Origin of the sequence: Palleronia sp. (assembly GCF_042089775.1) — a bacterium.
Lineage (GTDB): Bacteria > Pseudomonadota > Alphaproteobacteria > Rhodobacterales > Rhodobacteraceae > Palleronia.
Genome location: NZ_JBELKF010000003.1, coordinates 1 through 106,704 on the forward strand (window position 1 = coordinate 1; position 106,704 = coordinate 106,704).

Consider the following 106,704-nt stretch of genomic DNA (forward strand, 5'->3'; position numbering starts at 1 on the left):
AGACATCAACCGGCGGACTCTCCGTAAGGCCGGAGGGAAGTTGGGGCTCAGGTCAGTTTGCCTGAAATCACTGCGAGCGAGCACCTTCGTGGCGATGACAAGCGTCTCGATATTCTCCGACGTCACAGCGGGCGCTTTCCCTGTCCTCGAGAACGAGGCCCGGAGTGGCTCGCAAGAGGCGGTTTGTACCGGCCGTCTTTCCGGAGCCGGGTGCGTCGATCAAGGCGATCCCGAAGCTGCGTGAATGTGGGGCTGGAAACGAACGCGGCGCGAAGAGTCAGCATCCGCGCGGCGACTGCAGGATCAATCGTCGAAGAACTCCAGTCCTCTATTCGCTTTCGGCTTCGGCCCGGGATCTTTCTCGCCATTGTCGGAATCGCCAGGCCGGATGACATCGCCCAGAAGTCTCTGGCTGATCGGTGCCTCGGCAATCGGGGGATGATAGCGCTCCGGCCTGATGGACAGCCCGAGGAAGAGCTCGCGCTCCATGCGGTCGAGATCACGAGCTGTGAGGTCAATCGGTTTGATGCGTCGCCGCGCCAATCGCCTCGGCGTTGATCGCCCGGATTTGCTCCCGTGCATGGATAAAAAGGTCTTGGGTCAGTTCGGCTTCGCGGCGGTGCTTTACCCGCAACTGCCGGACCATGTCGCGCCAATCCTCAAGGGCCAGGCCCCACACGGTATCCGAGGTCGCTTTCGCGCTATGCCATTTGCCGGCGCAGCGAAGGTCTGCTCCCGTCCTTTGTGCCGATGGTTCGACATCATGCCGCGCAGCGCAAGGATGTCCTAGAAGGGCTGGATGTAAGGCCACGCTGCAGCAGGATGCGCGGGTCTGCGGGAGAGAGCACGACGGTCAGTGAGGCGAGCCGCCGGCAAAGCCAGATCTCGTGTCAGACGCTGCGGATACGTCAGCCAAGCTGTCACAAAGGCAAGTTTCACCTCCGAAAGGCAAAAAGTCTCTGCAATCGTCACTGGAAATATTGGTCGGAGTGAGAGGATTCGAACCTCCGACCCCTGCCTCCCGAAGGCAGTGCTCTACCAAGCTGAGCTACACTCCGACCGTGACGCGCCGCTTAACGGTCTTTTGCGACCTTCGCAAGGGCCTCGTGCCACACTGGGGTCATCAAAGATGTGGGGCAGGGCGCAGTGGAGCGCCCTGCCTCTGGAAGCGATCAGGACGTGCCGAGCGCGGCGATGATGGCGTCGCCCATTTCCGAGGTCGTGACGGGCCTGGTGCCTTCGTCGCCCAGAAGGTCGGGCGTGCGGATGCCTTGGGCCAGAACCGCCTCGACCGCGCCTTCGACGGCGCTTGCGTGGTCGGCCATGTCAAACGAGTACCGCAGCGCCATCGCGAAGCTGAGGATGCAGGCGATGGGGTTCGCCTTGTCCTCGCCCGCGATGTCGGGGGCCGAGCCGTGGACCGGTTCATACAGCGCCTTGGGCCGGCCATTCGCCATCGGTGCGCCGAGCGACGCCGAGGGCAGCATCCCGAGCGAGCCGGTAAGCATCGCGGCGGCGTCTGACAGAAGATCGCCGAACAGGTTGTCGGTGACGATCACGTCGAACTGCTTGGGCTTGCGGACGAGCTGCATGGCGCCGGCGTCGGCGTACATGTGGGTCAGCTCGACCTCGGGGTACTCGTTGTCGTGGACCCACTGCACCTCTTCACGCCAAAGGATGCCCGATTCCATGACGTTCGCCTTCTCCATCGAGCAGACGCGGTTGTCCCGCTTCTTCGCCAGTTCGAACGCGGCGCGGGCGACGCGGCGGATCTCGTTGGTGGTGTAGCGCTGGGTGTTGATGCCGACGCGGCCGCCCTCGTTGTCGTCCATGATGCCGCGGGGCTCGCCGAAATAGATTCCGCTCGTCAACTCGCGGACGATCATGATGTCGAGGCCCGAGACGACCTCGTGCTTCAGCGACGAGAAGTCGGCCAGCGCGTCAAAGCACTGCGCAGGGCGCAGGTTGGCGAACAGGTCCATCTCCTTGCGCAGGCGCAACAGACCACGCTCGGGCTTTACCGAGAAGTCGAGGTCGTCGTATTTCGGGCCGCCGACGGCGCCAAGGAGCACCGCGTCCACCTTCTGCGCGAGCGCCATCGTGTCGTCATGCAGCGGGACGCCGTGTTCGTCGTAGGCCGCGCCGCCGACGAGATCTTCGGTGACGTCGAACGAGAGGTCCTTGTTCTTCCGGAACCAGTCGATGACCTTGCGGACCTCGGCCATGACCTCGGGGCCAATGCCGTCACCCGGCAGGATCAACAGGGAAGGGCTGGGCATCGTCGGGCTCCTTGGGCTCTGGGACGCGATGCGCGTAGCCCGTAGGGTCATTCCGGTCAAGCGAGGCGCTCAGGGCAGGGTGACGTCGACCCAGACCAGCCGGTGGCGCGGCCAGTTATCGACCGGGCCCAGGGCCTCGGCGGCGGGGGTGCCTTCAGTGGGCCACACCACGCCCGAGCCGGTCACCGTCAGGTCCGCCGAGGGCAGCACGAAGGACACGCGCAGCGGCCCCGTGGGCGGATCGAAGAGCACGGTTTCGGTCGGATCGCCCGCCGCGGCGGCGCCGGGGCTGGTGGGGGCCGGGTCCTGCACGCGGGGATCGGAAAGGAGCGCACGGATCGCGTCGGGGCGGCCTTCGCCCTCGTCAGGGTCGACATTCCCCAGTCCTGCAATGACGAAGGGCGGTTCGGGCGGCGGCGTGTCGAGCGCGCCGTCGAGCAGGCGAAGCCACAGCGCCGTCTCGTCCCGGTTGCGGCGGCCGTTGCGATCCTCGGGGCCGTCGAACACAGGGGGCGTGGCGCTCCACGTCATCAGGGTCAGGCGGCCCTGCGCGGTGTCGACGGGCACGATCCAGTGCCCGACCGAGGACAGCCGCTGCGCGGCCTCGACGTCCTCGGGCAGGGGCGGGGGGATCGCGCCGGGCAGATCGCGCCACAGCAGGTCCGACAGGTCGCGCACGTCCTCTTCGACGATCGGGAACCGCGACAGGATCGCCATGCCGCCGTCGCCCGCGAAATAGCCGAAGCCCTGCGCGTCGCGCGGATCGCCCCTGCGGCCATCCTCGTCCAGGTCCAGCCCGGTGCTCATGCCGCTGTTCGGCAGCAGCGCGAACTGGTGGGGGTAGGGCGGCTCGATCTGCTCCGACAGGGCCGACAGCGCAGCGCCCCCGGCGTCATAGTCGATGTCCTGCAACACGAGGATATCGGGCGATGCGGCCTCGATCATCGCGACGACGGCGGCGACCTCGGGATCGTCCCCCTTGATCAGCCGCTGCAGCAGCTGGCCCGGCCCGCGCGAGGACAGGCCGGTGTTGAACGTGGCGATGCGCAGGGGCTCGGCCGCGGCGGGTGCGGCCAGCAGGAGAAGAAGGGCGGCGGCCCGGATCAGAGCGGCACCAGCCCCGCCTGCGGCGGTGTGCTGTCGCTGCGGCGGGTTTCGATCATCGCGGCGATGCGCTGCATGGCGAGGCCGCGCATGAACAGGCTGAACGGCATCCCGATCCAGATCGTGACGGTCCAGACCATCGCTTGCGGCTCGGATTGCGCCAGTCCGCCGATCACGCCGCCGTCGGCGCCCAGGACAAGCGGCACCAGAAGCGGCAGGGCGAGGCCGACGAGGATGTTGAACTTCCCGTCCCGGTCCAGCCGGGACACGACGTCTCCGCCCCGTGTCGGGTCGAAGGTCGGCAGGTTGATCCATACGTTGAACGAGCCTGCACGGGGCCAGCGGCCGCGGCGGATTTCGGCGAAGAAGAGTGCAAGGAACCCGCCATAGACCAAGGTGGCCACACCCATGGCGGCGCGGATCGCCTCAAAGACCTGCTGCGCCTCGGTGGTGTCGGGCCTCGACAGGGCAAGGCGCAGGGGGGAATAGGGAAAGTCAAAGAGCCCGCCCACCACGTAGCCGATCGAGGTGACAAGGGCGGAAAAGCCCGTCGGCGCATCATGGTGCCGCACGACGAGCGAGATCAGCGTCACGACCAGCAGGGTCGCGCTGTAGCGGATGCGGTTGAAGGGCGCCGCCTCGCGGAACTCGAACAGACAGGGACATGACGAGCCGTATTCGATCGTCGTCAGGATCGCACATGCGATCGCAACGAAGGCCACAACCTGCGCCGTGTCTGCCGGAACGGTTGGCAACACCAGCGAAGGCGTGGCGACCAGAAGCGCCACGAGCAAGCCGCGGAGGGCTGCACCTGTCAGTCGAGCGATCACTGCGTCGAGTCCTCGATCCGGCCGGGGCCGGTGCTTTGCCGGCCCGTCTTGGCACCTTCGGGCCGCGTCTTCGCGCGGCTTGCCTCAATCTTGCCCAATTCCTGCCTCCTTTCGGACCAGCTGTTCAAGGTCGGGTTAACCTTACCGTAAGGTCTTGGGCATTTTCGTGGAGAGACTGGTGCGGGATTGCATCAAATCCGAAACGAAAAAGGGCCGCCCGGAGGGGCGACCCAAGATGTCGACTTTTCAAGCGCTTCGGGCGCACTTTTGATCCGGTCAGACCCAAGGGCGGGACTGCGCGGCCTGCGCCTCGAACGCCTCGATGGCCGAGGCCTTCTCGAGCGTCAGGCCGATATCGTCGAGCCCTTCGAGCAGGCAGTGCTTGCGGAAGCCGTCCACCTCGAAGGGGATCTTCTCGCCGCTCGACGTCGTGATTTCCTGGTTCTCCAGGTCGATCGTCATCCGCGCATTCGAGCCCTTCTCGGCGTCCTTCATCAGAAGGTCGACCTGCTCTTGCGGCAGCGCGATGGGCAGGATGCCGTTCTTGAAGCAGTTGTTGAAGAAAATGTCGGCAAAGGACGGCGCGATGACGCAGCGGATGCCGAAATCCTTGATCGCCCAGGGCGCATGCTCGCGCGAGGAGCCGCAGCCGAAATTGTCGCCCGCCACGAGGATCTCGGCGTCGCGGTAGGCCGGCTTGTTCAGGACGAAGTCCGGCACCTCGTTGCCGTCGTCGTCATAGCGCATCTCGTCGAAGAGATTCACGCCAAGCCCCTCGCGCTTGATCGTCTTCAGGAACTGCTTGGGGATGATCATGTCGGTATCGACATTGATCAGCGGCAGCGGGGCGGCGACGCCGTGCAGGGTGGTAAATTTTTCCATGTTTCAGGCTCTTTCGCTCAAAAGGATGTCAGGCCAGCTCGGGCGCGGTCAATTCGCGCACGTCGGTCAGCCGACCGGTGAGCGCGGCCGCCGCCGCCATCGCGGGCGACATCAGGTGCGTCCGGCCGCCCCGGCCCTGCCGTCCTTCGAAGTTGCGGTTCGAGGTCGCGGCACAGCGCTCGCCCGGGGACAGCTGGTCGGGGTTCATCGCGAGGCACATGGAACAACCGGCCATGCGCCACTCGAAACCGGCCTCCTTGAAGATGTCGGCCAGCCCCTCTTCCTCCGCCTGGGCGCGCACCAGGCCCGAACCCGGCACGACCATCGCGCGCTTCACGGCAATCTTCTTCCCCTTCAGGATCGCGGCCGCGGCGCGCAGATCCTCGATCCGGCCGTTGGTACACGAGCCGATGAAGACAGTGTCGATCTCGATCTCGTTCAGCGGCGTGCCGGCGGCCAGGCCCATGTATTCCAGCGCGCGCTTGGCCGCGTCGCGCTTGCCGCCCTGGAAGTCCTCGGGCGAAGGGACGGTCGCGGTGATCGGCAGCGCATCCTCGGGCGAGGTGCCCCAGGTCACGGTCGGCGCGATCTCTTCGCCCTTCAGCGTGACGATCTTGTCCCAATGCGCGTCGTCGTCCGAATAGAGCGTCTTCCACCACGACATCGCGGCCTCCCACTGCGCACCCTTCGGCGCGTGCGGGCGGCCCTTCACGTAGTCGAAGGTCGTTTCGTCCGGGGCGATAAGACCGGCGCGGGCGCCGCCCTCGATGGCCATGTTGCAGATCGTCATCCGGCCTTCCATCGATAGGCCGCGGATCGCCTCGCCGCAGTATTCGATGACGTAGCCGGTGCCGCCGGCCGTGCCGGTCCTGGCGATGATCGACAGGACGATGTCCTTGGCCGTGACGCCGGGCAGCAACTGGCCCGTGATCTCGACCTTCATGTTCTTCGACTTCTGCTGGATCAGCGTCTGCGTGGCCAGCACGTGCTCGACTTCGGACGTGCCGATGCCGTGGGCCAGCGCGCCGAACGCCCCGTGGGTTGCGGTGTGGCTGTCGCCGCACACGACGGTCATGCCGGGCAGGGTCCAGCCCTGCTCGGGGCCGATGATGTGGACGATCCCCTGCCGCACGTCGCTGACGGGGTAGTAGTGGATGCCGAAGTCGCGCGCGTTCGTGTCGAGCGCCTCAACCTGAATGCGGCTTTCCTCGTTCTCGATGCCCTTCGCGCGGTCTTCCCAAGTGGGGACGTTGTGGTCGGGCACCGCGATGGTCTGTCCCGGCGCGCGCACGGTGCGGCCTGCCATCCGCAAGCCTTCGAACGCTTGCGGCGAGGTTACCTCGTGGACGAGGTGGCGGTCGATATACAGCAGCGAGCTGCCATCCTCGGACTCGTCAACCAGGTGAGCGTCCCAGATCTTGTCGTAGAGTGTCTTGCCAGCCATGGCGAATCTCCTGTCGCGGAGTGAAATCGTGTTGGAAATGGACGAAACGTGGCGCGCAGCCTCAAAGTCGGGCGAGCACCGACCGGCTGTTGCCCTCGAAGCGCTCGATCAGGCGCTGGTGGTCGTCCATGTCGAACACGTAATCCATAGACGGGTCATGTAACGTAACCCGGCGCCGATTTGAAGCGCAGTCGTCACCCGTGCGAGATATGTCGCCCTTGTGCCGGGGCTTGCGCAGGATAGCTTTCTCGAAATGGACGCCGAGCTGAACACCCTGCTGGCCGCGCTGATGGACATCTGGAATGTCGTGCGGCTTCAGGTCCAGAACCTTCTCCTGCCGTCGCGGCTGTGGCAGCTTGCCAACATCGCCGTCGTCCTCGTCGTGTCGCTTGCGCTGGCGCGCTGGGCCCAGCCCCGGATGCGCGAGTGGATGAAGGGTCGCGACTGGCCCATGTGGCGGATCCGGGCGCTTCTGGTGGTGCACCGGCGGCTGAAGCTGATCTTCTTCACCGCGCTGATGTGGCTCTCGACCTGGACCGTGCAAAGTGCCACCGCCTTTCCGTCGCGGTCGTTCATCCTCGAACTCGTGGCCTCGCTCGCCACGGCGTGGCTGATCGTGGTGTTCGGCGCGCGCGTGGTGCGCAACCCGGCGCTGCGCACGCTCGTCCGCTGGCTCTTGTGGATCTACGTCACGCTCTGGGTGCTCGGCCTGACGGACGAGGTTTCCTCGGCGCTGGACCAGGTGGCGATGACGGTGGGCGAGACGCGGCTCAGCCTGCTGACGCTGCTGAAGGGCACGGTTCTCGTCACCGTCTTCTTCGTGATCGCCCGATTCGTCTCGGCCACCGGGGGCGACCGGATTCGCCGGTCCGAGGACATCTCGCCCTCGCTCAAGGTGCTGCTGGGCAATGCGCTGCAGGCCATCCTCTACGGCGTTGCGCTGTTTGCGGGCCTGCGGGTCGTCGGGGTGGACCTGACCGGCCTTGCGGTCCTGTCGGGGGCCATCGGCGTGGGCCTCGGCTTCGGTCTGCAGAAGGTGGTGTCGAACCTCGTTTCGGGGGTGATCATCCTGCTCGACAAGTCGATCAAGCCCGGCGACGTGATCTCGTTGGGCGAGACTTTCGGCTGGGTTTCGACCCTTGGCGCCCGCTACGCCAGCGTCACGACGCGGGACGGCAAGGAGTACCTGATCCCGAACGAGGATCTCATCACCGGGCAGGTGGTGAACTGGTCCCATTCCAACGAATTCGTCCGCCTCGACGTCTATTTCGGCACCTCCTACGGCGACGATCCCCACAAGGTCCGCAAGATCGCCATCGAGGCCGCCTCGGGCGTGTCGCGTGTCCTGACCAGTCGCGCGCCGGTCTGCCACATCGTCGGCTTCGGCGATTCCTCGGTCGATTACATCCTGCGCTTCTGGATCACCGACCCCACCGGCGGCCTCACCAACATCCGAGGGAACGTCTACCTGGCGCTGTGGGACGCGTTTCAGGCGCACGGCATCTCCATTCCCTTCCCGCAGCGCGAGGTGCGCATGGTCAACGACGCGATCACCGTCAAGGATGCTTCTGACGCAGGATGATGAACGGATGACTGATGCGCGCCGACAGAATGATGCGCATTGGTCGAAATATCCCGCTTGCCAGACTCGCAGACGCCTTCTATGTGCAGCGGCGGGACACCCCTCCCCAACGAGGGGCGATTATCTGTAAGGATACCATGACCGACGTTCAGATCCCGGCCGCGCGGCCGGCCAATCCGCGCTTTTCGTCCGGCCCCTGTGCCAAGCCCCCCGTTTTCTCGCTCGATGCTCTGTCCGATGCGCCGCTAGGCCGCTCGCACCGCGCTGCCGTGGGCAAGTCGAAGCTGCAGCAGGCCATCGAGGAAACCCGGGACATTCTGCAGGTTCCCGCCGACTACCGCATCGGCATCGTCCCCGGCTCCGACACCGGCGCATTCGAGATGGCGATGTGGTCGCTGCTCGGCGCCCGCCCGTCCGAGACGCTCGCGTGGGAGAGCTTCGGCAAGGGCTGGGTCACGGATGCGGTCAAGCAGCTGAAGCTCGCCGACAACACCGTGCGCGAGGCTGACTACGGCGACATCGTCGACCTGACCGCCGTCGACTGGAACAAGGACGTCTGCTTCACCTGGAACGGCACCACCTCGGGCGTGCGCGTCCCGAACGGTGACGCGATCCCCGCGAACCGCGAGGGGCTGACGCTGTGCGACGCCACCTCGGCCGCCTTTGCGCAGGACCTGCCGTGGGAGAAGCTCGACGTGACGACCTTCTCTTGGCAGAAGGTGATGGGCGGCGAGGCTGCGCACGGGATGATCATCCTGTCGCCCCGCGCGGTCGAACGACTGGAAAGCTACACCCCCGCCTGGCCGCTGCCCAAGATCTTCCGCCTGACCAAGGGCGGCAAGCTGATCGACGGCATCTTCAAGGGCGAGACGATCAACACCCCGTCGATGCTGTGTGTCGAGGATTACCTGCAGGCGCTGGCCTGGGGCCGCTCGGTCGGGGGGCTGAAGGGCCTGCAGGACCGCGCGAACAAAAACGCACAGGTGGTCTGGGACTTCGTCGAGGCGAATGACTGGATCGAGAACCTTGCCACTGATCCGGCAATCCGCTCGAACACCTCGGTCTGCCTGAAGTTCACCGACCCGGCCGTGGCCGGCGACGCGGACTTCGCCAAGGCGGTGGGCAAGAAGCTGGAAGCCGAGGGCGTGGCCCATGACGTGGGCAGCTACCGCGACGCCCCCGCCGGGCTTCGGATCTGGTGCGGCTCGACGGTTGAAACGTCGGACGTTCAGGCGCTGATGCCCTGGATCGACTGGGCCTACCACGCCGTCCTGACCGAGCGTCAGTCCGCCTGAGCCTCTTACCGGAGTCCTACGGGACTCCGACGATCCTCCTACGGAACTCTTACACTTGGAAGGAGCCCATCATGGCGCCCAAGGTACTCGTGTCCGACAAGCTGTCGGAAACCGCCGTCCAGATCTTCCGCGACCGCGGGATCGAGGTCGATTTCGAACCCTCCCTTGGAAAGGAGAAGGACAAGCTGGCCGAGGTGATCGGCAAGTATGACGGCCTTGCGATCCGCTCGGCCACCAAGGTCACGGCCAAGCTGCTGGAAAAGGCCGACAATCTGAAGGTCATCGGCCGCGCCGGGATCGGCGTGGACAACGTGGACATCAACGACGCCTCCGCGAAGGGCGTCATCGTGATGAATACGCCCTTCGGCAACTCGATCACCACGGCCGAACATGCCATCGCGATGATGTTCGCCGTCGCGCGCCAGATCCCCGAGGCCAGCGCCTCGACCCATGCCGGCAAGTGGGAGAAGTCCAAGTTCATGGGGGTCGAGCTGACCGGCAAGACGCTGGGCGTGATCGGCGCGGGCAATATCGGGTCCATCGTGATCGCCCGCGCGCTGGGCCTGCGGATGAAGGTCATCGCCTACGATCCGTTCCTGTCGGAAGAGCGCGCCGACGAGCTGGGCTGCCGCAAGGTCGAGCTGGACGAGCTTTACGCGCAGGCCGATTTCATCACCTTCCACGTGCCGCTGACGGACAAGACGCGCAACATCATGTCGCGTGAGGCAATCGCCAAGCTGAAGCCCGGCGTGCGCGTCATTAACTGCGCCCGTGGCGGTCTGGTGGACGAGGAAGCGCTGGCCGAGGCGCTGAAGGATGGCCGCGTTGCCGGGGCCGCTTTCGACGTCTTCGCCGAGGAACCCGCGACCGAGAATCCGCTGTTCAACCTGCCCAACGTCGTCGTCACGCCGCACCTCGGCGCCGCGACCACCGAGGCCCAGGAGAATGTCGCCCTTCAGGTGGCCGAGCAGATGGCCGACTACCTGCTGACCGGCGCCGTTTCGAACGCGCTCAATACGCCGTCAGTCACGGCCGAAGAAGCCAAGGTCATGGGCCCGTGGCTCAAGCTGGCTGAGCATCTGGGCAGCTTCATCGGCCAGATGACGGACGAGCCGATCGAGGCGGTGAACATCCTCTATGACGGTGCCGTGGCCGAGATGAACCTGAACGCCCTGAACGGCGCGGTGGTCGCGGGCCTCATGCAGGCGTCGAACCCGGACGTGAACATGGTGTCGGCCCCCATCGTCGCGAAAGAGCGCGGGATCGAGATCAGCCGCACCACGCAGGAACAGACCGGCGTGTTCGAGGCCTACATCAAGGTCACGATGAAGACGGCCGAGCGGCAGCGCTCGGTCGCGGGCACCGTGTTCTCGGACGGCAAGCCGCGCTTCATCCAGATCAAGGGCATCAACATCGACGCCGAGGTGGGCGAGCACATGCTCTATTCCACCAACGAGGACCGCGCGGGCATCATCGGCACGCTGGGCCGGGTGCTGGGCGAGAACGGCGTGAACATCGCCAACTTCACCCTCGGCCGGGCCGAGAAGGGCAAGGATGCCATCGCGCTTCTGTATGTCGATGAAGCGGTGTCGCCCGACGTGGTGAACACACTGACCGACACGGGCGTGTTCAACGCCGTGCGGCCGCTGCGATTCCGCGTCTGATCTGATGGGGCCGGTGTGTTAGACGCCGGCCCTACCATTGCCGCGGCGGCGTGATATGTCCGGCCGCATGGCTCCTCTCCGCGGCATCGTCCTTATCTGCATCGCCTTTTCCGTGCTCACGCTCATGTCGGCCTTCGTGAAGGCCGCAGGCGATACCGTGCCCACGGGACAGGTCGTCTTCTTCCGCGCTTTCCTGTCGCTCCCGATCATCTCGCTCTGGTTATGGAGCCGGGGCGACCTTCACGACGGCCTCTATGTCGCGAACTGGAAAAGCCACGCCCTCCGCGGCCTGGTCGGCACTGTGTCGATGGGCCTGGGGTTCACTGCGATCACGCTTTTGCCGCTGGCCGAGGTGCAGGCGATCCGCTTCGCCACGCCGATGTTCCTTGTCGTCTTCGCGGCGGTCTTTTTGGGCGAGGTCTTCCGGCTGGTCCGCCTCGCGGCAGTCGTGATCGGCATGATCGGCGTCGTCATCATCGTCGCGCCCGAGTTCGACACCGCCAGCCTTGGCAGCACGGCGCTGATCGGGGCGGGAATGGCGCTGGCCTCGGCGGCGTTGGCCGCGCTTGCACAGACGCTCATCAAGGCGATGTCGGGGACCGAGCGCAGCGAGGCGATCGCGTTCTACTTCCTGGCGACGGCGGCGGCTTGCTCGCTCCTGACGCTGCCCTTCGGATGGGTCTGGCCGACTACGTACGAAATGCTGCTGCTCGCGGGCTGCGGTGTGCTGGGCGCGATCGGGCAGATGCTGCTGACGGCGAGCTACAAGTATGCGGACGCCTCGGCCCTCGCACCGTTTTCCTACGTGTCGATGCTGTGGGCCGTCATCATCGGCCTGGTCTGGTTCGGTGAGGTTCCCCGTGCGGCCACCTTCGCCGGTGCCGCGCTGATCATCGCCTCCGGCGTGCTGATCGTCTGGCGCGAGCGCAAGTTGGCCCGCAATGCAACTGCGCGCCGCAAGCTGCGCGCAAAGGGGATGTATTAGGGCGGGTGCCATGACCCGCCCCCGTCTTCAGCTTCTGACAAGCCGCTCGTAGGTTTCGGCGACATCGAGCGCCATCGCGCCGACCTCGAACCGGTAGTCGCCGATCTGGCCCACGGGCGTGACCTCGGCTGCGGTGCCGGTCAGCCAGCACTGCTGAAACCCTTCAAGCTCTTCGGGCATGATGTGGCGCTCGTGGACGGGGATGCCCTTCTCGCGCAGCAGCTCCAACACGGTCTGCCGGGTGATGCCGTTGAGAAAGCAATCGGCCTTGGGCGTGTGCACCTCGCCGTCCTTCACGAAGAAGATGTTGGCCCCCGTCGCCTCGGCGACGTAGCCGCGATAGTCCAGCATCATGGCGTCCGAGCATCCCTTCGCCTCGGCCGCGTGTTTGGACATGGTGCAGATCATGTAGAGGCCGGCGGCCTTAGCCTCGCTGGGGATGGTCTCGGGCGAGGGGCGCTTCCACTTCGACAGGTCAAGCTTGGCGCCCTTGGTCTTGGCGTCGCCGTAATAGGCGCCCCACTCCCACGCCGCGACAGCCATGCGCACCGGGTTGCGGGCGCTCGCCACGCCCATATCGGGGCCAGCGCCGCGCCAGGCGATCGCGCGGACATAGGCGTCGGTCAGGCCGTTGGCCTTCAGGACTGCCTGCTTGGCCTCTTCGATCTGGTCGACTGTGTAGGGCACCTCGAAGTCGATGAGGTTGGCTGATCTCTTCAGCCGTTCGGAGTGCTGGCGCGACTTGAAGATGGTGCCACCGTAGCAGCGCTCTCCCTCGAACACGGACGAGGCGTAGTGCAGCGCGTGGCTGAGGATGTGCACCTTCGCGTCCCGCCATTCGACCAGCTGGCCATCCATCCAGATCTTGCCGTCGCGATCGTCATAGCCGCCCGACATATTCGCCTCCTCTCGGAAAGTTGCGTATGGTTGCCCCACAAGGACAGATTGTTCCGAAATCAGGGGGTCAGGTATCCGCGGCGGTTGCGGAATGTCAACGGTGCTGACATAACTCGTGATCGAAAACAGGGCGGAAGGCGCAGGGAATGAGCGAGATTCGCACACGGGGCGACAGCCTGCTGTTTCTGACGGACGCGCAGCTGAGGCGCGGGATCGAGGCGATGTTCTTCGCCTATCGCGGCTTCACGGCCGACCCTGACCGGATCCTCGGGCAGTACGGCTACGGGCGCGCGCATCACCGGGCGATCCACTTCATCAACCGCTGGCCGGGCACGACGGTAAACAACCTGCTGTCCATCCTCGGCGTGACCAAGCAGTCCCTGAACCGGGTGCTCAGGACGCTGGTCGAGGACGGGCTGGTCGAAAGCGCGGTGGGCACGCGCGACCGCCGCGAACGGCACCTGACGCTGACCGAGAAGGGGCGGGCACTTGAAGCCGAGCTGAACGAGGTGCAGACCGCACGGATGCGCGATGCCTTCCGCCGTGCCGGGCCCGAGGCGGTCGCCGGTTTCCGAACTGTGCTGGAAGAGATGATGGACGAAGACCTCAAGCGCCTGTTCGAGGGCACCGCATGATCGACCGGCCGCATCTTCTGATCGTCGATGACGACGAGCGCATCCGCAGGCTCCTCGGCAAGTTCCTGACGCGGAACGGGTTCTACGCGACGGTCGCACGGGATGCGAGCCATGCGCGGCGCATCCTCGGGGGGCTGGATTTTGACCTCGCGGTGGTCGACGTGATGATGCCGGGCGAGGACGGCATCTCGCTCTGCCGCTGGCTGACAGAGACGCGGTCGCTGCCGACCCTGCTACTGACCGCCAAGGGCGAGACCGAGGACCGCATCGCGGGGCTAGAAGCGGGGGCGGACGACTACCTGCCCAAGCCGTTCGAGCCCAAGGAACTGCTGCTGCGCATCAACGCCGTTCTGCGCCGGGTGCCGGCGGCGGAGCCCGCCGAGGTCAAGCCAAAGGTGCTGTCGCTGGGCTCCGTTCGCTATGACATCCCCCGGGGCGAACTCTGGAGCGGCGAGAGCCCCATCCGCCTGACCGCGACCGAGTCGGCGCTGATGCGGATCTTCGCCAAGGCGCCCGGCACCGCGATCTCGCGCGCGCAGCTCATCGAGGATCTGGGGCGCGCGGGGCCGGACGGCGAAAGCGCGCAGGACCGCGCGGTCGACGTTCAGATCACGCGCCTGCGCCGCAAGATCGAAAGCGACCCGAAAAACCCCCGCTACCTGCAGACCGTGCGCGGAGCGGGATACATGCTGATCCCTGACTGACGCACCGCGATTTGCGTGGTGCCGCGGCCGATGCGATAGGGGAACGGAAGAGTATCGCGCCAACGGAGGTTTCGCGTGTCGATCATATGGTTCTCGCACCCCTCGGGGCTCGACCACGTTACCCCGACCGGCCACCCCGAGCAGGTTGCGCGGTTGCATGCCGTCGAAGAGGGGCTGCGCCCGTTGAAGCTCGACCGGCGGGATGCGCCCGATTGCAGTGACGAGGACATCCTGCTGTGCCACGCCAAGCGCTACCTCGAAGGGATCGAGGCGGCGGCACCCGAGGCGGGGTCGATCTCTCTCGACGCGGATACGCACATGTCGCCGGGGTCGCTGATCGCGGCGCGGCGCGGGGTCGGGGGCAACGTCGCCGCGGTGGACGCGGTGCTGGATGGCGAGGCGAAGGCGGCCTTCGTCGGATGCCGTCCGCCCGGCCACCATGCCGAGACCGAGACCGCGATGGGCTTCTGCCTGTTCGGCAACGTGGCGATCGCGGCGAAGCATGCGCTGGACCGACGCGGCCTCAAGCGGGTGGCGATCGTCGATTTCGACGTGCACCACGGCAACGGCACCCAGGACCTGCTGTGGAACGAGGAGCGGACGCTCTTCGTCTCGTCCCACCAGATGCCGCTTTATCCCGGCACCGGGGCCGCATCCGAGAGCGGCGCGCACGGGCAGATCATCAACGTGCCGCTGGACCCGCAGACGGGGGGCGCCAAAATGAAGGCGGCCTACCGCGACAAGGTGTTCCCCCGGATCTCGGAATTTGCGCCCGAGCTGATCCTGATCTCGGCCGGGTTCGACGCGCATCGCAACGATCCGCTCGCGGGCCTGCGGTGGGAGGCCGAGGATTTCGCCTGGATCACCGACTGGCTCTGCGACATCGCGGACGAGCATTGCGGGGGCCGGATCGTCTCGACACTCGAGGGCGGCTATGATCTGACCGCGCTGACCCATAGCGTCCGGGCGCATGTCGAGGTTCTGAAGGAGCGGAGCGCATGAGCGACAAACCCATTGAGGAAATGAGCTTCGAGGAAGCGATGCGCGAACTCGAGGCCGTGGTGAACCATCTTGAGGCCGGCGATGTCGAGCTTGATCGGTCGATCGAGCTCTACGAGCGCGGCGCAAAGCTGAAGGCGCGCTGCGACGCGACGTTGAAGGCAGCGGAAGAGAAGGTGGCCAAGATCACGACGGGCGCGGATGGACGCCCCACCGGCACCGAACCTCTCGACTCGTGAGTTTTCGCGACAATCTGGCGGCGCGCGCCGATGCCGTCGGCGGCTTCCTTGCGGCACGGATCGCGACGCTGCCCGAAGGCCCGATCACCGACGCGATGCTGTATACCTGCACGGGCGGCAAGCGGTTGCGCGGGTTCCTCGTGCTGGAAAGCGCGGCGCTTTACGGGTGCCAGGCCTCGGCCATGCCGGCGGCCGCGGCGATCGAGGCGCTGCACGCCTATTCGCTGGTGCACGACGACCTGCCCTGCATGGACGACGACGACATGCGTCGGGGACAGCCGACGATTCACGTGAAATGGAACGAGGCGACGGGCGTGCTGGTTGGCGATGCGCTGCAAAGCCTCGCGTTCGAGCTGGTGGCCGAAGGCGATCTGCCTGCCGAACGCCGGCTTAACCTGTCCCTGACGCTGGCCCGCGCGGCCGGCGGGGCAGGGATGGTGCGGGGGCAGGCGCTTGATATCGCGGCCGAGACGGCGGCGGTGCCGCTTGACCTCGCGGGGATCGGGGTGCTGCAATCGCTCAAGACCGGGGCGTTGATCGAATGGTCCGCGATCGCGGGGGCGCGTATGGCCGGCGAGGATACCGGTCCGCTTGCCACCTATGCCCGCGCCATCGGGTTGGCGTTCCAGATCGCCGACGACATCCTTGACGTCGAAGGCGACGCCACGGCCACAGGCAAGGCGGTCGGCAAGGACGCCGAGGCGAACAAGGCGACCTACGTTTCGCTTCTGGGCCTCGACGGCGCGAAGGCCGAGGCGCGGCGGCTGGTTTCCGAGGCCGAGGATGCGCTTGCTCCGTTCGGTGAGCGCGCCGAGCCCTTGAGGGACTGCGCGCGCTTCATCGTGACCCGCGATCGCTGAGCAAGGTTTGCGGGTCCTGCCCTCGCGAGCTATGTGAACAGGCGCAATGAAGAGGCCGCGATGACCAACAGACCGCAGACCCCGACCCTCGACCGCGTCAGCTCTCCCGCCGATCTGCGTGCCATGTCCGACGCCGAGCTGCGCCATGTGGCCGACGAGCTGCGGGCCGAGACGATCCACGCGGTCAGTCAGACGGGTGGTCACTTGGGCGCAGGGCTTGGCGTTGTCGAGCTGACGGTCGCGCTGCATGCGGTCTTTGACACCCCGCGCGACCGGCTGATCTGGGACGTCAGCCATCAGGCCTATCCGCACAAGATCCTGACCGGGCGGCGCGACCGCATCCGCACGATCCGTCAGAAGGACGGGCTGTCGGGCTTCGCCAAGCGCAGCGAGTCGCCTTACGATCCGTTCGGCGCCGGACACAGCTCGACCTCGATCTCGGCGGCGCTCGGGTTCTCGGTCGCGCGCGATCTGGGCGGCTCGCCCGATCCGAGTCTCGGCGACGCCATTGCGGTGATCGGCGATGGCGCGATGAGCGCGGGCATGGCCTACGAGGCGATGAACAATGCAGGCCACCTGGGCCGGCGCCTCTTCGTCATCCTCAACGACAACGAGATGAGCATCGCGCCCCCGGTCGGCGCCATGTCGTCCTACCTGTCACGGCTTTACGCGGGCAGGCCGTACCAGGACTTCAAGGCGGTCGCCAAGGGAGCCGTCGGTTTCCTGCCGCCGCCCTTCCGCGAGGGGGCCCGGCGCGCCAAGGAGATGCTGAAGGGCATGACCATCGGCGGCACGCTCTTTGAGGAACTGGGGTTCAGCTATATCGGGCCGCTCGACGGGCACGACATGGACCAGCTGCTGCCGATCCTGCGCACGGTCAGGTCCCGGGCTGACGGCCCGGTGCTGATCCACTGCATCACGAAGAAGGGCAAGGGCTACGCCCCGGCCGAGGACCGCGCCGACCGGGGCCACGCGACCGCGACGTTCGATGTCTCGACCGGAGAGCAGAAGAAGGCGGCGTCCAATGCGCCGTCCTATACCAAGGTCTTCGCGCAAGCGCTGCTGGATGAGGCGGCGCGGGACGAGCGTATCTGCGCCGTGACCGCAGCGATGCCAGACGGCACCGGGCTGGACCTGTTCGCCAAGCGCTATCCCAGCCGCTGCTTCGATGTGGGCATCGCCGAGCAGCACGCCGTGACCTTCTCGGCCGGGCTGGCAGCGGGCGGGATGAAGCCCGTCTGCGCGATCTACTCGACCTTCCTGCAGCGGGGCTATGACCAGATCGTCCACGACGTGGCGATCCAGCGCCTGCCCGTTCGCTTTGCCATCGACCGCGCCGGTTTGGTCGGGGCCGACGGGGCGACCCACGCGGGCAGCTTCGACACCGCATTCCTCGCGAACCTGCCGGGCTTCACCGTCATGGCCGCCGCTGACGAGGCTGAGCTGAAGCACATGGTTGCCACGGCCGTCGCGCATGACGACGGGCCGATCGCCTTCCGCTATCCCCGCGGCGAGGGCACGGGGGTCGAGATGCCCGAGCGTGGCGAGGTGCTCGAAATCGGCAAGGGGCGCATGATCCAGGAGGGCGAAGGCGTCGCGATCCTCAGCTTTGGTGCGCGGCTGAAGGAGGTGATGGAGGCCTGCGAGAGTCTCGGCCAGCGCGGCATCACACCTACGGTGGCGGATGCGCGGTTTGCCAAACCGCTGGACGAAGACCTGATCCTGTCGCTCGCCGAGGGGCACGAGGCGCTCATCACGGTCGAGGAAGGCGCCGTCGGCGGTTTCGGCAGCCATGTCGCGCAGTTCCTGGCCGAGTCCGGCGTCTTCGACCGGGGCTTGAAGTTCCGTTCAATGATCTTGCCGGACACGTTCATCGACCACGCGAACCCGCGCGACATGTATGCCGATGCAGGTCTGAACGCCGAGGATATCGAAGCCAAGGTCCTGTCCGTATTGGGGGTCGAAACGCTCGGTCGCCGGGCATGATGACCATTTTATGAAGGCGCGAGATTGACGTCGCTCATGCACCCGATACGGTCTGTCGGTGGGAATCGGCGATTCTCCGCTCATCCGGATGGGGGTGCGACGGTGCGACGGGAAGACATGACGTTCAGGGGCCAGCCGGAGCGTGCGCGCGATCCGGCCAGCTGCCTTCGCGTTGGAGATGTCTTTCCCGATCTCTGGGCCGAGGGAACGCAAGGAAGCGTTGCGCTTCATTCCTGGGTGCAGGGCAGCTACACCGTCTTCTTTACGCACCCCTCCTCCTATTCTTCCACCGCAGAGATCGAGTTGCTGGACCTCGCGCGTCACATTGCCGAGTTCGACGCGCTCGAATGCAAGCTGATGGGGATGAGCCAGTCCGACCCTCTGACCGAGCGGATGTGGATCGAGGAGCTGTCTGAAAAGCACGGGCTTGCGATCCCGTTTCCGATCATCTCGGATGAGGACGGCCGCATCGCGGAAATCTGCGGTCTGCGCGAGCAGAACGAGGCGCTCGACCGGCCAGTCGCCAAGTCTTTCATCCTGGGCCCCGACCTGCGGATTCGAGCGATCCAGGAATGTATCCATCCCGTGCCGCGTTCGGCGGTCGAGCTCTTGCGGATCGTCGGCATTCTCAAGTCGTCGCGGATCTAGCCCAGGTAGACCTGCCCCTTTGGGTAGCGCACCATCGGGTGGCCCTGCGTGGCGAGGAAAAAGCCCAGGACCAGCGGACCAACGCGGCCCAGGAACATCAGTACCATGATGACCCCGCGGCCCCAGCCTTCCAGCGTGCCGGTCGCGCCCATGGACATGCCGACCGTTCCGAAGGCCGATGCGGCCTCGAACGCGAGGGGCAGAAAGCCGGAATTGTTCACTATGGATAGCAGGAATATGCTGAGGATGATCGTGATGATCGAGACGGTGAGCAGCGCCATCACCTTCAGCACCTCGGCCGCCCCGAGTGCACGCCCGAACATGTTCAGCTCGCGCCGCCGCTTGAAGAAGGCGAGGGTGGCCATGAGAAGCACGATGGCCGAGGTCAGCTTGATGCCTCCGGCAGTCGAGGTAGAGCCGCCTCCGATGATCATCAGCATGATCGTCATCAGCGCGGTGGAATCGCGCATTGCCGATGTGTTGATGGTGTTGAACCCGGCCGTCCGCGGGGTCACCGCCTGAAAGTAGGCGGCCTGCAGCTTGGCGAACGTGGTTTCGAGCGCGCCGAGCGTTCCCGGGTTGCGCCACTCCAGCGCGGCGAAGGTGACGAAGGCCAGGATGATCAGGACCGGCGTGCCCGCCAGCATCAGCTTGGAATGCAGCGACAGCCGCCGCCACGACCGCTTTGCGCGGATATCGGCGAGCACGACGAACCCGATGCCCGACACGATGAACAGCGATGTGACGGTGATGTTCACCACCGGATCGGCCACGTAACCGATCAGGGAGTCCGAGAAGCTTGAAAATCCGGCATTGTTGAAGGCCGAGATCGAGTGGAACAGCGCATGCCACAGGCCCATCCCCCAACCATGATCCGGGACGAAGGACGTGGCCAGCAGCAGGAACGCGATCGCCTCGAGCGTAAAGGCGAGGCGCAGAATGATGCGGACGAGGGACAGGAGGTTGGAAATCGACGTCTGGTTGAGGTCTTCGCGCAGCACGACCATCTGCGGAACACCGATCGGAATGCCGAGCGCGATCAGCACGAGCGCGGCGAAGGTCATCAGCCCCAGCCCGCCCATCTGCATCAGCACCAACAGCACGCCTTGGCCGAAGAGGGTGAACGCCTCGGGCGTATCGACCACGATCAGACCCGTCACCGTCACCGCCGATGTCGAGGTGAACAGTGCGTCGGACCAGGTGATGGGCTCGGTCACCGAGATCGGCAGTTTCAGCGCGACGGCCCCGATCGAGATGAAAGCCAGATAGATCACCGCCAGCAACCCCGGCGGGGGAAGCCGCTTGAGCCAGTTTCCCAGGTTCATCACAGGCTCGACGTGAAGGACCGCAGATCCGCGCGACGCCCCAGGATCAGGAGCATGTCGTTCTCTTCGAACGTGCAGCTCTCCCCGTCGCGGCCGACGAACTCTGTCCCGCGCATCACGCCGAGGCAGCGCAGGTCGAACCTGTCGAGCTCGAGATCCTCCAGCGTCTCGCCCGTCAGCTCTTCGGGGATGCGAATGTTCACGACGTTGTAGGTGTTCCCGAGCGAGACGTAGTCGCGAATCTGCGGGTTGTGCAGCATCTGCGCGACCTGCTGGCCGATGCGCACCTCGGGGTGGATCACCCGGTCGGCGCCGAGGCGGGTCAGGATGCGGTGATGCGTTTTTGAGCCTGCCTTGGCCCAGACCTTGTCCACGCCCAGGAGGTTGAGGTTCATCGTCACCAGCACGCTCGCCTCGAGGTCGTGCCCGAGCGCCACGACACCGACGTCGCATTCGTCGACGCCGGCCTCGCGCAGGGCGGCCTCGGACCGGCCGTCCACGATCAGCGCCTGGTCCAAGTCTTCGGCGTGGTTCGACACCTTGCCCTCGTCAAGGTCGATGCCGATGACGTAGTTCCCGAACCGCTTGAGTTCCGTGGCGACGGTCGAGCCGAAATTGCCCAGCCCGATGACGGCGAAACTCGTGGGATGCCTGGCCATGTCAGTCCTTGTCCAGTAGGGTCCGAAGGCCATGGCGGTAGGTCGGATATCGCAGGTCGACCCCCAGCTCGTCCTTGATGCGGTCGTTCCTGACGCGTTTGGATTCGGCGTAGAAACTGCGCGCCATGGGGGAAAGGTCCGCCTCTTCGAATGGGGTCTCGTCCGGACGCGGGACGCCGAGCAGGTCGGCGGCATGGGCGATCACGTCCTGCGGCGGCGCAGGATCGTCGTCGCAGACGTTGTAGATCGCGCCGGGCCGCGGTTGGTCGATCGACGCCCCAAGCACCGTGGCGATGTCTTCGACATGGATGCGCGAGAAGACCTGCCCCTCTTTCACGATGCGCCGGGCCTTGCCCGCGCGAACCTTGGCGAAGGGGCCGCGGCCGGGGCCGTAGATGCCGGCGAGGCGAAAGATGTGCAGCGGCAGCCCGAGCGGTTGCAGGGCCTGCCACCCGGCCTCGGCCCGGACCCGCGCAGCGCCGCGTCTGGTCGAGGGGGCGAGCGGCGTGTCCTCGTCCACCCAGTCCCCGTCGTGGTCGCCATAGACGCCGGTGGTCGAGAGGTAGCCAAACCACGCCAGATCCGCAGTCGCAAGCGCCCCGCCATAGGTGTCGAGTACCATGTCGCCATCGTCGGGAGAGACCGAGTGCAGCACGTGGCTCGCCCAGCCGATATGCGGGCCGAGGTCCTCGCCCGGCCAGACGATCGGGGTGATGCCGAGGCTGCGCAGACTGTCGGCCTTGTCGGCGCTGCGGGTGGTTCCCCGCACCTCCCATCCGCGCGCGATCAGGCGCGGCGCGAGCGCTTTGGCCGAGTAGCCGCAGCCGATTGCCAGAAGCCTCATGGGGTGTCCTTTGCCTTCCGCCGGGAACATTAGCGCATCAACACGGGGCGCACAGCCCGGCCGGGATGCTTGCCGTCGCGACGTGGCGGCAGGGCGACGGTAAGCGGCCGCGGCTTGCGATCACCGGCAGATGTCCCATAGTGCCGACGGAAAAAGGAGAGGTCGATGACCGAGACGCTACCGATCGACACCCCCGACCTTCCGGGGCACGAGGCGTTCACGGATGCCGCTGCCGCCGTCGAGCGTCTGCGCATGCTCTATGACGAGGCGGTCGGCTTCCTCACGGATCGCTTCAACGTCGCGCTAAAGTCCGACACGGCGCCCGAGGTCCGCTACCGCGCCTACTATCCCGAGATCCGCCTGACGGCGACCAGCTACACCCATGCGGACAGCCGCCTGTCCTTCGGACACGTCACCCATCCGGGGCGCTATTCCACGACCATCACGCAGCCGGACCTTTTCGCCAGCTACCTTGCCAAGCAGATCGGCCTGCTGCTGCAGACGCAGAGCGGGACCGTGCATGTGGGCGTTTCGGAAACGCCGATGCCGCTGCATTTCGCCGTCGCCAAGGCGGGGCTGACCGTGCCGCAGGATGGGACGATGAACTTCTCGCTGCGCGACGTGTTCGACACGCCGGACCTCAAGGTCACGCATGATGCCATCGTGAATGGCGAGGGCTTCGTCTATGACGACGGCTCGCACCCGCTCGCGCCCTTCACGGCGCAGCGGGTGGACTACTCGCTGGCCCGCCTGTCCCACTACACCGCGACCGACGCCGCGCATTTCCAGAACCACGTCCTGTTCACGAACTACCAGTTCTACGTGGATGAGTTCGAAGCCTATGCGCGTGAGGCTCTCGCCGATCCCGATTCGGGCTACACCGCGTTCGTCGGCCCCGGCAACCAGGTCATCACCGACCCCGAAGCCGTGCTGGAGCCCATCCCGAAGATGCCCCAGATGCCCAGCTACCACCTGCAGCGCGAAGGCGGGCAGGGGATCACGCTGGTCAATATCGGCGTCGGCCCGTCGAACGCCAAGACGGCCACGGACCACATTGCGGTGCTGCGCCCGCATGTGTGGCTGATGGTCGGGCACTGCGCCGGGCTGCGCAATTCGCAGCGGCTGGGGGATTTCGTGCTGGCTCATGCCTACCTGCGTGAGGACAAGGTGCTCGACGACGACCTGCCGATCTGGGTGCCGATCCCGGCGCTGGCAGAGGTGCAGATCGCGCTGGAAGATGCCGTGGAAGAGATCGCCCAACTCGAGGGCTACGAACTCAAGCGGATCATGCGGACAGGCACGGTCGCGACACTCGACAATCGCAACTGGGAGTTGCGGGACAACTCGGGCCCCGTGCAGCGCCTGAGCCAGAGCCGGGCGGTCGCGCTCGACATGGAAAGTGCCACGATCGCGGCGAACGGCTTCCGCTTTCGCGTTCCCTACGGCACCCTTCTTTGCGTCAGCGATAAACCGCTGCATGGCGAGCTGAAGCTGCCGGGGATGGCCACCGACTTCTACAAGACCCAGGTGGCCCGACACCTGCTGATCGGGGTCAGAGCCATGGAAAAACTGCGGGAAATGCCGCTGGAGCGGCTTCATTCGCGCAAGTTGCGGTCTTTCGAAGAGACCGCGTTCCTGTGAGGGTCAGGAGCGGAAAACCCCATGTTTCATGGGGCTGACGCCGGGCCGCGTCCTTGTGTTGAAGGCGCGGATCGCGTTTAGTGCCGTCCACTGCCCGAGCGGCGCGAACCAAACGGAGTAATCCATGGCCCAGAAACCGATGACGAAATCTCAGCTCGTCACCGCCATTGCCGAGAAGATGGGGACGCAGAAGAAAGAGGCCACCGAGGCTCTCGATGCGATCACCGAAATCATCACTGAGGAAGTCTCGCAAGGCGGTGCGGTGACCCTTCCCGGCGTTGGCAAGATCTACTGCCGCGAGCGGCCCGAGCGCATGGTGCGCAACCCGGCCACCGGCGAGCAGATGAAGAAGGACGCCGACAAGGTGGTGAAGATGACCATCGCCAAGGCCCTGAAGGACAGCGTCAACAACTGACGTTTCGGTCTCTGGAACCGGACAAGGCGCGCCGTTTCGGTGCGCCTTTTTCTTTTGGCTGTGGCCGGGCGAGCAAAAAAAAACCCCGCGCATCCCAAGGGATGGCGGGGCAAGTTGGTGCCGATCGGCCGCACCCGCTCGTGGGGGCGCAGGGCCGTCGGCACCGGCGGTAACCGCTGTGCGCGTGGCTCTTAGTTGAGCTCTGCGCGGATCTGTTGTCTCAGGGAGTCGATGGGCACGCGGCGGCCATCCCGGACGAAACTCCAGTAGGTCCAGCCGTTGCATGAAGGCGCGCCGTCGATGGCCGCGCCGACCTGGTGGATCGAGCCCGTCAGCGTGTCAGTCGCCAATGTTCCGTCGGCGCGGATCTTGGCCATCACACCCTTGGGATTCACCAGCGTCTCGCCGGGGCGCAAGAGGCCCCGCTCGACCAGTTGGCCGAAGGGAACGCGCGGTTCGGCGCGCTTACCCTGCGACACGCACAGCGCCGCCTTCTCATAGGGACGCGCGCGGCTCAGGCGCTCTTCGGCGGCGTCGATATAGGCCTGCTCGCGCTCAATCCCGATGAAGCGACGGCCCAGCATCTTGGCCACCGCGCCCGTCGTGCCGGTCCCGAAGAACGGGTCGAGCACCACGTCGCCGGGATCGGTCGAGCCGACCAGCACCCGGTGCAGCAGCGATTGCGGCTTTTGCGTGGGATGCGCCTTGTGCCCGTCCTCGCCCTTCAGCCGCTCGTGACCCGAGCAGATCGGAAGCGTCCAGTCCGAGCGCATCTGCGTGCCCTCGTTCAGGGCCTTCAGCGCATCGTAGTTAAAGGTGTAGCGCGATTTCTCGCTCTTGGCCGCCCAGATCAGCGTCTCGTGCGCGTTGGTCAGGCGCTTGCCGCGGAAGTTGGGCATCGGGTTGGTCTTGCGCCACACGACGTCGTTCAGGATCCAGTAGCCCGCGTCCTGAAGCGAGGCGCCGACCCGGAAGATGTTGTGGTACGATCCAATCACCCAGATGGCGCCGTGGGGTTTCAGCACCCGACGCGCCGCCTTGAGCCACGCGCGGGTGAACGCGTCGTAGGTCTCGAAGCTGGCGAAACGATCCCAATCGTCGTCCACCGCGTCGACTCGGCTACCCTCGGGGCGACGCAAATCGCCCTTCAGTTGAAGGTTGTAGGGGGGGTCCGCGAAGATCAGGTCGACCGAGGACTCCGGCAAGCCCTCCATCACCTCGATACAATCACCGCGCACGATACTGTCGAGAGGCAGGGTTGCTGCCTCCGGTCCGCTCTGCGTCATTTCACTGCCTCATTTGCGGCCCGATTTTTTTGAGTGGGTCCGCTTGTTATGTCAGGCAGATTGTCCGGACGGCCGGGGACATTCAAAAGTTATTTGGCGCCGGGAAGAGCAAAATCTTCTTGAACCAAGATATTGTGGACCGGTTTGAACGAGCGCCTATGGTGTGTGGTGGCACCGTGTCTTTTCAGTCCCATCAGGTGTTCGGGCGTGCCGTAGCCCATGTTCGTTTCCCAGCCATATCCGGGGTGTTGTTGCGCGAGGGCCAACATGCCCAAATCCCGACAATTTTTTGCCACAATTGAGGCCGCCGCGATCGACATCGACAGGCTGTCCCCCTTCACGACGGGCTCGGCCCGGCAGGGCAGCACCGGGGGCAGGCGGTTGCCGTCGATCAACAGGGCGTCGGGCTTCACGGGAAGCGCCTCGACTGCGCGGCACATGGCGCGGAAGGTCGCTTGAAGGATGTTGATTTCGTCGATCTCCTCGACGCTCGCCTCGCCGATGCCGATATGGGCGCAGAGCGCGATCTCTCCCGCCAACCGTCCGCGCGTCTGCGCGTCGAGCACCTTGCTGTCGTCGAGGCCCGCGGGAACGTTGCAGGGAAAGAGGACGACCGCTGCGGCGACCACGGGACCGGCAAGGGGGCCGCGGCCGACTTCATCGACGCCGGCGACGAGGCGCGCTCCCTGCGCGTGCAGGCGGGATTCAAGATATAGATCGGGCATGTCGTGGGGATGCCGTCACGGCAGGCGGCCCGCAACACAAAAGTGGGCGAGGGCACATGGCCCCCGCCCAGGTTGCACGGTCCGCTGCCCGAGATGTGCGATTGAAGACAGGGCGGACCGTGCGAAGGGCGTGCGCTCAGTACCGGTGGCGCGCGACCCTCCATCCGTAATCGCTGAGACAGCGCGCTTCGTAGGCCGGGCGATAACGACCGCGAACCCGCAGGTCGGTCGCGCAGTGGCGCGGCAGCTGGCGAAGGTTGACGCCCGAGCGGGCGAGGCAGCGCTGGCCGAACACGCTGTAGGTGCCGCCGCGGCGGGTGTCAAAGCTGCGCAGGCAGTTCCGGGGAAGGGAACCAGCGTGATCGCGCCGCCTATGGGCGTAGCCCCGATCCTTCCGGCCTGAATGCACCTGGACATCGACATTGCCGTTCTGGGCGAGCGCGGCGCCAAGGCCGAGGATTGCGGCGCCGGCGATGATTCCGGCAGCCTGCCGTTCGTTCAGGGCCTGTGCGGGCGCGGTGGCAAACGGGGCGACTGCGAGGGTCAGGCCAAGCGCCGCGGCGGCGAGGGTGCGTTTCATTGTGATCTCCCTTGTCTGGAGCGTGCCGGGCGCTGCCCGTCAGGTCTTGTGGGATCAGATGGCGCCGGTGCCGTCAGACAGGCAATGACGGCGCCTTGTCATGCAATGACGGCGCCGCATGTCTCGGTCTGTCATTGCACGACAGATAGGGGCGCACCGACATGGGTGCGCCAGCAGACAAGGACCGGACAGAGGATGACCCGCGCCACCCGCATCGCACTCGTCGTGACAGCCGCGCTTGCCGTGTCAGCCGTTGCCGCGCGGGCAGACTGCCTCGTGGACTACAAGGCCAAGCGTGACCGCCCCCTGCAGTTGCACTACGGTGTGATCCGACTGGATGATGCCGAATGCGCCGATCCGGCGCAGGCAATCGCCCGCCGGATCGCCGTGGAAGGGTGGACGCTGCTGACCGTCATGGGCCGCCTCAGCGAGGCGGATGCGCAAGAAAGACAGGACGATGCTGGCGCGTATTACCTCCGTTACTGAAAGCTCCAAGGGAATCGGCCGCCTGATCGCCGGCGGTGTCGTGGCGGTCGTGGCGATCCTCGGTCTCGCCGCTGCGCTGCTGCTCGCCAGCCTGCCCGACGCCAATGCCTTCAACGCGCGAGTCGAGCGCCTGTTCGTCGAGAATGCCGAGCTGACCGGAGGCGAGACGATTCGCCTGCTGGAGATCCTCGCGCAGTCCGGCACGGCGTTTTCCGAAGTGCTGGCGAGCTATCGCGTGGTGCTGTTCGTCCTTCTGGTCTTCGCGACCGCGCTTCTGATCGCGGCGCTGGTGTTTCTGGTCATCCTCGTCTCGCTCTACCGTCGCCTGGGCGAGATCGAGCGGTCGGGCATCCAAGTCTCGTCGCTGCATATCAGCCGTGATGCGCGGTCGGTGGCCTTGAACGGCATGGAGTTCACGCTGACCGAGGCCGCCATCGAGACGCTGAGCGTGCTTGCCGAGGCGCGGATGGACGACGATATCCTTTCAGGCGCCGAGATCGAGGCGATGGTTTCGGGGCGCAAGCTGACCGACTGCGAAGAAGCCGCCGGGGCTACACGGATCAAGCGGCTTCGCGATGCGCTGGGCAACCAGCTGGTCAGCGAGCTTCTGATCCGCACCGTTGCCCGGCGCGGCTATGTCCTGTCGATCGACAAGGACGTCATCGAGATGAATTAAGGCTCAGTCACAGCCGATGATCTCGGCCGCGCCCTGATCGCCCAATACCGTGATCCGCAACGCGTCCCGGTCGAGGACCAAGGGGCGACCGCGGGGTGCGGCGAGGTCGGCCACGGCCACCAAGGCGCCGTCCTGTCGGTGCGCCCTCGGCTCCGACACCCAGAGCTCGGGGTCCGACGGCTCGAACACGATCTCTTCGGCCGCGCCGAGCGGCGGCATGTTCAGTTGCACGGTCAGCCGCGCCTCGCCACCGGGCGCAAGGCGGACGTCGCAGCCTGCGCGCGCCAGCCCGACCTCGCCTTCCGTGAAGGGACGGTCGGCAAGGGCGGTGCGGATACGGGCGTCGGGCCGCACCGGTGCAGGGGACAGATCGACCTCCGCCTCGGCTTCCACCGGCACGCAAACGTCCTTGCAGACACCCATGTCGAGGTCCAGGCGCAAGACCGCCGGTGCGGTGGGGTTCTTCGGCGTGACCTCGATGGGCAGGATCACGTGGTCCTTGTAGACCACCGACCGCATACCGCTTTGCCGAATCACGCTTGGAACGGGCCAGTGGATACGCACGGCGGCGACGTTCTGCGAGCCGGACCAATCGAAGCTGGGGGGGATGCCGGCCTCGCCGGGGCGGCGCCAGTAGGTCTTCCAGCCGGGAGCGAGGCGGATCTCGAGTCCCGCCATGTGTCGGCCGTCCTCCATCCGCCAACCGGGCAAGAGGGCGAATCCTTCCACGGCATGGCTTTCGGCATGGGCCGCGGAGGGCAGGAGGGCGAGGATCATGAGCAGCAGGAAATGTCGCATGACAGTTCCATACCGACAGGGCGATGCCGGGTGAAAGTCACAAGCGCGACATGTTGGCATAGCGGTAGGGTTGCGCGGCGCCCGCGTCACGCCATGTTTATGCGCATGACAGATGTGACAGAGCTGACGGGCAAACTCCTCATCGCGATGCCGGGCATGGGCGATCCGCGATTCGAGAAGAGCGTGGTGATCGTCGTGGCCCATGGCGGCGACGGCGGAATGGGACTGATCGTGAACAAGCCGGCGCCGTCGATCGGGCTGGGCAACCTGTTCGAGCAGCTCTCGATCGAGGGAACTGCCGGCGGAAACGAGCCGGTCTTCTTCGGCGGGCCGGTCGAGAACTCGCGCGGCTTCGTGCTGCACAATCCCGAGTATCGGCAGGACGACACGACCCTGTCCATCGACGCGCGATTCGGAATGACTGCGACGCTCGACATTCTCAGGGCGATGGCCGAGGGCGTCGGGCCTGACAAGTCATTGGTCGCGTTGGGATATGCCGGTTGGGGTCCGGGTCAGCTGGAAGAGGAGATCGCCGAAAACGGCTGGCTGATCACCGATGCAGACCCGGACCTGGTGTTTTCCCACGACCACTCCGGCAAGTGGATCGCGGCTATCGAGACGTTGGGGATCGATCCCATCATGCTGTCGGCCGAGGGCGGCCGGGCGTAGCTCAAAAGCCCGCCGCTTGCCGCGCGATGTCGTCGATGTTGCCACGTGCGACGCCGATGTCGTCGAGGTCACGCTGGCTCATGCGGGCCAGTTCGTTGTAGACGCGGTTGTATTCGGCGCGGCGTGCCATGCTGGTGCGGATGGCGGTGCGGGTCCGGGCAAGGATCCCGGCGTCGATGCGGATGTCTGTCAAAGCGGCCATGTCTGCCTCCTTCGCGGTTCGTGTTTGCTCTGACAGCTACATGGACCCTTTCCATGGTAGCGAGAACACCCAGCTTTCGAAGGCCGCCATGCACGTGCCGCAATGCAGCGAATTTTATGCTGCAGCGCGATGAGAAAAGGCCCCGCCGATTGGCGGGGCCTTTCATTTTCTTGCGCTGCGGTCAGTGAACCACGGCATCCTGCGGCGGTTGCCGGTTCGACGCCGCGACTCGGTCCCCGACCAGCAGGCCATCGGCCCCGGCGTCGACCGTAACGGTCTGGCCGTCCTCGATGTCGCCGGCCAGGATCATCTCGGCCAGCTGGTCCTGCAGGGCCCGCTGGATCACCCGCTTGAGCGGGCGGGCGCCGAACACGGGGTCATACCCCTCATCCGCCAGCCATTTGCGAGCGGCATCCGAGAGGTCGAGCGTGATCTTGCGCTGGGAAAGCCGCTGTTCCAGCCGGCGAAGCTGGATCTCGACGATGCCGGTCATGTCCTCGCGGCCGAGCCGGTCGAAGATCACAGTCTCGTCGAGGCGGTTCAGGAACTCCGGCCGGAAATGTGCCCGGACCGCATCCATCACGTCGCGCTTGGCTGTCGCACTGTCCGCCCCGTCGGGAAGCTGGCTGAGCGCCTGCGATCCGAGGTTCGAGGTCAGCACGATCAGCGTCTGCTTGAAGTCCACGTGCCGGCCCTGCCCATCCGTCAGGACACCGTCGTCCAGAACCTGCAGGAGGACGTTGAACACGTCCGGGTGCGCCTTTTCGACCTCGTCGAACAGGATCACCTGGTAGGGACGCCGGCGCACGGCCTCGGTCAGGACGCCGCCCTCGTCATAGCCGACATAGCCCGGAGGGGCGCCGATCAGGCGGGCGACGGCGTGCTTCTCCATGAACTCGGACATGTCGATCCGCACCATCGCCTGGTCGTCGTCGAAGAGGTATTCCGCGACGGCCTTGGTCAGTTCGGTCTTGCCGACGCCGGTGGGGCCGAGGAACAGGAACGAGCCCAGAGGCCGATTCTCGTCGTTCAGGCCCGCGCGGGCGCGCCGCACGGCGTTGGCCACCGCGCGAACGGCGGTCTTCTGGCCGATGACGCGCTTGCCCAGCTCTTCTTCCATGCGCAGCAGCTTGTCGCGCTCACCTTCCAGCATCTTCGAGGTCGGGATGCCGGTCCAGCGTTCGACCACCTGCGCGATCTGTTCGGGGCGGACGGCCTCTTCGACCATCAGCTCGTCCTCGCGCTCTTCCGCCTCGCCGAGGCGACGCTGGAGGTCGGGGATGATGCCGTAGGACAGCTCACCCGCGCGCGCCAGGTTGCCCTCACGCTTGGCGATGTCGAGTTCCGCCTTCGCGCGGTCCAGCTCTTCCTTCAGCTCGCGCGAGGCGTTCAGCTTGTCGCGCTCGGCCTGCCACTTGGCGGTCATCTCGGCCGCATCCTCCTGCAGCTCGGCCAGCTCGCGCTCGAGGTTCACTAGCCGGTCCTTCGACGGCTGGTCGTCCTCCTTGCGCAAGGCCTCGGCCTCGATCTGCTTTTGCAGGATGTCGCGGTCGAGCGCGTCGAGCTCCTCGGGCTTGCTGTCGACCTCCATCCGCAGGCGGCTGGCCGCCTCGTCCATGAGGTCGATCGCCTTGTCGGGCAGGAAACGATCGGTGATGTAGCGGTGCGACAGGGTCGCGGCCGACACGAGGGCAGAGTCGCTGATCCGCACGCCGTGGTGCAGTTCGTACTTCTCCTTGATGCCGCGCAGGATCGAGATCGTGTCCTGCACCGTCGGCTCTTCGACCATCAGGGGCTGGAACCTGCGGGCGAGGGCAGCGTCCTTCTCGACATGCTTGCGGTACTCGTCGAGCGTGGTTGCGCCGACGCAGTGCAACTCACCCCGCGCAAGGGCGGGCTTGAGCAGGTTGGACGCGTCCATCGCGCCATCGGCCTTCCCGGCGCCAACGAGGGTGTGCATCTCGTCGATGAACAGGACGATCTCGCCCGCGGCGGCCTCGACCTCCTTCAGGATGGACTTCAGCCGTTCCTCGAACTCGCCGCGATACTTCGCGCCCGCGATCAGCGCGCCCATATCCAGCGCCAACAGCTTCTTGTTGCGCAGCGATTCAGGCACGTCGCCGTTGACGATCCGCAGGGCGAGGCCTTCGGCGATGGCGGTCTTGCCGACGCCGGGTTCACCGATCAGCACAGGATTGTTTTTGGTGCGGCGCGACAGGACCTGCATCGTCCGCCGGATCTCGTCGTCACGGCCGATGATCGGGTCGATCTTGCCCTCCCGCGCCCGCGCGGTGAGGTCGATCGAGAACTTCTTGAGCGCCTCGTAGCCATCCTCGGCGGTGGCCGAGTCGGCGGTCCTACCCTTGCGGATCTCGTTGATCGCGGCGTTCAGGCTCTGGGCGTTGACGGCACCCGAATCCAGCGCGTCCTTGGCCTTTGACTTGACCATCGCCAGCGCGGTCAGCATCCGCTCGATCGGGACGAAGCTGTCGCCGGCCTTCTCGGCCAGCTTCTCGGCCTCGTCGAGCACGCGCGCGGTCGTCTGGTCAAGATACACCTGGCCCGCGTCACCGGACACCTTGGGCTGCTTGCCTAGCGCCAGGTCGACCTGCTCGCGCACGCGCTGCGTCGAACCGCCGGCCTTGCCGATCAGGTTCGCGGCGAGGCCCTGGTCGTCGTCGAGCAGGGCTTTCAGAAGATGCTCGGGGACCAGTCGCTGGTGATTTTCGCGCATCGCGATGGTCTGTGCGGCCTGAATGAAGCCGCGGGATCGTTCTGTGAACTTTTCCAGGTTCATCTGCTTTCTCTCCTCTTCAAGCGCCCCGCCAACCGCCCGCAACGGCACGGTTTTCGCAGGGCCTTCGAGGCATAGATGGGGGGCGGGACACACTTCATCAAGATCGATTCTCACGGCCGAGTGATCGCTTGACGGGAACTTATCCACATGCCTGCGCGTCGTTCCTTCAACGGAGGGAGAACCTCCACCGAGCAGAGAAAGCGTAACGATGACAGGCAATTCCGCCAAAATCATACCCGGAGGTACCGGCATGATCGTCCTTGATGCCGCGTTCGAAAACGTCCGCCGCGACCGCGACTTCGGTCGCGTCGAAGCCCATGTTACCCTCTTCATCAAACGTGCCGGCCAAGCCGTACGCCCCGTCCGTGTCCGGACCAACGTGATGGACCGCGGCGAACAGTCGGTGAGGGTCCGGCTGCTGGAGAATGCGGCCAGCCTCGCAGAATACGTGATGGGCAGCGAGACGCCGGATCAGATGAACCACGCCGCCTGAACGGCGCCTCCATCGACAAGAAAAAAGGCCGGCCCATGTGGGCCGGCCTTTTCATTCACTCCGGCCGCTCTTCCGGATCGTCTAGGCATTCGCCTCGCGTATTCGCATCCGGGCCCGAGGGCGTCGGGATGAATGCAGCACCTCCGCTGTCCGTGTCGCGCACGATGTCCTGGCACTCGGAAGGATTTAGGTCGGTCACGGCGTCACGACCGGCGGGAAGCGGACCGGCTTCGGTGCTCTCCTGCGGTCCAGGTGTGTCGACGTTGTCGGCGCCTCCGGTACCGATGGTCTCTTCGTCGAGCAGGAATTCTTCGGTGGCAGACTGGTTCAGAGGCTCGTCCACGATCCTCGCAGCCGTGTCGTCGTCCTGTTCGGCATTTGCACCGCCAGCCTGAACCTCTTCGACCGACGTCAGGTCGGCGGGAACGGTTTCAACGCGCTCCTCATCGCCCTCTTCCGGCAGCTCGCTGTCAGCCACCTCGTCCGAGACGGAGTCGGCGACTTCCTCGTCGGCAAGGGTCTCGCCTTCGATGTCCGGGCCGGTGCTGTCGACGTAGTCGGTGGCAGGAATCGAGTCGATATCGGCCGGGGCGGGGTCCACATCGTCCACCAGTTCGGTGACGCCTTCCTCGACCTCGTCGGCTTCTCCCTCTTCGGCGTCGTTGACGCCTCCGCGGGCCTGGCCCTCGGGGACCGTTCCGGACCCGGCCGGTTCGGCGTTTATATCGTCCTCTGCGATCACTGTCGGTTGGTCCGGTGGCGTCTCTTCGCCCCCGCTCAAGGCGAATACGCCGACAAGGACCGCCAGGACGACGACCGCGATGATCGCAATGGGAAGGAGCGGGTTGCCCGACCCCTTGGGTGATTTGGCCATGAGATGCCTCCGCTCGTATCTCTGTCTCAAAGAGGAACATGCCTTGACGTGGGCTTGTTCCCGCCTTGTCGTTCCGCCGCAGATGGGGCAGAGCGGTGCGAAAGCAAGGAGAAGGCGCATGGCGGACGAGCGGCTGATCGTGGCGATCGACACCGGGGACGCGTTGAGCGGTCTCAAGTTGGCGACCCGGTTGGGCGATGCGGTCGGCTTCTACAAGATCGGCCTGGGGATGCTTACCATGGGCGGCCTTGCCCTCGCGCGAGAGCTGAAGGACGATCACGGCAAGCGCATTTTCTTGGACATGAAGCTGTTCGACATCGGCGCGACGGTCGAGCAGGCGGTGCGTGGCCTGACGCAGTTCGACATCGACTTCCTGACCGTCCACGGTGACCCCCACGTCGTCCGCGCGGCGATGGAAGGGGCGGCCGGGACCAAGACAAAGATCCTGGCGGTGACGATCCTCACCTCGCTCGACCGATCCGACCTCGACGACGCGATGATCCGCGAGGGCGACCTGGCCGAGCTGACGGCCGAACGTGCCGCCCGTGCCTTTGCCGCCGGCGCCGATGGGGTGATCGCCTCGCCGCACGAGGCCGCGGCGATCCGGGCCCTCTCCGAAGCCGAGGGGCGGCTGATCGTGACGCCGGGCGTCCGGCCAGCGGGCAGCGCGCCCGGCGATCAGAAGCGCATCGCAACCCCGCGCGGTGCCATCGAGGCGGGGGCGGACCACATCGTCGTTGGCCGCCCGGTCTGGCAGGCCCAGGATCCGGCGGGTGCCGCGCGCGCCATCGTGGACGAGATCGCCGGCTGAGTTAGGTTCCCCGGGCCAACCCCGAAGGAGCGCTACATGACCCTCTATGCCGTCGGTGACATTCACGGCTTTTCCGCGCAGCTCGACCGTGCGCTCGGTCTGATCGAGGCGGATGGCGGACCAGACGCGCAGATCTACTTCCTCGGCGACTATGCCGACCGCGGGCCGGACAGCCGCGGTGTTTTCGACCGGCTGATCGCCGGCCGGGACGAGGGGCGGCCCTGGCGGTTCTGCAAGGGCAATCATGACCGGATGTTCCAGCGCTTCCTTGAGGCCGGCGAAGAGAACGACTCGCGCATCCTGTCGGGAAAGTCCTGGTTTCACGATGCGCTCGGCGGCAGCCGGACGCTCGGCTCCTACGGGCTGGATGGCGAGGCGCAGGGGTTCTTGATGAATGGCGGCGTCGACACTCTGGCCAGCTACCACGTGGACGGCGAGAGCCTGTCCAAGGCAGAACTCGCCCGCGCCGCGCGTGCCGCCATCCCCGACGCGCACCACGATTTCCTGAAGGGCCTGCCCCTGTATCACGAGACGGACGACCTGATCTTCGTTCACGCGGGGCTGCGGCCCGGCGTCCCGCTGGACGAACAGGACGAGGATGACCTGCTGTGGATTCGCGAGGGGTGGCTCGAGAGCGAGGCAGACCACGGGCGGCTCGTCATCCACGGCCATACCGCGCTCGACTTCCCCGAGCACCGCGGCAACCGCGTCAATATCGACGGCGGGGCGGGGTTCGGCAATCCGCTGGTGCCCGTGGCGATCGAGGGGCAGTCGATCTATACGCTCGACGAACGGGGACGCATCCCGCTCGAGCCGCGGCCATAGGCACGCCCTCTTTCACGTTCCGCCCCGATACGGTAAGGGGTCGCGACCTGAGAAAGGGGTAATTCCATGGGCTACAGAATTGCTGTCGTCGGCGCCACGGGTAACGTGGGCCGTGAGATGCTGAACATCCTGGCCGAGCGTGGCTTTCCGGCGGACGAGATTGTCGCGCTGGCGTCGCGCAAGTCGCTGGGCACCGAGGTCAGCTATGGCGACACCACGCTGAAGACCAAGGACCTCGACACGTTCGACTTCGACGGGTTCGACATGGCGCTGTTCGCCATCGGCTCGGATGCGACGAAGACCTACGCGCCGAAGGCCGCCAAGGCCGGCTGCGTCGTGATCGACAACTCGTCCCTCTATCGTTACGATCAGGACGTCCCGCTGATCGTGCCTGAGTGCAATCCGCAGTCGATCCACGACTACGCGAAGAAGAACATCATCGCGAACCCCAACTGCTCGACCGCACAGATGGTGGTGGCGCTGAAGCCCCTGCACGACCGCGCGAAGATCAAGCGCGTCGTCGTCTCGACCTACCAGTCCGTCTCGGGCGCGGGGAAAGAGGGGATCGACGAACTGTGGGACCAGACCAAGTCGATCTACAATCCCGTCGACAACAAGCCGCCCACCAAGTTCACCAAGCAGATCGCCTTCAACGTCATTCCCCATATCGACGTCTTCATGGATGACGGCTCGACCAAGGAAGAGTGGAAGATGGTCGCCGAGACCAAGAAGATCCTCGACACCTCGATCAAGGTACAGGCGACCTGCGTGCGGGTACCGGTCTTCGTGGGCCACTCCGAGTCGGTGAACATCGAGTTCGAGGATTTCCTCGACGAGGACGAGGCCCGCGACATCCTGCGCGAGGCGCCCGGGATCATGGTCGTCGACAAGCGCGAGGACGGCGGCTACGTCACGCCGGTCGAGTGCGTGGGCGACTTCGCAACCTTCATCAGCCGCATCCGTCAGGATTCGACGGTCGAGAACGGCATCTCGCTATGGTGTGTCTCGGACAACCTGCGCAAGGGTGCCGCGCTGAACGCGGTGCAGATTGCCGAGCTTCTGGGCCGCGAAGTCCTGAAGAAGGGCTGACGGCATCAGAGGGCCTTGCCGAAACTTGCCGCGATTTCTTCAACATTCCCTCAAGATCTGGTGGTCACCATCGGGCCACCAGATCGAAAGAGGGTTCGGAATATGTCTCTGATGGAAAAGGCTCGGCAGGGTCGCGCGAATGCTCTGGCCGCCGTGCAGCGACTGCAGGTGAACGTGTTCGCCGATCTCCTGCAGGTTTTGCCCCGGTAGGTCAGACCGCCTCGAATACGCCGGTTCGTGGGTCGAGCATCTTCAGGCCGCCCTCCGCGATGTCGTTGTGGCAGCCGTGCAACGACAGACGATCGGCCTCGACGGCTTCCCGCACAAATGGGAAGGTCATCAGGTTGTCCAGGGACGTCTTGACCGCTTCGTATTCCAGCAGCGTCTGGCGTTCCGCATCCGTGCCCTCGGGTAGCCGCTCGAACCCCGGCCGGAGGAGGTCCATCCAGCGGCCGACGAAGCTGGACTTCTCTTCGAGCTCCGGCGCATTGCCGGAGCACATGTCGTAGCATCCCTTCACGCCGCCACACAGGGAGTGGCCCATCACGATCAGATGGGTAACTTTCAGGGCCGTCACCGCGAACTCGATCGCCGCGGACGTACCGTGCTGATTACCGTCCGGTTCGTGGGGCGGAACGAGGTTGGCAATGTTGCGGTGGATGAAGAACTCGCCCTGATCCGCCCCGAAGATCGACGTCACGTGCACGCGGCTGTCGCAGCACGAGATCACCATGGCGCGCGGGCGCTGACCTTCGTCGGCCAAGCGGCGATACCACGCGTGATTTTCGGCAAAGGTGGTGGCCTTCCAGCCGTGATAGCGAGTGACGAGATATTGCGGCAGCGGCTTGACGGGCGTCATCTGGCAATCCTTGGTTTTCGATTCATTGCGGATCTAGGCGCGATCATCACTATTTTCCATCGTGTTTTCCGGCCGGTATAAACGGGTCTCTTACCGCTCCTGTGGCAATGTCCGAGGTGGGGATAGAGGAGTGGAAGATGACTGTCATAAGTTTGCAACTGCGCGAGAGTGCGCGGCAGGATACTTGGCGTCTACTCGGCGCCGCACCGGACGATTCCGAACGGGTGGAACGCCTTGGCACGGATCTGGACCAGTTCATGGACGAGCTTAGCAGGGTGTCCATGGCGTGGCACGACCGAGATACGGATATTCTTCGTAATTCTGCGCGCTGCGTTGCCGAGAAAGCGAGCGCCTTGGGCCTCAACCGCATCGCGCGGGTCGCGCGGACGGTCGTGATGCTCGGGCGAACGGAGGACAAGGCCGCGCTTGGGGCGAATGTCGCGCGTCTGCTCAGGCTCGGGCAGGGCTTTTTCGAAGAGGTCTGGGAACTGCAGGATCGTCCCGGCTAGGGATTGCAGCCGCTCATGGGCGCGCTAGGCTCGGCCACCTCACTGACCGCAGGAGCGCGCCCATGTCTCAACCCGCAATGACCTTCGCGAAGGATGCCTCCGACGCTCTGCCGCTCAGCGTGGTGGGACCCGAAGGGCTGGACGGCTGGGCCGCGGATGCCAGCCCCGTCGCGCGGGCGTGGGTCGAGGCGTCGTCGTTCAAGGCTTCTGCGGGTCAGACGCTGGTCGTTCCGGGGGCGGACGGGCGCCCTGAGCAGGCCCTCGTGGGGCTGGGGCCCGAAGATCGTCGTGCGCAGCACAGGTTCTCGGTCGCCGCGGCGCGCGATGCGCTGCCGGCGGGGGCGTGGCGCATTGCGACATCGTTGCCGCCAGAGGAACGGGACGAGGCGGCGCTTGGCTGGTTGCTGGAGGGCTACCGGTTCGACCGCTATGCCACGGCTTCGGCGCCTCAGGCCATGCTGGTCGCGCCCGAAGGGTGTGATGCCCCCCGGCTCGAGGCTATCGCGAGCGGAGAGGCGCTGACCCGCGACCTCATCAACACCCCCGCGCGGGACATGGGGCCGGCCGACCTGGCCGCGGCGGCAATCGATCTCGCGGCAGAGCTCGGCGCCGAGGCAAAGGTAGTCGAGGGCGCCGAACTGGCCGGAGGCTTCCCGCTGATCCAGGCCGTAGGTCAGGCCGCGGCCAGTGATCGGGCGCCCCGACTGATCGACATGAACTGGGGCGATTCGGGTCCCCGGGTGACACTTGTCGGCAAGGGCGTTTGCTTCGACACAGGCGGCCTGAACCTCAAGCCGGGCAGCTCGATGGGGCTGATGAAGAAAGATATGGGCGGCGCGGCCACCGTGCTGGGGCTGGCCCGCATGATCATGGCGACAGGGGTGAAGCTGAGGCTTCGCGTGCTTGTCCCCGCGGTCGAGAACGCCGTCGCCGGATCCGCCTTCAGGCCAGGCGACATCCTGCCCTCGCGCAAGGGGCTGACGGTCGAGGTCAACAACACCGATGCAGAGGGGCGCCTGGTTCTGGCCGACGCTCTGGCCCTCGCTTCGGAGGTCGAGAGCGACATGATCGTATCGATGGCGACGCTGACCGGCGCCGCCCGCGTGGCCGTCGGCCCCGATCTTGCCCCGTTCTACACGGGTGACGACGGATTTGCCGGCACGCTCGTGGCTGCGGGCGAGAAGGTGCGCGACCCGCTCTGGCGGATGCCGTTCTGGGCGCCCTACGAGCCGATGATCGAGCCGGGGATTGCCGACCTCGACAACGCGCCCAAAGGCGGGTTCGCCGGCTCGATCACTGCGGCGCTGTTCCTGCGGCGCTTCGTGACCAAGCCCGAAACCTATACCCATTTCGACATCTATGGCTGGAATCCCTCCGCCGCACCCGCCAGGCCGAAGGGCGGCGTCGGGCAAGGCGCACGCGCCCTCTTCGACGCGCTGTCGGACCTGGCATGAACGACCGTCGTCTGACCCCCGCGAATGGTCGTGTTGCCGCGCGCGAACTGATGGGCCGGGTCGAGGCCGACCGCTTCGTCGCACCCGAGGCCGCTGCCGTCGCCATTCCCGTGGCCGACCTGTGGTCCACCCCCGAGCGGACCGCCCGGGACCGCCAGCTGGTGATGGGCGAGGCGGTCGACATCTATGAGCGGCGCGCCGGCATGGCGTTCCTGCGGGCGCGCCGGGACGGGTATGTCGGCTACGTGGCCGAGGCTGACTTGGGCGAGCCGGTTGCGGCCACGCATATCGTCGGCGTTCCCGCGACACATCTCTACCCCGCGCCGGACATGAAGCGGCCAGCCGTCGCGCGCCTGTCCTTTGGTGCGCGGCTCAGGGTCGTGGCGGGCAGTGACCGGTTCTTCGAGGTCGAGGGCGGCCTTCACGTACCGCGGCCACACCTTGCGCCGGCGAACCGCGCCTTCACCGATCCGGCGAGCGTTGCGCAACTGTTCTTTGGAGTGCCGTATCTCTGGGGCGGCAACTCGATCGACGGGATCGACTGTTCGGGCCTGGTGCAGGCGGCGTGCCTTGCCTGCCATATCCCCTGTCCCGGCGACAGCGACCTGCAGGAGGCGGTGGTCGGTCAGGCGCTCGAGGATGAGCCACCCGCGCGCGGGGACCTCTATTTCTGGAAGGGGCACGTGGCGATGGCGGTGGATGCCGAGGTTCTGATCCACGCGAACGCCCACCACATGGCGGTGGCTTACGAGCCGATCGAGCAGGCAATCGCCCGCATCGAGGCGCAGGGGGATGGTCCGGTTACCTCGCGGCGGCGGCTGTAACCTACTCGATGGCGCGGATGAGCTTGCGGTCGAGGACGCCGAGGACGGCCCGCAAGTCTCCGCCCCGCTTGAGGATCTGCCCGTCCATGCCGATTACGGCGTACATGCCCTGCCGTCCCCGCAGCTTCGGACGCTTTTCGATCCGATAGATCGGATGCTCGGCCGTGCGGCGGAAGATCGAGAAGATCGCCACGTCCCTCAGGAAGGACATGCCGTAATCGCGCCACTCGCCCGCGGCAACGGCACGGCCGTAAAGGCCGAGGATGAGGTTGAGCTCGTGCCGGTCGAAGGCGACCTTGGCATGGGGGTCCGGCCGCCCGGGAAACGGCGTGGGTGTCATGACGGTCATCTTCAAAAGGTGGGGAAGGCGCGGATGTTTGGCAAGTCCGGAGACGTAGCGCCACGAAGATGCCGCGATCTTTCCCCTGAATGACCCGCCGCCGCCCCTGAAAGCGTCACCGGCGGTATCCATGATGGATCCATAGCGAACCTGCTAGATGGTGCCGCGGCAACCCCTGCCCCCAACCCGCCGCGGCACCTTACCCGCTGACCTGCGGTTTCTCTGCTTTCGATGACTCGACTCTCGGCCCGATTCGGCTCTAGCTGGGGTGGAACTTAACGTGAACATCCTGCTGCCACGGGACGCTCATGGATCATCGACGGATACTTTCGCTGTCGTTCCCGCATCTGGGGGCGGAACGGCTGCTGCGCCGCGGGACCATTCCCTCCGGGGTGCCCTTGGCCGTCGCCGCGGATCGCGGCGGCGCGCAAGTGGTTGTCAGCGTCAGCCCCGCAGCTGCGGCGGCCGGCCTGCGGGTGGGGCAGGGGCTCAGGGATGCCCGTGCACTGTGCCCGGACCTCGTGACGAAGTGGGAGGCGCTCGAGGCCGAGGCCGCATTCCTGTCGGCGCTCGCGCGCTGGCTGGGCAAGTTCAGCCCTTGGATCGCCGAAGAGCCGCCGACGGGCCTCCTCGCGGATCTGACGGGCTGCGCGCATCTTTTCGGGGGTGAGGCGGCCCTTCTGGCGCGAATCGAGGAGGATTGCGCGGCCCAGGGCCTGACGGTGCAGGCGGGGCTTGCCGATACGGTCGGCGCGGCCTGGGCACTCGCACGATATGCCGGCCGCGGGGCAGAGGCGGGGCGGTCCGGCGACGCGATAGACCAGGAGGCCCCGGCCACCCGCTCGCGAGCTGCGAAACGTCGGACCGGCGGTGTCGAGGTAGCACCGAAGATCGCGCCCCGCGGGCGGATTGCCATGCCGGGAGGGACGCGGACCGCCATTGCGCCGCTGCCCGTGGCAGGGCTCAGGCTTGACGGTGAATTGGTCGCCGAACTTGGCCGCCTGGGCCTCCGGCGCGTCGAGGACCTTGCGAACCAGCCCCGTGCGGCTCTGGCCCGGCGGTTCGGCCAGCACCTGGTGTTCCGGCTGGACCAGGCGCTTGGCCTCGCGCCCGAGCCGGTTTCGCCCGGTCTGCCCGAGATGCGCTTTGCCGCCCGGATGAGCCTGCCCGAGCCGATCGGCCTTGAGGCGGACGTCCTGGCGGCGGTGGATCGCCTGTTGCCTGTGCTGTGCGAGAGGCTGCGGCGCAGGGGGCGCGGGGCGCGGCGGGTCCGGCTGGAATGCCACCGGGCCGACCACACGACCGGGGCGGTCGAAGCGGGACTGGCGCGCCCCTCGTCCGAGCCGGAGCGGCTGCGGCAGCTCCTGGCGATGAAGGTGGCCGAGATCGAGGCGGGCTTCGGCATCGACATGGTGCGTCTGGTCGCGACCGAGACCGAGCCCGTGGAGGTCCACCAGCATCGCGGCCATGTCGAAGCCGCAAGTGATGCCGAGGCGCGGCTGACCGGCACGCCGCTGGACGATCTGATGGGGCGGCTCGGCGCGCGCGTGGGGCTCGAGCGGATCACCCGGCTGGCGCCCTCGGACAGCCACATTCCCGAGAAGGAGGTGCAGATCCTCGCCGCCGCCTGGTCCGAGCCCGCGACGGGCTGGTCGGCGCCGCAGATGGCCCGACCGCACCTGATCTGGTCGCCCGAAGCCGTCGCGGCTCCGGAGCGCCCCAAGCCCCCCGCGCAGTTCCGCTGGAGAAACCGGGACATGGCGGCCGTCAGTGCAGAGGGACCCGAGCGCATCGCCCCCGAATGGTGGCTGGACGACCCGGCCTGGCGGACGGGCGTGCGGGACTACTGGTGCGTGACCTGCGCGAACGGAGAGCGGCTGTGGATGTACTTTGCCCACGGCGCCGGGCTGTCAGCGGGGTGGTTCTGCCACGGCGCCTTCGTCTGATGGCCGCCTCTGTTCAGCCGCAATAGGCGCGGGTCAGGCGCCCGTTTTCATCGGTCTCGAGGTTCAGGCGCGCGGGGACGTGGTCCATTGTCACCGCGGTGTCCGGTCCGATCACGCGGCGCCCGCCGGGGCCGGAGCCGTCGATCTCGCTCACGGGGACACCCAGCATCGAACTTTGCAGGCGCTGCGCGGTGGCCTCGCAATCGCCCCGCTCCGTCGGCGGCGCGGAAGTCGTCTGGCACGCGGCAAGAAGCGCGAGGCAGGTGAAGAAAGTGACAGGGCGGAGCATGGCACGCACCGGGTTTGGGTCGGACGCCCCGCAAGATGTGCCGAGTCGCGTCCGAGGAAAGGGCGATTTGACAAGGTCCCCCGCTTCGATCACGGCTGAGGCGACCGTTTCGTGATCCCAGAGGTGTCCATGCCCGAGCGCAACCGACCGCTCTATGCCGTCCTGATCGACGCCGACAACATTCCGGCGAAATACGCCGACCCGATCCTGAAGGAGATCACCAAGTTCGGCGAGCCCGCGCTGCGCCGGGTCTATGGCGACTGGTCATCGGGGCGCCTGTCGAACTGGAGCCAGAAGGTCCGCGACCTCGGCCTCGTGGCGCACCAGGAAACGGCGAACACCGTCGGCAAGAACGCCAGCGATATCGGCCTCGTGATCGACGCGATGGACATCCTGCATACCGGCCGCTTCGACGGCTTCGTGCTGGTCAGTTCCGACAGCGACTTCACGGCATTGGCCAACCGCGTGCGCGAGAACGGCCTGGACGTCATCGGCATCGGCGAGGGCAAGGCGCCCGAGGCCCTGCGCAACGTCTGCAACCGGTTCATCCTGATCGAGAACATCGTGGACGAGCCGGTCCAGCCCGTTCAGGCGGATTCAGGCCGCGCACCCGCGGGCAAGGTCGCGCCGATCGAGGCGGTGCCGCTGATCCTTCAGGCGATGGACAGGATCGAGCAGGACGACGAATGGTATGCGCTGGGCCAGATCGGCCAGTACATCACCGCCGAGCATCCTGATTTCGACACGCGCACCTACGGCAAGCGCAAGCTGAGCGACCTGGTATCGGAATTGAAGCGGTTCGAGACAAAGAAGATCGGCAACCAGCTTCACCTGCGCCGGGTGGACTGAGCCGCGCTGTCAGGTGCCGTAGCGGGCCAGCCACGTCTCGACCGCGCCTTCGAGGACGCGGGTGCGCTCGGCGGCGGTAAAATCGGGCTGGATGCGCAGGCAGAGGCGCGGAAACACTTCTGCCTTGCACAGTTCGGCGAACTGGTGCGCTGCAAGAGACTTGTCGTCGATGACAAGCTCGCCCCGCGCGATGGCGAGGTCGAAATAGCGCGTCAGCAGGTTCTCGAGCATTCCGGGGCCGCTCTCCCAGAAGGCACGGCCAATCTCGGGGAAGCGCTCGCATTCGGCGACCGAGATGCGAAATACCTGCTGCCCGGTTTCCGAAAACATGAAGTCCATCAGCGCAGCGCCGGCAGTGGTGAGCACTTCGCGCGGCGGGCGCGAGAAATCCAGGTGCTCGACCGCCTCTGCTGCCTGGCGCCGGCATTCGGCCGAAGCGACCTCGACGAAGAGAAGGCGCTTGTCCGAGAAGTAGCTGTAGAGCGTGGCCTTCGAGACGCCGGCGCGCTTGGCGATGCTGTCGACCGAGGCGCCCTCGAACCCGTCCGACATGAACACTTCGCGCGCGCCTTCGAGAACCTGGTCGTATTTGCGACCCTTCTTGACCTGCGCTTCGACATTCATGCTGACACCCCTGATGACAACCGCCCGGACACTTTAGGCGGTAAAGGTCTGGGGCGGCAACGATCCGCCGCCCCGACAGGAGTCAGATGGGCGCCGCAGCGGTCTGGATCAATCCCCGTCCGCGGGGACGGTCAGAACGATCGCAGGTGGTTCGGCCTCCAAATGTTGGGTGATCTCCGGTGCGGCATGGGCACGCGGGGCGCCGAGAGCGCCGGCCAGTATGGCGCCCTTGATGAAGGTGAAGGTCATGAGAGACTCCTCATTATGAACTGAACCGTATCGTTTAGTTAAGAGGCGCTCTGGTGCTGATCAAGGAAAAACTGAACCGGTCGGTTTATTTTCGCCGCGGGGTAATCCAACGCGTTGACCGCGCCTGCGGGTGGCCTTTGTTATGGCTCTGGACACCACAGGAGGGACGGCATGGAAACGAAATCGGAAAACGTGAGCTTTGGCGGCGTGCAGGGGGTCTACACCCATGCGAGCGATGCCACCGGGACCGACATGACCTTCGGGCTCTACCTGCCCGAAGAGGCGAAGTACGGTTCTGTGCCGATCCTGTGGTACCTCTCTGGCCTGACCTGCACCCACGAAAATGCGATGACGAAGGCCGGCGCGCAGCAATTTGCGTCGGAATACGGGATCGCCATCTGCTTTCCCGACACGTCCCCCCGCGGTGAGGGCGTTGCCGACGATGACAGCTTCGACATGGGGCAGGGCGCGTCCTACTACGTGAACGCCACACAGGACCCTTGGGCGAAGCACTTCCGCATGTGGGACTACGTCACCGAGGAGCTGCCGCAGCTCGTTGCGCGGGAGTTTGCGGTGGATCTCGACCGGCAGGCGATCACCGGCCACTCGATGGGCGGGCACGGCGCACTGACCATCGGCATGGGGCTTGGGACCAACCGCTTCACGAGCGTCTCGGCGTTTTCGCCGATGTGCCGGACCATGGACAGCGACTGGGGCACGCGCCAGCTGGGGCTCTACCTTGGGGAAGACCGCGAGGCGTGGCGGCCGCACGACGCCAGCGAGGTGATGCGCGAGCGCGGTTTCGACGGACCGGTGCTGGTGGATGCCGGGACCGCGGACCAGTTCTGGGACAAGCTGAAGCCCGGCGCGCTGGCCGGCGCCATGACCGACCGCAAGCAGCAGGGCGCCTTCCGCCTGCAGCCGGGCTACGACCACAGCTACTTCTTCGTCTCGAGCTTTATCGAGGATCACGTGCGCTTCCACGCCGAGGCGCTTTACGGGTGATCGCCGCACCGGAGGCCCGCCGTTGATTTACGTCGATGCCGACGCCTGCCCTGTGAAGGCCGAGATCGAGGCTGTCGCCACGCGGCACGACCTGCCCGTGGCGATGGTGTCCAACGGGGGGCTGCGGCCCTCGTCCAACCCCCTGGTCGAGATGGTCTATGTCGATCAGGGCGCGGACGAGGCGGACATATGGATCGCCGACCGTTGCGCGGCGGGCGACGTCGTCGTGACCGGCGACATCCCGCTTGCCGCCCGTGCCGTTTCGGCAGGGGCCCGCGTGATCAAGCCGAACGGCGAGGTCCTTACCGAAAGGAATGTCGGCGCCGCCCTTGCGTCCCGCGACCTGATGGCCGACCTGCGTGCGGCGGACCCGTTCCGGCAGGGCGGCGGCAAGCCTTTCGGAAAAGCCGACCGGGCGCGGTTCCGCGACGCGCTGGAGCGCGTCGTCAGGCAGGCGAAAGGGTAGGCAATGGCGGTCGATCTGGTGGTGTTCGACATCGGGCGCGTCCTTCTGGAGTGGGACCCCGAGGGGTACTACGACAAGGCGATGGGACGCGTGGCGCGGGTGCGGCTGTTCCGCGAGGTTCCCTTGCACGAGATGAACCTGCGAATCGACGCGGGCGAGCCTTGGCACCAGACGGTCGAGGATACCGCGTGGAAGCACGGCCGCTGGCACAAGGACGTGCTGAGTTGGCGCGACCACTGGGACAAGATGGCCGGTCCGCTGATCCCCGAAAGCGTGTCGCTCCTGCGCGCGCTGAGATCCAAGGGCATCCCGGTCTGGGCGCTGACCAATTTCGGGCGCGAGACGCTGGATCATGCGCAGGCGCTCTGGCCGGCGCTGACAGAGTTCGACGGAATGATTGTCTCGGGCGAGTTGCGCGTGGTGAAACCCGCCCCCGAGATCTATGCAGCGCTCGAACGTGACACCGGCGCCGCACCGGGACGCATCCTGTTCATCGACGACAAGGCCAAGAACCTCCGCGCGGCAGAGGCGCGGGGCTGGCAGACGCACCTGTTCGATGGCCCCGCGGGTCTGCGGCAGCGCCTCGTGCAAGAGGGGCTGCTGAGCCCCGCAGAGGCCAAAGCCGGTTGATCCAACCTTGCGCGGGCAGAGCCCGCCAAGTGGCCGCTCGAGTGGAGAGACAGCGGACCTTCAGGCCCGCCGGCGATACGGCTGCTGGGCTCACCTCCTCCATTTTCCGCTGACGGGCCTTCACCGCGCAACCCGTCGGGCGTCCAGACGTTCCGGAGACGAAAGACCGCCGCGCCAGAACGCGCTTCGGTTGCCGTGACCGCACGTCACCAGTGAAAGGACAGACCATGAGCGACATCGTCAGCGACCCGAAGATCAAGCCGCAGACTCAGGACACCATGCCGGGCCGCGAGTACGAGATGGACCCCGCCCCTGACTGGAAGCCGCGCTTTCCCGGCGTCGGCAAGCTCGACGGCAAGGTCGCGTTGGTCACCGGCGGCGACTCGGGCATCGGCCGCGCCGTGGCGGCCCTGTTCGCCCGCGAGGGCGCGAAAATCGCCATCGCCTATCGCGAGGAAAGCCGTGATGCCGAGGACACGAAGAAGATCGTCGAGGACGAAGGCTCGGAATGCCTGACCTTCGAGGGCGACCTCGGTGACAAGGCCCATGCCGCCAAGGTGGTCGAGGACACCGTTGCGCATTACGGCAAGCTCGACATCGTGGTGAACAACGCGTCGCAGCAATACCTGGACTGGCCGATCGACGAAGAGCTCTCCGAAGAGCGGCTGGACGACATGCTCCGCTCGAACGTGAAGAGCTATTTCCATGTCACGCAGGCGGCGCTGAAGCACCTCAAGGAGGGTGCGACGATCGTGAACACCACGAGCGTCAACGCCTTCAAGGGCAACGACCACCTCGTCGGCTACTCCACCACGAAGGGCGCCGAACTTGCCTTCTCGCGCTCCATCGCGATGGCGCTTGCCGATCGCGGAATCCGTGTGAACGCGGTGGCGCCGGGGCCCGTCTGGACGCCGTTCATCCCCGGTTCGATGCCGCCCGAGATGGTCGAGGATTTCGGCAAGGACGCCCCCTTGGGCCGGGCCGGCCAGCCGTGGGAGATCGCGACCGCCTACCTGTTCCTGGCGGGGCCGGATGGCAGCTATTTCACCGGCCAGACGCTGCACCCGAACGGCGGGAAGATCGTCGGGGCCTGAGAAACGAAGTGCCCGGCCGACCCTCTCAGGATCGGCCGGGCACGTTATGGCGGGCGGCCTAGCGTCCGGCTTCGTGGAACACCTCGCCCTCGCCGGCCGCGCCGCCGAAGGCGATCACGTCGAACTTGGCCTCGGGATCGTCGCCCATGCCGGGCGAGCCGGCGGGCATGCCGGGAACCGAGAGTCCGTCGATTTGGGGACGCTCGTCCAGCAGCTTGCGGAGTGCGGCGAAGGGCACGTGGCCCTCGACCGTGTAGCCCTCGATCTCGGCGGTGTGGCAGGACCACAGGTCCGCGGGGACGCCGGCCGCGCGCTTCATGCCGACATAGTCGCGGGTCTCTGTCACCTCGACCTCGAACCCTTCTTCGCGGGCAAGGTCCACCCACGCCGCGCAACAGCCGCAGGTCGGCGTCTTGGTGACATGGAGCGTGGTCCCTTCTTCGGCGATGGCGGGTGCGGCGAAGGCGAGCGCGACGGCGAACGCGCCGATGCGGGAAAATTTCTGCATGATGTCTCTCTCGATCGTTCTGTGTCGTTTCGGAGTGGAGTCAGCCGAAACGGGGCGGGTCGAGAGTGCCAGACACGATGGTGGCGGTGAAGGCCACGTCACCGGGCAGGGGATGCCGGAGGCGTCGCGGAGTTTCCTCGGGAAAGCTCGCCGGCGCGGGGACGAGGGCGCAGAGCGCGACGCATCCTGCCGTGGAATGATGGCCGGTGTCGCAGCAATGGCTCGACGCGGCCTCGACAGACGCTTGATGCTCGACCGGCGCCGCAACGGCGGCGAAGGACGCCAGCATCAGGGCGAGGATCAGGACGAGCATGCGCATGACGAGAGCTAGGCTAGCCCCGCCCCGTCCGCGCCGCAATGCACGCTTCTGTCAGTCGAAGAGCTTGCGCAGCAGCAGCCCGGCCGCAAAGCTAGTCACGGCAAGGCCGCCGAAGGCGATGTAACGCGCCTTGTCGCCGTCGATGGCGACGGCGTCGTGCCTCGTGCGATCATCGAATCGGCCGCGTGACGAGGCGGGGTAGGTCACGGGGGCAAACATGTTGTTCTCGCGTCCGCCAGGCTCGGCCTCGGCGCTCTTCTGGGCCTCGGCGCCGTCCTTGGCCAGCTTTCGGTCCAGCCAGCCGGGCGCCACGAAGCTGCCGAAGATCAGCGCGAACACCGATTTACCCACGAGGATTTCGCGCGCGTCGGTGTCGACGGCCTGCAGCACGGCTTGCGCCGCGGCGCTCGGATCAAGGATGGGTGGGGCCGGCTGGGGCTTCTTGCCCAGCCGGTTTAGCGCCCAGTCGAACTGCGGCGTGTTCACCGCGGGAAGCTGGACGATCGACAGCGAGATCGGGCGCCGTTCGCGCAGAAGCTCGGCCCGCAGAGCCGAGACGAAGCCGTTGATCCCGTGCTTCGAGGTGCAATAGGCCGCCTGGAACGGCAGCGACTGGTACGCGAGCGCCGAGCCGATGTGAACGATGTTGCCGCGCTTCATGTACCGCAGCGCCAGCCGGGTGCCGTTCACCTGTCCCAGCAGGGTCGTCTCGACGATCTTGTTGAACTCGTCCGGGGGGACGTCCTCGAACCGGGAATAGCTGGTCAGCATCGCCGAATTGATCCACACGTCCGGCCGTCCGAGCGTGCTTACGAGGCTGTCGACCGCCCGTTCGAGCGCGCGGGCGTCGCCCACATCGGCTGCGGCGGTGGCAACGTGGTCCCCAAGATGCGTCTCCATCGCGTCAAGCCGATCCTGCCCGCGCGCGATGACGCCGACGCGGTAGCCCCGGTCGATCAGGGCCTCGACCACGGCATGTCCGACGCCGGCAGAACCGCCGAGCACGATCGCTGTTTTCTGGGACATGGGGGGCCTCCGGCGCTGGGGTTCGGCGACCAACGACCCGGGCCAAAACCTGTTCCCCGCGCGGGGCTAGCGCCGCGCCATCATCGACAGGCGGATCAGCGCCCGCTCCATCAACGCCATCTGCGGGGCCTTCGCGGTGGATCGTAGGGTCAGGTCGGTATCGGTCAGGATCTGAATCGCCTCTTCCAGCCGGTGCAGGCCGATGCGCGTGGCCTGCCGCTGTATCGCATCGCGGCGCGGGCCATAGACCGGCGGGCGCAGCTTGCCGATTCCCGAGCCCGGCCCCCCCGGATCGGCGGCCACCGCGTGAAGGGTTCGCCAGTGCCGCATGGCCGCGATGGCAAGCGCCACCGGCTGTGCGCCCTGCGCCTCGAGCCGGGACAGGATCGGCCCGATCGCGGCCGTGCGTCCGTCGGCTGCGGCGTTCAGCACGTCGTCGAGGTCGGCTTCGGTCGAGGCGGGGGCGCAGGCGGCGACCTCGTCCGGGGTCAGCGGGCTGTCGTCGCCATGCTTGTAGAGTGCGATCTTCGCGATCACCTGCCTGAGATCGCCGGGGGCAAGGTCCTGCGCCATCGCGTGAATCGCAGCGGCGGCGTCGCGATCGAGCGTCAGACCGGCCTCGGTAATCCAGGCGTCGATTTCGCCCCGGTCGGGCGGATTGTCGTAGACGGCGATGCAGCCGGCGGTCGGGTGCTTCTCGAAGGTCTTGCGGATGGGCGAGGTGGGCTTCAGTGACCCGCAGATGACGACCATGTGCGCGTCGCCCGGCTGCCAGTCCAGAAGCGCAGCCGTGATCTGATCGGCATTGTGCTGATTGGCATCTTCGAGCAGCGCGACCCGAGGCCCGGGAAAAAAACCCTGCGCCTTCAGCGCGTCGGTCAGCAGCGACTTGTCCTTGCGCAGATCGGACCCGGAGATGCGGGTCAGGCGCATCTCGTCATCGGCATTCGGACCGGCGATGTTGCGCACGAGGTCCTGCCGCTTCAGCGCCACGCGCATCCCGTCCTCACCGTAGATCAGCGTCGCGGGGCTCGCGTCCGGCGGCTTGGCGATCCAGGAATTGGCGTCGCGGGCCGACAGCTTCATGTGCGCCAGGCGGGCGAGGTGGCCAGAAGGTCTGCGACGATCTTGTCGGCAAGAATGGTCATCAGCCGCTCGCCCGCGTCGCGCCGTGCCTCGCTGACCGAGTAGTAGCTGCCGACATATGGCTCGCCCGGTTCGGGCGTGATGTCATCGTCGATAAGGGGAGAGCTGTAGCCCGTGAAGCTCGCCAGGGTGTGGCGGCGCAGGACGCTTTCCGTCTCGAGGTCGATCAGGCTGTAGGTGACGGTCCCGACCAGTTGCCGACGGGCGACCGCGTTGTCGTTGGTCCGCCCGAGATTCCGGGTCGAGATTCGCACGTCCGCCGCCAGCCGGTAGCGCGGAGAGGCCGGCTGCCCGAGGCGATCCACGAGCCGGGTGAATAGCGCGTAACCGGCCTCGTCGACCGGCTCGTCCACGATGATTTCGCCGGTCAGCCCAGCCGCCGGGCCGCCTGGGCCATAGACCGGGCGGAACCCGCAGGCGGGAAGGGCGGCGAGGGCTGCGACGAGGCCCCGACGCGTCCAGTCTGCCCTAGACGACGACATTCACGATCTTCCCCGGCACCAGGATCACCTTCTTGGGTGTAGCACCGGCAAGCTGGCGTTGCACGGCATCGCTGGCCAGCGCGAGGGCCTCGACCTGTTCCTTCGGCGCGTCCTTGGCGACGCGGATCTCGTCACGGCGCTTGCCGTTCACCTGGATCGGCATGGTGACCTCGTCCTCGACCAGCATCGCCGGATCGGCCTGAGGCCATTTCGCCGTGGTCACCAACCCCTCGCCGCCCAGCATCCGCCAGAGTTCCTCACTGAGGTGCGGGGTCATCGGCGCCATGAGCTGCGCAAGGGTGCGCGCGGCCTTCACTTGCGCCTTGCGACCAGCCTGTGACTTCGACAGCGTATTGGCGAAGGCGTAGAGGCGCGCGATTGCGGCGTTGAAGCCAAAGCTCTCGATGTTCACCGTAACGTCGTGGATGGCCTTGTGCATCTCGCGCAGCAGGGTCTCGTCATCGCCCCCGGTCTCGGGCGCATCGCGCGCACCCTCCGCGATCCGCCAGACCCGGGCGAGGTGCTTCGACGCCGCCTCGGCCCCGGCTTCGGTCCATTCCACGTCGCGCTCCGGGGGCGAATCGGACAGGACGAACCAGCGCGCGGTGTCGGCGCCGAAGCGGTCGATGATCTCGACCGGGTCGACCACGTTGCGCTTGGACTTGGACATCTTGGCCGATGGGATGACCTGCACCTGCGTCCCGTCCTGCAGGAAGGCGCCTCCGTCGCGCAGGTCGACCTCGGACGGCAGGTAGTAGGTCTTGCGGCCCGAGGCGTCCTCGGTCTGGTAGATCTCGTGCGTCACCATGCCTTGGGTGAACAGTGCGTCGAACGGCTCGATCGCCGAGGCGGGCAGATGGCCGCAGGCGTGCATCGCGCGGGCGAAGAAGCGCGAGTAGAGCAGGTGCAGGATCGCGTGCTCGACCCCGCCGATATACTGGTCGACATTCATCCAGTAGTCGGCCTCGGCCGCGTCGGTGGGCGTGGTCGCTCCGGGTGAGGTGAAGCGGGCGTAGTACCAGGACGAATCGACGAAGGTGTCCATGGTGTCCGTCTCGCGCTTCGCCGCCGCACCGCATTGCGGGCAGGAGACGTCGCGCCAGGTCGGGTGCCGGTCGAGCGGGTTGCCCGGCGTGTCGAAATCCACGTCGCGGGGCAGTTCGACGGGCAGGTTTTCCTTCTTCTCGGGCACCACGCCGCAGGTGTCGCAGTGGATGACGGGGATCGGGCAGCCCCAGTAGCGCTGGCGCGACAGGCCCCAGTCGCGCAGGCGGAACTTGGTCACGCCCTGGCCCCAGCCCTCGGACTCGGCGCGGTCGATGGCGGCGTCGATGGCCGCCTCGCCAGTCTCCTCGGCGGCACCGGCGACAATACGGGTGTAGCGCACGACCTCGGTTTTGGGCGGGACGAAGGGCTCGCCCTGGTCCTCGGGCGCGGTGTGGGGGCCGTTCATGGGCACGAAGGTCGACTTCACCGGCAGGTCGTACTTGCGGGCGAAATCCAGGTCGCGCTGGTCATGGGCCGGGCAGCCGAAGATCGCGCCGGTGCCGTAATCCATCAGGATGAAGTTGGCGACGTAGACCGGCAGCTCCAACGACGGGTCGAGCGGGTGAGTCGCCTTCAGCCCAGTGTCGAAGCCGCGCTTCTCGGCCTTCTCCAGCTCTTCCTCGGCGGTGCCCATCTTACGGCACTCGGCGTTGAAGGCGGCGAGGTCGGGATTGCTCGCTTCCAGTTCCCGCGCCAGCGGGTGGTCGGGCGAGATGCCGACGAAGCTGGCGCCCAGCAGGGTGTCGGGGCGGGTGGTATAGACCTCGACCTTGTCGTCACGACCGGCCAGATCGAAGGCGAATTGCAGGCCGCGCGACCGCCCGATCCAGTTCTTCTGCATCGTGCGGACCTTGTCGGGCCAGTTCTCCAGCCGGTCGAGCGCGTCCAGCAGATCCTCGGCATAGTCCGAGATCTTGAAGAACCACTGCGTCAACTCGCGCCGTTCGACCAACGCACCGGATCGCCAGCCGCGCCCGTCCTCGACCTGCTCGTTGGCGAGCACGGTCATGTCTATCGGGTCCCAGTTCACCACCGCGTTCTTGCGATAGACGAGGCCCTTTTCCAGGAAGTCGATGAACATCGCCTGCTGCTGGCCGTAATATTCAAGGTCGCAGGTGGCGAATTCGCGGCTCCAGTCCAGCGTCAGGCCGAGGCGCGCGAACTGCGCCTTCATGTTGGCGATGTTCTGGTAGGTCCAGTCGCCGGGATGAACCTTGCGCTCCATCGCGGCGTTCTCTGCCGGAAGGCCGAAGGCGTCCCAGCCCATCGGGTGCAGGACCGCGTGGCCCGTCGACATCTTGTAGCGCGCGACCACGTCGCCCATCGTGTAGTTGCGCACGTGGCCGATATGCAGGTTCCCCGACGGATAGGGGAACATCTCGAGCACGTAGTATTTCGGCTTGGTATCGTCGCGGCGGGCGGTGAAGCAGCCGGCCTCGTTCCAGGCCTTCTGCCATTTCTGTTCGATCTGGGCGGCGTCGTAGCGGGCCATGGGCGTCCTGTCCGAGGTGTTTTGCGTCGCGCGCCTTGATAGGTGCCGCGCCGGGGCGGGTCCAGCCCGCGCCCTTTGCCATCGCTGCAATTCTGCGGCATTCAGCCCGCGGTTACGACGAGAGTGCGCATGGTCATCCTGTTCCTGCACCAGAACTTTCCCGGCCAGTTCGCGCACCTCGCCCCCGCGCTTGCCGCCGCCGGGCACCGTGTCATCGCCCTGACGAGCCGCTTCAAGGAAAGCACCCGCTGGCGCGGGGTCGAGGTCATCGCCTACCGCTATGAACCGCCCCACGACCGCAAGTCGCACCCGTGGTCGAGCACCCTCGATCGCGCAGTAGATCGCGGCGCGACCGTGTTCCGGGCCTGCGAGGCGCTGAAGGCGCGGGGGCTGACCCCGGACGTGATCGTCGCGCATTCAGGCTGGGGCGAGGCGTTGTTCCTGCGCCATGTCTGGCCCGACGCCCGTATCGGCGTCTTCGCCGAGTTCTTCTATCGGGCCGCAGGGGCCGACATCGGCTTCGATCCCGAATTCGAAGGCCGCGGAGAGCTTGGCCGTGGCGCGCGTGTCGACATGAAGAACCTCGCCATGCGCCTGCAACTGGAAGCGGCGGATGCCGGGATTTCCCCCACGCATTGGCAGGCGGACATGCACCCGCCCGAGCTGCGGCAGAAGATCTCGGTCCTGTTCGACGGCATCGACACGGATGTCATCTGCCCCGATGCCCAAGCCGAGCTGACCTTGCCCGGCCACGGCACGTTCCGCCCAGGCGAAGAGATCGTCACCTTCGTGAATCGCAACCTGGAGCCCTACCGCGGCTTCCACGTCTTCATGCGCGCGCTGCCGGATCTTCTGCGCGCTCGCCCCAGGGCGCGGGTGGTGATCGTGGGTGAGGACGGGGTCAGCTATGGCGCACCTCCCGAGGGTGGGGGCAGCTGGAAACAGGTGCTGGTGGAAGAGGTGAAGGGCCGCATCCCCGAAGCCGATTGGGCGCGGGTCCATTTCACCGGGCGGATCGAACGCGAGGCCTTCACGCGCCTCCTGCAGGTGAGTCGCGTGCACGTCTACCTGACGTATCCGTTCGTGCTCAGCTGGTCGCTGATCGAAGCGATGAGCGCAGGTTGCGCCATCGTGGGGAGCGATACCTCTCCGGTGCGCGAGGCGATCCGGGATGGCGAGACCGGTCTGCTGTTCGACTTCTTCGACGGGCAGCGGATGGTCGCGCTTGTGGATCGCCTTCTCGATGATCCCGAGGCGCGGGCGGCGCTGGGTCAGGCGGCACGGCAGGCGGTGGTGCAGAGATACGACCTGCAGCGCGTCTGCCTGCCGGCGCAGTTTCGCTGGATCGACGCGCTGGCGAGAGGGTGAGGAGTCAGAGCCCCTCTTCGGCCTGACGCAGCTGCCGGGCGCGGGTCAGGATCGCATTCTCGACCGCCTGCGCGGTGGCGGCGTTGACGGGGCCGCTCTGCGTGGCCAGCGCCACGTTGAGCGACCGCGCCTCCAGCGCCGGATCCTGCACGTAGACGGTGGCGCGGTAGGCCTGCCCGCCTCCTGGCGGGCGACCGTAGCCGTAGGACATCACGCCGGTGAACGGGTCGGCCGTCTCGAGCGGGAGGAAATCCAGAACCTCCTGCGAGGCGCGCCAGATGTACTTGTTCACCTCGACCGTCTGGTTGGGGTCGTCGACATTCAGGAACAGGTCGAAGACCGACTCGCGCTCTTCGACGTTGCGATCCAGAAGCTCCCGCTGCGCGAGATTGGCCTCACGATCCGCGCAGGCGGAAAGGACGGCGAGCAGGCAGGCCGTACCGGCAAGGCGGATCGTCGTGGGTGCGCGCATGGGTCCGTATCCCTCCTGGCGTGAACGTGCCTGTTGAGTATCCGAGGCGCCGCTCGCGGGCAAGGAACCAAATCCCGGATGCTAAGTTGAGCCTGCAAGCGATTTGAGAAACGGGAAAGATCGACGCGATCCTTCGCTGTTTTGTGGACGGCGATCTCGTCACCACCAAATTGCGAGTTTGCAGGGTGCCGCCTGCTAGGGCGGTATCTGCCCGAACCGTGCGAGTATCCGGCCCGATTGGGCCACGACAATTAGACAGTCGAAACGAAAGGAAGACTTATGAAGCGTATCGCCACCCTCGCCGCCGCTGCCCTCGTTGCCGCTCCCGCTGCTTTCGCCGAGCAGCACATGGCCGAAGACGAAGGCATGAGCATGATGCAGCAGCGTCTCGAGAACGCGCTGGCCGATTGCCAGGCCAGCCTCGAAGAAGAAGATCTGATGAACCTGACCCTGGCGCAAGTCTCGGGCATCATCATTCAGTCGAACTCGGCCGACAGCAATCAGGACAAGTGCCAGAAGATCGAAGCCCTGATCCAAGACTGATCGCGACATCTGCCTCGGCAGGATCAAGGGCCGCCTTTCCGAGGCGGCCCTTTTTCCGTTCAGCCGGACCAGAATGCGGTGTGGCAAGGCTGCACCAATCTGCGCCCTGATGACACCCGCCCTCCACGCTTGCTTGAGGCAAAGGGGGAAAAGCGTCATTCCACGCTTGTGCCCACGAGGTGACCACCCTTGGGGCTGAAAAGAGATCATGAGGGATACCATGGAAAAGTTTCTGCTAGCCTCCACGGCTCTGGTCGCCTCGACGACCTTCGCCTTCGCTGAGGTGAACGTCTCGGGTACGGCCGAGATGGGTGTGTTCGGCGCCAGCGAAGACCTGTTCAACGATGAGTCCGACGATATCGAAGATGCGGACCTCCAGTTCCACACGGATATCGACGTCATCTTCACCATGGCTGGTGAAACCGACGCCGGCCTGACGTTCGGCGCCGAAGTCGACCTGGACGATGTGATCAACGACAACACTGTCGAGACCGACATCGTTCTGGACCGGAACGACGACGGCTTCATCACCGGCACCGGCACGAGCACCGGCCGCACTGTCTTCCCCGCGACGGACGATGACTCCGACGACGGCGGCATCGTGATCTTCGTGGACGGCGCCTACGGCCGCCTGACCATGGGCGACACCGACGGCGGCTTCGACTGGGCGCTGGAAGAAGCCATCATCGGTGGTTCGCTCCGTGACGACCACGAACATGCCGGCTACAATGGCAACTCGGGCCTCGACGGCACCTATGACGGCCAGATCGCCCGGTACGAGTACGCTTTCGGCGACTTCGCTGTCGCGGCTTCGGCTGAAATCGACGACGACGACGATGGCGAGGGCGATGACCCGGTCCTCGGCATCGGTGCTCGCTACTCCGGTGAGTTCGCCGGTGTCGCGTTCGGTGCCGGCGTCGGTTACCAGGGCGGTGCGGACGTTGCCGACGACGACGACCTTGTCGACAGCGCCGACGCTTCGGTCGCTGGTCTGAGCCTCTCGGCCAAGATGGACAACGGCTTCCAGGGTATCTTCAACTACTCGCACTACGATGATGACCTGGGCGGCGATGCTGACCACTACGGCGTGGCTCTCGGCTACGAGTTCGGCGCGTTCCTGATCGCTGCCAACTACGGCACGTTCGACGCCGACGACGAAGGCGCAGCAGATGCTGAAGGCTATGGCATCGTTGCGAACTACGATCTGGGCGGCGGGGCCGAGCTGCAGGCCGGCTACGGCAACAACGATGTGGACGGCGACGAAGACTACTCGACCTACTCGTTCGGCATCGCGATGTCCTTCTGATCCAACCGGATCGGATGCAAGGATCGGGCGGCTCTTCGGAGCCGCCCTTTTCTTTTGTGCGCCTCTTGGGCAAAACCAGCGCCGATAGGAGGATCGCCCATGTCCCTTGCCGAGATCCGTCAGCGCGCCGAGACTGCCGCCGAGAAAGCCGGCCGCTCTGTGCAGGAGATCGAGCTGGTCGCCGTCTCGAAAAAGCAGCCTGACGAACGGGTCGAGGCTTTGCTGGACGAAGGCCACCGTGTCTTCGGCGAGAACCGCGTGCAGGAGGCGCAGGGCAAGTGGCCCGGCTTCCGTGAGCGGTTCGGAGATGTGCGGCTTCATCTCATCGGGCCGTTGCAGACCAACAAGGCCCGCGCTGCGATGGAGCTGTTCGACGTGATCCAGGTGCTCGACCGGCCGAAGCTTGCGACCGCGCTGGCGCGCCTGGCACAAGAGATTGGGCAGTGCCCCGACCTCTACGTCCAGGTCAATACGGGGGAGGAGGACCAGAAGGCCGGCATCTCCCCGCGCGAGACCGACGCCTTCGTCGCCGAATGCCGCAAGATGGACCTGCCGATCCGCGGCCTGATGTGCATCCCGCCCTTGGATGAAGAGCCGAGCCTGCACTTCGCCCTGCTGCGCAAGATCGCCGGGCGGAACGGGCTCGACGGACTGTCGATGGGGATGAGCGCTGACTTCGAGAAGGCGATCGCCCAGGGCGCGACCTGCATCCGCGTGGGCTCGGCCATCTTCGGCAAGCGGCCCGCGCCCTAGACGATCAGCCGCGTGTCAGGCGTCAGGCGCCCGGCAACCCACGCAAGGTCCGCCGGTTCCATTGCGACGCAGCCCTCGGTCGGGTAGCCGGGGCGACGCCAGCGGTGCAGGAAGATCGCCGACCCGCGGCCCGGCACCGCATCGGGCCAGTTCCAGTCGGTCAGGATCACCAGATCATACAGCGGATCGGCCCGCCGCAACCGCTCGTGGCTGAAAGGCGAGGGGCCTCGTGACATCCGGTTGTAGCGGGGGTCCGTCGGATCGTCCGACCAGATGTCCTGCAGCCCGATCGGGATCGCCCACGGCACCGGCGGAGCGACGCGATCCGGACGATAGAGTACGCCCGCAAGCCGGTGCATGCCGCTTGGCGTCGCACCGTCGCCTTCTTGCTTGTCGTCGGTGATGCCGCCGCGGCCGATGGTGCAGGGGATGCGGCGGCCGCCAAGGCGGAGGCCGGCTGGCGTAAGGACCAGGTCGTGCGGTGTCATGTCATGTGCCCCGATTTCTCGGATTTGATGCGAAGGTAGTCGCGGTTGAAGCGCGTCTCGCCGACCCAGAGGGGTACACGCTCGACGACTTCGATGCCCTTGGCCTGAAGCTGCGCGACCTTGCGGGGATTGTTCGTCATCAGGCGCACCTGCCCGACACCCATCTCGCGCAGAAGGGACGCGCCCAGCCCGAAGTCGCGTTCGTCATCGTCGAAGCCCAGGCGATGGTTCGCCTCGACCGTGTCGAATCCTTGGTCCTGCAGCGCGTAGGCCCGCATCTTGTTGGCGAGGCCGATGCCGCGCCCCTCCTGGTTCAGATACAGAAGGATGCCGCTTCCGGCGGCGGCCATGGCTTCGAGCGCCGTATTCAGTTGCGGTCCGCAGTCGCACTTCAGCGAGCCGAGCACGTCCCCGGTGAAGCAGGCCGAGTGAAGCCGCGCCAGCACGGGCTTGCTGCGGTCGGGGCGGCCGATCTCGACCGCGTAATGCTCTTCGCTACCGTCGTCGGGGCGGAAGATGTGCAGCCGCGTGTCGGTGGTGGCCGCGACCGGCAGGCGGGCGTTGACCACCGATGACAGCCTTGCAGGGGTCTGCGGAGCGATCGCTTCGAGGGGCAGGCGGGTCAGCACGGAAGGGGCCTGCGCCACGGGCCGCACGACAACCGCCGGCAGGACTCGCGCCGATTTCGCCAGGGCGAGGCCGGCGCGTGCCAAAGTGGCCGATCCCTCGCGCCGCGCGTTGAAGGGGCCCTTGAGCGGCGTCGACAGATCCTCGGCCGGGTCGATCATCGCCTGCAGATCGCCGGGTCTCAGGTCGGGCGACAGGGGCAGACGGACGAGGTCGCCGTCATAGAGGCGGATCTTCAGCGTCTCGGCCCGGCGGTGGGTCAGCGCGAGTTCGGCCGTTCCGTCCGCGATCATCGCCGAAAGGCGCGGTGCCGACAGCGCCTCGGCCGCGGCGACGAGCGCGCGGATGTCGCCATCATCGACCACGACGGGCAGGCCCATGCGCAAGTCGGCGCGGGCACGAGCGACGAGTTCGGGCAGAGAGGGGACAAACGCATCCATTGCGCCGGGAATAGGATGCGCCGCCGTAAAAGTGAATTGGAACCGACGCTTCTCATAACGCTCGCGTGAGTCTTTGTCGCAGACCTTGAGCGCCCTGAACCACGTTCACATTTGCGCGTTGTGTCCCCACGGAGGGTAAGATGAGCCAACTTAAGAAAATTCTGCTGGTCGATGACGACGACGACCTGCGCGAGGCACTGAGCGAGCAGCTGGTGATGACCGAGGACTTCGACGTGTTCGAAGCCGATTCGGCCGCACACGCGATGGAGCGGGCCCGGTCCGATCTTTATGACCTCGTTATCCTCGATGTCGGCCTGCCCGACAGTGATGGTCGCGAACTGTGCAAGCTGATGCGTCGTCAGGGTGTCAAGTGTCCGATCATCATGCTGACCGGCCATGACAGTGACGCCGACACGATCCTCGGCCTCGACGCTGGCGCGAACGACTATGTGACCAAGCCGTTCAAGTTCCCGGTCCTTTTGGCCCGGATTCGTGCCCAGCTGCGCCAGCACGAGCAGTCCGAAGACGCGATCTTTCAACTCGGCCCGTATTCCTTTCGGCCTGCGCAGAAGACGCTGGTGGACGAGGCAGATCGCAAGATCCGTCTGACCGAGAAGGAAACGAACATTCTCAAGTTCCTCTACCGCGCGCCCGACGGCGTCGTGCCGCGGGACGTGCTGCTGCACGAGGTCTGGGGCTACAACGCCGGCGTGACGACTCACACGCTGGAGACTCACATCTACCGCCTGCGCCAGAAGATCGAGCCCGACCCTTCGAACGCGCGGCTGTTGGTGACGGAAACCGGCGGCTACCGCCTGTCGATCTGAAAAAGGGGCCGGCAGGCCCCTTTCTTCACGATTCCGGGTCGTCGGCCTCCTCGGCCCGGATGATCGTGGCCTGAATGTCGGCCGACAGAGTGGTGCCTTCTTCGGCGACCACTGTGACGTCCTCTTCGCCAGCACTCAGCGTGGCGCGGATATTGCCCGTGAAAAGCAGCGAATCGCCTGAGACCTCAAGGTTGTCGAGGTCGAGATTGATCGCCTCGTCCGAGGCTGTCAGTGTCTTGCCGTCGCGGTTCAAGGCCATTTCGCCGCGCAGCAGCTCGGGGTTCCGGCTCGCGGTCTCGGCGGTGAAGGTGAAGGTCACCTCGTTGGCATCGTTCATCGGGCTGTCGGCGGGGTAGGCGACAAGCATGACCTCGATTCCCTCTTCCATCTCGCGCCAGCCGGTACGGGCATCGGCGCCGTCCGCGATGACGTAGGCCACCTGAACCCCGTCGAGGGTGCCGCTCATGGCGCCTACGGTGGCGGGATCCTGGGCGAGGGCCGGAAGTGGCAGGGCAAGGGCGAGGGCGGTCAGCGCGTGGCGCATTGGGGTCTCCTTTTTCGCTTGGTCCGGGAACCAACATCCGGCCCGGCCCGGCGTTCCGGTGACAAGCGGTCACGTCGGGGATAGGAGGAAGCCCGCGGCGCCCTGAGGAGAGAAAATGCCCTTCACCATCTGCACCTGGAACATCAACTCCGTCCGCCTGCGCGCGGCCCTCGTCGAGCGCCTGCTGCGCGAGGAAGCGCCCGACGTCCTGTGCCTGCAGGAGTGCAAGTCTCCGGTCGAAAAGGTGCCCTCGTTCGAAGGGCTCGGATACCCTCACATCGTGGCGCGGGGGCAAAAGGGCTACAACGGCGTCGCGATCCTGTCGAAGCGGCCGATCGAGGAGGTCAGTGCCTTCGACCACGCCGATCTCGGCCACGCGCGCCACGTTTCGGCCCGGCTCGAGAACGGTGTGGTGGTGCACAACTACTATGTCCCCGCCGGCGGCGATGTGCCGGACCGCGAGGTGAACGAAAAGTTCGGCCAGAAGCTCGACTACCTGACCGCCATGCGCGACGCCTTTCGCGCCGAGCGTCCCGAGCGGTCGATCCTCGTGGGCGACCTGAACATCGCGCCCCGCGAAGACGACGTCTGGTCGCACAAGCAGCTCCTGAAGGTCGTCAGCCACACGCCGGTCGAGGTCGCGCAACTGGCCGAGACGCAGGAGGCCGGCGGCTGGGCGGACGTCACCCGCGCCGACATCCCCGACGGCAAGCTCTATTCCTGGTGGTCGTACCGTGCCAAGGATTGGGATGCGGCCGACAAGGGACGCCGGCTGGACCACGTCTGGGCCTCGGCCGACATCGCCAACGCCGCGCATTCCAGCCGCGTCCTGCGCGATGCCCGCGGGTGGGAGAAGCCGTCGGACCACGTGCCTGTCTTCGCCACCTTCGACCTCTGAAGGCTTGCGTAACGGGTCCGCGCGGCCCATTTCAGGCGCAACGCACGAAATCGCGAGGGGAACGGACATGGTGATCGATCTGATGGGCGGGCAGCCGCAGCCCGGGGGCGACGACCTCATCAAGGACACGACCGAGGCGACCTTCATGGCCGACGTTGTCGAGGCCAGCCAGGAGGTCCCGGTGATCGTCGACTTCTGGGCGCCGTGGTGCGGCCCCTGCAAGACCTTGGGCCCGATGCTCGAGGACGCCGTGCGCGCCGCCAAGGGTGCGGTCAAGATGGTGAAGGTCGACGTGGACCAGGCCCAGCAGATCGCGGCGCAGCTTCGTATCCAGTCAATCCCGACCGTCTATGCCTTCTACAAGGGCCAGCCCGTCGACGGTTTCCAGGGCGCCGTACCGCAATCCGAGATCAAGGCCTTCGTCGACCGCCTGATCGCCCAGGCCGGCGGTGACGCCCCTGATGGTGGGCTGGATGAGGCCGTCGCCGCGGCCGAAGAGATGCTGGAGCAGGGGGCGGCCACCGATGCCGCTCAGACCTTCGCCGCGATCCTGGGCGAAGAGCCGAACCACCCCGCCGCCTATGCCGGCCTCGTCCGCGCCCACATCGCAATGGGCGACCTCGACCAGGCCGAGGCGATCCTGAACGGCGCCGACGCCTCGATCGCCAAGGCCCCCGAGCTCGACGCCGCGCACGCGCAGCTTGAGCTTGCCAAGCAGGGCGCCGCGGCCGGGCCGGTGGACGAGCTGACTGCCAAGGTCGAGGCCAATCCCGACGACCACCAGGCGCGCTTCGACCTGGCTCAGGCGCTGCATGCGAAGGGCCGGACGGAAGAGGCGGTGGATCAGCTTCTCGAACTCTTCCGCCGCGATCGCGAATGGAACGAGGGGGCCGCGCGGGCGCAGCTCATCACGATCTTCGATGCGCTGCCGGCCAAGGACCCGGTCGCGCTGAAGGGCAGGCGTCGCCTGTCGTCGATGATATTTGCCTGATACGGCGTTTGCCTGGGGCGGGGGGGCGGACTACCTGCCCCTTCATGCTCCATCCCGCGGATCTTCCTCAGACTATTCCGATCTTTCCCCTGCCGGGCGCGCTGCTTCTGCCCCGGGGACGATTGCCGCTGCACATCTTCGAACCGCGCTACCTGGCGATGGTGGAGGATTGCATGAAAACCTCTCACCGGCTGATCGGCATGGTCCAGCCCCGCGAAGTTCCCGCCGGTGAGCCGCGCCTGCAAAGCATTGGCTGCGCCGGTCGCCTGACCGGGCTGAGCGAGACCGAGGACGGTCGCTACATGATCACCCTTTCGGGCATCTCGCGCTTCCGCATCCGCGAAGAGGTCGAGGGGTTCACGCCCTACCGGACGTGCGACGTGGCGTGGGAGGGATTCGAGCGGGACCTCGGCGCGTCTGAGAAGGACCCGCAGCTTGACCGCAAGCGGTTCCTGGGCCTGCTCGGTCGCTATTTCCAGGCCGAAGAGCTGAAGACCGACTGGGAATCGCTGGGCGAGGCAGAGGACGAGCTTCTGATCAACGCGCTGTCGATGCTCTGCCCGTTCGAGCCCGAGGACAAGCAGGCGCTGCTCGAGGCGCCGACGCTCGAGACACGGCGCGAGACGCTAGTGACCCTGATCGAATTCGCCCTTGCGGGCGGCGGCGACGAGAGGCTGCAATGAGCGCCGACCGTAAGATGCTGGAATCGCTGGTCTGCCCCCAGACCCACGCCATGCTGAGCTACGATGCCGAGCGGCAGGAGCTGATCTCGAAGGCGGCGAACCTTGCCTACCCGATCCGCGAGGGCATTCCGATCATGCTGCGCGACGAGGCACGGGTTCTGGATGACTGAGGCTTAGATCGGCCGCCCCTGCAGCAGCTTGGGGTTATCGCCGGTCAGTCCCGCAGCCTCGCGGATGAAGCCGCGGCGCAGGCCGGACAGCCGCTGAACTGCCGCCAGCCCCAGGTTGCGGGCCAATCGCACGGCCGGATTGTCGTTCGAAAACAGGCGGTTTACCGCGTCCGTCGACAGCGCCAGCGTCGCCACATCGAACCGCCGCCAGCGCTCGTACCGCTCCAGCACGTCGAGCCGTCCGATATCTTCGCCCCGGCGCTTCGCGAGGGCCAGAACCTCGGCTAGCGCCGCCACGTCCTTCAGACCCGCATTCAGTCCCTGCCCGGCGATGGGGTGGACGGCGTGCGCGGCATCACCTGCCAGCGCGACGCGCGGCGCGGCGAAACGATTGGCGACCGACAGGCCCAATGGATAGGTGAATCGCGCCCCGGCCAGCGCGATATCACCCAGGAAGTCCCCGAAACGCGGGCGCAGCACGTCGAGGTAGTCGGCATCGGGCAGGGCGGTGATCGCTTTGGCCCGATCGCGCCTTTCGGTCCAGACGATCGAGGCACGGTTGTCCTTCAGCGGCAGGATCGCCAGCGGCCCCTCGGGCATGAAGAACTGGTGCGCCACGCCCCCGTGGTCGACCTCGTGCGAGATTGCGGCGACCAACGCCGACTGTCCATAGTCCCATCCCGTGCGCCGGATGCCCGCCCGCTGCGCCACGGCGGACCGCTTTCCGTCGCAGCCGATCAGGACGCGGGCGCTCAGGCTGTCGCCATTGGTCAGCGTCACGCGGACACCCGCAGGCCCGGCCTCTTGCGCCGTCACTCCGGCCTCGATCAGGGTTACGTCGGCCAGAGCGTTCAGCAGCGCGGGGCGCAGGTGGCGGTCCTCGACCATGTGGCCCATCGGGCCTTCCTCGATTTCGGCATGGTCGAAATGGAGGGTCAGGGGCGACGGCCCCTCTCCGGCGCGGCCGTCCGAGACGCGGATGTCGAGGATCGGCTGCGCATCCGCCGCGACCGCACCCCAGACGCCGATGGCGCCAAGCAGGTTGCGCGAGCCGATCGACAATGCATAGCTGCGCCCGTCGAACCATTCGGCCCCGCGGGTCTTTGCCGGAACGGGGTCGACAAGAGCCACCGAGAGGCCGGTTTGCGACAGGGCGATTGCGAGGGCCGAGCCCGCGAGGCCGCCCCCGGCGAGAATGACATCATGGTCCATACGCCGGACTATGGCGCGACGGGCGCGATTGTCCATGCGCGCCTGTGACGCGACAGGGAAAGGGACGGGGATGAGCGACTGGGCAGGGAAAAGTGCGGCCGAGCTGGGCCGCGGGATCGGCGAAGGGCGGATCGATCCCGTCGACCTGACCGAGGCCGCGCTGTCCGCGATCGACGGTCACGACCTGTCCCCCCGCATCTACGCCCGCGCCACCCCCGACCGCGCCCGGGCCGAGGCTGCTGCCGCGCGAAAACGTGCGCAGGCCGGGGTGCGCAGAGGGCTGCTCGACGGGGTGCCGATCTCGTGGAAGGACCTCTACGACACGGCCGGGATCGCGACAGAAGCCGGTAGCCGCCTGCTGAAGGGGCGCGTGCCGGCGCAGGACGCGGACGTTCTGGCGCACGCATCGGCCGAGGGGCTCGTGTGCCTTGGCAAGACCCACATGAGCGAACTCGCGTTCTCGGGTCTCGGCCTGAACCCCTCGACCGCGACGCCGCCTTGCGTGAACGACTCGGCGGCGGTTTCCGGCGGCTCGTCCTCGGGCGCGGCGGCATCGGTGGCCTTCGGGCTGGCGGCGGGGGCGATCGGGTCCGACACGGGCGGCTCGATCCGGGTGCCCGCCGCGTGGAACGATCTCGTGGGGCTCAAGGCCACCCACGGCGTGCTGCCGATGCGGGGCGTGGTGCCGCTGTGCCCGTCTTTCGACACGCTCGGGCCGATTGCCCGCACGGTCGAGGATTGCGCGCTTCTGTTGGGCGCGATGGGTGGCCCCGCGCCGGATCTCGCTGGCGAGCCGCTGGCGGGCAAGCGGTTCATGGTGCTCGAGACCGCCGCGATGGAAGGGCTCGAGGGACCGGTCGGCGCTGCGTTCGACGATGCACTCGACCGCCTGTCGCGCGCCGGTGCCCGGATCGAGCGCGGCGAGGCGCCCTCGGTCGAGCGGGCGATGCCGCTGTCGGCGACGCTCTTCGCCGCCGAGGCCTACGGCATCTGGCGCGATGTGATCGAAGCCAAGCCCGACCTGATGTTCGCTCAGGTGCGCGAGCGGTTCCGGGGCGGCCGCGAGTTCGGCGCAGCAGATTACGTCGCCGCCCGGACCCTGCTGGACAAGCTGCGGGCAGAGTATCTGCGCGAGACCGCCGGCTATGACGCTGTCCTGCTGCCGACCTGCCCGATCCTTCCGCCCGAGGCCGCACGGCTGGAAGCCGACAGCGACTACTATGTCGCGCGCAACCTCCTGACGCTCAGGAACACGCGCATCGGCAACCTCATGGGTCTGCCGGGGCTGAGCGTCCCAACGGGTGCGCCCTCCGTCGGGCTGCTGATCCAGACGCCGCCCCGGACCGAGGCGCGGCTGCTTCGGATTGGCCGGGCCGTCGAATCGGCGCTTGCCTAAAAGACACAGGCAAGCCCGACCGGGTGGGCGGGGGCCGGTCATTTTCTGGACCACTGGCGCCGCGGCGCGCTAGGTTGCTTTCAACGAATGGGGCGAAAGACCCCGGATTTGAGGCACATGATGCAGTATCCCAGGCGGTTCGAGGCTCTGCCCGACTACGCATTTCCGCGTCTGCGCACCCTGCTCGACCATCACGAGGCGGGCGGCCCGGTGCTGCACATGTCCATCGGCGAGCCGCGTCACGATCCGCCGGCCTTCCTTGCCGACGTGATGGTCGAGTCGATTGGCGACTTCGCCCGCTATCCCGCCAATGACGGCACGCCCACACTTCAGACCGAGATCGCCGGTTGGCTGGACCGCCGATATGGCGTGACCGTCGAAGGCGGCACGCAGGTCCTGCCCCTGAACGGCACGCGTGAGGGGCTGTTCAACGCCGCCGTCGCGCTCTGCCCCGAGGGTGCGCCGGTCGTGCTGACGCCGAACCCGTTCTATCAGGTCTATGCCGTCGCCGCGCTGGCGATGGGGGCCGATCCGATCTACGTGCCCGCCACGCGCGAGACGGGATTCCTGCCGGACTACGCCGGCCTCTCGCCCGAGGTACTGGAGCGGACGGCGATTGCCTATATCTGCTCGCCCTCGAACCCGCAGGGCGCCGTGGCGGATCGCGGTTACTGGCGCGACCTCATCGCACTGGCCGAGAAGCACGATTTCCGCATCTTCGCGGACGAGTGCTACTCCGAGGTCTATCGCGGCACCCCGCCTCCGGGCGCGATGGAAGTCGCCGCCGAGATGGGCGCCGATCCCGAGCGGGTGGTGATCTTTCACTCGCTGTCCAAGCGGTCGAACCTGCCCGGCCTGCGCTCGGGCTTTGCCGCGGGCGGGCCGAAGTCGATGGCGCGCCTCAAGCAGCTGCGTGCCTTTGCCGGTGCGCCGCTGCCCGGCCCGATCCAGGCGGTCAGCGCCCGGGCCTGGGCCGACGAGGCGCATGTCGAGGCCTCGCGCGCCCGCTATGTCACCAAGTTCGCCATTGCCGACGAGATCCTCGGCGACGTGCCGGGCTATGTCCCGCCCGAGGCCGGGTTCTTCCTTTGGCTTCCGGTCGAGGATGGCGAGGCGGCGGTCCTGAAACTGTGGCAGCAGACTGGCATTCGCGCCTTGCCGGGCGCCTATCTCAGTCGTGAGGTGCGTGGGGAGAACCCCGGCGCAGGGTTTGTGAGGGTGGCCTTGGTCGCCAGTGAAGATGAAGTGAGGCAGGGGCTGAGGAAGCTCCGCGCCTGTCTCTATGGGTAAGAGGAACAGGATGGCCTATCAGACACGCAGCCGAAGCCCGCTCTTCGACAGCGACACGCAGGAAATTCTGGAAAAACGCGGCCGCGAGCTGATCGGCCTGGCGCTGTTAGGTGCCGGGGTGGTGCTGGCGCTGATGTTGGGCAGCTACGTGCCCGACGACCCCTCGTGGCTCGCCGCAACCTCGGAACCCGCGCAGAACGTCTTTGGCCGCATGGGCGCTTCGATCGCCTCGCCCATGATCATCATCGCGGGCCTTGGCGCTTGGGGCATCCCGGCCGCTCTGTTCGTCTGGGGCGGACGGTTCCTGATCCATACCGGCGCCTATCGCGCCCTGTCGCGCGCCGTCTTCGTGCCGATCGGCATTGCGCTGGTGTCGGTCTACCTGGCAACCCATGCGCCGGGGCCTGACTGGGGGCAGAGCTTTGGCCTCGGCGGCATGTTCGGCGACATGGCGCTGGGCGCGCTTCTGGGCCTCGTGGGCGTGCAGGGTGCATTCGGGCTGAAGATGACCGCGCTTCTGGTGATGGTTGCGACTTGGCTGATGGGGGCCTTCGTGCTCGGCTTCACCCGGACCGAACTTTCCGGCATCGGTCGCTGGCTCGTCCGTAGCACAGTCGTCAGCTATGCCAGCCTCGTCGCTCTTCTGGGGTTTGGTCAGCGGGGGCTGGCGCAGGGCGTGACGGCCGGGGCCCGCGCGGCTGCGGAGCGGACGCGTGCGGTGCGCGAGGCGCGGGCCGAACGGCGCGTGACCGAGGTCGAGGACGACGAGGATGACGTGTTCGACGCTGCCCCTGTTGCGGCGCCGATGCCGCGAGTCCTTCGTGCGCCCGCCCCGATCGAGCACGATTGGCCCGAGTTCGGCGATGACCGGGACGAGGATGACGGCTTCCGCCCCTTCGATGACGACCACGACGCCGAGCCTGCGGAGGCGCCCGGCTTCCTGACCCGCCTTGGCGGCAGGCTTGGCCTGAAGACGACGGACGCGCCCGAATTCCTCCCCGAGGTCGAGATGCCGGAGCCCGATGCCGGCGACGACCGCATCGCGGGCAAGATCACGGACGCGATCCGCAGCCGCGCGCGGTCCCGCACGGGGCTGGGTCACCGCCGGGTCGAGCCCAGCATCAAAGGTCGCAAGCACCCCCGCGGACCCCAGCCGCTGCTGTTCAAGCCGGCGCCCGAAGCCCCGGTCGAGATGCCGCCCGAACCCGACGCCTACGTGGCCGAGGCGGACATGGAGCAGCCGCACCACGATCTGCACCACGCGCCCGAGCCGGAGGACTACGACGAGGCTGCCTACGTGCCCCCCTGCGATATTGAGGAGGACGAAGCCGAGGAGCAGAGCTTCCCTGCCTCCGAACTGCCAGAGCCCGGCACCGTGCCCGTCACCCCGATGGCCCCGCGTTTTGCCCCTAGGGTCGAGCGTGAGGCCCCGAAGGCCAAGGTGCAGCACGTCCAGAACAAGCCGTTCCGCCCGTCCAAGCGCGCCGAGGCCGAGGCGCAGCCCGGCCTGTCCTTCGACGAACGCGAGGCCGCCTACGAGCATCCGCCCCTGCACCTTCTGACCGACCCCAAGACGGTCGAACGCCACGTGCTGTCCGACGAGGCGCTGGAAGAGAACGCCCGGATGCTGGAAACGGTGCTCGACGATTACGGTGTGAAGGGCGAGATCGTCAGCGTCCGTCCCGGCCCCGTCGTCACGATGTACGAACTCGAACCCGCGCCGGGTCTGAAGGCCAGCCGTGTCATCGGCCTGGCCGACGACATCGCCCGGTCGATGTCGGCCCTGTCGGCGCGGGTGTCGACGGTGCCCGGCCGGTCGGTCATCGGCATTGAACTGCCCAACGAGAATCGCGAGATCTGCGTCCTGCGCGAGATCCTGTCGTCGCGCGAGTTCGACAACGCCAAGCACCAGCTTCCGCTCGCGCTCGGCAAGGATATCGGTGGCGATCCGATCGTCGCGAACCTTGCCAAGATGCCCCACCTGCTGATCGCGGGCACCACCGGTTCGGGCAAATCCGTGGCGATCAACACGATGATCCTGTCGCTGCTCTACCGGCTGACGCCGGAAGAGTGCCGGATGATCATGATCGACCCGAAGATGCTGGAACTGTCGGTCTATGACGGCATTCCGCACCTGCTGTCGCCCGTGGTCACGGACCCCAAGAAGGCCGTCGTCGCCCTGAAATGGGTCGTGGCCGAGATGGAGGACCGCTACCGCAAGATGTCCAAGATGGGCGTCCGCAACATCGAGGGCTACAACGCCCGCGTCCGCGACGCGCTGAAGAAGGGCGAACTGTTCGAGCGCACGGTGCAGACCGGCTTCGACGACGAGACCGGTGAGCCGGTGTTCGAGACCGAAGAGATCCAGCCCGAGATCCTGCCCTTCATCGTCGTGGTCGTTGACGAGATGGCCGACCTGATGATGGTCGCCGGCAAGGAAATCGAAGCCTGTATCCAGCGTCTCGCGCAGATGGCACGAGCCAGCGGCATCCACCTCATCATGGCGACGCAGCGCCCGTCGGTGGACGTCATCACCGGCACGATCAAGGCGAACTTCCCCACGCGGATCTCGTTCAGCGTGACCTCGAAAATCGACAGCCGGACCATTCTGGGCGAGCAGGGGGCCGAGCAGCTTCTGGGCATGGGCGACATGCTTTACATGGCGGGCGGGTCCAAGATCACCCGCGTCCACGGGCCCTTCTGCTCGGACGAGGAAGTCGAGGAAATCGTCAACTACCTCAAGAGCTTCGGTCCACCCGACTACAAGTCCGGCGTGGTCGAGGGGCCCGACGAGGACAAGGAAAGCGACATTGACGCGGTCCTCGGCCTTGCCGGCGGGGGCGGATCGGGCCGGGAGGGCGACGACGCGCTCTACGACCAGGCGGTCGCGATCGTCGCGAAGGATCGCAAGTGCTCGACCAGCTATATCCAGCGCAAGCTGGGTATCGGCTACAACAAGGCCGCGCGCCTCGTTGAGCAGATGGAGGATCAGAACGTGGTCTCCAGCGCGAACCATGTGGGCAAGCGCGAGGTCCTCGTCCCCGAGGTGAACTGACCGCAGAACAAAAAACGCCCGGCGCGGGGGAGGACCCGCGCCGGGCGTTTGGCCGTTCAACCTCTGGATCAGGCGTTCGACGGCTCGGGCATGTTCGCGGCGATGAACCACGCGTCCTTGTCGATCTGGCGCGAAACCTCGGTGAACAGGTCTTCGGTGTCGTCGTCGCCGATCTCGCCCGCCTCGTCGATGGCGGCGCGGATCTTGGCGCCCACGTCCAGGAACCGCTCGCGCAGCGCCTCGAGATGGACCTGAAGGTCCCGCTCGTTCAGCGGGTAGGGCTTCATGGTCGTCTTCTCGGCGACCACCTCGGCCGTGCCGTCGGCGAACCCGCCAAGGATCACGGCGCGCTCGGCGATCAGGTCCGAGCTTTCGCGCAGGCGGTCCGCCACTTCGTCGAGCAGCTCGTGCACGCCGATGAAGCCGGGGCCGCGCAGGTTCCAGTGCGCCTGCTTCGTCGCCAGCGCCAGCGAGATCACGTCGCTGAGACGGGCGTTCAGCACGTCGACGACCTTGAAGCGTGTGTTGTCGTTCAGGCCTTGGACAAATGCTTCGGGCATGGTGCCTCCTTCATCGAAATGAAAACGGTGGGGCGCAACACGCCCCTTTCCCAGTCAAAGCGGCAGGTGTCGGGGCGGTTCCCCGCGATGACGACGCACGGTTATGGGATGACGATGGCGTCCTGCGGCAGGTTGCCTATATCGAATGCGAACCCAAGACCCGGAGTCCCACATGCTCACCCGCAGAACATTCGTCGCCGCATCGGCCGCCACCGCCGGTCTGGCTGTCGCAAGACCGGCCCTGGCCGCGCCGATCCCGCTGTCGCGCCTGTCGCAGTACCTCAACAGCCTGACGACCGCGCAGGCCAAGTTCACGCAGATCAACAGTGACGGCTCGACCTCGACGGGGACGCTGTACCTCCACCGCCCCGGCCGGTTGCGGTTCGATTACGATCCCCCGGTCGAGGATCTGGTCATGGCCGGTGGCGGCTCGGTCGCGGTGTTCGACGGCCGGTCGAACAGCGTGAACCCCGAGACCTATCCGCTGAGCCAGACGCCGCTGTCGATCATCCTCGGCCAGAACGTGAATCTCGGCCAGGCGGGGATGCTTCAGGGCCACCGCCAGGAGGGCAACAAGACCATCGTCACGGTTCAGGACCCGCAGCGGCCGCAATACGGCGCGCTGGAGCTGGTGTTCACCGACAACCCGATGACGCTGCGCCAGTGGGTGGTGATCGACGGACAGGGCAACCGCACGACGACCGCCCTGTCGGGGCTCCAGCCCGTCGGCAACCTGCCCGCCACCTACTTCTCGATCCCGACCGAGATCAGCAAGCGCGGCGGCTAAAGCTTGCGGCAGGCGCGGAGCTGGTTCTCGTAGAGGATCGCCCGCGTCTGCACCTTGTCCGACACGGTCAGAAGCCACGGCTTGGCGTTGTAGCTGCCGCGCGCATAGCCCGACCGCCCCTCGTGATAGGCAAGGTACTGGTTCTTGGCGTCGCGCTTCGACACGCCAAGGCCGGTCTGTGTCTGGTGCATGTACCAGCCCATGAAATCGGTGGCGTCGTTGATATTATCGCGCTTCGCGCGGGGGCGGCTTTGCTTCTGCTTGTATTCGGCCCAGGTACCGTCCAGCGCCTGGCTGTAGCCGTAGGCCGAACTTTGCCGACCCATCGGGATCACCCCCAACGTGTAGCGCAGGGGGGTACGGGCATTGCCGATGAACTTCGATTCCTGGTGGATCGTGGCCATCTGCACGGCCACTGGGACGCCCCACTTGCGTTCGGTCCGGCGCATGGCGCGCAGGTAATGGGGCCGCTCGTTGAGAATGTCGCATGCATTCTCAAGATTTCGGGGGGCTGTGCCCTCGGTGCTGCCGCAGGACGCGACGAACAGCAGAAGGATCAGCGCACGGACGTGTCTGCTCATGAAACCTGCTCGATTGATCGTTTTTTTTGGCGTGTTTTGTCCCACTCTAACCGAAGTGCCGTCACACGCAAACGGGACTAGATGACCCAGGCGAGGATCAGCGGCAGATATACGACAGAGCCCAGTGTCGAGACCACGACGAGGCTTGCCACCGCGTCCGCATCCGCCCCGTATTTCGTGGCCAGCAGGTAGGACGTCACCGCCACCGGCGTCGCGACCTGAAGGACCAGCACCGCGAAGGCTACGTCCCCGAGCCCGAAGGCCCGGCCGATCAGCACGGCGACCGCGACGCAGGCGGCCGCCTTCAGGACCGACAGCAGCGCGGGGCGGGCAAAGCTCTGCGGCGTAAGGCGGGCGATCGCCACGCCGAGGGTGATCAGCATCAGCGGAATGGCGAGCTGGCCGACAAGGCTCAGCGCATTGGTCAGGAAGGTCGGCGTCTCCCACCCTTGCCAGAGGAACAGCGCGCCCAGAAGGGTCGCGCCGACCATCGGCTCGCGCACGACCCGCAGCAGCGATCCGCCGCCCGACACGATCCAGACGCCGACCGTGAAGGAGTAGACCGCCATCACCGCGAAGACGACGACAGCATAGCCAAGCCCCTCTTCCCCGAAGGCGAACAGCGCCAGCGGCAGGCCGAGATTGCCGGTGTTCCCGAAGACCAGCGGGGCGAGGTAGGTGCGCAGGTCCAGCCTCAGCACCAGCGCGATCCCCAACATCACCGCCGTCACCGCCGCATAGGCCGCCACGGCGGCCAGCGACACGGCCGTCAGCGCCGCCGGATCGATCCGCGTCTGCATCAGCGAGGTGAAGATCAGGCAGGGCACCCCCAGCGTCATCGACATGCGGGTGACGAACTCGATCTCGTAGTCAAAGCCCAGGCGGACCCATGCAAAGCCGATGCCCGCCAGCAGGAAAACGGGCGCCGTGACCTCAGCCACTGTCAGGACGACGTTCACAGTGTGTTTCCTGCAATGGCAGAGGGGGGCATGGACAAGGTTCCTCGGCTTCTACATTCTGGGGGCAAGGATTGGAGAAGAGGCATGCTGAAGACGCGCGCGCGCTATCATCTCGGGCAGGTCGTCCGTCACCGCAAGCACCCGTTCAGGGGCGTGGTCTTTGACGTCGATCCGACCTTCGCGAATACCGAGGAATGGTACCAGTCCATTCCCGAGGAAGCGCGCCCCGCGCGCGACCAGCCGTTCTATCACCTGCTGGCCGAGAACGAGCAAAGCTACTACGTGGCCTACGTGTCCGAGCAGAACCTCGAGGCCGACTATTCGGGCGAGCCGGTAGGTCATCCCGACCTGCCCGAATTCTTCGGCGAGCTCGAGGACGGTAGCTACCCGGTGCACTTCCAGCTGAACTAGTCGCGCGTCTCGGCGGGAAAGCCGCGGGCGGTCCAGCCCGCGAAGCCCTCGTCCATCTCGGCGACATTCTCCATCCCCATATCCCGCAGCGTCGCCACGGCGAGCGCCGAGCGCATGGCGGCCGCGCAGAACAGGATCAGCTGCCGGTCCGTGGCGAAGACCTCGCGGTGATAGGGGCTTTCGGGATCGACCCAGAATTCCAGCATCCCGCGCGGGGCGTGGATCGCGCCGGGGATGCGCCCCGCGCGGTCCAGCTCGCGCACGTCGCGGATATCCACCAGCAGCGCCTCGCCGCGCTCGGCCCGCGCCTTGGCCTCTTCGGGCGGCAAGGTCTCGATCCGGGCCTTGGCTCGTTCGACCAGGGTTTGGGCCGGGGTGATCGGCATGGACGTCTCCTCCTAGTAACCCAGGGCGCACCCGTCCTTGCGCGGGTCCGATCCGCCTTCGAGCACACCATCCTCGCGCATCAGGATCGCCTGCGCCCCGCCAAGCGCCGTCTCCGGCACCTCGACCCGGTGCCCGCGCGCCGCAAGGTCCTGGCGCACGCTTTCGCCGTAGCCCCGCTCGACATTCAGGATGCCCTGGTCGGAAAAGCTGCGCGGCGCGTCGATGGCGGCCTGCGGAGTCATCCCGTAATCGGCGACATTCGTCAGGAACCGCGCGTGGCCGTTGGGCTGATAGGCGCCGCCCATCACGCCGAAGGGCATGGCAAGGCGGCTCTTGTGGCGGATCATGCCCGGGATGATCGTGTGCATCGGCCGCTTGCCCGGCGCTGCCTCGTTTGCGTGCCCGCGCTCGAGGCTGAAGCCCGCGCCGCGGTTCTGGAACAGGATGCCGAACTTGTCCGAGGCGATCCCCGAGCCGAACCCGTGGAAGATGGAGTAGATCAGCGACACCGCCATGCGGTCGCGATCGACCACGGTGATGTAGATCGTGTCCTTGTGGACCGCTCCGCTCGCCGCGCGGGCGTCGGGCATGGCGCGGTCGGGATCGATCAGGTCGGCCAGCGCCTTCGCCGTGTCCATCGACAGCATGTGGTCCAGCTTCGTGACATGCTCCGGATCGGCGAGGAAGCGGTTGCGGGCATCGTAGGCCAGCTTCGCGGCCTCGGCTTCGAGGTGGGCGCGCTCGGCCCCGAACGGGTCCAGCGACGACAGGTCGAACTGCCCGAGGATATGCGCCAGCAGGATCGCCGTCGCACCCTGGCCGTTGGGCGGATGCTCGACCAGCTCGAACTCGCCATAGCTGCCGGTCAGGGGGGTGCCGTAACTCGCTTCGACCGCCGCGAAATCGTCGAGCGTGTGGCTGCCCCCGGCAGCACGGAGGCTGTTGACCATGTCCTCGGCCACTTCGCCCTCGTAGAACCCCGCGCGCCCGTCCATCGCGATGCGGCGCAGCACCTCGGCCTGTTGCGGGGCGCGGAACATCGTGCCGGGCTTGGGGGCGGCGTCGCCGGCCAGGTAGAACTCGCGCGCCTTTCCGGTAAGGGTCTTCGCGTCGTTCGCCCAGTCGAAGGCCACGCGGTCGGCAACGGGAATGCCGGCCTCGGCATAGTGGATCGCGGGCGCGAGCGCGGTGGCAAGCCCCGCGCGACCGTGGTCGGCCGAAAGGCGGCAGAAGGCGTCGATCGCGCCCGGCACCGTCACCGCATGGGCGTGCCCCAGCGGCATGGCGGCATGGCCGTCGCCCCGGATCGCCTCGGCATCCAGCGCGGCGGGCGCACGGCCCGATCCGTTCAGGGCAAGGACCTCTCCGTCCGGTTTCGCGATCAGGGCGAAACAGTCGCCACCGATCCCGGTCATCTGCGGCTCGGCGATCCCGAGCAGCACCGCGCCGGCAATGGCCGCGTCCACGGCATTCCCGCCTGCCTCGAGGATCTGGATCGCCACCTTGGCGGCCAATGGGTGCGACGTGGCGCACATCCCGTTCTCGGCATAGACGGGCGAACGCCCCGGCAGGTGAAAGTCGCGCATCGTGAATCCTCCCTCGCGGCGCCACGCTATGCGCAGGACGCGCGGAAGGGAAGGCGGCCTCAGCGCCCCGTGTCGTGCAGCCGGAACGCAATGCTGAGGTTGTTGCGCCCCCTTTCGCGGACGTAGCTGACCTCGTCCGTCATGGCGCGGATGATGCACCAGCCGAAACCGCCCTCGGGCATCCCGGCCGGGTTGGGCGGAGCGGGATCGGGGGCGACCTCGCCGGGCATCGGCCGCCCCGCATCGATGATCTGCGCGCGGATGGCGCTGGCCTCGCAGATCAGGCGAATCTCGATCAGGCCGTTGAGGTTGTCGGCATAAGCGTGCTCGACCACGTTGTTGAGAATTTCGGCCATGACCTGTTGCGCGGTCTGGAGGTCGGCTTCGCTGATCCCGAAGTCGCGCAGGCCCTCGGTCATGATGTGCAGCGCTTCGCGCGTGGCTGCACCGCAGCCCCGGTAGAGGACGCGCAGCTCTTGGCAGCCGTCCTCGCGCACGACCTCTTCGCATCGGATCTGCGGGAACGTTTCAGCCGACATGATGCGTGTCGACGAGCCCCCTGCCGGGAACCGCAGAGTGGATGGTGAAGACGCGATCCATATGTGTCAGCGCGAAAACCTTGCCCACCATCGGGTTCAGATTGGCAAGCTCGAAACGGCGGTCGGGGCCAAGCAGCTTCATCGCGGCGACCACCGCGCCAAGGCCCGACGAGTCGAGGAACGTCACCCGGCTGAGGTCCAGGATCACCCGTTCCGGCGCACCGGGGGCGAGGTCGCGGATCGCGTCCTTGAACCGCACGGTTGCCGCCGCGTCGAGCCTGGGGTCGAGCGGCCGGACCACGAGCATCCCTTCGATGACGCAGGTTTCGATGTTCATCCGGTCCCGACTTCTGCAGCTCCGCACGTGGTCAATCCTGCACGAGTCATGCTAACGGAGCCTTAAAGTGAAACGGTTCCGAGGCCCCCGATGCTGGACTACGACGCACTTGCCGCCCGCGTGGCGAGCTTGACCGAGGGAGAGGACGACCAGGTGGCGCTGATGGCCACGCTGGCCTGCGAGGTCCATCACACCGACGACCGTTTCGACTGGACGGGCTTCTACCGCGTCGTCGCGCCGGGCCTGTTGAAGATCGGTCCCTACCAAGGCGGGCACGGCTGCCTCGTCATCCCGTTCGACCGGGGCGTCTGCGGCGCTGCGGCCCGCACCGGCGAGGTGCAGCTTGTTCCCGATGTCGACGCCTTTCCCGGCCACATCGCCTGCGCCTCTTCGACCCGCAGCGAGCTGGTCCTGCCCGTGCGCAACGCGGCGGGCGAGGTCATCGCCGTGTTCGACATCGACAGCGACCGCCCCGATGCCTTCACCGAAACGGATGCCGAGGCGCTGGCCGGGATCCTGGATGCCACCTTTGCCCGCACCTGACTACGACCCGCCCACCGACCCGCTGGACCTGCTGCACGTCGACGATGACCTGCTGGCAGTGGTCAAGCCCGACAGGCTGCTGTCGGTGCCGGGGAAGGGGCCGGCGCTGGCGGATTGCCTGATAGCGCGCCTTCAGGCAGCGTATCCCGACGTCCTTCTCGTCCACCGGCTCGACCGGGACACGTCGGGCGTGATGATCTTTGCGAGAAACGCCAAAGCACAGCGGCATCTTGGCCTGCAGTTCGAAAAGCGGCACACGAAAAAGCGCTATGTCGCCCGCGTCGCCGGGCGGATGGAAGGTGACGGCGGACGGGTGGACCTGCCGCTGATCGTCGACTGGCCCAACCGCCCCCGCCAGCGCATCGACCACGACCAAGGCCGCGCGGCCCAGACTGACTGGCAGGTCATCGACCGGACCGAGGACGAGACGCGCGTAGCGCTGACGCCGATCACCGGCCGCTCGCATCAGCTGCGGGTGCATATGCTGAGCCTCGGCCACCCGATCCTGGGCGACACCCTCTACGCCGAAGGTGCCGCGCAGGCGCATCCGCGGATGATGCTGCACGCTGAACTGCTGGAGCTGCGGCACCCGACCGGCGGGCGCTGGATGCGGTTCCAGGCGCCGGCGCCGTTCTAGCTCGCGGCGCTGCGCCTCATCGGCGAGGACTCCGACACCGCCGGACGCTCGGATGGCTTGGGCGCGCGCAGGCGGTTCTTGGTCCAGGCGGCGGCCCAGCACAGGGCCGTGGCGGCGGGGGGCAGGACCCAGGGCAGCCAGGGAGTCGCGGGCTCCACATCCATCAGGATCTGACCGACCAGCATCAGGACCGTGCCGAAGGCAAAGACCAGAAGCCCCTGTTGACCCATCGTCCGCAGGGGTGTCACGGCCGGGTGCGCGGCAAGCGTGCGGATGGCGGGAAGGCAGGACAGCACATAGGCCAGTGCCAGGACGTGGACGAGGCGTGGCAGGCCAAGCCATGTCTTCGTGTGGGCCACGATGTGCCCCGGCGCCCCAAGCGCGCCTAGCTGCGCCATCTTGTGGTTCATGTAGGTCCCCAGCTCGGGCACGTGCCGCCACGCGAAGATGAAGACGACCAGCCCCAGGGCCGCAGCAAAGAGGGGGCGGCTCTGCGGTACAAGGCGCTCGCCCTTGCGGTGGCGGATGCCGATCAGGAGGCCGATGGTGAAGATCAGCTGCCACGACGTCGGCGAAAAGAACCACCCGCCGCCGCCGGGGTGGTTCGGGATGTTGAGCCGCCACAGACCGCTGACATGCCACAGGACCGCCGAGGCGGCCAAAGTCGCCAGCGGCCACCGCAGACCCGCGGCGACGATGGCGGGGGCGGCGATCATCAGGACGATATACGTCGGCAGGATGTTCACGTAGCCGATCTGGTAGCCCAGCGTCGGAATCCCGGCCAGCGCCTCGCCCGTCTCGCTGTAGATCCGGGCGAGGTTGTGCATTTCGCGGAACCGCGGCTCCAGGAAGACGTCGGCGGCCCAGGCGAAGAGGCCGATCGCGATGACGGTCAGCAGGATCTGCACCAGGTACAGCGTCCAGGCGCGCGCCCACATGGGCGAGATTGCCGCCCAGATGCCGCCGTCGCCGCGCAGCCAGCGTTCGACCGCGGGAGAATAGGCGATGCCGGCGGCGATGCCGGACATGAGGAAGAACGCCTCGGCCGCGTCGGAAAAACCCCATTCGCGGACCGTCAGCCACTCCCACGGGTTGCCCGGCATGTGGGTGACGATGATCATCACCAGCGCGAGACCCCGGAAGGCGTCGATGCGCGGGTCCCGACGCGAGACGCGCGCTGCGGTGCCCGGAAGGGGCACGACCTTGTTCTCAGGCAACGTGTGCCTCCTTGTCGGCGGGGAGCGCGGCCGCCCGGGGGGCCGGTTCCGCGCCGAGTGCGGCCCGATAGGCCGCGATGACGGGCGAGGGGGCGACCTCGTCCGGAACGGTGAACACGCCACCCGGAGCGGCCCGCGACGTCGTGGCAATCAGCAGCGGCGCGGCGATCATCGGCAGGGTCACGGGCAGCAGCCAGAACAGCAGGTCCCGCCCCAGCCATGCCACGGTGCAAAGCGCGGCGAGGCCGGTCAGGCTGATCCACCCGGCGGCGGTGCGTCCCTCGGCAAAGCTCAGCCGGCCTTCGCCGCGCATGGTGGCGGGCCAGCCGCCATCCTTGCCCGACAGCACCTCGATCACCGCACGGCTCTGGTACATCAGCATGATCGGCGCGATCAGCGAGGACAGCAGCGTCTCGGCCAGGACCGAGAGCACCGCGCGGGCCGATCCGCCGAAGCCGCGCGTGCGGCCAGACCCGATCGCCGCGGCGAGGATGCCGAACTTGGGCAGCAGCAGAAGCCCCCCGATGCCGATCGCCAGCGCCACGATCTCGCGCATGTGGCGGTCGGGGAAGACGGGAAAGAGCTGGTGCGGTTCCGGGAAATAGTTAGGCGGCGGCGCCGCGACGAGCGCGGCCATCGACGACAGCAGGAAGCCCGCCCAGAACAGCGGCACGATGTAGGACGCGATGCCCTGCACGAAGACAAAGCGGCTCCACGCGGTCAGGCCGGGTGCGCCGACGATGCGCATGTGTTGCAGGTTGCCCTGGCACCAGCGGCGGTCGCGGCGGGCATAGGCCACGAGGTTGTCCGGCCCTTCCTCGAACGAGCCGGGGATGGTCGGGTCCATGTCGACGCGCCAGCCGTTGCGGGCCAGCAGCGCGGCCTCGACGTAGTCGTGGCTGAGGATCGTGCCGCCGAAGGGCGGCGGGCCTGACAGCTCGGGCAGCGCGCAGGAAGAGGCCAGCGCCTTCACGCGAACGATGGCGTTGTGGCCCCAGAACGGCCCGGTCGGCCCCTGCATCCGTTGCAGTCCGCGCGCGAAAACCGGGGAGTAGAAGCCGGCCGCGAACTGCATGGCGCGGCCGAACCACGAGGTCGCGCCGATGATCTTGGGCAGGGTCTGCAGAAGTCCGGCGTCGGGCGCCGCCTGCATCCGCGCGATCAGGTGGCCGATCGTCTCGCCCTCCATCAGGCTGTCGGCGTCCAGGATCACGGCAAACTCGTAGGCGCCGCCCGAGGTGCGGATGAAATCCTCGATATTGCCGGCCTTGCGGGCCCAGTTGTCGGTCCGGTTGCGGTAGTAGACGCGCAGACGGTCGGGCCGCTGGACGCAAAGCGGCGCAAACGCCTGCCGCTCGCGGATCAGCGCCTCGCCGTCGCGGGTGTCGGACAGCACCGCGAAATCCACGCGCACGCCGGCGACCCGGCACGACCCCTCCATCGCGGTCAGGCGAGCGGCGGCGGCACGGGCGTCTTCGTTGCAGATCGGCAGGAGGACAACGGTGGGGGCGGTGGGGCGCGGAAGATTGCCGGTGACGTGCGCCCGCTTGGGAACGAGGCCCACCAGCGACTGCGCGGCCCCCCACGCCAGCCAGAGCGTCGTGAAGAAGATCAACACCACGCAGGCAAGATTCCACGTGCCCAGCCCGGTCGCGAAGGCGGCTTCGGCCATCAGCGCCGTGGCCGCCACGCCCGACAGCAAGGTGAAGCCGAGCGCCGCCGCGCGCCACGCCGTGGTGCGACGGTCGGCGCACAGCCGAGCGTGATCACGCATTGCGCGCGATCAACAGGCGGAAAAGGGCACTCAGCATCCCTTCGCGCCGATCCCTTTCAAGGACCTGGCGGGGCATGGCGAGGGGCGCGTAGGGCGGAGCCGTGTCGATACGATCCGGTTCGGTGGGGATGTTCAGATCTTCGTCCATTGGTACAACCAAGTTTCGCTCAAGCGGCGATCGTCCTGCGCAAGATGTGCCTTGATCTCGGCCACGGCACCCGCGTCCGCCTCGACCTCGAGGACAAGGCGCCAGATGCGGTGCTCGTCCAGGAACTCGAGAACGTCCTCCGCGATTACGCCGTTGACCGCGGAGATCTCGGCTGAAACCGGGCGGTCTTCTTCCGGTTCCCCGATATCGGACCCATCGAAATCGATGACGAATTTCTGCCGATCGGCAAGCGGATCGACGCCCGCCGCGCCGCCGTATCCGGCCAATGTGCGCAAGATCCGGGCAGGTTTGGTCTCGGGTTCGAGAGGGGCGGCACCCCAGTGCAGGCGATAGGCGAAGGACCGCGCGTCGCCGCCAGCGACTTCTTCCTCGGGCACCCAGAAGGCCACGATGTTGTCGTTGCTTTCCAGTTCGGTCGGGATCTCGATCAGCCGGATCGACCCGCTGCCCCAGTCGCCCAGCGGCTCGACCATCAGCGAGGGGCGCCGCTCGTAGCGGGCTTCGGCATCGAGATAGTCGTCGAACGCGCGGTGGCGCTGGACCAGCCCGAAGGCGGTCGGGTTCGACACGCCGATATACGAGTTGCCCAGTGTCTCGGGGTTGCGCAGCGGGCGGAAAAGCTCCTGCCCTTCCATGCGCACCACCAGCGCCTCGCTGTCGTGGACGCGGTGGCGATAGTCGTTGAAGTCGCTGCGGTCGTTCGGCGCGAAGAGGAACATCGAGGTCAGCGGCGCGACGCCCAGCTGCGCAACCGCCTCGCGGAAGAACAGGTGCTGGTCCACGTCGATGGTCGTCGTCTCGCCCGGTGTCACGGCAAAGCGGAAGGCCCCCGCAACCGACGGGCTTTCCAGCGCGGCATAGAACACGACGTGATCGCTGCCGGGGTCCGGACGCTCGATCCAGAACTCCGAGAACAGCGGGAATTCTTCCTCGCGCCCGATCGCGGTGTTCACCGCCAGCCCACGCGCGCTGAGGCCATAGACGTTGCCCTTCCCGAGGGCGCGGAAATAGCTCGCGCCCAGGAACGAGACGACCTCGTCGAAGCGCTCGGGGTCGTTCAGCGGGGCGTTCAGGCGAAAGCCCGAGACGCCGGGAAGAACGGCGTCGGCGGGGAAATGATCGCCCGAGTCGCCGTGGTAGATGTAGTCGTCGCGTTCGAACAGCATCGGGCGTGCCTGACCGTCGACGACCTCGTTCAGGCGCACGACGTAATTGAACAGCCAGCCGGGGTGGTAGGCGTGCAGGACCGCGCGCGCCTCCGGTCCGGCCCAACGGGCGCGGTCGGGATCGAACTGGATCTTGCGGTAGTCATCGTAATCGAGCTCGGCCAGCGGGCCTTCCAGCGGGGCGGGCGGCACGTAGGGCTCGGTCGCGGCCTTGCGCATCCGCTCGATCAGGCCTTCGTAGCTGAACGGCGCACCCGCAAGGATGGCCGCATCCTCCGCCCACGCCCCACGGGTGAGGCCAAGCGCTGCAAGGCTGGCGGCGCTGCAGAGCAGCATCCGCCGGGTCGGGCCCTTTGCGGGCGTCAGAGCGGTCGAATCGGTCTTCATGGCGGGGGAACTCGGGGTCGTTTTTCGCCACGAAATAGCGAAGTTCTCCGCGCGCACCAGCGGGATCGGTGGAATGTTGCCGCATTGCGGAATGAACCGGGCGGAAATGTGATCAGCAGCGGTGTCTCAGCACAGGAAATCGGCCACGCAGTCGATCTCGGTCTGCTGGATCTCGTGCCCGCCGGGATGCCAGGCGAGGGTGCAATCCGCCATCTGTGCCGTGAACCAGTCGGCCAGCCCCTGCGTCAGTTCGGCCGGGCAGATCGGGTCCTGCCGCCCGCCGGTCACGAGGATGCGCTTGGCCGCCAGCCCCGGCTCGGGCGCGGGGACCCAAGGGATCAGCGGGTGCATGAGCACGAGCGTGTCGAACAGCCGGGGATAGCGGATCGCCGTGGCCGCAAGGATGTTGGCGCCGTTGGAATAGCCGATGCCGGTGACATGGCTGACGCCGGTGCGGGTGATCTCGCCCCGCACGAAAAGGCCCATCTTCTCGACCCGCTGGGCCAGGTCGTCCATGTCGTAGACGCCCTCGGCCTTGCGGCGGAAGAAACGGGGCGCGTCCCCCTCGTGCACGTCGCCCTGGGGCGAGACGACATGCGCCTTGGGCAGCAGGGTCCGGGCAAGACCGTGAAGCTGGTCCGCGGTCGCCCCCGTGCCGTGGAACGTGAAGACCAGGTGATCCGCGGTCCCCACGCTTCTAATCGCGTCGTAGCCCATGCCGGCCTCCTCCCGTTTCCGCTGCGTGACCTAGCGCCTCAATCCAGCGGGACGAGCGTCCGCTCGAGCTGCGTGCGCAGGTGCTCGTGTTGGCGGGGCAGCTTCAGGGCCTGCCCGAGGGTCTCGGGGCTCTCGTCGCTGGCAAAGCCGGGCTCGTCGGTCGCTACCTCGAACAGGATGCCGCCGGGGGTGCGGAAGTAGATCGCCCAGAAGTAGTCCCGGTCGATCTGCGGCGTCACGGCGAAGCCCTGCTCGGTCAGGGCCTTCTGGACCGCAAGCTGCGCCGTGCGGTCATCGACCGAGAACGCGATGTGGTGCACCGACCCGGCGCTTTGCTGCGCCGCGGGCGCGTCGGAACGCTCGATCAGGTCGATCACGTTGGCGGTGCCGCCGGGCCGCGTGAAGCGGATCACCTCGCCCTCGCGGGCGGTCTCCTCATAGCCCATGAAGCGCAGCAGCTCTGCCATCGGCGCCGCATCGCGCACCAGGGGTGCGGAGGAATGGAAGCCGCGGATCGCGTGGTCGGCGTCGATCGCTCCCGTGAAGGGCGCGCGGGTGTCGCCGCTTTCCACCAGCGCGAAGGCGTCACCGTCAGGCGCGGCGATGCGCACGACCGGCGCCCCGAAGGGATCGGTCGCGATCTCGGTGCCCAGGCGGTCGGCCCAGAAGGGGGCGGCGCCCTCGGGGATGGCAAGGCGCGTCTCGGCGACCTCACCCGCGCCGCGGCGGCCGCGCCCGGCGTTGGGGAAGGGGAAGTAGGTCATCGCGGTGCCGGGCCGCCCCATCTCGTCCCCGTAATAGAGGTGATAGACGTCCGGGGCATCGAAATTGACCGTCTTCTTCACCCGGCGCAGGCCGAGCGTATCTGTCCAGAAGCGATCGATGGCCCGCGCGTCCGAGCCGATGGTGGTAACGTGGTGCAACCCGTTGATCTGGTCGAGCATGGCTGAATCCTCCTCGTGCTGAGCAACAGATAGGGCAGATTGCCTGCGCACCCTATTACACAAAATGGCGGAACTTGGTGCACTGGCGCGCAGAAACAGACGGTCCAAGCCTGCCCCTCGGGACGAACGCCCGTTCGCCCGTCCCACGCGGCACGGCGACGGCGATCCTTTCCCGCCCGCACCCCTTTCTCGACCCCGGCCTGCGCTTTATCTTGGGGCAAAGGACCGAAAAGGAGGGACCCATGGCCCTGCGCATCAACGACACCGCCCCCGATTTCACGGCGGAGACGACCGAAGGCACCATCAACTTCCACGAGTGGATCGGCGACGGCTACGCCGTGCTCTTCAGCCACCCCAAGAACTTCACGCCCGTTTGCACGACCGAGCTTGGCGCGATGGCGGGTCTCGTGCCCGAGTTCGAAAAGCGTGGCGCCAAGATCATCGGCATCTCGGTCGATCCGATCGAGGACCACAACAAGTGGAAGTCCGACATCGCCAGCTATACCGGCCACTCGGTCAGCTATCCGCTGATCGCCGACCCCGAGATGAAGATCGCCAAGGCCTATGACATGCTTCCCGCCGAGGCCGAGGGCGAGCCGGGCAAGCGCACGCCGGCCGACAACGCCACCGTCCGCACCGTGTTCATCATCGGGCCGGACAAGAAGGTGAAGCTGTCGATGACCTACCCGATGACCACGGGTCGGAACTTCGACGAGATCCTGCGCGCGCTCGACTCGATCCAGCTGACCGCGAAGCACAAGGTCGCCACGCCCGCCAACTGGCAGAAAGGCGGCGACGTGATCATCACCGGCGGCGTGTCGGATGACGAGGCGCGCGAGACGTTCGGCACGTTCGAGCAGAAGCTGCCCTACATCCGCACGACCAAGCAGCCGGCCTGACAGCCACCTTCACGCGATTTCCTGGCGCCGTCCCCTTACCCGGGGGCGGCGCTTGTCGTATGGGCGGATCATGGCGGACGATACGAACAAGGGGCTGACGCTCGCGCTGATCGGCACGCTGGTGATCCTGCCGGACACCGTGCTGATGCGGCTGTCGGGGCTGGGGCCGGCGCAGATGGTGGCGTGGCGCGGACTGTTGCAGGCGGCGATGCTGATCGGCCTCTGGCTGGTGCTGTCGCGGCGCAAGGGTCCCGAGCTTTCGGGCTCTCTCACCGTGACGGGCCTGCTCGCGATCGCCCTTCAGGCCACCAATGCAGGACTGTTCGCGACGGGGATCGCGCTGGCGCCGGTCGCGGTCGTACTCTTCGCGGTGGCGACGACGCCGCTCGTGTCGGCGGTGCTGGGTGCGCTGTTCCTGGGCGACAGGCTGCAGCCGACCACGCTGGCGGCGGCGGTGCTGGTGCTGCTCGGGATCGGAGTCTCGGTCTCGGGCGAATACGGTGGCACCGGGTCCGCGTGGATCGGTGCGCTTTGTGGCGGGCTGGTGTCGGTCGCGCTCGCCGGCAGCTTCACCATCTATCGGGCGCGTCCCGACCTGTCGGTGATGCTGACGGTGGGATCTGGCGCGGCGATCTCGGGCGCGGTGGGACTGAGCCTCGCGCCGTCGATGTTCCAGACCGACGGCTACCTGCCTGCCATCTGGGTGACGGGGCTGGTGATCCTGCCGGTGTCCTTCACCACCTTCGGGATGGCCTCGCGCTACACCGTCGCTGCCAATGTCAGCCTTGTCCTGCTGCTGGAAACGGTGCTCGGTCCCATCGCCGTGTGGGCCGTTGTGGGTGAACCCGTCGGCCCGCGCGGGCTGGTCGGGGGGGCGGTCGTGGTGGTGACGCTCGCGGTCTACCTGTGGGACCAGCGGCGCCGCGCGCTGAGGCGCCGGCCCCAGGTCAGCCCGGTCGCGGGCTAGAGGATCATCAGCCGGATGCCGTAGGCCACGATGCCAAGGGCCGCGACACTGGCGCACCATATGGCGACGAACCAGGCGATCTTGTGAAGCATCAGTGGTATCCGTCCCCGTGCTCGATCTTGCCGCGGAAGACGTAGTAGGCGAACGCGGTGTAGGCGAGGATGATCGGCACCAGGATCACGGCGCCCACGAACAGGAAAAGCTGCGATTTGTACGGGCTCGCGGCCTCGTAGATCGTCACCGAGGGCGGGATCACATAGGGCCACATGCAGACGCCGAGCCCGATGAAGCACAGCAGGAACAGCCCCAGCGTCAGCGCGAACGGCAGCCACTGACGGCTTTCCTTGTAGAGCTCCTTGCCGAGGAAGACGACGAAGGCGACCACGAAGATCGGCACCGGCAGAACCTCGAGCGCCTGGGGAAACGCGAACCACCGCCTGAAATACTGCGGCTCGAGGAACGGCGTCCAAAGCGACACGACGGCGATGAAGCCCACGGTGATGAACCCCAGAAGCCGCGCGAATTTGCGGGCACGGTCCCGGATCTCGCCATTGGTCCGCCAATTCAGCCAGCAGGCGCCCAGCAGGCCATAGCCGAAGATCACGGCGATCCCGCAGACCACCGTGAAGGGGGTCAGCCAGTCCCACCAGCCGCCGCCGTATTGGCGCCCGTCAACCTCGATTCCCTGCAGCAGCGCGCCCAGGGTGATGCCCTGTGCAAAGGCGGCGACGGTCGATCCGCCGATGAAGGCATAGTCCCAGAACTTGCGCGAAAAGCGCGAATCGGCGCGCCAGCGGGCCTCGAACGCGACGCCGCGGAAAATCAGCGCCAGCAGCATCGCGATGATCGGCGGGTAGAGCGCCGGCAGGATGACCGCATAGGCCAGCGGAAAGGCGGCCAGAAGACCCCCGCCGCCAAGGACGAGCCACGTCTCGTTCCCGTCCCAGACCGGCGCGACCGTGTTCATCATCAGGTCGCGGTCCTCTTTCGACGGAAACACGGGGTAAAGGATTCCGATCCCCAGGTCGAACCCGTCCAGCACCACGTAGGTATAGACGGCAAACGCCAGAAGGAGAGCCCAGGCAACGGTGAGGTCCAAGCTGATACCCATGCTCTGTTTCCTTATTCGGCCGGTGCGTTCTTGGGATTGGAGGCAGGCGTGATGCCGGCGCTGCGGATCGGACCCTCGGCGCCCTTCTGATCCTCCTCACCGGGCTGGGGCGGCTTGCCCATCAGGACGAGCAGGTAAAGCACCCCCGCGCCGAAGATCATGAAGTAGGTCACGATGAAGGCGATCAGCGACGTCCCCACGGCCTGCGCGCCGATGGGCGAGACCGAGTCCGGCGTCCGCAGCATCCCGTAGACCGTGTAAGGCTGGCGGCCGACCTCGGTGGTGATCCAGCCGGCGATGATCGCGACCAGACCGGCAGGCGACATCAGCAGCGCGGCCCGGTGCAGCCATCTGTCGGAGTACAGCTTGCCGCGCCAGCGGGCCCACAGCGACCACATCCCGATCGTGACCATCAGAAGCCCAAGCCCCACCATCACACGGAAAGAGTAGAACACGACGATCACGGGCGGCTCTTCGCTGCGAGGCACCGTATCCAGCCCCTCCAGCGAGGCGTTCCAACCCTTGCCCAGGATCGGGCCGCCGATGCGCGGGATCTTCAGCTCATAGAGCATCTCTCCCGCTTCCTGGTCGGGAATGCCGAAGAGGATCAGCGGAATGCCGTCCTCGGAGGTCTCGAAATGTCCCTCCATCGCGAGGACCTTGGTGGGCTGGTACTCGAACGTGTTGAGGCCGTGCTCGTGCCCGATGAACACCTGTAGCGGGGCCACGATGGCCGCCATCCACATCGCCATCGAGAACATCGTGCGGACGCCGGGATTGTCGCGACGCCCCTTCAAGAGGTGCCACGCACCCACCCCCCCGACAAGGAAGGCCGTCGCCAGATAGGCCGCCGTCAGCGTATGCGCGAGGCGGTACGGGAAGGACGGGTTGAAGATGATCCGAAGCCAGTCGTCAGGCAGGAACTGCCCGTTCTCGCCCATCGTGTAGCCGGCGGGCGTGTGCATCCAGCTGTTCACCGACAGGATCCACGTGGCCGAGATCGCGGTGCCCACGGCAACCATGAGGGTGGCGAACATGTGCAGGCCGGGGCCGACCTTGCCGCGCCCGAACAGCATGATCCCCAGGAACCCGGCCTCGAGGAAGAAGGCGGTCAGCACCTCGTAGGCCATCAGCGGCCCGATCACCGGACCAGCGAGATCCGAGAACACCGACCAGTTCGTGCCGAACTGGTAGGACATCACGATCCCCGAGACGACGCCCATGGCAAAGCAGATCGCGAAGATCTTCACCCAGTACTTGAACAGGCGCATATATGCCTCGTCCTTGGTGCGCAGGTACTGGGCGTTCAGGACGGCAAGGTAGCTCGCAAGGCCGATGGTGATGGCGGGAAAGATGAAGTGGAAGGCGACAGTAAAGCCGAACTGGATTCGGGCCAGCATGAGCGCGTCGAGTCCCAGAAACGTATCCATGGCCTACCCTCGAATTATTCTGTTCCCAAGATGGGGCCCCTGCCGATCCCGTCCACCGGTGACGGCCAAGCAGGATGTCGCACCCCGCTCGGCTGTCGTGGGGGTAAGCGCGAAAGAGCAACAGCAGGTTCCCCGAAGGCCGGGATGCAAAAAGGGCCTCTCGGTCAGAGAGGCCCTTGCAGATCGTGCTAAATGCGCGGCCGCTCAGGCCATCTTGGGATAGAGCACCACGCGGGCCTCCATCGGCACCTGCTCGTACAGCATCTTGATATGCTCGTTCGTCAGGCCGGCGCAGCCGTTCGACACGGCGCGGCCGATGCTGCTGATGTCGGGCGTGCCGTGGATCCGCAGGTAGGTGTCGCCGCGCCCCTCCTGGAACAGGTAGAGCGCACGGGCGCCCAGCGGATTGTCGGGGCCGCCGGGCATCCCGTCGGAATGCTGGGCGTACTTCTCGGGCTCGCGCTCGATCATGGCGGGAGTGGGCGTCCAGGACGGCCACTCCTTCTTGGCACCGACGTAATACTGGCCGGGCTCGTACAGGCTGTCGCGGCCGACACGGATGCCATAGCGCCATGCCTTGCCGTCCGGCATCGTCCAGAACAGCTGGAAATGGTCGGGGAACACGTGGACTTCGCCCGGCGGCAGCGGGTGGCGCAGCGTCACGAACGCCGGTTGCAGATGCGGCGGAAGTTCCTGTGCGGCGGCCGGCAAGCCGGTCAGCGCGGCGCCGAAAGTCGCCATGCCGGCCATGATGAAATCGCGACGATCCATACTCGTGTCCCCTTCGTGTTCTTCTATCGGTCAGGATACCCAACCTATGATACAAGATCGGGTTTCCGCAGAGCTTTTACGATAACGTGAAGCCCCCTCGCCAGCGTCGGTTCCCGGGGGCAAACGAAAAGCCCCGGCGCAAGGCCGGGGCTTTCCTGTGGGCAGGGCCGGGATTCAGCCTTCGGCGGGCTGTTCCTCGGTGACTTCTTCGCCGGTCTCCTGGTCGACCATCTTCATCGCAAGGCGGACCTTGCCGCGGTCGTCGAAGCCCAGCAGCTTGACCCAGACCTCCTGGCCTTCCTTCAGAACGTCCGAAGGATGGTTCAGGCGGCGGTTCTCGATCTGGCTGACATGCACCAGGCCGTCGCGCTTGCCGAAGAAGTTCACGAAGGCGCCGAAGTCCACGATCTTGACGACCGTGCCCTTGTAGACCTTGCCTTCCTCGGGTTCCGCCACGATCGAATAGATCATGTCGTAGGCCTTCTGGATGGCCTCGCCGTTGGCCGACGCAATCTTGATGATGCCGTCATCGTTGATGTCGACCTTGGCGCCCGAGACTTCGACGATCTCGCGGATGACCTTGCCGCCCGATCCGATGACTTCACGGATCTTGTCGGTCGGGATCTGCATCGTCTCGATGCGCGGGGCGTGGGCCGAGAATGCGCCGGCCTCGCTGATCGCCTTCGACATCTCGTTCAGGATGTGCAGGCGGCCGGCTTTCGCCTGGGCCAGCGCCTTCTCCATGATCTCGGGCGTGATGCCCGCGACCTTGATGTCCATCTGCAGCGACGTGATGCCGTTCTCGGTGCCTGCGACCTTGAAGTCCATGTCGCCGAGGTGATCCTCGTCGCCCAGGATGTCGGTCAGGATGGCGTAGTCGCCGTCCTCTTCCAGGATCAGGCCCATGGCCACACCGGCCACCGGCGCCTTCAGCGGAACGCCCGCATCCATCATCGACAGCGAGCCACCGCAGACCGATGCCATCGAGGACGAGCCGTTCGACTCGGTGATCTCGGACACCAGGCGGATCGTGTAGGGGAAGTCCGTCGCCGGCGGCAGGACCGCCTGCAGCGCACGCCACGCCAGCTTGCCGTGGCCGATCTCGCGACGGCCGGGCGACCCCACGCGACCCACTTCACCGACCGAATACGGCGGGAAGTTGTAATGCAGCAGGAAGTTCGACCGGTACGTGCCTTGCAGCGCGTCGATCATCTGCTCGTCGTCGCCGGTGCCCAGCGTGGTCACGACCAGCGCCTGCGTCTCGCCACGGGTGAACAGGGCCGAGCCGTGGGTCCGGGGCAGGATGCCAGTCTCGGACACGATCGAGCGGACCTCGTCGGTCGCACGACCGTCGATCCGCTTGCCGCCCTTGACCACGTCGCCGCGCAGGATCGACGATTCCAGCTTCTTGAAGGCCGAGCCGAGGTTCGAATCCTCGAGCTGCTCTTCGCTCAGCTGGCTGCGCACGTGCTCGCGGGCATCCGCGATGGCGGTCGTGCGCTGCTGCTTGTCGGTGATCGCGAAGGCGGCGCGCATCTTGTCCTCGCCCGCGGCCTTCACGGCGTCGTACAGCGCCGAATAATCGGGCGGCTGAAAGTCGAACGGCTCTTTCGCGGCGGCTTCGGCCAGGTCGATGATCAGCTCGATCACCGGCTTGATCTGCTCGTGTGCGAAGTTCACCGCGCCCAGCATCTCTTCCTCGGTCAGCTCGTAGGCTTCCGATTCGACCATCATCACGGCGTCATGGGTGCCCGCGACGATCAGGTCGAGACGCTGCTCGGGGTTGTCGCGCAGCTTGTGCATGTCGTCGATTTCGGGGTTCAGCACGTATTCGCCGCCCTCGTAACCCACGCGGCAGCCGGCGATCGGGCCCATGAACGGGGCGCCCGACAGCGTCAGCGCGGCCGAGGCGGCGATCATCGCGACGACGTCAGGGTCGTTGACGAGGTCATGGCTCAGCACGGTGCACATCACGAGCACTTCGTTCTTGAAGCCGGGGACGAAGAGCGGGCGGATCGGACGGTCGATCAGGCGGGCGGTCAGCGTCTCCTTCTCGGTCGGCCGGGCCTCGCGCTTGAAGAAGCCGCCGGGGATCTTGCCCGCGGCGTAGTATTTTTCCTGGTAATGCACGGTCAGCGGGAAGAAGTCCTGGCCGGGCTTCTGCTGGCGGGCATAGGTGACGTTGGCCATCACCGAGGTCTCGCCAAGGGTCGCGATCACGGTGCCATCGGCCTGCCGCGCAACCTTCCCGGTCTCGAGCGTGAGGGTCTCTTCGCCCCACTGCATCGATTTCTTCGTTTCGTTGAACATCTGTCGTATCCTGTCTGGGCCGCGCAGAGCCCTCTCTGCCGGTCCGTTTGCATGGCGGCCGTATTGCCGCCGACCCCTCCATCATCTCATGCGCCGGGGTCAGGGCGTCACGTCTCAGATGGGGCGCCCATACACGAAAACAGGCCCCCTTGCTAGGCGAAGCGGATTTCCGCCGGATTTGCGCCGGGGCAACACCTCCGGGCGCACATGCGCGGGTGCGCACATGATCCCTCGTCGGGGCAGGGATGGCGCCGTAAGAGGTCGGAAAAACAAGAAATAGACAAGAGGCATCCATGAGGATCGCAGCAGTGCTGGGGGCGACGGCCCTCCTATCGCTTCACGCCGGAGCAAGCGTCGCGCAGGCCTATATGGGCGGCGGCGAGATGAGCGGCCCCTATGCCGGCATTCAGTACGGCCGCTTCGGCTACGACGCCGAGGGCGACGTGGGCGGCGGCGACACCACCGACACGATCGAGCAGGGCTATATCGGCGCCCATGCCGGCTATCTCGCGCCCGTCTATCCCTTCGTCATCGGCGGAGAGGTCTCTCTCGACATCTTCCATGTCGGCGACGTCGAGTACCGCGAAAGCGTCGGAAATCGCGGCGGCGACAGTGGCACGATCGAGGTCGACGACTGGGCCAACCTGGTGCGCTTCAAGGCGATCGGCGGCTACGACGCCGGACGCGCCATGCCCTACGTCACCGCCGGCCTGTCCCGCCTGACCATCGGGGACGAGGCCACGGGCGGCTACTTCATCGGCATCGGCGGCGCCGTGAACGTGACCCCGCAGTTCTCGCTGGGCCTCGAAGGCATCTACGACGTCTTCGACGAGCCGACCCTGTGCAGCGACGACGGGTGCCTCGACTACGGCGACGGCGCCAGCGGGACGACGCTCATGCTCAAGGGCTCGTACCGCTTCTGAGAGGCATCGCGGCGCGCCCGTGCCTCATACGAGAGTCTCACGGTTCTCTCACGCGACTCCTACAGGATCTCTCACACAAAAAAGCCGCCCCGAGGGGCGGCTTTGGCGTAACCGTAAGGCGGTGCGGCTCAGCGGCGGATGCCGAGGCGCTCGATGAGGTCGCGGTAACGCTGCTCGTTCTTCGCCTTGGTGTAGTCCAAAAGCTTCCGGCGCTGCGCGACGAGCTTCAGCAGGCCACGGCGCGAGTGGTTGTCCTTGTGGTGCGTCTTGAAGTGCTCGGTCAGCGCCGCGATGCGGTGCGTCAGGATCGCGACCTGCACCTCGGGGGAACCGGTGTCACCGGACTTCGTGGCGAAGTCGTTGATGACCTTTTGCTTGTCTTCGGGCGTAATCGACATCGGGTGTCTCCTTTTGGGTCGAGTGTGACGGCGCCGGCCGGGATGTCGTCCAGCACGGGCCCTGCCGCGCAGGATTCGCGCGACGAAGCGGGCGTATAACGAGAAGGCCGGCGCTTGGGAAGGGGGCTAGGCCCAGACCCGCGGCGCCTCGGCGTAAGGGATGTAAAGCGGGTGCTTGGGATGCCCCGCCTTGGTCAGCCCCAGGTGGTGCAGCATGCGCCCCGTACCCCGCATCAGCCGCTCGACCTCGGGCCCCCGGTCCAGATGCGCACCGTGGGTGCCCCAGGCGCAGACGATGGTATCGGCCCAGTGGCAGCCCGCGACGATGGCCTCGTCGTTTTCGGGGCGGCCCACGGGCTCGGCCGAGCGACGCATGGCCATAGGATCGGTGTCGCGCCAGGCAAAGATGTTGCACACCCTGAACGCGCCGAAACCCAGTGTCCGGGCGCGACGCTCGCACCGTTCGACCGTGGGATCGTTCTGCACCTCGGTCGCGGTCGAGGGGTTCAGCATCACGAACAGCGCCTTCTCTCCCGCCGGGTCCCAGACCCGGGTCAGGGTGTAGCGGTAGTGTTCGCAGTCCGAATAGACCGCGACGCTGGGCGCATCGCCCTTCAGGTGCTGCCGTTCGATCACGTCAGAAGGACCCGGGTGGGGTGGAACTGCCCCGCGCGATATTGCCCCAGCGCGACTGCCTGCCCCTGATGCGCGGCCCAGGCGAGGTCGCCGAACTCGGCCGCGGTCGACAAGACCTCTGCCGCGTTGCCGTTGCGAATCCTGGCCGCCGCGATCTGGTTCACGTGGCAGACGGGCAGGTCGGACAGCCCCATCTCGACCGGCAGCAGCAGCTGGTCGATCTCTTCGCTGCGGGCAAGCTCCTCGATCCGCTCCATCGTCACCGCCTGGTCAAGGTCGAACGGCCCCGACCATACCCGCCGCAGCGAAACGACGTGCCCGAGGCACCCCAACTCCTGCCCCAGGTCGCGGGCGATGGCGCGCACATAGCCGCCCTTGCCGCAGACCAGGTGCAGCTCGGCCGTGTCCTCGTCGGCCTCTTCCAGCACCAGCTCGTCCACGAAAAGGGGACGGGCCTGAAGCTCGGGCGTCTCGCCCTCGCGCGCCATGTCGTAGGCGCGGCGGCCGTCCACCTTCACCGCCGAAAAGGCGGGGGGCGTCTGCATGATGTCGCCGACATAGCCGGGCAGGGCGGCCTCGATCGCCTCGGGCGATGGCCGCGCGTCCGAGCTTTCCAGCACCTCGCCCGACGCATCGTCAGTGGTGGTCTGTGCGCCCCAGCGGACGGTGAAGTCATAGGCCTTCAGCGCGTCGGTGATCGACGACACGATCTTCGTCGCCTCGCCCAGTGCCACGACAAGAACCCCCGTCGCATCGGGGTCCAGCGTGCCCGCGTGGCCCGCCTTCTTCGCCTCGAAGGCCCAGCGGACCTTGTTGACGACGTCGGTCGAGCCGATCCCCGCCGGCTTGTCCACGACCAGCCAGCCCGAGACGTCGCGCCCCTTCTTACGGCGTGCCATCAGTCCTCCGTCACCGTTCCGATGATCGGCCCCATGGGCCAGCCCGCGTCATGCCGCCCCGAGCCGGAATCGTAAAGCCGCGAGATGTTGCCGTCGAAATAAAGCGCGTTCTGCACGCCCAGCTCGTCGCGAAACAGGCGGCCGAACGTGTGGAAGTTCACTGCCTCGTTCGAGATCGCGAGGTAGAGCGTCCCGCCCGGCCCGACGCCGGCGCCGTTGCGGATGAAGGTCGAATCGGAATCGGCCAGGAACCGCGGGTGCAGCTCGCCGTCGATCACCAGCATCGGCCCCGACTGCGTGGCGTAGGTGCAGTCGGGCGGATCGGCGGCAAAGGTGCGGCTTTCGATCACCTGCGCGCGGTCCTCGGACAGGCACAGCACACCGTTCGGCAGCAGGCCGAAATTGCCGGGCCCTTCGGTGGTGACGATCTCGCGCTCGGTCTCGCCACCCTCGACATACAGCCCGACCGGAGAGCGGTCGGTGTGGTACATCCCGGCGTTCATCGCCACGCCCAGCGTCCGCCCCTCGCCTTCGAGCGCCCGGTTGACCGAGCGGAAGCTGGCATAGGGGGCGCTGGCCTCGTCGCGCAGGAACAGGCGCACGTCCTCGGTCGCGGGGTCGATCCGGCACACGGTAAAGCCGGCCCCGTCGAAGGACACGTCCTCGCATTCGGCCGCGGCCGCGGGCAGCGCCGTAACACCCAGCGCAACCAGTGCCGCGCGGATCACGCCTCGTCCCCGTCGTCGTCGCCTTTGTCGTCCCGCAGGTCGCGCTGGACATCCTCGCGGGCGAAGAGCTCGCGCGTTTCGTCGAGGCGGTCGAACGTCTCGTCGATGACGAAGCGCAGGTCGGGCGTGAACTTCAGCGTCGTCTCTTTCGACAGGGTGCGGCGCAGCTCGTGCTTGTTGCGCTTGAGGCCGGCGATCGCCTCCTGCCGATTATGCCCGCCAAGCGGCAGGACATAGACGGTCGCGATCCTGAGATCGGGCGAGGTGCGCACCTCGGTCACGGTGATCGACAGACGGTTGAGGTCCGGATCGTGGATATCCCCCTGGTTCAGCACGTCCGACAGCGTGCGGCGGATCAGCTCGCCGACGCGAAGCTGCCGCTGGGAGGGGCCGGAGCCTTCGGAAAAACGGTTCTTGGACATGGGTCGCAGATATTCACCTCTCCGGGGCGGTGCAACAGGACGTTGCGGGCGGGCGCCGATCCGGGCTAGCTGCCGGCCAACGGATACGGGGGACAGCCATGAAGATCGCGATCGCGGGCGTGTCGGGCCGGATGGGCCAGATGCTGGTGAAGGCGGTTGAAGAGGCCGACGGCGCCGAGCTGTCGGGCGCGATCGAACGGCCGGAACACGCGTGGGTCGGGCAGGACCTGGGCGAGATGTGCGGCACGGGGCGGGGCGTCACCGTCTCGGGCGGTGCCGCGCAGGGGATCGCCGGTGCGGACGCGGTGGTCGACTTCACCGCGCCGGCCGCCACCGTGGCCCTGTCGCGCGCCTGCGCAGAGGCGGGCGTGGCCCATGTGATCGGCACGACGGGCCTGACGGAGAAGGACATCGCCGCCATCGACGAGGCCGCGCGAGACATCGCGATCGTGCGCGCCGGCAACATGAGCCTCGGCGTCAACCTGCTGACCTCGCTGGTCGAACGTGTCGCGGCGAGTCTCGGCCTGGAATACGACATCGAGATCGTCGAGGCGCATCACCGCCACAAGGTCGACGCGCCCTCGGGCACTGCCCTAATGCTGGGCGAGGCCGCGGCCAAGGGACGCGGCGTGGCGCTGGACGACGTGGCCGACCGCGCCCGCGATGGGCTGACGGGAGAGCGCGAGCCCGGCGCCATCGGCTTCCACGCAGTCCGCGGCGGCTCGATCATCGGCGCGCACGACGTGGTGTTCGCGGGCCCGGGCGAGACGCTCACCCTGAGCCACGTCGCCAACGACCGCGCCCTGTTCGCCAAGGGCGCGATCCGCGCCGCGCTCTGGACGGAAAGTCGCGTGCCGGGGCATTACGACATGGTGAACGTGCTCGGCCTCGACTGACGCTTAGAAGTCGATGGCGATGCCCTTCTTTTCCCAGTCGCCATAGCGGATGGCTTCGGGGCCGTCGCGGCCGCCAAGCTCGGGCGGCAGCTCCAGCGGCTTGGCCGCCTTGCGCCGCGCCTCGGCTTCTTCGAGGGCACGGATCGCCTCGGGGGGAAGGTCCTTGCGATCGTCCATGGCTCGCCTCGCTGGTCAAACACGTGTTTTTCGTCATATACGCACCGCCGTTCCTGCAACAAGGTCTCGCCCCATGGACACCGCCCGCGCCGCCGCGCTTTCGCTGATCCGAGAGGTGACCGAGAACGGCCGCCTGCTGCCCGAGGTTTCGGACAAGTTCCTGTCGCCACTTTCCGGCCCCGAGCGTGCCCGCGCGCTCAGGCTCGCGCTGACGACGCTACGCTGGAAGGACCGCGCCGACCGGGCGCTTGGCCCGCATCTGCGGATGAAGCCGCGGCCCGAGGTGCTGAACGTCATGCGGCTCGCCCTGTGCGAGATCTATGTCGAGGGCGCCGCGCCCCACGGCGTGGTCGGCGCGGCGGTGGACCTGTCGCGCGGGACCGAGCGCGGCAAGGGCCAGGCGGGGCTGGTCAACGCGGTCCTGCGCAACGTCCTGCGCAAGGGTCCCGAGGCGTGGGAGGCGCTGCCGATCCCCCACCTGCCAAAGTGGCTGCGCAAGCCGCTGGTCGCCGATTACGGCAAGGCCGCCGTCGCGGCGATGGAAGCGGCCTTCGCCGCCGGCGCGCCGCTTGACCTGACGGTGAAGGACGACCCCGAGCGCTGGGTCACACAGCTTGGCGGCACCGTCACGCCCACCGGATCGGTGCGGCTTGCGCGCCAGGGGCAGGTGTCGAAGCTGCCCGGCTATGACGAGGGCGCGTGGTGGGTACAGGACGCCGCCGCCACCGTGCCGGTGCGTGCGCTGGACCCGCAGCCGGGCGAGCGGGTGCTCGACATGTGCGCCGCGCCCGGCGGCAAGACGCTGCAGCTCGCCGCTGCCGGGGCCGAGGTCACCGCGCTCGACATCTCCGAGGGGCGGCTGGTGCAGGTGCGCGAGAATCTCGACCGCTGCGCCCTGACGGCCGAGATCGTGGCCGCCGACGCGCTCGACTGGCAGGGGGGGCCGTTCGACGCGGTGCTGCTCGACGCGCCATGCTCGGCCACTGGAACGATCCGGCGCCATCCCGACCTGCCCGTGGCCAAGACCGCCGACAACTTCCCCGACCTCTTCGCCCTGCAGGAGCGGCTGATCGACCGCGCCCTGTCGCTGGTCAAGCCGGGCGGCCGCGTCGTGTTCTGCACCTGCTCTCTGCTGATCGACGAGGGCGAGGAGCAGGTCCGCGACGCGCTTGCCCGCCACCCCGGCCTGACGGTCGAGGTCGCGCCCCTTGCGCTGCCCGGCATCGATCCGGAATGGATCGGGGTCGAGGGGCTGCGCCTGCGGCCCGACTACTGGCCCGAGCTTGGCGGCATGGACGGCTTCTTCGTCACGGTCCTGCGGCGTCCCACCGGCGACGATGACAGCGCGGGCGGGCTCGGCTAGGCTCGGTCGCGCCAGGAAAGCAATGCCCGTGCCCCCGAACGACCTGACCCGACTGGACCGCCTTCTGATCTGGAACGACCGTCGCCGTCAGGTGGAGGCCGAGTTCCTCGTCCGTCCCGGTCCGCGCGACACGGGGCGCGTGCATCGCGGGCAGAAGATGCTGACGGGCGAGTTCATGTTCCTCGGCTACAGCGTCGACGCCCCCGAGACGCCGATCTGGGACCTGCCGATCCCCGAACCCGCCTTCGAGGAAACGCTGCACGCGTTCGGCTGGCTCGACGATCTCGCCGCGACGGGGGCGGGGGACCGCACGGCGCGCGCCTGGCTCGACGAGTGGATCGCACGCTACGGGCGCGGCGCCGGGCCGGGCTGGCGGCCCGACCTGTTGGGCCGGCGGGTGCTGCGGCTGATCGACCATTCCGGCATCCTGATGATGGGCACGCGGCCGCGCGACCGCGTTGCCCGCGTATCGCTGCGGGTGCAGGCGCGGCAGCTCGCCCGGTCCTGGCGCCGTGTCCGGCCCGGGCCCCGCCGCTTCGATGCGCTGGCCGGGCTGCTGCTGGCGACCGGGACGCTCGCCGGTCTTGCCAGGTATCGTGCAAAGGCGCTGCAGGCGCTGGAGGCCGAGATCACCGCCACGGTCGAGCCCGACGGCACCCTGCCGACCCGCAACACCGAGGCGCTTGCCCGCATCTTTGCCCAGCTCGTCCGCATCCGCACCGACCTTGAGGTGACCGAGGCCCCGGTCCCCCGGTTCCTGACCGACGCGCTCGAGCGGATCGCCCCGGTCATCCGGACGCTGCGCCACACCGATGGCGCCCTGCCGCGATTCCACGGCGGCGGGCGCGGCGCGACGGGCCTCGTCGACCAGGCGCTGGCCGGGTCGCGCGTTCGCCCCACGCTTCCTGCGGATCGGGCGATGGGATACATGCGCCTCGCCCACGGGCGCACGACGCTTCTGATGGATGCGGCGCCCCCGCCCGAGGGGGCGCATTCGACCGACGGCCACGCCTCGACCCTCGCGTTCGAGCTGACGTCGGGCCGCCGCCCGCTGATCGTGAACTGCGGCTCGGGGCGCACCTTCGGCGACCGCTGGCGCCGGGCCGGACGGGCGACGCCGTCACATTCCACGCTGACTCTCGCCGGGCTATCCTCGTCCCGGCTGGGGACCGACGGAGTGATCGTCGACGCGCCCCGCGATGTCCGGGTCGAGCGGCGCCGCAGCGACCTGTCGACCGGCCTCATCGCCGGGCACGACGGCTACGTCCGCAGCCACGGCCTGACCCACGTGCGGCAGGTCTACCTCGACCATGACGGGCGCGGCGTGCAGGGCGAGGACGTCATCGCCACGATCGAGACCGAGGACGAGCCGATCCTCGACGCCGCACTCGACGCCGCGGGCGGAAGGCTGCCCTTCGCCATCCGCTTTCACCTCCACCCAGATGTCGAGGCCGCGTTCGGCACCGACGGCCACTCCTTCGACCTGGCGCTGGGTTCAGGCGAGCGGTGGGTGTTCCGCCACACCGGCAACGCGGCGCTGTCGCTGGAACCGTCGGTCTATCTTGACGTGGGCGAGCTTGAACCGACGCCCGCACGGCAGATCGTTTTGAGCTCCACGGTGGCGGATTACGCCACCCGCGTGACCTGGACCCTTGCAAAAGCCGACCAAACCCCCGATGCCGTGCGCGACCTCGCTCACGGGGATCGCCCCGTGCTCGCCTGAACTGTGCCGGAGTGCCCATGCCCGATCTCGTCCCCCTCAAACGCGCCCTCCTGTCCGTGTCGGACAAGAACGGCCTGATCGAACTTGGACAGGCGCTTGCCGCGCGCGGGGTCGAGATCCTGTCGACCGGCGGCTCGGCCAAGGCGCTGCGCGATGCGGGGCTAGAGGTGCGCGACGTCAGCGAAGTCACCGGCTCGCCCGAGATGATGGACGGCCGGGTCAAGACCCTGCATCCGAAAATCCACGGCGGCCTGCTGGCCCTGCGCGACGACCCCGCCCACGCCCAGGCGATGGAGGATCACGGCATCGGCGCAATCGACCTCCTGGTGGTGAACCTTTACCCGTTTGAGGCGACAGTGGCACGCGGCGCCGACTACGCGGAGGCGGTCGAGAATATCGACATCGGCGGCCCCGCCATGATCCGCGCCGGCGCCAAGAATCACGACTACGTCACCGTGATGGTGGACGTCGAGGACTACGCCGCCCTGCTGGTCGAGCTGGACGACAATGGCGGCCAGACCTCGCGCGCCTTCCGCCAGACGCTGGCGCAGCGCGCCTATGCCCGCACCGCGGCCTATGACGCGGCCGTCTCAGGCTGGATGGCGGGCGCGGTTGGCGAACCCACGCCCCGCCGCCGCGCGATTGCCGGGACGCTGAAGCAAACCATGCGCTACGGCGAGAACCCGCACCAATCGGCCGCCTTCTACACTGACGGCTCGAACCGCCCCGGCGTGGCGACGGCGATGCAGCACCAGGGCAAGGAGTTGTCCTACAACAACATCAACGATACCGACGCCGCGTTCGAGCTTCTGTCCGAGTTCGCGGATGCCGGTCCGACCTGCGTGATCGTCAAGCACGCCAACCCCTGCGGCGTGGCCCAGGCCGGCACCCTGTCCGAGGCCTACGCCCGCGCGTATGACTGCGACCGCGTCTCTGCGTTCGGCGGCATCGTCGCGCTGAACCGCCCGCTGGACGAGGAAACCGCCCGCGCGATCACCGGCATTTTCACCGAGGTCGTCATAGCCCCCGGCGCGGATGACGCCGCGCGAGAGGTCTTCGCCGCCAAGAAGAACCTGCGCCTTCTGACGACGGACGGCCTCGCCGATGCGGGCGCGCCGGGGCAGACCTGGCGGCAGGTCTCGGGCGGATATCTCGTGCAGGACCGCGACAACGGGCGCATCACGGCTGAGGATCTGAAGGTCGTCACCAAGCTCGCCCCGACGGACGACCAGATCGCCGACCTGCTCTTTGCGTGGACGGTCGCAAAGCACGTGAAATCGAATGCCATCGTCTACGCGAAGGGCGGCGCGACCGTCGGCGTCGGTGCGGGCCAGATGAGCCGCGTCGATTCTACCCGCATCGCCGCGCGCAAGGCGCAGGACATGACGGAGGCGCTGGGCCTGCCCGACACCCCCACCGTCGGCTCGGTGGTCGCATCGGACGCATTCTTCCCCTTCTCGGACGGCCTTCTTGCGGCTGCCGGCGCCGGCGCGCGTGCGGTGATCCAGCCCGGTGGGTCGATGCGCGACGACGAGGTGATCGCCGCCGCGGACGAGGCGGGGCTGGCTATGGTGTTCACCGGCCAACGGCACTTCCGCCACTGATGCGGCGCGCGCTCCCCCCCCGCTCGAAAGGCGCATTGATGAGGCTTCTGTGGCAAAGCGCGGCGGTCGTGTTCGTGCTGGACCAGCTGACCAAGGTGATTGTGGTCCAGCTTCTGGGCCTGTCCACCCGCGGCGTGATCGAGGTGCTGCCGCCCCTCGTCACCTTCCGTATGGCGTGGAACCGCGGCGTGAACTTCGGCCTCTTCGCCGGCGAGGGCGTCACCCGCTGGATCCTGGTCGCGCTGGCGGTCGCCATCTCGGCCTGGGTGGTGATCTGGCTGCGGCGCGAGCGGCCCGGCCGCTGGGCCATGATCTCGGGCGGGGTGCTCGTGGGCGGGGCCTTGGGCAACGTGCTCGACCGGCTGGTCTACGGCGCGGTGGCGGATTTCCTGAACGTGACCTGCTGCGGCATCGACAACCCCTACAGCTTCAACGTGGCCGACATCTCGATCTTTGCGGGGGCGTTGGGCTTGATCCTGTTCACTGGCCGGTCGAAGACGGCGTGACGGGCGGGCGCGCATGAGATATGGCACGGACCCAAGGGACGGGAGACGCGAGATGACCACCACGCTTCGCTTTGCGACACTGGCGCTTGTCGCCGCTCTGGCGGGGTGCGGCGGCGCGGGCGAGCCCGACCTGATCCGCCCGGTGAACAGCGGCAACGGGCCGGACGAATTCTCGATCGTGCCGAACAAGCCGCTGGAGCAACCGCAAAGCCTGGTCGAGCTTCCGCCCCCGACGCCCGGCGGAAGCAACCGCACCGACCAGACACCGCAGGCCGACGCGATCGCCGCGCTCGGCGGCAACCCCGGTGCGCTGGCCGGGCCGGTTCAGGGCCCCGAGTTGATCCGGTACGCAGGCCGCTTCGGGGTCGAGAGCGGCATCCGCACGCAGCTCGCCGCCGAGGACCGCGCCTTCCGCGAGACCCAGAGCGGTCGCCTGCTTGAACGCATGTTCGGCACGACGACCTACTACCGGGCTTACCGGAACCAGTCGCTCGACCAGTACCAGGAGCTGCAGCGCCTGCGCCAGCAGGGCGTCCGCACGCCCTCAGCCCCGCCCGAAGGCTAGGGCGGCCGGGCCGGGCGCGTGGTCAAGCTCGTCCTTCTGCACCGGGCCGGCTCGATCTACGATGACGAGCCGGCGGTGCACTACGACTTCCCGAAGGCGTATCTGAAGGCCGTCACCGAGGGCGTTGGCGACTGGGTCGTCTATTACGAGCCGGTGAAGGCCGGTCCCCGCGGCTATTTCGCGGTCGGGAAGATCAGCCAGGTCATCCCTAACCCCGGGATCGTGGGGCGCTATCTGGCCCTCATCGCGCCGGGCACGTTCCTGGCGTTTGACACGAACGTGCCGCGCCTGATCGACGGGCGCCCTTTGGAAAGCGCACTCAGCCGTCCAGACGGGACACCCAAGTCCGGCGGTGCGCAGCAAAGCGCTGTCCGGCGTCTGCCCGAGGCCGAGTTCGCGCGGATCGTGAATCTTGGCCTGCCGCAGGACCTCGAACGGCAGGAGGCGACCCGCTACGACCCCGTCCAGCCCGGTCTTGCCGAGGCATCCGTCCCGTTCGAGCGCCCGGTGATCGAGCGTCTGACCCGGCGCCCCTACCGCGAGGTGGCCTTCCGCCGAAAGGTGCGGGCCGCCTATGACGACCGCTGCGCCATGTCCGGCCTGCGGCTTCGCAACGGCGGTGGCCGCCCCGAGGTGCAAGCCGCGCATATCCGTCCCGTGGCGGACGGCGGCAACGACTCGGTTCGCAATGGACTCGCGCTGTCGGGCACGTTGCACTGGATGTTCGACCGCGGGCTCGCCAGCGTGGCGGCGGATCGCACGATCCTCGTCTCGGGCAACAAGGTACCGGGCGACGTGGTTTCCCGGCTCATCAACGCTGACCGTCGGCTGCACCCGCCGCTTGACCTGCGAGACGCCCCGCACCCGGCTTATCTGGAGTGGCACCGCGAGAACATCTTCGGCCAGTGGACCCCCGAAGGCCCCACCCCTTGGGACTGATCGGCGTCACGCCCTTATCACGACCGCGTAGCCCCGGGTTTGCCCGCGGCGCCGGCGGCGATACCTAGGGGGCGAAACCGCCAACCCGCGAGGTCTTCATGCTGCGCTTCTTCGCCCCAGTGGCGTTCCTGGCTTCGGCCGTTGCCGCCCAGGCTGCCGAGATCACGAGTTTCACCCTGGACAATGGTCTGGATGTCGTCGTGATCGAGGATCACCGCGCGCCGGTCGTCGTCAACATGGTCTGGTACAAGGTCGGCGCCGCCGACGAGGAGCCCGGCGTCTCGGGCATCGCCCACTACCTCGAGCACCTGATGTTCAAGGGCACCGACGACCTCGAACCCGGCGAGTTCAGCCGCACCGTGGCGCAGCAGGGCGGCACCGACAACGCCTTCACCAGCTACGACCAGACCGCCTATTTCCAGCGCGTCGCGTCCGACCGGCTGGAGCTGATGATGGAGATGGAGGCCGACCGGATGCGCGATCTCCAGCTCGACGACCGCGACATCGCGACCGAGCTGCGCGTCGTGCAGGAAGAGCGCAACCAAAGGATCGAGAACGACCCCGGCGCCCTCTTTTCCGAGCAGCGCGACGCCGCGCAGTACCTGAACCACCCCTATGGGCGGCCGATCATCGGCTGGATGCACGAGGTCGAGGCGCTGGAACTTGACGACGCCACCTCGTTCTACGAGCGTTACTACGCGCCCAACAACGCGGTTCTCGTGGTCGCCGGCGACGTGACGCCCGAACAGGTCCGCGACCTTGCTGAAGAGCATTTCGGCCCCCTTGAGCCGACCGAGGACCTGCCCGAGCGTACCCGTCCGCAGGAACCCCCGCAACTGGCCGAACGCCGCCTGACCTACGAGGACCCGCGCGTCGCGCAACCTTACGTGATCCGCACCTACCTCGCTCCCGAGCGCGACTCGGGTGCGCAGGAAGAGGCCGCCGCGCTGACGCTGCTGGCCGAGGTTCTGGGATCGGGGCAGACGTCCGAACTGAACACGCGGCTGCAATTCGGCACGGGCGAGGCCCTGCACACCAGCGCGTTCTACAACGGCACCTCCTATGACGACACGTCCTTCGGCCTGGTGATCGTACCCGCGCCCGGCGTGTCGCTCGAGGATGCCGAGGCGGCGCTGGACCGCGAACTGGCCGACTTCCTTGAGGATGGCGTGGACGCCGAACAGCTCGACCGGATCAAGACCCAGCTGCGCGCCGCGCGGGTCTACGAATCCGACAGTCCGCAGTCGCTGGCCAACCGCTATGGGCGCGCGCTGACCACTGGCCTGACGATCGCCGACGTCGAGGCGTGGCCCGACCTGCTCGACGCCGTCACCGCCGAGGACATCATGGCCGCCGCCCGCCGCGTTTTCGACCGCGACCGCGCCGTGACCGGCTATCTCAAGGCGCCCGAGGGGGCCGACGCGCCGGTCGCTCCCACCACCGTTCCCGCCGCCACGGAGGTCATGCAATGATCCGCACCGTCTTCGCCGCCGCCTTCGCGGTTCTTGCCGGCCCCGCCCTCGCCGCCGTCGAGGTGCAGGAGGTGACATCGCCCGGCGGGATCGACGCCTGGCTGGTCGAGGAACACTCGATCCCCTTCACCGCGCTGGAAATCCGCTTTGTTCCCGGCGCCGCGCTCGACCGCGAGGGCAAGCGGGGCGCGGTCAACCTGATGGCCGGCCTGTTGGAAGAGGGCACCGGCGACCTGGACGCGCAGGGCTTTGCCGCCGCGCGGGACGAACTCGCCGCGCGCTTCGGCTACGATGCCTATGACGACGCGGTGTCGATCTCGGCGCAGTTCCTGACCGAGAACCGGGACGAGGCGGTGGACCTCCTGCGCCGCTCGCTCGTCGAGCCGTCGTTCCCCGAGGACGCCATTGCCCGGGTCAAGGACCAGGTCCTGTCGATCATCGCCAGCGACGCGACCGATCCCGGCGCCATCGCGCGCGAAACCTTCGACCGGCTGGCCTTCGGCGACCACCCTTATGGCAGCCCCGTCGAGGGCACGGCCGAAAGCGTTGTTACCCTGACTCGCGAAGACATCCAGCAGGCGCATCGCGATACGCTGGTGAAGGACCACATCTACGTCTCGGCCGCCGGCGACATCACGCCCGAGGAACTGGGCGCGCTGCTCGACGACCTCCTGGGCGACCTGCCGCAATCCAGCGATGCGCCGCTGCCCGACGACGCCGGCTGGAACCTCGAACCGGGGGTCGAAGTCGTGGACCTTGCCATTCCGCAATCGGTGATCCTGTTCGGGCACGAGGGGATCGCCCGCGACGATCCGGACTTTTTCCCGGCCTATGTCGCGAACGAGATCTTCGGCGGCGCCGGCTTTGAATCGCGCCTCATGGAGGAGGTGCGCGTCAAGCGCGGCCTCACCTACGGGATCGGCACCTACCTCGCCCCGATGGAATACAGCGCCGTGGTGGGCGGGCAGGCGAACTCGGCCAACGCGACGGCGGGCGAACTGGTGGACGTGGTGCGCGACGAATGGGGTCGCATCGCCGAAGGCGTGACCGAAGAAGAGTTGGCCGACACCAAGACCTACCTGACCGGTGCCTATCCGCTTCGCTTCGACGGCAACGGCAGCATCGCCTCGATTCTTGTCGGCATGCAGATGGACGGGCTGGAGCCCGACTATATCGAGACGCGCAACGACCGGATCGAGGCCGTGACGCTGGACGATATCTCCCGCGTGGCCGAACGTATCTACCGCCCCGAGGACCTGTCCTTCGTCATCGTCGGTCAGCCCGAGGGAGTCGACGCCGACTGACGCCAAGGGCCGGGGAAAACCGCCCGGCCCGAAGATTTCCACATTTCCCGATGCGGGCGGTCGTGCTAGCCTTTGTGGCATGACCGCCCACGACCGCAACATCTCCCGTACCGTCATACGGCAGCTCGACGAATCGGCGATCAACCGGATCGCCGCCGGCGAAGTCGTGGAACGCCCCGCCTCGGCGGTGAAGGAGCTGGTCGAGAACGCTATCGATGCCGGTGCGACGCGCATCCGCATCGACTATGCCGAGGGCGGCAAGAGCCTGATCCGCGTCACCGACGACGGTTGCGGCATGTCGCCCGAGGAATTGCCGCTGGCACTGAACCGGCACGCGACCTCTAAGATCGACGGCGACGACCTGCTGAACATCCGCTCCTTCGGCTTCCGGGGCGAGGCGCTGCCCTCGCTCGCCGCCGTGGGGCGCCTGACCCTGACCTCGCGCGTCGTGGGCGGGGAGGGGGCGTGCCTGTCGGTCTCGGGCGGGCGCGCGGAAAAGGTAAAGCCCGCC

At 67.0% G+C, this 106,704-nt stretch carries 116 protein-coding genes and 1 tRNA gene (1 of these 117 only partly in view); 58 read left to right on the forward strand and 59 right to left on the reverse strand.

What is annotated here, in order from left to right; genetic code table 11:
• Positions 1-303: 303 nt before the first annotated feature.
• From ACFDS3_RS01480 to leuC, 8 genes are all read right to left on the reverse strand, one after another.
• Positions 304-489: a hypothetical protein gene (locus ACFDS3_RS01480; protein ID WP_375260563.1), complete on the reverse strand. Its 186-nt coding sequence runs from the start codon at positions 487-489 to the stop codon at positions 304-306.
• A 25-nt stretch (positions 490-514) separates the two neighbouring features.
• Positions 515-646, reverse strand: coding sequence for a hypothetical protein (locus ACFDS3_RS01485; RefSeq protein WP_375260564.1), 132 nt, complete (start codon positions 644-646; stop codon positions 515-517).
• 335 nt (positions 647-981) lie between these two features.
• Positions 982-1,058: transfer RNA gene (locus ACFDS3_RS01490), tRNA-Pro, on the reverse strand.
• Between the two features lie 114 nt (positions 1,059-1,172).
• Positions 1,173-2,279: a 3-isopropylmalate dehydrogenase gene (leuB, locus tag ACFDS3_RS01495; protein ID WP_375260565.1), complete on the reverse strand. Its 1,107-nt coding sequence runs from the start codon at positions 2,277-2,279 to the stop codon at positions 1,173-1,175.
• A 69-nt stretch (positions 2,280-2,348) separates the two neighbouring features.
• Positions 2,349-3,386 (reverse strand): endonuclease/exonuclease/phosphatase family protein, encoded by a 1,038-nt coding sequence (locus tag ACFDS3_RS01500; protein WP_375260684.1) that lies wholly within the window; start codon positions 3,384-3,386, stop codon positions 2,349-2,351.
• Positions 3,383-4,213, reverse strand: coding sequence for a hypothetical protein (locus ACFDS3_RS01505; protein ID WP_375260566.1), 831 nt, complete (start codon positions 4,211-4,213; stop codon positions 3,383-3,385). The genes ACFDS3_RS01500 and ACFDS3_RS01505 overlap by 4 nt, the downstream gene beginning before the upstream one ends.
• A gap of 276 nt (positions 4,214-4,489) precedes the next feature.
• Complete coding sequence (gene leuD, locus ACFDS3_RS01510; protein WP_375260567.1) at positions 4,490-5,095, reverse strand: 3-isopropylmalate dehydratase small subunit; 606 nt, start codon at positions 5,093-5,095, stop codon at positions 4,490-4,492.
• 28 nt (positions 5,096-5,123) lie between these two features.
• Positions 5,124-6,539: a 3-isopropylmalate dehydratase large subunit gene (leuC, locus tag ACFDS3_RS01515; protein WP_375260568.1), complete on the reverse strand. Its 1,416-nt coding sequence runs from the start codon at positions 6,537-6,539 to the stop codon at positions 5,124-5,126.
• A 253-nt stretch (positions 6,540-6,792) separates the two neighbouring features.
• Between leuC and ACFDS3_RS01520 the strand changes: the two genes are divergently transcribed.
• The 4 genes from ACFDS3_RS01520 (at position 6,793) to ACFDS3_RS01535 (ending at position 12,065) form a co-directional block, all read left to right on the forward strand.
• Positions 6,793-8,121 carry a mechanosensitive ion channel family protein gene (locus tag ACFDS3_RS01520; protein WP_375260569.1) on the forward strand — a complete coding sequence of 443 codons (1,329 nt, stop codon included), beginning with the start codon at positions 6,793-6,795 and terminating at the stop codon, positions 8,119-8,121.
• A gap of 137 nt (positions 8,122-8,258) precedes the next feature.
• Positions 8,259-9,416 carry a phosphoserine transaminase gene (locus ACFDS3_RS01525; RefSeq protein WP_375260570.1) on the forward strand — a complete coding sequence of 386 codons (1,158 nt, stop codon included), beginning with the start codon at positions 8,259-8,261 and terminating at the stop codon, positions 9,414-9,416.
• Between the two features lie 71 nt (positions 9,417-9,487).
• Positions 9,488-11,080 carry a phosphoglycerate dehydrogenase gene (gene serA, locus ACFDS3_RS01530; protein ID WP_375260571.1) on the forward strand — a complete coding sequence of 531 codons (1,593 nt, stop codon included), beginning with the start codon at positions 9,488-9,490 and terminating at the stop codon, positions 11,078-11,080.
• Between the two features lie 67 nt (positions 11,081-11,147).
• Positions 11,148-12,065 (forward strand): DMT family transporter, encoded by a 918-nt coding sequence (locus tag ACFDS3_RS01535; RefSeq protein ID WP_375260572.1) that lies wholly within the window; start codon positions 11,148-11,150, stop codon positions 12,063-12,065.
• A 27-nt stretch (positions 12,066-12,092) separates the two neighbouring features.
• On the opposite strand, the gene ACFDS3_RS01540 is transcribed toward ACFDS3_RS01535, so the two are convergent.
• Complete coding sequence (locus tag ACFDS3_RS01540) at positions 12,093-12,962, reverse strand: branched-chain amino acid aminotransferase (protein WP_375260573.1); 870 nt, start codon at positions 12,960-12,962, stop codon at positions 12,093-12,095.
• Between the two features lie 146 nt (positions 12,963-13,108).
• Between ACFDS3_RS01540 and ACFDS3_RS01545 the strand changes: the two genes are divergently transcribed.
• The 7 genes from ACFDS3_RS01545 to ACFDS3_RS01575 all read left to right on the forward strand — a co-directional run bounded on the left by ACFDS3_RS01545 (position 13,109) and on the right by ACFDS3_RS01575 (position 19,033).
• Positions 13,109-13,597, forward strand: coding sequence for a MarR family winged helix-turn-helix transcriptional regulator (locus ACFDS3_RS01545; protein WP_375260574.1), 489 nt, complete (start codon positions 13,109-13,111; stop codon positions 13,595-13,597).
• On the forward strand, positions 13,594-14,301 hold the full coding sequence (locus tag ACFDS3_RS01550; RefSeq protein ID WP_375260575.1) for a response regulator: 708 nt from the start codon (positions 13,594-13,596) through the stop codon (positions 14,299-14,301). Before ACFDS3_RS01545 ends, ACFDS3_RS01550 begins: the two co-directional genes overlap by 4 nt.
• Positions 14,302-14,376: 75 nt before the next feature.
• Positions 14,377-15,303: a histone deacetylase family protein gene (locus ACFDS3_RS01555; protein ID WP_375260576.1), complete on the forward strand. Its 927-nt coding sequence runs from the start codon at positions 14,377-14,379 to the stop codon at positions 15,301-15,303.
• Positions 15,300-15,539, forward strand: coding sequence for an exodeoxyribonuclease VII small subunit (locus ACFDS3_RS01560; RefSeq protein WP_375260577.1), 240 nt, complete (start codon positions 15,300-15,302; stop codon positions 15,537-15,539). The genes ACFDS3_RS01555 and ACFDS3_RS01560 overlap by 4 nt, the downstream gene beginning before the upstream one ends.
• Positions 15,536-16,399 carry a polyprenyl synthetase family protein gene (locus ACFDS3_RS01565; RefSeq protein WP_375260578.1) on the forward strand — a complete coding sequence of 288 codons (864 nt, stop codon included), beginning with the start codon at positions 15,536-15,538 and terminating at the stop codon, positions 16,397-16,399. The genes ACFDS3_RS01560 and ACFDS3_RS01565 overlap by 4 nt, the downstream gene beginning before the upstream one ends.
• Before the next feature lie 60 nt (positions 16,400-16,459).
• Positions 16,460-18,385 carry a 1-deoxy-D-xylulose-5-phosphate synthase gene (gene dxs / locus ACFDS3_RS01570; RefSeq protein WP_375260579.1) on the forward strand — a complete coding sequence of 642 codons (1,926 nt, stop codon included), beginning with the start codon at positions 16,460-16,462 and terminating at the stop codon, positions 18,383-18,385.
• 117 nt (positions 18,386-18,502) lie between these two features.
• A complete protein-coding gene (locus ACFDS3_RS01575; RefSeq protein WP_375260580.1) occupies positions 18,503-19,033 on the forward strand; it encodes a redoxin domain-containing protein in 531 nt (176 codons plus the stop codon).
• Here the strand turns inward: ACFDS3_RS01575 and ACFDS3_RS01580 are convergent.
• From ACFDS3_RS01580 to ACFDS3_RS01590, 3 genes are read right to left on the reverse strand one after another with little or no spacing between them, the layout of a single operon-like run.
• Positions 19,030-20,358 carry a TrkH family potassium uptake protein gene (locus ACFDS3_RS01580; RefSeq protein ID WP_375260581.1) on the reverse strand — a complete coding sequence of 443 codons (1,329 nt, stop codon included), beginning with the start codon at positions 20,356-20,358 and terminating at the stop codon, positions 19,030-19,032. The genes ACFDS3_RS01575 and ACFDS3_RS01580 overlap by 4 nt on opposite strands.
• A complete protein-coding gene (locus tag ACFDS3_RS01585; RefSeq protein ID WP_375260582.1) occupies positions 20,358-21,017 on the reverse strand; it encodes a potassium channel family protein in 660 nt (219 codons plus the stop codon). Before ACFDS3_RS01585 ends, ACFDS3_RS01580 begins: the two co-directional genes overlap by 1 nt.
• A gap of 1 nt (position 21,018) precedes the next feature.
• A complete protein-coding gene (locus ACFDS3_RS01590) occupies positions 21,019-21,861 on the reverse strand; it encodes an SDR family oxidoreductase (protein WP_375260583.1) in 843 nt (280 codons plus the stop codon).
• A 165-nt stretch (positions 21,862-22,026) separates the two neighbouring features.
• Here ACFDS3_RS01590 and ACFDS3_RS01595 point away from each other — a divergent pair, with 165 nt between their 5' ends.
• Positions 22,027-23,502, forward strand: a complete 1,476-nt coding sequence (locus ACFDS3_RS01595; RefSeq protein WP_375260584.1) for an AMP nucleosidase — start codon at positions 22,027-22,029, stop codon at positions 23,500-23,502.
• Positions 23,503-23,626: 124 nt separating this feature from the next.
• On the forward strand, positions 23,627-23,917 hold the full coding sequence (locus ACFDS3_RS01600; RefSeq protein WP_375260585.1) for an HU family DNA-binding protein: 291 nt from the start codon (positions 23,627-23,629) through the stop codon (positions 23,915-23,917).
• A 191-nt stretch (positions 23,918-24,108) separates the two neighbouring features.
• Here ACFDS3_RS01600 and ACFDS3_RS01605 read toward each other — a convergent pair whose 3' ends face one another.
• The 3 genes from ACFDS3_RS01605 to ACFDS3_RS01615 all read right to left on the reverse strand — a co-directional run bounded on the left by ACFDS3_RS01605 (position 24,109) and on the right by ACFDS3_RS01615 (position 26,508).
• Positions 24,109-25,203, reverse strand: coding sequence for a site-specific DNA-methyltransferase (locus ACFDS3_RS01605; RefSeq protein ID WP_375260586.1), 1,095 nt, complete (start codon positions 25,201-25,203; stop codon positions 24,109-24,111).
• Positions 25,204-25,292: 89 nt separating this feature from the next.
• Positions 25,293-25,928 (reverse strand): ribonuclease HII, encoded by a 636-nt coding sequence (locus ACFDS3_RS01610; RefSeq protein WP_375260587.1) that lies wholly within the window; start codon positions 25,926-25,928, stop codon positions 25,293-25,295.
• Between the two features lie 136 nt (positions 25,929-26,064).
• Positions 26,065-26,508, reverse strand: a complete 444-nt coding sequence (locus tag ACFDS3_RS01615) for a hypothetical protein (RefSeq protein ID WP_375260588.1) — start codon at positions 26,506-26,508, stop codon at positions 26,065-26,067.
• Between the two features lie 195 nt (positions 26,509-26,703).
• Here ACFDS3_RS01615 and ACFDS3_RS01620 point away from each other — a divergent pair, with 195 nt between their 5' ends.
• Both ACFDS3_RS01620 and ACFDS3_RS01625 read left to right on the forward strand, forming a co-directional pair.
• Positions 26,704-26,994, forward strand: coding sequence for a hypothetical protein (locus ACFDS3_RS01620; RefSeq protein ID WP_375260589.1), 291 nt, complete (start codon positions 26,704-26,706; stop codon positions 26,992-26,994).
• Positions 26,966-27,670 carry a transcriptional regulator gene (locus ACFDS3_RS01625; RefSeq protein ID WP_375260590.1) on the forward strand — a complete coding sequence of 235 codons (705 nt, stop codon included), beginning with the start codon at positions 26,966-26,968 and terminating at the stop codon, positions 27,668-27,670. The genes ACFDS3_RS01620 and ACFDS3_RS01625 overlap by 29 nt, the downstream gene beginning before the upstream one ends.
• A gap of 3 nt (positions 27,671-27,673) precedes the next feature.
• On the opposite strand, the gene ACFDS3_RS01630 is transcribed toward ACFDS3_RS01625, so the two are convergent.
• Positions 27,674-28,468 carry a protein-disulfide reductase DsbD domain-containing protein gene (locus ACFDS3_RS01630; protein ID WP_375260591.1) on the reverse strand — a complete coding sequence of 265 codons (795 nt, stop codon included), beginning with the start codon at positions 28,466-28,468 and terminating at the stop codon, positions 27,674-27,676.
• 105 nt (positions 28,469-28,573) lie between these two features.
• Between ACFDS3_RS01630 and ACFDS3_RS01635 the strand changes: the two genes are divergently transcribed.
• A complete protein-coding gene (locus ACFDS3_RS01635; protein ID WP_375260592.1) occupies positions 28,574-29,137 on the forward strand; it encodes a YqgE/AlgH family protein in 564 nt (187 codons plus the stop codon).
• Between the two features lies 1 nt (position 29,138).
• Here ACFDS3_RS01635 and ACFDS3_RS01640 read toward each other — a convergent pair whose 3' ends face one another.
• Together ACFDS3_RS01640 and clpB are read right to left on the reverse strand one after the other, a co-directional pair.
• Positions 29,139-29,339: a DUF1127 domain-containing protein gene (locus ACFDS3_RS01640; RefSeq protein ID WP_375260593.1), complete on the reverse strand. Its 201-nt coding sequence runs from the start codon at positions 29,337-29,339 to the stop codon at positions 29,139-29,141.
• A gap of 181 nt (positions 29,340-29,520) precedes the next feature.
• Entirely contained in the window at positions 29,521-32,136 is a 2,616-nt protein-coding gene (gene clpB / locus ACFDS3_RS01645; RefSeq protein WP_375260594.1) for an ATP-dependent chaperone ClpB, read from the reverse strand.
• 250 nt (positions 32,137-32,386) lie between these two features.
• Here clpB and ACFDS3_RS01650 point away from each other — a divergent pair, with 250 nt between their 5' ends.
• On the forward strand, positions 32,387-32,629 hold the full coding sequence (locus ACFDS3_RS01650; protein WP_375260595.1) for a hypothetical protein: 243 nt from the start codon (positions 32,387-32,389) through the stop codon (positions 32,627-32,629).
• 55 nt (positions 32,630-32,684) lie between these two features.
• Here the strand turns inward: ACFDS3_RS01650 and ACFDS3_RS01655 are convergent, their stop codons facing one another.
• The gene (locus tag ACFDS3_RS01655; protein WP_375260596.1) at positions 32,685-33,503 is read right to left on the reverse strand and encodes a hypothetical protein; all 819 of its coding nucleotides are present in this window, start codon (positions 33,501-33,503) and stop codon (positions 32,685-32,687) included.
• A 118-nt stretch (positions 33,504-33,621) separates the two neighbouring features.
• On the opposite strand from ACFDS3_RS01655, the gene pyrF reads away from it, so the two are divergent.
• The 3 genes from pyrF (at position 33,622) to ACFDS3_RS01670 (ending at position 36,228) form a co-directional block, all read left to right on the forward strand.
• Positions 33,622-34,314: an orotidine-5'-phosphate decarboxylase gene (gene pyrF / locus ACFDS3_RS01660; RefSeq protein ID WP_375260597.1), complete on the forward strand. Its 693-nt coding sequence runs from the start codon at positions 33,622-33,624 to the stop codon at positions 34,312-34,314.
• Positions 34,315-34,350: 36 nt separating this feature from the next.
• Positions 34,351-35,139, forward strand: a complete 789-nt coding sequence (locus ACFDS3_RS01665) for a metallophosphoesterase (protein ID WP_375260598.1) — start codon at positions 34,351-34,353, stop codon at positions 35,137-35,139.
• 66 nt (positions 35,140-35,205) lie between these two features.
• The gene (locus ACFDS3_RS01670) at positions 35,206-36,228 is read left to right on the forward strand and encodes an aspartate-semialdehyde dehydrogenase (protein WP_375260599.1); all 1,023 of its coding nucleotides are present in this window, start codon (positions 35,206-35,208) and stop codon (positions 36,226-36,228) included.
• 211 nt (positions 36,229-36,439) lie between these two features.
• On the opposite strand, the gene ACFDS3_RS01675 is transcribed toward ACFDS3_RS01670, so the two are convergent.
• A complete protein-coding gene (locus ACFDS3_RS01675) occupies positions 36,440-37,087 on the reverse strand; it encodes a carbonic anhydrase (protein WP_375260600.1) in 648 nt (215 codons plus the stop codon).
• A gap of 137 nt (positions 37,088-37,224) precedes the next feature.
• Between ACFDS3_RS01675 and ACFDS3_RS01680 the strand changes: the two genes are divergently transcribed.
• The 3 genes from ACFDS3_RS01680 to ACFDS3_RS01690 all read left to right on the forward strand — a co-directional run bounded on the left by ACFDS3_RS01680 (position 37,225) and on the right by ACFDS3_RS01690 (position 39,874).
• Positions 37,225-37,596: a hypothetical protein gene (locus ACFDS3_RS01680; protein ID WP_375260601.1), complete on the forward strand. Its 372-nt coding sequence runs from the start codon at positions 37,225-37,227 to the stop codon at positions 37,594-37,596.
• A gap of 62 nt (positions 37,597-37,658) precedes the next feature.
• Entirely contained in the window at positions 37,659-39,050 is a 1,392-nt protein-coding gene (locus ACFDS3_RS01685) for a M17 family metallopeptidase (RefSeq protein ID WP_375260602.1), read from the forward strand.
• Positions 39,047-39,874 (forward strand): NlpC/P60 family protein, encoded by an 828-nt coding sequence (locus ACFDS3_RS01690; protein WP_375260603.1) that lies wholly within the window; start codon positions 39,047-39,049, stop codon positions 39,872-39,874. The genes ACFDS3_RS01685 and ACFDS3_RS01690 overlap by 4 nt, the downstream gene beginning before the upstream one ends.
• Before the next feature lies 1 nt (position 39,875).
• Here the strand turns inward: ACFDS3_RS01690 and ACFDS3_RS01695 are convergent, their stop codons facing one another.
• Positions 39,876-40,223 carry a DUF2794 domain-containing protein gene (locus tag ACFDS3_RS01695; protein WP_375260604.1) on the reverse strand — a complete coding sequence of 116 codons (348 nt, stop codon included), beginning with the start codon at positions 40,221-40,223 and terminating at the stop codon, positions 39,876-39,878.
• Positions 40,224-40,522: 299 nt separating this feature from the next.
• Between ACFDS3_RS01695 and ACFDS3_RS01700 the strand changes: the two genes are divergently transcribed.
• The gene (locus ACFDS3_RS01700) at positions 40,523-42,160 is read left to right on the forward strand and encodes a DNA polymerase Y family protein (RefSeq protein ID WP_375260605.1); all 1,638 of its coding nucleotides are present in this window, start codon (positions 40,523-40,525) and stop codon (positions 42,158-42,160) included.
• A 13-nt stretch (positions 42,161-42,173) separates the two neighbouring features.
• Here the strand turns inward: ACFDS3_RS01700 and ACFDS3_RS01705 are convergent, their stop codons facing one another.
• Positions 42,174-42,449 carry an I78 family peptidase inhibitor gene (locus ACFDS3_RS01705; protein WP_375260606.1) on the reverse strand — a complete coding sequence of 92 codons (276 nt, stop codon included), beginning with the start codon at positions 42,447-42,449 and terminating at the stop codon, positions 42,174-42,176.
• 129 nt (positions 42,450-42,578) lie between these two features.
• Between ACFDS3_RS01705 and ACFDS3_RS01710 the strand changes: the two genes are divergently transcribed.
• Positions 42,579-43,298, forward strand: a complete 720-nt coding sequence (locus tag ACFDS3_RS01710) for an NYN domain-containing protein (protein WP_375260607.1) — start codon at positions 42,579-42,581, stop codon at positions 43,296-43,298.
• Between the two features lie 9 nt (positions 43,299-43,307).
• Here the strand turns inward: ACFDS3_RS01710 and ACFDS3_RS01715 are convergent, their stop codons facing one another.
• Complete coding sequence (locus tag ACFDS3_RS01715) at positions 43,308-43,922, reverse strand: TetR/AcrR family transcriptional regulator (protein WP_375260608.1); 615 nt, start codon at positions 43,920-43,922, stop codon at positions 43,308-43,310.
• Between the two features lie 108 nt (positions 43,923-44,030).
• A complete protein-coding gene (locus ACFDS3_RS01720; RefSeq protein ID WP_375260609.1) occupies positions 44,031-44,171 on the reverse strand; it encodes a hypothetical protein in 141 nt (46 codons plus the stop codon).
• A 171-nt stretch (positions 44,172-44,342) separates the two neighbouring features.
• Between ACFDS3_RS01720 and fghA the strand changes: the two genes are divergently transcribed.
• The 4 genes from fghA (at position 44,343) to ACFDS3_RS01740 (ending at position 47,366) form a co-directional block, all read left to right on the forward strand.
• Complete coding sequence (fghA, locus tag ACFDS3_RS01725) at positions 44,343-45,176, forward strand: S-formylglutathione hydrolase (RefSeq protein ID WP_375260610.1); 834 nt, start codon at positions 44,343-44,345, stop codon at positions 45,174-45,176.
• A 22-nt stretch (positions 45,177-45,198) separates the two neighbouring features.
• On the forward strand, positions 45,199-45,642 hold the full coding sequence (locus tag ACFDS3_RS01730) for a YaiI/YqxD family protein (protein ID WP_375260611.1): 444 nt from the start codon (positions 45,199-45,201) through the stop codon (positions 45,640-45,642).
• A 3-nt stretch (positions 45,643-45,645) separates the two neighbouring features.
• Complete coding sequence (locus ACFDS3_RS01735; RefSeq protein ID WP_375260612.1) at positions 45,646-46,272, forward strand: HAD family hydrolase; 627 nt, start codon at positions 45,646-45,648, stop codon at positions 46,270-46,272.
• Positions 46,273-46,499: 227 nt separating this feature from the next.
• Positions 46,500-47,366: an SDR family oxidoreductase gene (locus tag ACFDS3_RS01740; RefSeq protein ID WP_375260613.1), complete on the forward strand. Its 867-nt coding sequence runs from the start codon at positions 46,500-46,502 to the stop codon at positions 47,364-47,366.
• A gap of 58 nt (positions 47,367-47,424) precedes the next feature.
• Here the strand turns inward: ACFDS3_RS01740 and ACFDS3_RS01745 are convergent, their stop codons facing one another.
• The 6 genes from ACFDS3_RS01745 to leuS all read right to left on the reverse strand — a co-directional run bounded on the left by ACFDS3_RS01745 (position 47,425) and on the right by leuS (position 53,386).
• Complete coding sequence (locus ACFDS3_RS01745; RefSeq protein ID WP_375260614.1) at positions 47,425-47,874, reverse strand: DUF411 domain-containing protein; 450 nt, start codon at positions 47,872-47,874, stop codon at positions 47,425-47,427.
• A 40-nt stretch (positions 47,875-47,914) separates the two neighbouring features.
• Entirely contained in the window at positions 47,915-48,193 is a 279-nt protein-coding gene (locus ACFDS3_RS01750) for a hypothetical protein (RefSeq protein ID WP_375260615.1), read from the reverse strand.
• A gap of 51 nt (positions 48,194-48,244) precedes the next feature.
• Positions 48,245-49,219, reverse strand: coding sequence for an SDR family oxidoreductase (locus ACFDS3_RS01755; RefSeq protein WP_375260616.1), 975 nt, complete (start codon positions 49,217-49,219; stop codon positions 48,245-48,247).
• A gap of 66 nt (positions 49,220-49,285) precedes the next feature.
• On the reverse strand, positions 49,286-50,305 hold the full coding sequence (gene holA, locus ACFDS3_RS01760; protein ID WP_375260617.1) for a DNA polymerase III subunit delta: 1,020 nt from the start codon (positions 50,303-50,305) through the stop codon (positions 49,286-49,288).
• Positions 50,302-50,847, reverse strand: coding sequence for an LPS assembly lipoprotein LptE (lptE, locus tag ACFDS3_RS01765; RefSeq protein ID WP_375260618.1), 546 nt, complete (start codon positions 50,845-50,847; stop codon positions 50,302-50,304). The genes holA and lptE overlap by 4 nt, the downstream gene beginning before the upstream one ends.
• Positions 50,834-53,386 carry a leucine--tRNA ligase gene (leuS, locus tag ACFDS3_RS01770; RefSeq protein WP_375260619.1) on the reverse strand — a complete coding sequence of 851 codons (2,553 nt, stop codon included), beginning with the start codon at positions 53,384-53,386 and terminating at the stop codon, positions 50,834-50,836. The genes lptE and leuS overlap by 14 nt, the downstream gene beginning before the upstream one ends.
• 129 nt (positions 53,387-53,515) lie before the next feature.
• Here leuS and ACFDS3_RS01775 point away from each other — a divergent pair, with 129 nt between their 5' ends.
• Positions 53,516-54,754, forward strand: a complete 1,239-nt coding sequence (locus tag ACFDS3_RS01775; protein WP_375260620.1) for a glycosyltransferase — start codon at positions 53,516-53,518, stop codon at positions 54,752-54,754.
• A gap of 4 nt (positions 54,755-54,758) precedes the next feature.
• On the opposite strand, the gene ACFDS3_RS01780 is transcribed toward ACFDS3_RS01775, so the two are convergent.
• Complete coding sequence (locus ACFDS3_RS01780; RefSeq protein ID WP_375260621.1) at positions 54,759-55,226, reverse strand: DUF3576 domain-containing protein; 468 nt, start codon at positions 55,224-55,226, stop codon at positions 54,759-54,761.
• Positions 55,227-55,505: 279 nt separating this feature from the next.
• On the opposite strand from ACFDS3_RS01780, the gene ACFDS3_RS01785 reads away from it, so the two are divergent.
• The 3 genes from ACFDS3_RS01785 to ACFDS3_RS01795 all read left to right on the forward strand — a co-directional run bounded on the left by ACFDS3_RS01785 (position 55,506) and on the right by ACFDS3_RS01795 (position 57,828).
• Positions 55,506-55,769: a hypothetical protein gene (locus ACFDS3_RS01785; RefSeq protein ID WP_375260622.1), complete on the forward strand. Its 264-nt coding sequence runs from the start codon at positions 55,506-55,508 to the stop codon at positions 55,767-55,769.
• Between the two features lie 220 nt (positions 55,770-55,989).
• A complete protein-coding gene (locus ACFDS3_RS01790; RefSeq protein WP_375260623.1) occupies positions 55,990-57,075 on the forward strand; it encodes a porin in 1,086 nt (361 codons plus the stop codon).
• A gap of 99 nt (positions 57,076-57,174) precedes the next feature.
• Positions 57,175-57,828 (forward strand): YggS family pyridoxal phosphate-dependent enzyme, encoded by a 654-nt coding sequence (locus tag ACFDS3_RS01795; RefSeq protein WP_375260624.1) that lies wholly within the window; start codon positions 57,175-57,177, stop codon positions 57,826-57,828.
• On the opposite strand, the gene ACFDS3_RS01800 is transcribed toward ACFDS3_RS01795, so the two are convergent.
• Both ACFDS3_RS01800 and ribA read right to left on the reverse strand, forming a co-directional pair.
• A complete protein-coding gene (locus ACFDS3_RS01800; RefSeq protein WP_375260625.1) occupies positions 57,825-58,316 on the reverse strand; it encodes a L,D-transpeptidase in 492 nt (163 codons plus the stop codon). The genes ACFDS3_RS01795 and ACFDS3_RS01800 overlap by 4 nt on opposite strands.
• On the reverse strand, positions 58,313-59,383 hold the full coding sequence (ribA, locus tag ACFDS3_RS01805) for a GTP cyclohydrolase II (RefSeq protein ID WP_375260626.1): 1,071 nt from the start codon (positions 59,381-59,383) through the stop codon (positions 58,313-58,315). Before ribA ends, ACFDS3_RS01800 begins: the two co-directional genes overlap by 4 nt.
• 140 nt (positions 59,384-59,523) lie before the next feature.
• On the opposite strand from ribA, the gene ACFDS3_RS01810 reads away from it, so the two are divergent.
• Entirely contained in the window at positions 59,524-60,210 is a 687-nt protein-coding gene (locus ACFDS3_RS01810; protein WP_375260627.1) for a response regulator transcription factor, read from the forward strand.
• 25 nt (positions 60,211-60,235) lie between these two features.
• Here the strand turns inward: ACFDS3_RS01810 and ACFDS3_RS01815 are convergent, their stop codons facing one another.
• Positions 60,236-60,754 (reverse strand): hypothetical protein, encoded by a 519-nt coding sequence (locus ACFDS3_RS01815; RefSeq protein WP_375260628.1) that lies wholly within the window; start codon positions 60,752-60,754, stop codon positions 60,236-60,238.
• Between the two features lie 115 nt (positions 60,755-60,869).
• Here ACFDS3_RS01815 and ACFDS3_RS01820 point away from each other — a divergent pair, with 115 nt between their 5' ends.
• From ACFDS3_RS01820 to ACFDS3_RS01835, 4 genes are all read left to right on the forward strand, one after another.
• Positions 60,870-61,652: an exodeoxyribonuclease III gene (locus tag ACFDS3_RS01820; protein ID WP_375260629.1), complete on the forward strand. Its 783-nt coding sequence runs from the start codon at positions 60,870-60,872 to the stop codon at positions 61,650-61,652.
• 67 nt (positions 61,653-61,719) lie between these two features.
• The gene (gene trxA, locus ACFDS3_RS01825) at positions 61,720-62,643 is read left to right on the forward strand and encodes a thioredoxin (RefSeq protein ID WP_375260630.1); all 924 of its coding nucleotides are present in this window, start codon (positions 61,720-61,722) and stop codon (positions 62,641-62,643) included.
• Between the two features lie 44 nt (positions 62,644-62,687).
• Entirely contained in the window at positions 62,688-63,326 is a 639-nt protein-coding gene (locus ACFDS3_RS01830) for an LON peptidase substrate-binding domain-containing protein (RefSeq protein ID WP_375260631.1), read from the forward strand.
• Complete coding sequence (locus ACFDS3_RS01835; RefSeq protein ID WP_375260632.1) at positions 63,323-63,496, forward strand: Trm112 family protein; 174 nt, start codon at positions 63,323-63,325, stop codon at positions 63,494-63,496. The genes ACFDS3_RS01830 and ACFDS3_RS01835 overlap by 4 nt, the downstream gene beginning before the upstream one ends.
• Positions 63,497-63,499: 3 nt before the next feature.
• Here the strand turns inward: ACFDS3_RS01835 and ACFDS3_RS01840 are convergent, their stop codons facing one another.
• Positions 63,500-64,744 carry a UbiH/UbiF/VisC/COQ6 family ubiquinone biosynthesis hydroxylase gene (locus tag ACFDS3_RS01840; RefSeq protein ID WP_375260633.1) on the reverse strand — a complete coding sequence of 415 codons (1,245 nt, stop codon included), beginning with the start codon at positions 64,742-64,744 and terminating at the stop codon, positions 63,500-63,502.
• Between the two features lie 34 nt (positions 64,745-64,778).
• Here ACFDS3_RS01840 and ACFDS3_RS01845 point away from each other — a divergent pair, with 34 nt between their 5' ends.
• The 3 genes from ACFDS3_RS01845 to ACFDS3_RS01855 all read left to right on the forward strand — a co-directional run bounded on the left by ACFDS3_RS01845 (position 64,779) and on the right by ACFDS3_RS01855 (position 70,449).
• Positions 64,779-66,104, forward strand: a complete 1,326-nt coding sequence (locus ACFDS3_RS01845) for an amidase (RefSeq protein WP_375260634.1) — start codon at positions 64,779-64,781, stop codon at positions 66,102-66,104.
• A gap of 120 nt (positions 66,105-66,224) precedes the next feature.
• Complete coding sequence (locus ACFDS3_RS01850; protein WP_375260685.1) at positions 66,225-67,394, forward strand: aminotransferase class I/II-fold pyridoxal phosphate-dependent enzyme; 1,170 nt, start codon at positions 66,225-66,227, stop codon at positions 67,392-67,394.
• A gap of 10 nt (positions 67,395-67,404) precedes the next feature.
• On the forward strand, positions 67,405-70,449 hold the full coding sequence (locus tag ACFDS3_RS01855) for a DNA translocase FtsK 4TM domain-containing protein (protein ID WP_375260635.1): 3,045 nt from the start codon (positions 67,405-67,407) through the stop codon (positions 70,447-70,449).
• Between the two features lie 68 nt (positions 70,450-70,517).
• On the opposite strand, the gene dps is transcribed toward ACFDS3_RS01855, so the two are convergent.
• Positions 70,518-71,009, reverse strand: coding sequence for a DNA starvation/stationary phase protection protein Dps (gene dps / locus ACFDS3_RS01860; protein ID WP_375260636.1), 492 nt, complete (start codon positions 71,007-71,009; stop codon positions 70,518-70,520).
• Positions 71,010-71,181: 172 nt separating this feature from the next.
• On the opposite strand from dps, the gene ACFDS3_RS01865 reads away from it, so the two are divergent.
• Positions 71,182-71,796 (forward strand): outer membrane lipoprotein carrier protein LolA, encoded by a 615-nt coding sequence (locus ACFDS3_RS01865; protein WP_375260637.1) that lies wholly within the window; start codon positions 71,182-71,184, stop codon positions 71,794-71,796.
• Here ACFDS3_RS01865 and ACFDS3_RS01870 read toward each other — a convergent pair.
• Both ACFDS3_RS01870 and ACFDS3_RS01875 read right to left on the reverse strand, forming a co-directional pair.
• Positions 71,793-72,377 carry a lytic transglycosylase gene (locus ACFDS3_RS01870; RefSeq protein WP_375260638.1) on the reverse strand — a complete coding sequence of 195 codons (585 nt, stop codon included), beginning with the start codon at positions 72,375-72,377 and terminating at the stop codon, positions 71,793-71,795. The genes ACFDS3_RS01865 and ACFDS3_RS01870 overlap by 4 nt on opposite strands.
• A gap of 77 nt (positions 72,378-72,454) precedes the next feature.
• The gene (locus tag ACFDS3_RS01875; RefSeq protein WP_375260639.1) at positions 72,455-73,336 is read right to left on the reverse strand and encodes an AEC family transporter; all 882 of its coding nucleotides are present in this window, start codon (positions 73,334-73,336) and stop codon (positions 72,455-72,457) included.
• An 84-nt stretch (positions 73,337-73,420) separates the two neighbouring features.
• On the opposite strand from ACFDS3_RS01875, the gene hspQ reads away from it, so the two are divergent.
• The gene (gene hspQ, locus ACFDS3_RS01880; protein ID WP_375260640.1) at positions 73,421-73,747 is read left to right on the forward strand and encodes a heat shock protein HspQ; all 327 of its coding nucleotides are present in this window, start codon (positions 73,421-73,423) and stop codon (positions 73,745-73,747) included.
• Here the strand turns inward: hspQ and ACFDS3_RS01885 are convergent.
• From ACFDS3_RS01885 to ACFDS3_RS01900, 4 genes are read right to left on the reverse strand one after another with little or no spacing between them, the layout of a single operon-like run.
• Entirely contained in the window at positions 73,744-74,133 is a 390-nt protein-coding gene (locus tag ACFDS3_RS01885; RefSeq protein ID WP_375260641.1) for a rhodanese-like domain-containing protein, read from the reverse strand. The genes hspQ and ACFDS3_RS01885 overlap by 4 nt on opposite strands.
• A gap of 12 nt (positions 74,134-74,145) precedes the next feature.
• On the reverse strand, positions 74,146-75,720 hold the full coding sequence (locus ACFDS3_RS01890; RefSeq protein WP_375260642.1) for a gamma-glutamyltransferase family protein: 1,575 nt from the start codon (positions 75,718-75,720) through the stop codon (positions 74,146-74,148).
• Between the two features lie 59 nt (positions 75,721-75,779).
• Positions 75,780-76,259 (reverse strand): ATP-binding protein, encoded by a 480-nt coding sequence (locus ACFDS3_RS01895; protein ID WP_375260643.1) that lies wholly within the window; start codon positions 76,257-76,259, stop codon positions 75,780-75,782.
• On the reverse strand, positions 76,249-76,596 hold the full coding sequence (locus ACFDS3_RS01900) for an STAS domain-containing protein (protein ID WP_375260644.1): 348 nt from the start codon (positions 76,594-76,596) through the stop codon (positions 76,249-76,251). The genes ACFDS3_RS01895 and ACFDS3_RS01900 overlap by 11 nt, the downstream gene beginning before the upstream one ends.
• 90 nt (positions 76,597-76,686) lie before the next feature.
• Between ACFDS3_RS01900 and ACFDS3_RS01905 the strand changes: the two genes are divergently transcribed.
• Positions 76,687-77,139 (forward strand): GAF domain-containing protein, encoded by a 453-nt coding sequence (locus tag ACFDS3_RS01905; protein WP_375260645.1) that lies wholly within the window; start codon positions 76,687-76,689, stop codon positions 77,137-77,139.
• On the forward strand, positions 77,117-77,776 hold the full coding sequence (locus ACFDS3_RS01910; protein WP_375260646.1) for an RluA family pseudouridine synthase: 660 nt from the start codon (positions 77,117-77,119) through the stop codon (positions 77,774-77,776). The genes ACFDS3_RS01905 and ACFDS3_RS01910 overlap by 23 nt, the downstream gene beginning before the upstream one ends.
• Here ACFDS3_RS01910 and ACFDS3_RS01915 read toward each other — a convergent pair.
• The 6 genes from ACFDS3_RS01915 to ACFDS3_RS01940 form a co-directional block, all read right to left on the reverse strand.
• Entirely contained in the window at positions 77,773-78,993 is a 1,221-nt protein-coding gene (locus tag ACFDS3_RS01915; RefSeq protein WP_375260647.1) for an OpgC family protein, read from the reverse strand. The two genes, ACFDS3_RS01910 and ACFDS3_RS01915, sit on opposite strands and share 4 nt — an antisense overlap.
• Positions 78,986-80,767 carry a glucans biosynthesis glucosyltransferase MdoH gene (gene mdoH, locus ACFDS3_RS01920; RefSeq protein ID WP_375260648.1) on the reverse strand — a complete coding sequence of 594 codons (1,782 nt, stop codon included), beginning with the start codon at positions 80,765-80,767 and terminating at the stop codon, positions 78,986-78,988. Before mdoH ends, ACFDS3_RS01915 begins: the two co-directional genes overlap by 8 nt.
• On the reverse strand, positions 80,760-80,915 hold the full coding sequence (locus tag ACFDS3_RS01925; protein ID WP_375260649.1) for a hypothetical protein: 156 nt from the start codon (positions 80,913-80,915) through the stop codon (positions 80,760-80,762). Before ACFDS3_RS01925 ends, mdoH begins: the two co-directional genes overlap by 8 nt.
• Complete coding sequence (locus ACFDS3_RS01930; RefSeq protein WP_375260650.1) at positions 80,900-82,489, reverse strand: glucan biosynthesis protein; 1,590 nt, start codon at positions 82,487-82,489, stop codon at positions 80,900-80,902. The genes ACFDS3_RS01925 and ACFDS3_RS01930 overlap by 16 nt, the downstream gene beginning before the upstream one ends.
• 126 nt (positions 82,490-82,615) lie before the next feature.
• Positions 82,616-83,206 carry an alpha/beta hydrolase gene (locus ACFDS3_RS01935; protein ID WP_375260651.1) on the reverse strand — a complete coding sequence of 197 codons (591 nt, stop codon included), beginning with the start codon at positions 83,204-83,206 and terminating at the stop codon, positions 82,616-82,618.
• A gap of 38 nt (positions 83,207-83,244) precedes the next feature.
• Positions 83,245-84,150 carry a VOC family protein gene (locus tag ACFDS3_RS01940; RefSeq protein ID WP_375260652.1) on the reverse strand — a complete coding sequence of 302 codons (906 nt, stop codon included), beginning with the start codon at positions 84,148-84,150 and terminating at the stop codon, positions 83,245-83,247.
• Positions 84,151-84,392: 242 nt separating this feature from the next.
• On the opposite strand from ACFDS3_RS01940, the gene ACFDS3_RS01945 reads away from it, so the two are divergent.
• Both ACFDS3_RS01945 and ACFDS3_RS01950 read left to right on the forward strand, forming a co-directional pair.
• Entirely contained in the window at positions 84,393-85,049 is a 657-nt protein-coding gene (locus tag ACFDS3_RS01945) for a peroxiredoxin (protein ID WP_375260653.1), read from the forward strand.
• Between the two features lie 70 nt (positions 85,050-85,119).
• The gene (locus ACFDS3_RS01950; RefSeq protein WP_375260654.1) at positions 85,120-86,016 is read left to right on the forward strand and encodes a DMT family transporter; all 897 of its coding nucleotides are present in this window, start codon (positions 85,120-85,122) and stop codon (positions 86,014-86,016) included.
• On the opposite strand, the gene ACFDS3_RS01955 is transcribed toward ACFDS3_RS01950, so the two are convergent.
• The 5 genes from ACFDS3_RS01955 to pnp form a co-directional block, all read right to left on the reverse strand.
• Positions 86,013-86,108, reverse strand: a complete 96-nt coding sequence (locus ACFDS3_RS01955) for a DUF2474 family protein (RefSeq protein WP_375260655.1) — start codon at positions 86,106-86,108, stop codon at positions 86,013-86,015. The genes ACFDS3_RS01950 and ACFDS3_RS01955 overlap by 4 nt on opposite strands.
• A complete protein-coding gene (cydB, locus tag ACFDS3_RS01960) occupies positions 86,108-87,121 on the reverse strand; it encodes a cytochrome d ubiquinol oxidase subunit II (RefSeq protein WP_375260686.1) in 1,014 nt (337 codons plus the stop codon). Before cydB ends, ACFDS3_RS01955 begins: the two co-directional genes overlap by 1 nt.
• Before the next feature lie 17 nt (positions 87,122-87,138).
• The gene (locus tag ACFDS3_RS01965) at positions 87,139-88,557 is read right to left on the reverse strand and encodes a cytochrome ubiquinol oxidase subunit I (RefSeq protein ID WP_375260656.1); all 1,419 of its coding nucleotides are present in this window, start codon (positions 88,555-88,557) and stop codon (positions 87,139-87,141) included.
• Positions 88,558-88,761: 204 nt separating this feature from the next.
• Positions 88,762-89,328 carry a L,D-transpeptidase gene (locus ACFDS3_RS01970; RefSeq protein WP_375260657.1) on the reverse strand — a complete coding sequence of 189 codons (567 nt, stop codon included), beginning with the start codon at positions 89,326-89,328 and terminating at the stop codon, positions 88,762-88,764.
• 174 nt (positions 89,329-89,502) lie between these two features.
• Positions 89,503-91,638, reverse strand: coding sequence for a polyribonucleotide nucleotidyltransferase (gene pnp, locus ACFDS3_RS01975; RefSeq protein WP_375260658.1), 2,136 nt, complete (start codon positions 91,636-91,638; stop codon positions 89,503-89,505).
• 293 nt (positions 91,639-91,931) lie between these two features.
• On the opposite strand from pnp, the gene ACFDS3_RS01980 reads away from it, so the two are divergent.
• Positions 91,932-92,561, forward strand: a complete 630-nt coding sequence (locus ACFDS3_RS01980; protein WP_375260659.1) for an outer membrane protein — start codon at positions 91,932-91,934, stop codon at positions 92,559-92,561.
• Between the two features lie 128 nt (positions 92,562-92,689).
• On the opposite strand, the gene rpsO is transcribed toward ACFDS3_RS01980, so the two are convergent.
• The 5 genes from rpsO to rbfA all read right to left on the reverse strand — a co-directional run bounded on the left by rpsO (position 92,690) and on the right by rbfA (position 95,644).
• On the reverse strand, positions 92,690-92,959 hold the full coding sequence (gene rpsO, locus ACFDS3_RS01985; protein WP_375260660.1) for a 30S ribosomal protein S15: 270 nt from the start codon (positions 92,957-92,959) through the stop codon (positions 92,690-92,692).
• A gap of 126 nt (positions 92,960-93,085) precedes the next feature.
• Complete coding sequence (locus ACFDS3_RS01990; RefSeq protein WP_375260661.1) at positions 93,086-93,595, reverse strand: DUF1643 domain-containing protein; 510 nt, start codon at positions 93,593-93,595, stop codon at positions 93,086-93,088.
• Entirely contained in the window at positions 93,592-94,494 is a 903-nt protein-coding gene (gene truB / locus ACFDS3_RS01995; RefSeq protein ID WP_375260662.1) for a tRNA pseudouridine(55) synthase TruB, read from the reverse strand. The genes ACFDS3_RS01990 and truB overlap by 4 nt, the downstream gene beginning before the upstream one ends.
• Positions 94,494-95,222 (reverse strand): phosphodiester glycosidase family protein, encoded by a 729-nt coding sequence (locus ACFDS3_RS02000; protein ID WP_375260663.1) that lies wholly within the window; start codon positions 95,220-95,222, stop codon positions 94,494-94,496. The genes truB and ACFDS3_RS02000 overlap by 1 nt, the downstream gene beginning before the upstream one ends.
• The gene (gene rbfA, locus ACFDS3_RS02005) at positions 95,219-95,644 is read right to left on the reverse strand and encodes a 30S ribosome-binding factor RbfA (RefSeq protein ID WP_375260664.1); all 426 of its coding nucleotides are present in this window, start codon (positions 95,642-95,644) and stop codon (positions 95,219-95,221) included. Before rbfA ends, ACFDS3_RS02000 begins: the two co-directional genes overlap by 4 nt.
• 98 nt (positions 95,645-95,742) lie before the next feature.
• On the opposite strand from rbfA, the gene dapB reads away from it, so the two are divergent.
• Positions 95,743-96,540, forward strand: a complete 798-nt coding sequence (gene dapB, locus ACFDS3_RS02010) for a 4-hydroxy-tetrahydrodipicolinate reductase (RefSeq protein ID WP_375260665.1) — start codon at positions 95,743-95,745, stop codon at positions 96,538-96,540.
• A 3-nt stretch (positions 96,541-96,543) separates the two neighbouring features.
• On the opposite strand, the gene ACFDS3_RS02015 is transcribed toward dapB, so the two are convergent.
• On the reverse strand, positions 96,544-96,717 hold the full coding sequence (locus ACFDS3_RS02015; RefSeq protein WP_375260666.1) for a DUF1674 domain-containing protein: 174 nt from the start codon (positions 96,715-96,717) through the stop codon (positions 96,544-96,546).
• Positions 96,718-96,790: 73 nt separating this feature from the next.
• On the opposite strand from ACFDS3_RS02015, the gene ACFDS3_RS02020 reads away from it, so the two are divergent.
• The 9 genes from ACFDS3_RS02020 to mutL all read left to right on the forward strand — a co-directional run.
• Positions 96,791-98,080 (forward strand): RsmB/NOP family class I SAM-dependent RNA methyltransferase, encoded by a 1,290-nt coding sequence (locus tag ACFDS3_RS02020; RefSeq protein WP_375260667.1) that lies wholly within the window; start codon positions 96,791-96,793, stop codon positions 98,078-98,080.
• A 28-nt stretch (positions 98,081-98,108) separates the two neighbouring features.
• Positions 98,109-99,803: a heparinase II/III family protein gene (locus ACFDS3_RS02025; protein WP_375260668.1), complete on the forward strand. Its 1,695-nt coding sequence runs from the start codon at positions 98,109-98,111 to the stop codon at positions 99,801-99,803.
• A gap of 17 nt (positions 99,804-99,820) precedes the next feature.
• The gene (purH, locus tag ACFDS3_RS02030) at positions 99,821-101,407 is read left to right on the forward strand and encodes a bifunctional phosphoribosylaminoimidazolecarboxamide formyltransferase/IMP cyclohydrolase (protein ID WP_375260669.1); all 1,587 of its coding nucleotides are present in this window, start codon (positions 99,821-99,823) and stop codon (positions 101,405-101,407) included.
• Between the two features lie 38 nt (positions 101,408-101,445).
• Positions 101,446-101,913 carry a signal peptidase II gene (lspA, locus tag ACFDS3_RS02035; protein WP_375260670.1) on the forward strand — a complete coding sequence of 156 codons (468 nt, stop codon included), beginning with the start codon at positions 101,446-101,448 and terminating at the stop codon, positions 101,911-101,913.
• A gap of 52 nt (positions 101,914-101,965) precedes the next feature.
• Positions 101,966-102,478, forward strand: a complete 513-nt coding sequence (locus ACFDS3_RS02040) for a DUF3035 domain-containing protein (protein WP_375260671.1) — start codon at positions 101,966-101,968, stop codon at positions 102,476-102,478.
• Between the two features lie 18 nt (positions 102,479-102,496).
• The gene (locus tag ACFDS3_RS02045; protein WP_375260672.1) at positions 102,497-103,417 is read left to right on the forward strand and encodes an HNH endonuclease; all 921 of its coding nucleotides are present in this window, start codon (positions 102,497-102,499) and stop codon (positions 103,415-103,417) included.
• 98 nt (positions 103,418-103,515) lie between these two features.
• A complete protein-coding gene (locus ACFDS3_RS02050; RefSeq protein WP_375260673.1) occupies positions 103,516-104,889 on the forward strand; it encodes a M16 family metallopeptidase in 1,374 nt (457 codons plus the stop codon).
• Positions 104,886-106,193, forward strand: coding sequence for a M16 family metallopeptidase (locus tag ACFDS3_RS02055; protein WP_375260674.1), 1,308 nt, complete (start codon positions 104,886-104,888; stop codon positions 106,191-106,193). Before ACFDS3_RS02050 ends, ACFDS3_RS02055 begins: the two co-directional genes overlap by 4 nt.
• 79 nt (positions 106,194-106,272) lie before the next feature.
• Positions 106,273-106,704, forward strand: partial view of a DNA mismatch repair endonuclease MutL gene (gene mutL / locus ACFDS3_RS02060; protein ID WP_375260675.1) — the beginning only. 1,410 nt of this gene lie beyond the right edge of the window; only the first 432 of its 1,842 coding nucleotides appear in the window; the start codon lies at positions 106,273-106,275; the stop codon falls past the right edge of the window.

Excerpts from the sequence above, each read along its gene's own strand:
- ACFDS3_RS01480 (WP_375260563.1), bottom strand. The coding sequence starts at position 489 with ATGGAGCGCGAGCTCTTCCTCGGGCTGTCCATCAGGCCGGAGCGCTAT.
- ACFDS3_RS01485 (WP_375260564.1), bottom strand. The coding sequence starts at position 646 with ATGGTCCGGCAGTTGCGGGTAAAGCACCGCCGCGAAGCCGAACTGACC.
- leuB (WP_375260565.1), bottom strand. The coding sequence starts at position 2,279 with ATGCCCAGCCCTTCCCTGTTGATCCTGCCGGGTGACGGCATTGGCCCC.
- leuD (WP_375260567.1), bottom strand. The coding sequence starts at position 5,095 with ATGGAAAAATTTACCACCCTGCACGGCGTCGCCGCCCCGCTGCCGCTG.
- leuC (WP_375260568.1), bottom strand. The coding sequence starts at position 6,539 with ATGGCTGGCAAGACACTCTACGACAAGATCTGGGACGCTCACCTGGTT.
- ACFDS3_RS01520 (WP_375260569.1), top strand. The coding sequence starts at position 6,793 with ATGGACGCCGAGCTGAACACCCTGCTGGCCGCGCTGATGGACATCTGG.
- ACFDS3_RS01525 (WP_375260570.1), top strand. The coding sequence starts at position 8,259 with ATGACCGACGTTCAGATCCCGGCCGCGCGGCCGGCCAATCCGCGCTTT.
- serA (WP_375260571.1), top strand. The coding sequence starts at position 9,488 with ATGGCGCCCAAGGTACTCGTGTCCGACAAGCTGTCGGAAACCGCCGTC.
- ACFDS3_RS01535 (WP_375260572.1), top strand. The coding sequence starts at position 11,148 with ATGGCTCCTCTCCGCGGCATCGTCCTTATCTGCATCGCCTTTTCCGTG.
- ACFDS3_RS01540 (WP_375260573.1), bottom strand. The coding sequence starts at position 12,962 with ATGTCGGGCGGCTATGACGATCGCGACGGCAAGATCTGGATGGATGGC.
- ACFDS3_RS01545 (WP_375260574.1), top strand. The coding sequence starts at position 13,109 with ATGAGCGAGATTCGCACACGGGGCGACAGCCTGCTGTTTCTGACGGAC.
- ACFDS3_RS01550 (WP_375260575.1), top strand. The coding sequence starts at position 13,594 with ATGATCGACCGGCCGCATCTTCTGATCGTCGATGACGACGAGCGCATC.
- ACFDS3_RS01560 (WP_375260577.1), top strand. The coding sequence starts at position 15,300 with ATGAGCGACAAACCCATTGAGGAAATGAGCTTCGAGGAAGCGATGCGC.
- dxs (WP_375260579.1), top strand. The coding sequence starts at position 16,460 with ATGACCAACAGACCGCAGACCCCGACCCTCGACCGCGTCAGCTCTCCC.
- ACFDS3_RS01575 (WP_375260580.1), top strand. The coding sequence starts at position 18,503 with ATGACGTTCAGGGGCCAGCCGGAGCGTGCGCGCGATCCGGCCAGCTGC.
- ACFDS3_RS01580 (WP_375260581.1), bottom strand. The coding sequence starts at position 20,358 with ATGAACCTGGGAAACTGGCTCAAGCGGCTTCCCCCGCCGGGGTTGCTG.
- ACFDS3_RS01585 (WP_375260582.1), bottom strand. The coding sequence starts at position 21,017 with ATGGCCAGGCATCCCACGAGTTTCGCCGTCATCGGGCTGGGCAATTTC.
- ACFDS3_RS01590 (WP_375260583.1), bottom strand. The coding sequence starts at position 21,861 with ATGAGGCTTCTGGCAATCGGCTGCGGCTACTCGGCCAAAGCGCTCGCG.
- ACFDS3_RS01595 (WP_375260584.1), top strand. The coding sequence starts at position 22,027 with ATGACCGAGACGCTACCGATCGACACCCCCGACCTTCCGGGGCACGAG.
- ACFDS3_RS01600 (WP_375260585.1), top strand. The coding sequence starts at position 23,627 with ATGGCCCAGAAACCGATGACGAAATCTCAGCTCGTCACCGCCATTGCC.
- ACFDS3_RS01605 (WP_375260586.1), bottom strand. The coding sequence starts at position 25,203 with ATGACGCAGAGCGGACCGGAGGCAGCAACCCTGCCTCTCGACAGTATC.
- ACFDS3_RS01610 (WP_375260587.1), bottom strand. The coding sequence starts at position 25,928 with ATGCCCGATCTATATCTTGAATCCCGCCTGCACGCGCAGGGAGCGCGC.
- ACFDS3_RS01615 (WP_375260588.1), bottom strand. The coding sequence starts at position 26,508 with ATGAAACGCACCCTCGCCGCCGCGGCGCTTGGCCTGACCCTCGCAGTC.
- ACFDS3_RS01620 (WP_375260589.1), top strand. The coding sequence starts at position 26,704 with ATGACCCGCGCCACCCGCATCGCACTCGTCGTGACAGCCGCGCTTGCC.
- ACFDS3_RS01625 (WP_375260590.1), top strand. The coding sequence starts at position 26,966 with ATGCTGGCGCGTATTACCTCCGTTACTGAAAGCTCCAAGGGAATCGGC.
- ACFDS3_RS01630 (WP_375260591.1), bottom strand. The coding sequence starts at position 28,468 with ATGCGACATTTCCTGCTGCTCATGATCCTCGCCCTCCTGCCCTCCGCG.
- ACFDS3_RS01635 (WP_375260592.1), top strand. The coding sequence starts at position 28,574 with ATGACAGATGTGACAGAGCTGACGGGCAAACTCCTCATCGCGATGCCG.
- ACFDS3_RS01640 (WP_375260593.1), bottom strand. The coding sequence starts at position 29,339 with ATGGCCGCTTTGACAGACATCCGCATCGACGCCGGGATCCTTGCCCGG.
- clpB (WP_375260594.1), bottom strand. The coding sequence starts at position 32,136 with ATGAACCTGGAAAAGTTCACAGAACGATCCCGCGGCTTCATTCAGGCC.
- ACFDS3_RS01650 (WP_375260595.1), top strand. The coding sequence starts at position 32,387 with ATGATCGTCCTTGATGCCGCGTTCGAAAACGTCCGCCGCGACCGCGAC.
- ACFDS3_RS01655 (WP_375260596.1), bottom strand. The coding sequence starts at position 33,503 with ATGGCCAAATCACCCAAGGGGTCGGGCAACCCGCTCCTTCCCATTGCG.
- pyrF (WP_375260597.1), top strand. The coding sequence starts at position 33,622 with ATGGCGGACGAGCGGCTGATCGTGGCGATCGACACCGGGGACGCGTTG.
- ACFDS3_RS01665 (WP_375260598.1), top strand. The coding sequence starts at position 34,351 with ATGACCCTCTATGCCGTCGGTGACATTCACGGCTTTTCCGCGCAGCTC.
- ACFDS3_RS01670 (WP_375260599.1), top strand. The coding sequence starts at position 35,206 with ATGGGCTACAGAATTGCTGTCGTCGGCGCCACGGGTAACGTGGGCCGT.
- ACFDS3_RS01675 (WP_375260600.1), bottom strand. The coding sequence starts at position 37,087 with ATGACGCCCGTCAAGCCGCTGCCGCAATATCTCGTCACTCGCTATCAC.
- ACFDS3_RS01680 (WP_375260601.1), top strand. The coding sequence starts at position 37,225 with ATGACTGTCATAAGTTTGCAACTGCGCGAGAGTGCGCGGCAGGATACT.
- ACFDS3_RS01685 (WP_375260602.1), top strand. The coding sequence starts at position 37,659 with ATGTCTCAACCCGCAATGACCTTCGCGAAGGATGCCTCCGACGCTCTG.
- ACFDS3_RS01690 (WP_375260603.1), top strand. The coding sequence starts at position 39,047 with ATGAACGACCGTCGTCTGACCCCCGCGAATGGTCGTGTTGCCGCGCGC.
- ACFDS3_RS01695 (WP_375260604.1), bottom strand. The coding sequence starts at position 40,223 with ATGACCGTCATGACACCCACGCCGTTTCCCGGGCGGCCGGACCCCCAT.
- ACFDS3_RS01700 (WP_375260605.1), top strand. The coding sequence starts at position 40,523 with ATGGATCATCGACGGATACTTTCGCTGTCGTTCCCGCATCTGGGGGCG.
- ACFDS3_RS01705 (WP_375260606.1), bottom strand. The coding sequence starts at position 42,449 with ATGCTCCGCCCTGTCACTTTCTTCACCTGCCTCGCGCTTCTTGCCGCG.
- ACFDS3_RS01710 (WP_375260607.1), top strand. The coding sequence starts at position 42,579 with ATGCCCGAGCGCAACCGACCGCTCTATGCCGTCCTGATCGACGCCGAC.
- ACFDS3_RS01715 (WP_375260608.1), bottom strand. The coding sequence starts at position 43,922 with ATGAATGTCGAAGCGCAGGTCAAGAAGGGTCGCAAATACGACCAGGTT.
- ACFDS3_RS01720 (WP_375260609.1), bottom strand. The coding sequence starts at position 44,171 with ATGACCTTCACCTTCATCAAGGGCGCCATACTGGCCGGCGCTCTCGGC.
- fghA (WP_375260610.1), top strand. The coding sequence starts at position 44,343 with ATGGAAACGAAATCGGAAAACGTGAGCTTTGGCGGCGTGCAGGGGGTC.
- ACFDS3_RS01735 (WP_375260612.1), top strand. The coding sequence starts at position 45,646 with ATGGCGGTCGATCTGGTGGTGTTCGACATCGGGCGCGTCCTTCTGGAG.
- ACFDS3_RS01740 (WP_375260613.1), top strand. The coding sequence starts at position 46,500 with ATGAGCGACATCGTCAGCGACCCGAAGATCAAGCCGCAGACTCAGGAC.
- ACFDS3_RS01745 (WP_375260614.1), bottom strand. The coding sequence starts at position 47,874 with ATGCAGAAATTTTCCCGCATCGGCGCGTTCGCCGTCGCGCTCGCCTTC.
- ACFDS3_RS01750 (WP_375260615.1), bottom strand. The coding sequence starts at position 48,193 with ATGCGCATGCTCGTCCTGATCCTCGCCCTGATGCTGGCGTCCTTCGCC.
- ACFDS3_RS01755 (WP_375260616.1), bottom strand. The coding sequence starts at position 49,219 with ATGTCCCAGAAAACAGCGATCGTGCTCGGCGGTTCTGCCGGCGTCGGA.
- holA (WP_375260617.1), bottom strand. The coding sequence starts at position 50,305 with ATGAAGCTGTCGGCCCGCGACGCCAATTCCTGGATCGCCAAGCCGCCG.
- lptE (WP_375260618.1), bottom strand. The coding sequence starts at position 50,847 with ATGTCGTCGTCTAGGGCAGACTGGACGCGTCGGGGCCTCGTCGCAGCC.
- leuS (WP_375260619.1), bottom strand. The coding sequence starts at position 53,386 with ATGGCCCGCTACGACGCCGCCCAGATCGAACAGAAATGGCAGAAGGCC.
- ACFDS3_RS01775 (WP_375260620.1), top strand. The coding sequence starts at position 53,516 with ATGGTCATCCTGTTCCTGCACCAGAACTTTCCCGGCCAGTTCGCGCAC.
- ACFDS3_RS01780 (WP_375260621.1), bottom strand. The coding sequence starts at position 55,226 with ATGCGCGCACCCACGACGATCCGCCTTGCCGGTACGGCCTGCCTGCTC.
- ACFDS3_RS01785 (WP_375260622.1), top strand. The coding sequence starts at position 55,506 with ATGAAGCGTATCGCCACCCTCGCCGCCGCTGCCCTCGTTGCCGCTCCC.
- ACFDS3_RS01790 (WP_375260623.1), top strand. The coding sequence starts at position 55,990 with ATGGAAAAGTTTCTGCTAGCCTCCACGGCTCTGGTCGCCTCGACGACC.
- ACFDS3_RS01795 (WP_375260624.1), top strand. The coding sequence starts at position 57,175 with ATGTCCCTTGCCGAGATCCGTCAGCGCGCCGAGACTGCCGCCGAGAAA.
- ACFDS3_RS01800 (WP_375260625.1), bottom strand. The coding sequence starts at position 58,316 with ATGACACCGCACGACCTGGTCCTTACGCCAGCCGGCCTCCGCCTTGGC.
- ribA (WP_375260626.1), bottom strand. The coding sequence starts at position 59,383 with ATGGATGCGTTTGTCCCCTCTCTGCCCGAACTCGTCGCTCGTGCCCGC.
- ACFDS3_RS01810 (WP_375260627.1), top strand. The coding sequence starts at position 59,524 with ATGAGCCAACTTAAGAAAATTCTGCTGGTCGATGACGACGACGACCTG.
- ACFDS3_RS01815 (WP_375260628.1), bottom strand. The coding sequence starts at position 60,754 with ATGCGCCACGCGCTGACCGCCCTCGCCCTTGCCCTGCCACTTCCGGCC.
- ACFDS3_RS01820 (WP_375260629.1), top strand. The coding sequence starts at position 60,870 with ATGCCCTTCACCATCTGCACCTGGAACATCAACTCCGTCCGCCTGCGC.
- trxA (WP_375260630.1), top strand. The coding sequence starts at position 61,720 with ATGGTGATCGATCTGATGGGCGGGCAGCCGCAGCCCGGGGGCGACGAC.
- ACFDS3_RS01830 (WP_375260631.1), top strand. The coding sequence starts at position 62,688 with ATGCTCCATCCCGCGGATCTTCCTCAGACTATTCCGATCTTTCCCCTG.
- ACFDS3_RS01835 (WP_375260632.1), top strand. The coding sequence starts at position 63,323 with ATGAGCGCCGACCGTAAGATGCTGGAATCGCTGGTCTGCCCCCAGACC.
- ACFDS3_RS01840 (WP_375260633.1), bottom strand. The coding sequence starts at position 64,744 with ATGGACAATCGCGCCCGTCGCGCCATAGTCCGGCGTATGGACCATGAT.
- ACFDS3_RS01845 (WP_375260634.1), top strand. The coding sequence starts at position 64,779 with ATGAGCGACTGGGCAGGGAAAAGTGCGGCCGAGCTGGGCCGCGGGATC.
- ACFDS3_RS01850 (WP_375260685.1), top strand. The coding sequence starts at position 66,225 with ATGCAGTATCCCAGGCGGTTCGAGGCTCTGCCCGACTACGCATTTCCG.
- ACFDS3_RS01855 (WP_375260635.1), top strand. The coding sequence starts at position 67,405 with ATGGCCTATCAGACACGCAGCCGAAGCCCGCTCTTCGACAGCGACACG.
- dps (WP_375260636.1), bottom strand. The coding sequence starts at position 71,009 with ATGCCCGAAGCATTTGTCCAAGGCCTGAACGACAACACACGCTTCAAG.
- ACFDS3_RS01865 (WP_375260637.1), top strand. The coding sequence starts at position 71,182 with ATGCTCACCCGCAGAACATTCGTCGCCGCATCGGCCGCCACCGCCGGT.
- ACFDS3_RS01870 (WP_375260638.1), bottom strand. The coding sequence starts at position 72,377 with ATGAGCAGACACGTCCGTGCGCTGATCCTTCTGCTGTTCGTCGCGTCC.
- hspQ (WP_375260640.1), top strand. The coding sequence starts at position 73,421 with ATGCTGAAGACGCGCGCGCGCTATCATCTCGGGCAGGTCGTCCGTCAC.
- ACFDS3_RS01885 (WP_375260641.1), bottom strand. The coding sequence starts at position 74,133 with ATGCCGATCACCCCGGCCCAAACCCTGGTCGAACGAGCCAAGGCCCGG.
- ACFDS3_RS01890 (WP_375260642.1), bottom strand. The coding sequence starts at position 75,720 with ATGCGCGACTTTCACCTGCCGGGGCGTTCGCCCGTCTATGCCGAGAAC.
- ACFDS3_RS01895 (WP_375260643.1), bottom strand. The coding sequence starts at position 76,259 with ATGTCGGCTGAAACGTTCCCGCAGATCCGATGCGAAGAGGTCGTGCGC.
- ACFDS3_RS01900 (WP_375260644.1), bottom strand. The coding sequence starts at position 76,596 with ATGAACATCGAAACCTGCGTCATCGAAGGGATGCTCGTGGTCCGGCCG.
- ACFDS3_RS01905 (WP_375260645.1), top strand. The coding sequence starts at position 76,687 with ATGCTGGACTACGACGCACTTGCCGCCCGCGTGGCGAGCTTGACCGAG.
- ACFDS3_RS01910 (WP_375260646.1), top strand. The coding sequence starts at position 77,117 with ATGCCACCTTTGCCCGCACCTGACTACGACCCGCCCACCGACCCGCTG.
- mdoH (WP_375260648.1), bottom strand. The coding sequence starts at position 80,767 with ATGCGTGATCACGCTCGGCTGTGCGCCGACCGTCGCACCACGGCGTGG.
- ACFDS3_RS01925 (WP_375260649.1), bottom strand. The coding sequence starts at position 80,915 with ATGGACGAAGATCTGAACATCCCCACCGAACCGGATCGTATCGACACG.
- ACFDS3_RS01930 (WP_375260650.1), bottom strand. The coding sequence starts at position 82,489 with ATGAAGACCGATTCGACCGCTCTGACGCCCGCAAAGGGCCCGACCCGG.
- ACFDS3_RS01935 (WP_375260651.1), bottom strand. The coding sequence starts at position 83,206 with ATGGGCTACGACGCGATTAGAAGCGTGGGGACCGCGGATCACCTGGTC.
- ACFDS3_RS01940 (WP_375260652.1), bottom strand. The coding sequence starts at position 84,150 with ATGCTCGACCAGATCAACGGGTTGCACCACGTTACCACCATCGGCTCG.
- ACFDS3_RS01945 (WP_375260653.1), top strand. The coding sequence starts at position 84,393 with ATGGCCCTGCGCATCAACGACACCGCCCCCGATTTCACGGCGGAGACG.
- ACFDS3_RS01950 (WP_375260654.1), top strand. The coding sequence starts at position 85,120 with ATGGCGGACGATACGAACAAGGGGCTGACGCTCGCGCTGATCGGCACG.
- ACFDS3_RS01955 (WP_375260655.1), bottom strand. The coding sequence starts at position 86,108 with ATGCTTCACAAGATCGCCTGGTTCGTCGCCATATGGTGCGCCAGTGTC.
- ACFDS3_RS01965 (WP_375260656.1), bottom strand. The coding sequence starts at position 88,557 with ATGGATACGTTTCTGGGACTCGACGCGCTCATGCTGGCCCGAATCCAG.
- ACFDS3_RS01970 (WP_375260657.1), bottom strand. The coding sequence starts at position 89,328 with ATGGATCGTCGCGATTTCATCATGGCCGGCATGGCGACTTTCGGCGCC.
- pnp (WP_375260658.1), bottom strand. The coding sequence starts at position 91,638 with ATGTTCAACGAAACGAAGAAATCGATGCAGTGGGGCGAAGAGACCCTC.
- ACFDS3_RS01980 (WP_375260659.1), top strand. The coding sequence starts at position 91,932 with ATGAGGATCGCAGCAGTGCTGGGGGCGACGGCCCTCCTATCGCTTCAC.
- rpsO (WP_375260660.1), bottom strand. The coding sequence starts at position 92,959 with ATGTCGATTACGCCCGAAGACAAGCAAAAGGTCATCAACGACTTCGCC.
- truB (WP_375260662.1), bottom strand. The coding sequence starts at position 94,494 with ATGGCACGCCGTAAGAAGGGGCGCGACGTCTCGGGCTGGCTGGTCGTG.
- rbfA (WP_375260664.1), bottom strand. The coding sequence starts at position 95,644 with ATGTCCAAGAACCGTTTTTCCGAAGGCTCCGGCCCCTCCCAGCGGCAG.
- dapB (WP_375260665.1), top strand. The coding sequence starts at position 95,743 with ATGAAGATCGCGATCGCGGGCGTGTCGGGCCGGATGGGCCAGATGCTG.
- ACFDS3_RS02015 (WP_375260666.1), bottom strand. The coding sequence starts at position 96,717 with ATGGACGATCGCAAGGACCTTCCCCCCGAGGCGATCCGTGCCCTCGAA.
- ACFDS3_RS02020 (WP_375260667.1), top strand. The coding sequence starts at position 96,791 with ATGGACACCGCCCGCGCCGCCGCGCTTTCGCTGATCCGAGAGGTGACC.
- purH (WP_375260669.1), top strand. The coding sequence starts at position 99,821 with ATGCCCGATCTCGTCCCCCTCAAACGCGCCCTCCTGTCCGTGTCGGAC.
- lspA (WP_375260670.1), top strand. The coding sequence starts at position 101,446 with ATGAGGCTTCTGTGGCAAAGCGCGGCGGTCGTGTTCGTGCTGGACCAG.
- ACFDS3_RS02040 (WP_375260671.1), top strand. The coding sequence starts at position 101,966 with ATGACCACCACGCTTCGCTTTGCGACACTGGCGCTTGTCGCCGCTCTG.
- ACFDS3_RS02050 (WP_375260673.1), top strand. The coding sequence starts at position 103,516 with ATGCTGCGCTTCTTCGCCCCAGTGGCGTTCCTGGCTTCGGCCGTTGCC.
- ACFDS3_RS02055 (WP_375260674.1), top strand. The coding sequence starts at position 104,886 with ATGATCCGCACCGTCTTCGCCGCCGCCTTCGCGGTTCTTGCCGGCCCC.